This is a genomic window from Leptospira tipperaryensis (assembly GCF_001729245.1).
In the GTDB taxonomy this organism is placed as follows: Bacteria; Spirochaetota; Leptospiria; order Leptospirales; family Leptospiraceae; genus Leptospira; species Leptospira tipperaryensis.
Window position 1 is genome coordinate 115,344 of sequence record NZ_CP015218.1, and the last position, 115,343, is coordinate 230,686.

A 115,343-nucleotide genomic window follows, 5' to 3' on the forward strand; every position below is an offset into this window, starting at 1 on the left:
TCGCTTGGCGGCGGACGACACGAAGTGACTTTTACGAACGGCTTTGTAGTAACGACTGATCTGCTCGTGGGAGCGGACGGCGCTTGGTCGAAAGTTCGCCCACTTCTCTCCAAGGCAAAACCGGAGTATGTAGGTACCACTTTCATCGAGACGTTTCTTCTTGATAGCGGTGCGCGTCACAAAGCGAGCGTGGAAGCGGTCGGCGGCGGCGCGATGTATGCGTTAGCGCCTGGAAAAGGTATTGTCGCGCATCGCGAACCCAACGAGGTATTACATACTTATGTGCAATTGAACAAGCCGAAGGATTGGTTTGACAGCATAGACTTCTCGCATCCCAAAAATGCGTTAGCCGACATCGCTAAAGAATTCGATGACTGGGCTCCTGAGTTAAGGGCGCTTATCACAGACGGTGAGACGGATCCCGTACTTCGTCCTATTCATACGCTTCCGGTCGAGCACAGATGGGATCGAATCCCCGGCGTAACGTTGCTTGGCGATGCGGCACACCTAATGCCTCCTTCAGGGGAAGGCGCCAATCTCGCAATGTTCGACGGTGCGGAACTCGGGAAGGCTATCGCCACAAACCCCGGCGACATAGAAGCCGCGCTCGTCGCTTATGAAGAACAACTTTTTCCACGCAGCTCTTCCGAAGCCCGCGATTCGAAAGGAATTCTCGACTTGTGTCTTGGAGAGAATTCTCCTCAGAGTCTGGTCGATTTTTTCACCAGCGTAAACACGTAATAAACACCTTATATAAGGAAACACTCATGAATAAAAACCAACAACAGTCGATTTACGACGTCATCATTTCCGGTGCAGGTCCTGTAGGTCTATTCCTCGCCTGCGAACTGGCCTTAGCCAAATGTTCCGTCTTGATACTGGAAAAAATGGAGAATCCGCATTCGCCATTAAAACGACGTCCTTTCGGGATCAGAGGACTTTCGGCGCCGACCATAGAAGCGTTTTACCGCCGCGATTTGTTAAACGAACTCGAGATACATAAACACCTTAAAAATCCTCATTCGAATCCAGGACAAGGGGCGCGTCGTCAGGTCGGACACTTTGCGGGTATTCCATTTTATGAAGGCGATATCGATACCTCGCAGTGGAAGTATCGTCTGCCAAGTTCGACTAACACCAGTTTGATATCTGAAATGGAAGAGCTTGAAACGGTCCTCGGTCGCCGAGCAGAAATTTTAGGAGTCGAAATCAAGCGAGGATTTCCCCTGACTTCCCTTGATCAAACGGAAGAAGGAGTAATCGTTCACACAGAAGATCGATCTTTTCAAGGTCAGTGGCTCGTGGGTTGTGATGGAAGTCGTAGTGTTGTCCGAAAGGTCGGTGGTTTTGAATTTGCGGGTACGGAACCTGAATTTACCGGCTACAATGCTCAGGTTGACATTGCTGATCCGGAGAAACTCAAACCTGGTCGTAACGTGACGGCAACGGGAATGTACTTGCAGTCACAACCCGGTTACTTAGTCATACAGGACTTTGATGGCGGAGCATTTCATAATTCTGAAAAACGGATTACGCGGGAACACGTGCAGGAGGTGCTTCGTAGAATCTCGGACACCGACGTTACAATTAGCGCCTTACATATCGCAACTACGTGGACCGACCGAGCGCGACAGGCCACAACGTATCGCAACGGAAGGATTCTTTTAGCCGGCGATGCTGCTCACATTCATTCACCCTTAGGAGGGCAAGGTCTTAATCTTGGAATCGGCGATGCGATGAATCTTGGTTGGAAGCTCGCGGCAACCATTCAAAAGAAAGCGCCGGAAGATTTGTTGGACAGTTATCAAACGGAACGACATCCGATCGGCGCAGAGGTTCTGGATTGGTCACGTGCTCAGGTTGCGATCATGAAACCAGGTCCGGCTGCACACGCGTTGAATGCAATTGTCCGTGACCTTATGGATACGCGCGATGGCGCCACTTATTTTGCGGGAAGGGTTTGGGGTGTTTTCACTCAGTACGATCTCGGCGACGATCACCCTTTATTAGGTCATAGCGTTCCTAACTTTGAGTTCGAAGACGGTGTAAGAATCGGAGAGTTCATGCGCGATGGTCAAGGGATACTGCTTGATTTTACTAAGAATGTTTCACTCAAAAGTTTCGCCGATGAATATGGCGGTTCCATTCGGTATATTTCAGGGAATGTAAAAGACCGGCTTGGATTAGGCACGTTACTCCTACGCCCAGACGGAATTATCGCCTGGGCTTCTGATAACGACCCCGATTACGAAGAACTCAAAAAAGCCGTTGCTTTCTGGTTCGTTCGTAATTCGAAGGTAAAGAATTAGAACAAAAGAATATTAGAGAAATAGAAATTCTTCTTTTTCTTTCTCTTGTATATACATTGCCTCGCTCAAACGAACATTGAGTCTGGATTGTTTTTCCGGGCTTCCTTAAATTTTAAAATTGAAATCAAATGAGCCAGTACAATCAAAGGAACTCCGAAAGTGGGTATCAGCACAAGAGGAAGAGATGCAATCGCGTTCGAAGGAACCTCCTGAAAAATAAGCCTCTGTGGTCCTTCCGATGAAAGAGCTCCTAACGTCAAGGCGGCTGTAAAATCTACGATACCAACAAAATGAAAGACCTTGAATACCGTTGGGGCATAAGATTTTTTATGATCGATGGCCCAAACAACAAACGGGGCTGAGATTGCGACCAGGCAATCTCCTAGACCGGCGCTCAGAGCGAAAATTCCCGGTAGTCTATTTTCCACGTAATACCACAAAAATATCGCCCCTAAAATACGAGAGACATGAATTTGAATCAGACTTTGCTGCGAAAGGGAGAACAGCAAATTTTTAAACTTTGGTAAGCGGTATAGGGCGATCGTTCCTAGGATTACAGGAATCATAACGCCTGCCGCGAGAGGAATCGGCGAAGGTTTCGGAGGGCTAAAGGCGCTTTTCAAGGCAAGTGAAAATACGACGCTAAGCCAGGCAACGAGTAAGAGGCAAATAACGATCGCGCTTTTGGGGTTGAATCCGTAGAGCCCTCTCGTTGCGAGAACAATCACCGAGACCAAAGAAAATAGAATTAGAGTTATCTCAAAACCAAAGGACATGGCTCCCTCCCCATGGGTGCGGAATAGTGAAATTGATAGTAACTATATTTAAAATAGTTACTATCAAAACAAAAGTGACTTGACATTTCTTGTCAACCGAATATTTATTCTCTATGGAAAGATCGTATCAGTTGGACTGTCCGGTTGCGCGCACGTTGAATCTGATTGGGGAACGCTGGACATTGCTCATTCTCCGGGATTTTTTTATCAAAGGCGAGGTACAACGTTTCGGAGATTTGGAGGCATCTTTGTCCGGAATCACTCCGGCTTTACTTTCGGCTCGACTCAAGGATCTCGAAAATAATAATCTCATTGTCCGACGTTTGTATTCCGAACATCCTCCGAGAATGGAATATCGTTTGACCTCGCTTGGAAAATCATTGGGCCCGATATTAAAAACAGTACGCGAGTGGGGCTTAAAACATACGCGACGTTAGGGTTTTTATCTAAGAAGCGCTTTGTTATAGCTGATTAGTATCTTTCCGATATTTACGACCTTTAAGCGTGCCTTTTCTTTTCTTTTCTCTTCACTGACCGGTTCAAACGGAACATTCCCGCTTAAAAAATCGAAGGGTTTGGAATTGAATTTGTTATATACAATTCAAAATCAGATAGAAAATTCTAATCTATCTAAGAATCAAGAAGCCGTAGTAAAGAATCTTAAATACTCAAATTCCTATGATATCATGAACAAAGAAGTCCTCAAATACAATCATTCACAATCGGAAGAAGAAAGAATTATCTGCGAAGTTCTTTTTCAAGAGATCAATCTTAAACTTCCCAAGGCTGAAAATAAGATTTGGCATGCACACCCCGTGTGGTTTCTCGATGGAAATCCTATCGTGGGTTATAGCAAACTCAAGGGCGGAATTAGGCTTCTTTTCTGGAGCGGACAATCTTTCGAAGAAGAGGGTTTAAAACCGGAAGGTAGCTTTCAAGCCGCAGAGGTTCGTTATACAAATGCCGATCAGATTATTAAAAAAGATCTAAGGCGTTGGCTTACTAAATCTAAGAAAATCCAATGGGATTATAAGAATATTGTGAAGCGTAGGGGTTTGTTGGAAAGATTAAAATAAATCTCCGATTTCATCCGGGAAAAATAGGGCAAAGGCCAGAAGAACGATCGAAGCTTCCGCGGCAGGGATGGAGGCGGGGTCAATAAATTGAGAATTCGGTAATACTATTCGTATCGCTTTCATCTTTCAATTTATTGACCAGAGCCGAGAGCCCGGTTTCGGGGAACATTTCGATAAAAACTTTATCTTTCATTTTCAAATATGCAAAAAAAATAATACTTTCCCCGAAAGCCGCCCGGGCATACTAAATTATATTTTCATTTTATTCAAATTTTCTAAATGAGTTTCAACAGGGTTACTCGTGTTACAGTTGCGGAGGTCCAAGAAACTCTTCGATGAGGGCCGCCGTCAATTCCGGATAGTGTGTTTCTTTTTGATACATAATGGCTTCTCCTAAATAATCTCCGTGTCCGCCCGGTAGAATGAGAAGTCGAGCGTCCGGAATTTTCCGAGTCAATTCGATCGTGTGTTCTAACTTGGCAATGTCACGGTCTCCGCTGAGAATCAAAGTAGGGGCCTTCACGGTTCCGATCTCTTTGTCGCTCACGTCCTTAAAGTTTTGCATTCTCTCTAGATCTTTTTCAAACATCGTCCTTAACTTTTGAGGATCCGGGTTAACTTTTAAAAACGCATCTTTGAGAGGCTGAGGCATGTTTGAGAAAGTTGCCTTTTTCATAAAGTCCCAAAATTGAGGGTAGGCGCCCGTTCTTTTTGTCATCGAAGATGCAAAGACTAGTTTACGAACGAGATGAGGATGTCGTATGGAAACTTGTAAGGCCACGCTCGCGCCGTTACTAAATCCGAAAAAATCCGCTTTTTCAATTTTGAGATGTTTGAGAAGTGCGGCCACGTCGTCCGCGGAGGTTTCAAATCGGACCGGCCCCTTTCGATCCGTTGTTCTTCCATGACCTTGTTCGTCTAAAGCGATTACCTTTCTATGTTTTGCAAAGTAAGGGATTGCTTTACTAAAAGTTACCTCAATCGTAGAGCCGCCCCCATTCAGAAGAACGAGAGGAACTCCTTCCTTCTCACCGTGAATTTCATAATACAACTGAATGTCGCCGATGGGGGCGTGACCTTTTTCGGTAGGAATCGATTCTTCCGTCGTTGTGTTTTCTTTCAAGACGGATGCACTTCTCGAAGTACATTGCAGAATAGAAACTATGGCAATGACAAACGTTAGATATTTGAGAATTCTCATGATTCTTCTCCTATTGATGATTTCTTTAAATATTCCACAATTCGATCCAAATGTGCCATCGTACCTTCCTTTCGAGAAAGTAAGCCCTCTCTTCCGATGGTCTCATCCAGAAACGCAACCTGTTCCGTAAACGTTAGTCGCGTATCCTTTGGATTGATACTTTCGATTTCAACGGAGGCTATGGACACGGAATGAATTTTATTACTCAAATACATGTCGTATACGAAAACGATTCTTTCGTTTGGGAGAATATTATAAAATTCTGCTTTATATAAGGTTTCTTTTCCGTTAGGAAAACGTCCGTGAAGAAGTTCTTTTCCTCCTACGCGAAAATCCAATTCACGTTTGACAACACTCCAATCTCCAGGACCGATAAACCACTGAGCTTTGGATTCTAAGTTGCTCCACGCCGAATAAACCGATTCGGCAGAGGATTTATAGATTTTTTCAATGCTGAATATTTCATGTGCGACCTTCAGTTTTTGCATTTTATTTCTTCCTCTCTTTTTCCGTTTTTTCTAAAAATTCTCCCAATCGATCCAAGTTCCTTTCCCAAAATTTACGCCGTTGATTGAGCCAAGTTTCAATGAGTTCGAAAGAGCGCGGTTCGACCTGACAGGAACGCACTCGGCCGACCTTATGGGTTTTGATGAGTCCGCTTTCCTCTAAGATTTGAATATGCTGAACGACTGCCGCCATGCTCATATTTAATGGCTGCGCGAGTTCGCTTACGGAGGCGCCTTTCTTGCTCAATCTTTCAACGATTGTCAGGCGAGAAGGGTCGGACAGCGCGTAAAATACGCGGTTTAGGGATGAAGAATGGTTAAGCATCTGCTTAAGTTTAATGAAGGCCCTGAAATAGTCAAGTATTTACTTGACTATTATTTTTTAAAGTTCTTAGTCCCCGAAAGTAAATCATCTTTCAAAGCCTCATCACATCCAACAAACATTCGGCTTTTTTGTTTTTCAGAGCGCTGCTCTCGATCACAAAACTTAAAAAAGTATTTAACGAAGGATTTTTATTTTCGGGCATCCAAAACACGGATACGGGCAAGTATAATTTTTTGATTGGAACAAATTGGGTTTGGGAAGGAGCCACGTTCTGAGCGCCTAAGATCGTTAGAGATACACCTTTGCCGGTGGCAACTAAGATGGGGCAACTTTCTCTTTCGTTTTTCAAATATACTTTCGGTTTGATTCCGCTTTGTTTGAAAAGTTGAAAGATCGTGTCGTAAAAATTTCCAGTTTCTTTTTTTGGATGTAGAATGATGGTTTCGTTTTTTAATTCTTTAAGTTCGATTTCCTTTCTTTTGGCGAGAGGATGTTTTTTGGGAACCAGAACTCCGAAACCTTCGTCGTTGACGGAATGTTTTTCTATTCCTTCTTCCGAAACGGTTCCTTCCATAAAACAAACATCAAACTGACCGGATCTCAAACCTTTAAGAATTCTATTTCTTGATTCTTGATGAAGTTGAAATTTCAACTTTGGAAAACGATCTTGGAATTCTCCGATAATTTGAGGTAGGCTTGCTAAGAAGGTCGTTGTTGAAAATCCGATGCTGAGACCGCCCGCTTTGAGCTTGCCGATAGAACGAACTTCTCTTTCCAAATTTTCAACTCTATCGATAATTTCCTTTCCTTCCTTTAAAAGATAAACTCCCGCTCCCGTTAGTTTTACTTGTCTTGTAGTTCTTTCAAAAAGTTTTGTAGAGAGTTCTTCTTCGATAGAGGAAATCAAACGGGTTAAAGGCGGTTGCGAAATCCCGAGAATTTCCGCACTTTTTCTAAAGTTGAGTTCTTCCGCGACCACGATAAACGATTTTAGTTTCGATAAATCCATTCTTTATTGATACTTAATAGGTATCAATAAATCAACCAAATTAAAAAATTATAACAAAAATTGAATTCATTTTCTTATAAGTCTTTACATCCTTTGAATGAGTTTCATTTTAAATCTTGTATTGGTTTTGTTTTTATATTTCTAAAGGAGAATAGAATGAAGTTTGACTATGAAGTACTGATTATAGGCGGAGGTCCGGCGGGACTGAGCGCGGCCTTGTCTTTAGGTCGTATGAGCAGAACGGCTTTGGTCTGCGATGATAGTCGTCCTAGAAATGCTCCGTCTTCCCATCTCAATAATTTTCCCACACGAGACGGTATTCATCCGGCCGAATGGAGAAGGTTAGTAAAAAAGGATTTGGAGAAATATCAAACGATAAAGTTTTTCGAAGGAGGCGTCTTGTCCGTTGAAAAATCGACTTCCGGTTTTACCGCAAACTTGTCTTCGGGGATTTCCGCTCATTTTAAAAAGATCATTCTTGCCTACGGAGTAGAGGATAAGCCCTTGCCCGTTCCCGGTTTTAAGGAGCTCTGGGGAAAATCTATTTTTCATTGTCCTTACTGTCACGGATTTGAAATTCGAGGATCCCGTTTGGGTTTTATTTCAAACAGCGAAATGACATTTCACATGCTACCTTTGATAAACGACTTGGCGTCCGATTTAATTCTTTTTACGAATGGGAAGGCGGAGTTTAGCGATCCACAGAGAGAATTATTAAAGCGAAAGAATGTAGAATTGATAGAAGAGAAAATTACGGGTTTCATTTTTGAAGGAGAGCAATTGAAAGCTTTGTCTCTTGCAAACGGGGAACTCAGAGAAAGGCAAGCCGTCTTTTTTCATCCGACCCTGCCGTTCGCGCTCAAATCTCAAATCGGAGAAACGCTCGGTTGTGAAAAAAATCAACTCGGCTTTTACAAGATAAACGAAAGGGGCGCAACCTCTGTGGAAGGTGTTTTTGCATGCGGAGACAACGTGAGTCCGGGGCATTCTGTTTTGTTAGCCGCCGCTTCGGGCGCGATGGCCGGCGCGGGAGTGGTGTTTGCGCTATTAGGAGAAGAATTTGGAAATGCTTGAAAGAATGCAACTGAAGCCTTCTATAACGGGTTCTGAGAGTTCGAAGATTTTCTTTTAGAGCAAAGTTTATGCGTTAGGAGAGTTATTCTTTTCTATTTTGTGTAAGAAATAGGCAGGCAGAGATTCGTATAGAAAACACAAATGTACTTCTTTCGACTCGGATGGAACGTTAGGCGAAACCCATTTCGATCCCTATTTCGAGCGATAAACGCAAACTTGTCGATTCATAAGTTTTATTGATTTATAATACAACAGCAATCCGTTGTTATAATTGTATAACTAAATTCAGTCTCAATGAAGATAGTCGACAAAAGTTGGACGCGTTATATGAAACACATTATACAATTCTCTCTTCTTTCTCTTTTCTTTTTATTCGGTTTTACGAATTGTTTGAATCGGGATTGGAACCATCTTCCTCCGATTTTTTCTTACATTGATTTGAAAGGGGGATCGCCCGCGGTTCCTTTCGGGGTTTCTCAGATTACACCCGGCGTCGGCGTGAATGGAGTTTCCACGAATAGTTCGATTCAAGTCGGCTTTAATCGGGCTTTGGATTCTTCTTCGATCTCCGGGGCTTCCTTTCAATTGTCTGAAAGTTCGACCCCAATTCCGGGTAACGTGAGCGTCTCCAATTCGAACGTGGTCTTTACTCCTTCCTCTCCACTTTCTGCTTCGACCATTTACACAGTGACTCTTTCTAAGGATTTAAGATCTGCGGACGGTTCTCTTCTCAATGAAGATTTCATCTGGACTTTTACAACCGAATCCGTTTCCGATTTGATTGCTCCCATCGTTTCTCTTACGACTCCGGTTAACTCGGGCGTTTCCGTTCCTGTGAATACATCGTTAAGCGTCGCTTTTAGTGAAACGATGAATTGTACTTCTTTAACTTCGCTTTCGTTTACTTTGAGTAACGGTTCTGCAGTTTCCGGTTCCGTTTCTTGTTCCGGTTCGACCGCGACTTTTACTCCAACTTCTTCTCTTTCGTTTAATACAAATTATACGGCAAATATCAGTACGGCCGCGAAAGATCTTGCAGGGAATATGCTCGCTTCTTCTTTTAGCTGGAGTTTTACGACCGGGTCCGCTCCGGATTCTACTCCTCCGACCGTATCCTTTGTAAGTCCTGCGAACGGTTCGACGGGATTTGCAATCAACGGATCGATCGCGGTTGCATTCAGTGAAACTCTCAATTGTGCGACCTTGAATACCGCAACTTTTGTTTTGAGCGACGGATCTGCGGTTGCGGGAACGGTCTCTTGTCTTGGGACGACTGCTTCTTTTAATCCTTCGGCATCCTTATCTTATGGCACAACATATACGGCTACGATTACGACCGGAGTGCGTGATATTTCGTCTAACGCGATTTCTTCTCCTTTCTCTTGGACTTTTACTACGGGGGCCGGACCGGATCTTACGCCGCCGACGGTTTCTTTAGTGACCCCATCGAATTCTCTTTCCGGAGTAGGAGTGAATACGAGTGTGAGTGCGGTTTTTAGCGAATTCATCGATTGTACGACTCTTACGACTGCAAGTTTTACTCTCAACGGAGGATCTGCGGTAGCCGGAAGCGTGAACTGTCTCGGAACTTCCGGAACATTTACTCCGAGTGCGAATCTTTCATATAACACTAGTTATACTGCCACGATCACAACCGCGACGCGAGATCTCGCGGGTAACGCCGTTTCAGGAACTTATACCTGGAGTTTTACGACGGGATCCGCTCCGGATTCTACACCTCCCTTAATTTCCATTACGAATCCTTTGAATGTTTCCACGGGATTTAGCGTAAACGGAACGGTGAACATCGCTTTTAATGAAACTTTAAATTGTGCTTCCGTTACTACCGCCAGTTTTACCTTGGAAGGAGGTTCCACAGTTCCGGGGACGGTCGCTTGTTCCGCTACCGCGGCGACCTTTACGCCGATCGCGTCCTTGGCGTATAACACGACTTATACGGCTTCGATTACGACTGCGCTGAAAGATCTTGCCGGCAATTCTATAGCTTTGCCGTTTTCATGGTCCTTTACTACGGGCTCCGCTCCGGATGTTACAGCTCCTACGGTTTCCATCGTCAATCCGGTCCAATCTTCCCTTGGAGTTCCCACGAGCGCGAGTGTAACGGTCGCGTTTAGTGAAGGAATGGATTGTACTTCGCTCACGACCGCCACCTTCACTCTTAGTAACGGGGCTGCCGTCGCAGGAACCGTCAATTGTTCCGGAACAAGCGCGGTTTTTACTCCGACCTCAGTTCTTCTTCCCGGCATTACTTACACAGCTACGATCCAGGTTGGAGCCAAAGATCTCGCAAACAATTCGATTGTTTCGGCTTATAGCTGGAGTTTTACCACGGGTACATTGCCGGATACGACCCCGCCTGGAGTTTCTATTCAGAATCTCCGAAACAAAAGTCTTGTGGAAACAGGTTTTGTCATAGGAAACGCTACGGATGTCGGCGGAGTCGCGCTCGTAGAAGTTTCTATCGATGGAGGAGCGTATGCATCCGCATCCGGAACTTCGTCTTGGAATTTTAAACTTCCATCCGGTGGGACGACCTGGGCTACCGGATCACAACATACGATCACGGTTCGAAGCAAGGATTCTTCCGGCAATTATTCTACGGTAGCTTCGGCTCTGGTTAGAAAGGGAACAAACAAAGATATAAACGGAGACGGTTACGTCGATATGGTGACGGGTGAATACGGGCAGGGACTCGTTTACATCTTTCATTCTTCAGGAACATCGGGAATCACGGCAACGAATGCAAGTTTAGCAAATCGTTATATAGTCGGTACTACGACGGATGAATTTGGTAAGGCAGTTACCCTGGGAGATCTCAACGGAGACGGTTACTCGGACGTGATCGTAGGAGCTCCGGCCGCTACCACGAACACGGGACGCGTTTATGCGTTTTATTCTTCGGGAAGTTCCGGTGTGAATATTTCCTATGCTGCCTTTGCCTCCGCGAGAATCGACGGGGCGGTCGCAAGTGAAAGATTCGGGTTTGTTCTCGAAACGGGAGATCTCAACGGAGACGGTTACCCGGATCTCATCGTCGGCGCTCCGTATTCTTCAACTAACACAGGTAAGGTGTATACCTTTCATTCTACGGGTGCATCCGGAATCGTAGACACGAGCGGGGCTACGGCGGCGGCCGCTCTTACTGGATCCGCGACCAACGAATTCTTCGGAAGCGCCTTAGCACAAGGTAATATCAACGGAGATATCTACGCGGACCTGGTCGTCGGCGCTTACGGTTATAGCGCTCAGAAAGGAAGGGTTTCGATCTATCACGGATCTTCTACCGGACTCGGGGCCGTGTCTTCGACGATCACGAACACCGCAGGCAGCGGTCAATTTGGATTCTCAGTCGCTGTGGCGGATGTGAGTGGAGACGGTTTTGCGGACCTGGTCGCCGGAGCTCCTTTTCTCAACAGTGCAAAGGGACATGCCGTTGTCTTTGTTTCCTCCGCGACCTCTTCTGGAATTTTGACGAGCAGTGGTTTGGGTGCGGCTAACTTTATCATCTTGGGAACCGTAATCAGCGATCATCTTGGCAATAGTGTAGCCGCGCGCGATTTGGATTTGGATGGAAAGGCGGATCTAATTTTAAATTCTACTCCGACCGCACCCGCGCAAGGAATCGTCTACGTCTATATGACTCCGTTCCTTTCTTATACGGATACGACCACCGCGAGTCTTACGATGACCGGACCGATGAGCGATCTCTTTGGTTGGGGGCTCGCCACCGGAGACGTAAACGGTGACGGCTACGGAGATCTCTACGTCGGTTCACCGGGTTACAACAACGGAACTTTTATCGGAAGAACTTTTATCTTTCATTCTTCTGGAACCGGCTTGAGTACAAATCTGCCTTCTTCCGCTTCGAGAATTCTGGACGGTTCGGGATTGACGGGCGGCACCGGGAACTGGTTTGGAAGAAGTCTTTACTAAAAGTAAAGATTAGAATTCCCAACCTCGAAGTTAAGAGTAAGAGGTTGGGGGAATCGAAAAGATTTATTCTTTTGGCACTTTCTAAAAACGATCGTGAGAGGCCGCCAACGTATAGGCTCGCCCGTCCTGCCATAAAGTTTCCAAGACGGAGGCTAGAACCGGCGCGTTCCAGACGGTTTGAAAATTAATTTTGGTTTTTACTTTTGGATTGGAATCGGAAAATAAATACAAATGTCCTTCCTGAGAATACTTTCTTAGGTCCTTCCATTCCACAAAATGATCTTCGTCTTTTTTAAACCATTTTACGACCCGCATATTGACTCCGCGAGGAGTGACTTCCAAATTCTTAATCTTATATGATCTTCCGTTTTCCAGATTTTCGAGCGCTTCTTGTGCGAGCTTTTTTGTAATATTCTCCCAAAGAGAATCTATGATTAGCAGATATCGATCCTCTATTTTTTTGTTCGTCATAAAAAGACGAAGCGACTGAAATCCGATTTGGATCGTTTGATTTTTTCCGTCTCGAACTCCGATGGAATAGAGTCGATTTGCCTTGATCCCATTGATATAGAGTTGAGTGATTCCGTATCGGATCTCTTTGATATCATGGCAGCGGAGTTGTTGATCTCCGTATTGAACCGTCTTTGAATCGATCCTAAGTCTTTTTTGAAACGGATCCAAAATACTTTTTCTGAGAGAAAGATCAATGTACTGATTCATTTTGGAAGGATATGGATCGATAGAAAACGAGAGTGGTCAAGATTTACTTGGGAAGAATTTAGAAAAATGAAACGAACTCACAAGAATTCGGACGGGAAGAATTCGAACTTGAAATTTTTACGAGGTCGTAAGGATTTTTTCTATTTCTTCGTTTTGAATATACCAGCGGATCGGTTCTCCCTTTCCAAAAGCGACGGAAGGTGAGATTCCGAAGATTTCCCTAAATATGTTGGTAAAGTGAGCCTGATCGTAAAAGCCTGCGGCGAGGGACGCATCCGCCAGCGAGGCGCCTTGTTTGAGGGCGATCACGGCGGTCTTGATGCGAAACCATTTGCGAAAGGCCCGCAGAGGCAAACCTACGACGTTTTTGAATTCGTGTTGTAACCAAGACGCGGACATTCCGATTTCCTGAGCGAGTTCGTCTACGTTGATCGTTTCCTCGGGACTGTCCACGAGCTTTCGTAAAACACGGATTAGACGATCGTCGTCCTGAATATTTTTCGCCGGAGCTAAACGGTTAAACGGAAAAGATCGAGTCAGAATTTCCGGATAACGTTCCGGGTTTGTGTTGAAAATTTCTATACAAGTCGAAATCAACTCGGGAGCCCAAGAAGGATTTTCGGAAAGACCGCTCGGACCCGCTTCTTTTGCAAGGATCGCTCCGATCTCGCTCCCCGGATCCGCGAATAAGATCCCAACCGTTCCGCTCAGGATGGTTTCATGACTCAAGGTCCCGTCGAAAACGAAACAACGAGCGCTCATCCATTCTTCATTTCCCTTTACTCGCTTTTTGATATCGATGTCGAGTCCCACGACCGTTGCCGAAGTTACAGTCGAATGGAACGCGAGGTCCGGTAATTTTCCAACGAACAATACTGCGCCTCGGAGTGCGCATATTACGTTCTGCATCGGTTCATCTTAATCGGTAAGGAGCCGGATGCAATTGAAATCTTTACTTCTCTCCGTAGCGCCGTCTAAAAAAAATCAACGAGGTTCTGCGATCGCGTATTTGTATTTCGCCTGCGCGGCTCTTTTGTTTTCTTCGTTGAAAAAATCGCAGACGTATTCCAAAAGTTTGCCGTTCTTTCGAACGAGCCTCGCCTTGGCGCGAACAGTATCGGTTCTTACGGGACGAAGATATCGAATGGATGCGTCCATCGTAAAAGTTCTTTCCCTTTCGTTTTCTACGTGGAAGAACGCCATGATAGAAGTGAGAGTATCGCCGACGCTAAAGAAACAACCTCCGTGCATAAATCCGTGAAGCGCTCGGTTGCTCTGAGCGTATGGAATGTCAGCTTCCGAAATTTCCGAAGTTACGCTGAGAACCTTCATGTTTGTCGCGCCCGGGTGACATTGGTCGATCAGATTTTGTGCCTGTTCGATAAGAGTGCAATTTTCTTTTAGAGTAAAAATCTCGGTTGGTACATTATGATATAGTAATTCAGAAACGGTCATCTCATTCCTCTTTTTGTATTTCTATTCAAGAAGAATAGCACGTTCCACTCATCAGAGTCTTGGAAAAACGTGCAAATTTGGTTGAAAATTTAGAAACGTCTATCGCTCGAAAAGAAAGTAAAAATTCCTATTTCAACATTCTTTCTAAGTTGTAGACTTTTTTCGGACTCGCGGGTGCGTTTTGTTCTTTGAGATCGTCCAGTTCGTTGGAAGTTTTACGATCGTCTCGAATACTTTCAAGACTCGTCCACATCGTTTGAGGCATTTCAATCGAATAGGAAAAATCGAATTTTTCTTTTTCACCCGGTTTGACAAGAAGGGCCCAGGAAAGAGTTCCGTTGGCGTCTTTCTTATAACTTTCGTTGCTCGAACCCAGAAATTTTGTGGAGATATTCGGATCAACGGTCACTGGATATTGATCGTATATCGTGACTTGTCTCGGTCGTTTTGTATAATTGGAAACTTCAATCTGCCATTGATTTTCTATCTGTACGGTTTTACCTAAAAATCCGCCGCCCGCGACTTCTCCTTTTAAAAGAGTTCTTTTGAGTTTCATCCTTTGATCGGGTCCTAGATACATTTCAAATTCTTGGCCCGCGGCCACGGTGGTTCTGTTTCCCGGAGTGTAACTTCCGATAAAACTTCCGTCCATAAAAACTTTTACGTCGTTCCAGAGTAAGGGGGTCTTAGTCGTATTTTTAAACTTTGCTTTTAGAAAAACATAACTCGAAAGAGTGGGGATCGCAACGTGAGAAATTACACCCTTGATCAGAGCGCTCTCCATCGAAACCCTGTGTTCGGAATTATCGCTGATGATGTTTTCTTTATTAGGTAAACGGAATGTAAAATTGGCCGAGTCTTCGCCTTCGGAAACTTCCGAATCGCTCGGAGTTTGATCGTCGGAATTGGCTCCACGATTAGGTTGAGCCAGACTTCCTTGGCTGACTCTCCAAGGTTTGAGAAGAGGTAAAGAAATTGCCGAGGAAGGTTTTGCGCTTGAGATTGTGATATCCACGTTCTTCCAGTCTTCTCCCGTGTACTGACGAAGAGCGACCCGTGATTCCAAACGAAAGTCTCCACCTTCGGAAGAACCGTGAAGATCGTAGATCCCTTTCCAAGAAACGTTTGTCACCAGATATTCGATGGAGACGATTCCTTTGGAGCCGGGTTTGCCGGAGCAGACGACTTCGACTTCGGAATGCGACCAACGTTTTGCGTCAGCCATTCGTAAAAATGCGGCGTTGACTTGTCCGTATTCTTTATTCAATTGTTCTAATCTTTCTTCCGACTTTTGTATCTTTTCGAGATAGGAGTTGCGGCGATTCTCTAAAAATTCCAAACTCGTAGACCAGGTCTTGACATCGATGGAATTCGAACGCAGTTGTCGGTCCGATTCTTCCGTGGTCAATTGTCCCAAAGTGGAAAGTAGTTTGAGTTGTTCTTTATAACTCGCTTGTCGATCGTTTTCGGAACGGATCTCTTGTTGAATCGAAATCATTTTCTTTTTTAAGGGATCGTTTGTAAGTTCGGAATCTTCTCCCGCGGAAATGGTACGAATAGAAACCGAAGAAATACTCAAGGGTCCGTCCGAAGAGGCTCGGATCGAATCGAGAATCACCGTCGCGGGAAGACGCGCAAAACGAAGGGTTGTTTCTTCTCCCTGCAATTTCACATCCTGATTTCTTTTAACCAAGGCTCGATCCGAAAAGATCGTAACGGATTGAATCTTTCCTATGACTCGAGAAGAATCCTGATCTTGCGCATTCAGAAAAAAGAAAAACGGAACAAAGACCGAAGTTAAAAAAAGAATTTTCAGTGAAATCGAAGTTCGCGCGTTTTTAAGTCTTAGTTTCATTCTTATCCTCGTCTTTAAACTCTATCTTTTGAAAAGATCGATACAGACTAAAATCTTTCCAGATTCCATAGAATTTTGCAATCACAAACAAAAGGAGAATCCAAACGGTTTTGGTAAGAATCGAATTCTTCTCTTAAACTCGAAGTTTTTCACGTTCGCAAAAGTTGGTCGTTCCTTCCGATCGGAGCGATGGAAAATTTTTCTTTGAAAAATCTTGTTCGAATCAACTGACTTTGGCTTTCTATTGATATATTCAAAATATTGAATCAACGAATTCGTTTGTTTTTCTCCGAATCGCGGATGCAAACGCGAAGAACCCCGGAAATACGACATTCTTCTTTTTGGAGATTGATTTTTACTTCTCAATTTTTAGGCCGGGGTAAGTTTGAACATTATGCAGGAAACAGGTTTACGCGATACGATCGTAGGCGTCGCCGGTGAGCTTTTTATCGAGCGCGGTTACAACGCGGTTTCGATAAAACACATCGCCGAGGCCGCACATTGTACCACGGCGGCTTTGTATTATTATTTTCCGGAAGGAAAGGATACGATTCTCAAAGACGTTCTTCATTCTCATTTACCTGACCCCGAACAAATTTTACAAGTTGGAAAGAACGCACAATCCCTCCAGGAATTGTTGACGCAGATCGCTCTTGTAGTTTGCGCGCACGATTCGGTTACGGTCAAAAAAGAGCGTTGGCTTCTTGCGGAATTTCCAAACTTTACCGAAGCGGATCGAAAAGTGATTCATGAAAAAATGAAAGCGATTCATTCTTCCCTGGAAAGGGAAGTCGGTCGATTTTTGCCCGATCCTGAAATGGCGAGAGTTCTTTCCTGGATTTATATGTCCGCTAGCTTTGGTTACGGGCAGCTCTTCGGTACTTTTCAGCTCGGCAAAGTAGGAGAATTTTCCACGGCCGAATTTGCTGAAAAAATCGCCGGGATTCTTTCCAACAATTCGAAGTCGTGAAAAATGCTGACACGTTTTCCCTCTTCGAAATTCCTTGAAAAATCGGCCCGAGCAATATAAATTTTTTATTGACTTACTGATCGATCAGTAAGTATAGTTTACTCAATGAATTCTCCCGCTAAGAAATGGTCGGGAAAATCTAAGAATGGCCTTATTCTATGCTTTTGAGACGTTTCACAAGGGTTTTTTGAATCAACGTGGCTTACTGATCAATCAGTAGACTACGTTTAAGAATCGAAAGCTGATCCCATACTTTTGCAAGACGCCGAGGAGTTTTATCAAAATGGAATTACATCTTCAACAAATACGAGAACAACAAAAGGAATCTTGGAATCATTTTTCTCCCGGTTGGAAGAAGTGGGACGATCTCTTTATGGATTTTTTAAAACCGATGGGCGATGAGATCATCCAAAGGCTCGATCTTCAAGAGACGGATGACGTTTTGGATATCGCTGCGGGAACGGGAGAGCCGGGGTTGACGATCGCTTCCATTGTTCAAAGTGGAACTGTGATGATCACCGACCTCGCCGAAGATATGCTGGAAGTGGCTCGGGAGAACGCGAAGCGGAGAGGAATTTCGAATATAAAAACGCAAGCCTGTGACGTAAGCGAACTCCCTTTTTCGGACAATACTTTCGACGCGATCAGTTGTCGTTTTGGTTTTATGTTTTTCCCGGATATGAAATTGGCGGTGAGCGAAATGGTTCGCGTCTTGAAACCGGGTGGAAAGATCGCGACCACGGTTTGGAACGTTCCTGAAAAGAATTTTTGGATCACGGCCATCATGGGTGCGATTCAGAGAAATATGAACTTACCGGCTCCGATTCCGGGTGCGCCCGGAATGTTTCGTTGCGCGGAACAGAATCTGATTTCCCATCTTTTCCGGGAAGCCGGATTGAAAAGTGTCTTCTCAAAAGAAGTTTCCGGAAAACTGAAATGCCAGACCGCGGAAACTTATTGGAACGTTATGACGGAGGTCGCGGCTCCGATCGTCTCCGCGCTTTCCAAGGCTGAAGAAAGCGTGCGGGAAAAAATCAAAGAAGAAGTCTATCAAACGATTCGGCAAAAATATGAAAACGGAAACGTTCAGATCGAGTCGAGCGCTCTTCTTGTTTCCGGTGAAAAATCCTGATTTTACTACTCGATCAAGAAGTCGCAGATTTTGGATTCTTCCAATGTATTATAAATATCACTTTCGAAAGTAATCCACTTCTTGATTTAATACAAGCGCTTGTCCCGCGAGTTGCGAAGCGAGAAAGTTAATATTATCCGAATTTGCGGAAACCGATTGTGTGTTTTGAGAAAGACGCAGTACGGATTCTGCAAATTCGGTCAATGTGAGAGATTGTTCTTCCGTTGAGTTTTTGATATCGGCGGCAAGACGATTGATCAATTCGAAGTTTTGTTTCACCGCGTCGTTTGCTGTAAGTTGCCGCAAAGAGAGAGCTGAAATTTTTTCCACCATAGGAATCGATTGTTTGATACTTTCTTCGATTTTGGCGAACGAGTGTGCGGATTCGGCCATGTCTTCCGCTCCTTCCTTTACTCGTGTGATCGCGTCCTCGATAAGACTTTGAATTTTTACGGCGTTGCTGTTTGTATTCTCCCCTAACTTTGAAATTTCTTCCGCGACGACGCTAAAACCTTTTCCGGATTCTCCGGATCTTGCGGCTTCGATCGAAGCATTGATTGAAAGAAGTTTGAGTTTGTCCGCAATCGCCAAAATGATCGTAAGGGCCGATCCCATCTTATCCGTACTCGTTTCGATTTTGGTCATCGTTCGAACGGATCTTTCTATGGATTCTCGACCGCTTTCCGCTTCCGCGGCCATTCTACTCGCTTCGGCCTTTGCCAAACCGGATTCTTGATGGATGGCTCCGATCGCGTTGCTAAGTTCTTCCACTACAACTTCCGCGTTATGAACGCGTTCTTCCTGATTGTTGGCTTGATTGAGAACCGAGGTCCCGCTCGCAGATAACTCTTCGACGGCGGAAGCCAACTCTTCCAAAGAAGCGGCCTGATCTTGTGCGTGAGAAGAAAACTGCTGCGTATCGTTTGCGAGAATATCGGATCTTTCCTGCAGGGTTCTCGCTTCGGATCGAATCGCCGCGACCACCGAATTGATTTTGGAAAGGAATGCGTTGATGTTATGACTGACTTGTCCGATCTCGTCGCTCGAAATCAGAGGCATAGAATTTTGTATGTTTCCGGAAGCGATCGCGGTTACGATCTGCGAAATCGCCGCCGAATTCTTCTTTAAGGAATTTAAGAATAAGTTGGAAGTCGTATAAATCATCAGAGCAAGAAAACAGAACGCAACGCTGAGAGAATATTCGATCGGATAGGCCGGAGAATAGGACCCCTTCAAGACCAAAACAAAGTAAGAGAGAAAGATGACCGGTAAAAGAACGATGGAAGAAAGGGAACAGATAAATCTTTGAGCCAAGGATACTTTTATATATTGTTCCGGTTCGAGTTCCATAGTTTTCATATCCGTGTTTTGGAGAATCGTTGCGATTTCGATTTCGGAAACAAAGAAGTGAGAACAGGCTACGATTCCAATGATCATTACCCAGAGGATGGGATAGAGAAGAGTTTCTCCGCTTGTCAAAGGTATGAGAGCGTTGGTTGAAAAGTAGGCGACGCTGATTCCTAAATTCCATTGAATGAATGTGATGACGACTTCCCAACGAGGAAAATGAAGAAGAGAGATTTTTTTCTTTCGATTGAATTTTTCAACGAATGAAAGATCCGATTTTTTTGAAACGGGAAGACTAATGATCCTCCGGAGAATTTGCCATCGCACGAATACCACAAACAAGGTAATGATCGTTGCGGCGAGAACTCCTTCCAAAAATGCGACGAGCTTATCGCCCGTAAAACCGCCGGCCACTACGATGAAAATGATTCCTATGGGAACTCCTTGCAAATAAGTAATGGCTTCTAGTTTCAGAGAAAGTCGAAGGAGAAACCTGGATTCTTCGGACATGAACAACCTCGTGTTTGGAAACCGGACTTCTTTTTCGTCTCGGATCAGACTCTATGGAAAGGAATCGATTCGGATAAGTCAAAAAATAAATTTCCTAATTCTTTCTTAATTCGAAGTTAATACAAATTTAATGTGAGTCGTTTTTCTCGTTTTATTCCGAAATGTAAGCGGGTTATGCTGTTTGCAATTTAGGTGAGGGGAATTTTATAAAACGACCCTGAAGAACGGGAGTTTTTTAGTTTATCGGGCTTTGATTTTGAAGAAAAGAACCAGGATTCCGTATTTTAAAAACACGATTTCGATAAAATTATGAATTCATTATATTCAATAAACAAGTTATACTGAATGTCGGTCCGTTCCCGAACTTCTAATGACTAAATGCCTGACCAAAGAGAGAATTGGTAGGTCCGGATATCGCCAGGTTTGCGCTTACAGCGAGGGAAACAACGAGACCGCTCGCTCCCGGGCTGTAAAAAAGATAGGATCTTCCCGAGCTGCCCGTATTTCCGCCGGCGCCGGCAATGAAGTCCGAAAAACCGTCTCCGTTAAAATCCGCAAAGGCCCCGCCGCCGAAACCGTCTCCGGCGGCTTCTCCTTGAATCGTAGCCGAAGGTGTTCCCGAGATCGTGGTTCCCGTAGAATGAAAGAAAGATACTTTTCCCAAGGCGGCGCTGAAGTTTGTAGAACTAACGGCGAGATCTAAAAATCCGTCCCCGTTTATATCGCCTAACGCTAAACTGTTGCCAAAGGTTTCGGAGGCGCTCACACCCGTTAGAGTTTGATTTGCACCGCTCACAGATACGGCTGTAAGTCCGCTAGAACTACCGTGAAACGTATAGACCCTTCCCATCGATCCCGAATAACCTACGGAGGCGGCGATCAAGTCTTCGAATCCGTCTCCGTTCACGTCTCCCGTTTCCATAGAGAGCCCAAATGCATCGCTGGCCGAAGCTCCCGTTAGAGTGAGCGTAGGAGCTGCGGTGTTCGTCGCGGAGATTCCACTCGAACTGCTGTGAAAGATCCAGAGCCTACCGGAAGAAGAACTAAAAGTATTTCCGTTTACGATCAGATCGGAGAACCCGTCTCCGTTGAGATCTCCCAATCGAACCGCCGAACCGAAGTTAGTTCCCGGTCCGACGATGGAAGTATTGGGAGTGGGAGAAACACCGTTGCTTCCACCGTGATAAATTTGAGCGATACCGGCGCCTACATAACCGCTCGCCGCGATATCCGTAATTCCGTCTCCGTTTACGTCTCCGAGGGAAAGGGAATAACCTAGAGTTGTGGAAGCGCCCGCGTTGAGAGTCAGATTCGCGTTTGCAAAACTGGAAGCAAGAATTCCGCTAGCACCGTTGCTATAAAAGACATAGACTTTTCCGTTTGCACCGCCGTATTCGAAAGAACCTCCTGCGACGAGATCCGCAAATCCGTCCCCATTGACGTCTCCCAATTGAAGCGCATATCCGAAAGAAGCTGCTGCGTCTCCCGTGATAATCACGTTCGCCATGGTTGCGCTCGTGGGATTAAAGCCTCCCTTTCCAAGTCCGTAATAGAGATAGACGTCTCCGTTTCTGGTGGTTGAAAATAAGGAAGCGACGATCGCGATATCGGGGATGCCGTCTCCGTTGACGTCTTTGTTACTTCCTTTTCTAAATCCGAAGTTAAGAATCTCGGAAGAATTTCCCGCGAAATCTACGCTCCTCACTTGAACCGAATGGAGACTTCCACTTTTCCAAGAAGAAGGCACCGCATAACGCCAAGTGAAAGTTCCGAGCGCCGGAAGAAAGGGACCGGAATCTAAACTGACTTCCACACGAGAAAGAAATAGGTCGTCGTTCGCAACTCCTACGATAAAACCGGATTCTAAAATAGAATTATGAGAAGAGGAAAGATTTACGACGTTCAGAGTGGGAGGTGTACGATCCGCGCAGGCACCGGAAAGAATACACTTCAGAATTTCGGTTTCCCACCACGCATGAGAATAGGTTATTTCCGGATTGAATATCGGTTTCACACAACCTATCATCCAAACCGAAAAGAAAACGATTGAGAAATTGATTTTAAAAATTCTTTTCAAAATATTACTAACTAAAAACGAAAATAATTTCAAAGAAACTACATCGGCTTCCGTAATTTGGAAATCCTTTGGTTTTGATTGAAACAAGTTTCGGTTGAATCGGTAAAGATCAAAAAGCTGATTTTATAAAAATTTGAAAAGATATTTCCTAACTTTTTGAAGACCTCTATAAAAGACGCTCTTCGCTTAACATTTCAGCTATTCGTTGTTAAAAGACATCCCTCAAACGTGGGAGAAAATGAAATGGGAAACGTAGTTATACAATTCTCCGGAGGCGAGTCGAAACAATCTATGGGTTGACGACGACGGAAGAAGGGCCGTTGCCCGTTGTAAAACTCGAGTTCGCAAGAGTTCCATTCAGATAAGCTCCGGTTAACGCATTGTAGAAAGTAACCGTAGCGGATGCGGAGTTCGTTACGTAAACGAGATTGTGGATCGGATTGACCGAAACTCCGGTCGGTACGGAACCGGTAGGGAAGCTTGAGTTGGCGAGGGTTCCGTTGATATAAGCTCCGGTCGTCGCGTTGTTCAGCGTTAGGGTTTCCGAAGTCTGATTTGCAGCGTAGAGAATATTGGCCGTCGGATTGACCGCGATCGAAACCGGACCGGTTCCCACAGGCAAACTGGAATTGGTAACAGTTCCGTTGATATAGGTTGCGTTTGTAGCGTTGTAGAATGTCACCGAATTACCGGCATTGTTTCCAACATACAAAAGATTTGCGGAAGGATTGATTGCGATCGAAGTCGGACCGGACTCAGTCGGAGAACTGACAGTCACCGTCGCCGTGCTCGCGTTGTAGAAAGCCACGTCATCTAAATCAAAATTTGTAATATACATACGATCCGTCGCAGGATCGACCGCGACCGCTTGTGGTGTGTTTCCCGAGGTTGCAACTGTGGAGTTGGAAAGAGTTCCGTTGCGATATGCGCCCGTCGTTGCGTTGAAGTAGGTAACGGTTCCGTCGAGCGTATTGGAAACATAGATCAAATTCGCGTTCGGATTGACCCCGATGGAATACGGACCTAAGCCCGTCGTAAAAGTCGAACTTGCGAGAGTTCCGTTGATATACGCGCCGGTCTTCGCGTTGAAGTAAGTCACCGTGCTCGAGGCTTGCGAGGAAACGTACAGAATGTTTGCCGTCGGATTGACTGCGACAAAATCGGGGCTCGCCGGAGTCGTAAAGCTGGAATTTGCGAGAGTTCCATTGAGATAGGCCCCCGTTTTCGCATTAAAGAATGTTACCGTATTGGAATTTAAGTTCGCGACATACATAAGATTCGGAGTCTCTTTCGGAATTTGGGAAAGAAGCATAAGAGTCAATGCTCCCGATATATTAGAATTTTCTGATTTATCATCGGAAACAAGAAGGGTCAGCGCCGGCCACATCGTACACGAAACAAAAAAGATCGGAAGGATCGATAGAAAGACGGATCTAAAATTTATTTTTTCGGTTAAAATCATCTTACTTAAATTTACAGAGGCGTTCCTAACGAATCTTAATAGGAGAAACAAGGCCACAAGCCGTTCTCTGCGGTCTTTTTTTGGATCAGAATGAACGATAAATTTAAAGGAATGAACGTGCGGCCTTTTTCAACATATCGAAGAATATCGTAATGATCGTATCATTTATGAGAACGTCCGTGAATCGATTTGTATTGTCGAAACGGAGAAGGAGAATAGTATAGAGTTCCGGTTAATCGAAATGGAACGCAACTTAGTCATTCTTTTTATTCCCTTTTTGTTTTTATTCATCGGAATGGAAATTGTATTCTCTTGGTATCGAAATTTAAGATTGTATAGTTTTGGAGATTCGCTTAACAATTTAGCCACTGGAATTTCCAACCAGATTTTTATCGTTGTTTTTCATTCGATCACGATCGCCGGTTATCTCTGGATTTATTTTAATTGGAGAATCTTCGATCTTCCCACGTGGTCGGACCAACCCGTTTGGTGGATGCCATCGCAAGAATTCTTCGGAGTTCCCGCGATTCATTGGTCTTGGGGAATCGTAATTCTTACTTGGCTCGCGTGTTTGTTTTTATACGAACTTGCGTATTATTGGAATCACAGATTCAGTCACGAAGTAAATTTTCTCTGGGCGGGACATATAGTTCATCATCAGAGTGAAGAATACAATCTCGGAGTTGCGTTTCGACAGGCGAGTTTCCGAGGATTGTTTACTTGGGTTTTTTATCTTCCGCTCGCAGTGGTAGGCTTTCCACCCGTAGTGATGGCGTTAGTCGGTCAACTCAGCCTTATCTATCAATTTTTGATTCATACAAAATGGATACAAAAATTGCCGAATTGGTTCGAAGCGATTTTTAATACACCATCTCATCATCGTGTTCATCACGGAATCAATCCAAAGTATATCAATAAGAATTACGGGGGAATGTTTATCTTCTTTGACAAGTGGTTTGGCACATTCGAACTGGAAGAAGAAGAACCGAAATACGGAATTACCACACAGCTCAAGAGTTTTAATCCGCTTTGGGCGAACCTGCACTACTGGTGGGAGATGTTTGATCTTGCTAAGAATTCTACGAGTTGGAAGGATAGAGCGAAGGTCCTTTTCGCAAATCCGGGATGGACGCCGCAAACGGTTTCCCAGTCGCAAACGAATTTTGAATCGAAACCGAATACATTCAAAAAATATGATGTGATTTTGCCAAAGGGCTTGACGATCTATTCGATTTTTTGGTCCTGTCTTACTCTGAGCGGGTCGCTCTCGGCTCTTATTATGGTCTCAGAAATTCCGACCGTCCTTTTACATACGATCTTTTTTATCAGCATTCTTTCCTTTGCTTGTATCGGAGGAATTTGCGATCTTAGAAAATGGGCCCTCTACTTGGAACCGATCCGCCTTTTACATCTGAGCTACTTGGCGTTTACATTTTTTCAAGGATCATCGATCACGTTTTCAGTCTGGGGTCTAACTCTTTTGTCCTGGGTTTGGCTTTTTGTTTATCGCAGGAGTTTTACTTTCTAAACTCGGCACGAAGCAAACTCTGCGGCTCCTTTGGATCGATTCGAATGACACCTTTGTAAAGCCCATCCTTACGCATAAAGGAAATCGTATAATCCCTTTCCACGTTTTCAATTTCAATGGAATAGATTTTTAATCCTTGTCTTTGCGATTCTATCAGAGGTTCCCCGTTGATTTTTGGGAAATCTACAACGAGAGGCGCTTTTCCAAAACCCCTGTTTTCACGTCCGTTCAGAATCTCGCTGATCTCGCGATAGAACGTGAATTCCAATCTGATTTTTTCATTCGTTTTGTTTACGAGGATATCGGAAAAGAGCGAATGATTTTTTTCTGCGTCGTTCTTTTTGGGATCGATACAAAAAAGGGAGGAAAGAATCAGGAAAATACAATAAATCCATCGTAGAGTTTTCATTTTGATCGAATAGACTTCCGGAAGACAGATTGTTCCTTTCTCTAAGAAGAACAATAGAAAATCAATCCGGGAATATTTTTTTCGTTATCTTTTTCGTTTTTTCAAAAAAGAATACGATTCTAACAATAAAAGAATGAATGACGTCTTTCCGGGAAGAAATCACACAAAGGAGTTTGTTCCCTCTTTGTCGAAGTCTGTTCCGTCTTTCCGCTTCTTCATTTTTTATGATTCCATAATTCGCCTAACGTATCCATGGTTTTGAATATATGGTCTTGATTTTTGTTTTGGCGACAGAATGTCATGTTTGCCGGTCTATTTTAATCAGTAAAACAACTATTTTAGAATATTCTTAAATAATAATATTTTAAATTACTTTTAATGCTTAAATTCGAAACGACTAAAAATCAAGAATCGATCAAATATAAGGAGAGATGAGATGACAAGTGCAAATACGGGAAAATGTTTCTGCGGGTCCGTTGAAATAGAAGTGCAGGGTGCGCCGGAGGCGATGGGATACTGTCATTGCAGTTCGTGCAGATCTTGGTCTGCTTCGCCGGTAAACGCTTTTACTCTGTGGAAGCCGGAGAACGTAAAAGTATTAAAAGGGTCCGAGTATATCGGTCGATTTATGCAAACTGAAAAAAGTGATCGTCAGTTTTGTACAAAATGTGGAGGTCATCTGATGACGTTTCATCCGCCGTTTGGATTGTTTGACGTCTACGCTTCCACGATTCCTACCCTCAAATTTAATCCGGGACTTCACGTAAATTACGTTGAGACCGTTCTTCCAATGAAAGACGGATTGTTGAAGTTAAAAGATTTTCCTTCCGAGCTGGGAGGTTCGGGTCAGGCGGTTGCGGAATAACGATTTCGTTTTCTAAAGAGGAAACAGAACCTCTCCGCTTTTTGTAGAATGGAATTAGATTCTACAAACCGAATGTGGGGAGGTTTTGTATCGACTTCCCGGTTTTAAAAAATCGGATTCTATTTTAAGATTTTCTAATTTGGAACTTCTGCGATATGATTTACGTCTTCCCCGCAAACCAGAACAAATTCGCTCTGAGAACCTTTTAGACGGCTTTCTAAATAGGGTTTGTATTCTTCGGAATCGTAGAATTTTTGCGCGGCTTCTTTCGAAGGCCACTCGATGAGAAGAAAGAGCTGAGGAAGTTTTCTTTCTCCTTCCATTTTTTCTACGTTAGGCGTTCGAGCCAGATATTTTCCGCCGTTTTTTTCCACCATCTTGGTGACGTTGCGAACATAGGAAGGAATCCACCGAACGCTTGTTATATTGATTTCCGCGACTGAATAGTATTTCATTAAAAACCGATCCGTTGATGATATTGGGAAACAGTTCCGAAAATTCTTTCAAAAGTCAAGTGAGTTAAGAATGAAGATGGATCCGTTTTATTGTCTTACGCAATAGATTCCGTGTTGAGTATTGCAAGCAGTCGCGGCGTTATATCCGCGATCGATGAAGTTAGACGATATCTGAACCGGATCTCCGAGGGATCCGTACGTCGTTGCAAGCTCCGTGCTCGTCCAACTAAAACAACTTCTAAAATCTCCCGGAAGCCATACTCCGATAGAAGAAGGAGTATCGATTCGAATTCCGGTAAACGTATACGTGTTCGCAGGTCGGGTCCCGTCCACGATGATCGGATTGTTAAGAACGCCCGAATACATCGCTTGAGAATCCGTTGTGAATACGACCGCGCTATCGTTCGGATTCAAGGTGCTTTTTTTTATATTGAGATATCTTGTGTTCGGATACAAAACCCAATTGTGAGTTAGATCTCTTGCGCCCGACTCGTCCATGAGCATTGCCTTATATTCGTTTGGGCTTCCGAAAGAAGAAGGTAGACCGGCGGCCGCATTCTGACAAAGAGTATCCGCGCTTGGGACGCCGCCCATCGCACCGTCTGTGAGCATGCCTGCGATGTTATAGAGTTCAAAGATATAACAAGGTCCCTTTGTCGTGCTGCAAGTAGGGACGTTGTTTGTACTGTTGGAAGAAGAATTGAAAATGCGAGAAGGTTCAACCAAGGCGATCAAAGGATTTTTGAGCGCATCCGTTGATAATCGTTCCGCCTCGTTGCAAGAAACGGCACAAAAAAGAATGATAGAAAAAAGTCCGGGTAATCTTATAAATTCGCTCTTCATCATTTTTCCTTTCGATCAAGAAGGAATCGCCTTCATTTATCAAAACAAATTCACAAATGATAATTATACAAGAAAACGGGAAAAGAGAATTTAGGAACGCGCGAAAGGAACGAACGATACTTTTTAAGGAATGAACATTCGCCTCGCGGGGTGATCGATATATGGATCTCTATGAGCGATTATAAATAAAAATGGATCGAATTCTTATCGTTTATGCGTTGTCATTCCTTGTCGGTCAGTTCACCCGATTGTACGTCCAATTCTAAAATGATTCCGGAAAGGTTTTCGCTTTTTTCGGTTAGAGATTCCATAGAAGTCTGGAGATCGTTGATGGAATTTACGATCGCACGAAGGCCGATTCTTTGTTCATTGGAAGCGAGTTCTATTTCGGAGGAAAGCGCTTTCAAATAATCTAAATTAGAAAAGAATTGAGCGTTGATCGAAGTCTGTTCTCGAAAGAGTTGCGTAAATTCTTCAAAATGAGAAACAAATTCGTAAAATAGGGAATCTTGCTCTTTAAAACGTTCCGCCGTAATCTCCGCTGATTTTTGTCCCGAAGAAACGTGATTTGTGGAATTTTTGATAATATTAGAAATCAAATCGGCGTTCCGAGCGCTGCTTTCCGCCAGTTTGGAAACTTCTTGTGCGACGACCGCAAACCCCTTTCCGGCGCTTCCCGCTCTCGCGGCTTCAATCGATGCGTTTAAGGAAAGGAGGTTTGTTCGATCTGCGACGTCAGACATGATCTGATTTACGTCACTCACGCTTCGGAACGAATCTCCCAGAGCAAATAAAGAATGAGAAAGTTCTTTTACAAATCCGCTCACAGTGGATCCTGCGGTTCTTACTTTTTCCAAACTTAGATTGAGATGATGATTGAACGAAGTGATTCTTTCTATGATCGATTTTAGATTTTGACTATGAACGACTAAGTTTTCGATATTCTGAAATTGATTCTGAACGGTTTCGGCGGAACTTTCCGTTTGCGATTGAAATTCTTCCATCGTCGAGCTGATTTCTTCAAAAGAAGAAGCGTGATTGGAAACGACCTTTGTAAAGTCAGTCATAAAGTCTTTTAGGTTTTGTGAGGAAGTTCTCAAGTAACGCGCGGACTCTCGCATCTTTGTGGTTTTCTCGTTCATAACCTTCTGTGACTGTTCCAATTCTTTTTGTCTTCGTTCCGAATTCTGAACCAATTTTAAAAAGAGACTCACAAGAAAACGAATGATCATGGAAGCAGTAAACAAGAAGATGATCTTCATCGTCTGTTCCGATAACGAAGCGTAACCCGCGGACGCGGCGAGCAAGGGATCGTCCACCATTTTTAAACCGTATTGAGCGGCGACTACGATGACGATGGACTGAGTTAGGGAAGTAAGCAAACCCATAATCAAAACAAATCTCGGAGACAGAAGAAGTCCGGAGCAGATGATGTAGAGATAAGCGATTCCGTAAAAAATTTGTCCTTTAACGATCACACCTGAATTTTGCGGAGTGTCCGCGGCGACCACGATCATCGTAGAAAAAAGAGACAACACATCCAGAATCATAAATAGTTGGCTCTGGCTTTTCGAAATTTTGCCGTAGACCTTGATCTTATAAAAACTATAAAGTGCGTAGAGCAACATGCTCGTAACGCCTAAAAGATAAAACGTGTTTTGTGTGAGAGTACTTCGTTGCCAAGATGCTATTATGGAAACGTAAAATAGAACTATAAGAATCAATCGGATCCAATTGATATAAGCGGGACCGGAAGCGATGATGTCTCGGTCCGTCAACTGAGTTTTAGAATCTCTTGAAAGCATTGTGCTTTTTACATTGGCGTCTTTCTCGCTCAATGTAATTTTGATTCTATTTGAAATCGAAAATTTTAAGTTATAAGTAGCCGAACACGCAAAGAAACATCGGGAACCCGCTTATAACTTTTTAATAAATTATTTCCTTTGTCTTTCGTTTTTTCGGAGCGAATTCTCTTTAGAGGAGGACTTGTTCCAGAGGTCGGCGCGGAGAATTGGGCATACGTTGCGAATATCCGAAACGTGCGATGAGTTGAGGATAAGCCGTTCCTAGATTGAGGTGTTCCTTGAGTTGAGCTCGTAGTTTGGGAACTTCGGCGGGTTGATTCATAAAGGCCGATTTTATGTTTAAGGAAGTCGCGAGAAGAGTCCACTGTTCGAATGCGCGTCCGACTTCGATCCAGGCTTCTCTATCGTTTTGTTCCGAAGTAAAAATCATCATCCCGGAAGAACTTCGGATTAATTTTTCATCCGCATTTCCTTGGCTTTTTCCGCTTACGATCGCGTCCATGAGAAATTGACCGAACCATCGCGGGACCGAAGGATTTCCAGTACATCTTGTGGCGAGGCCGTCTCCCTTTGCGATCGCTTCCGATTCGCTAAATCGAATCCAATCTTTGAGTTCTTTGTAATACGCGGGATCCGAGATTTGAATCTGATCGCCTTCCTTGATGTATTCTATCAAAGGTTCGATTTGTTTTTTGTCCGTAAATACAAGATTGTGAATCGTTTTCGACTTGGGAGTTGATTCCAATTTTTTGAATTCAGAAGAGGACAGGGATTTTCCGTCGTATTCGTTTCGAGTGGACTGTCTCAAAGGAATCGCTCGAAATAGAGTTTCATTTTTGTTCGAGATTCCTTTTTTGAGAATAACTCGAATACAATCTTTTTCTTCCTTTTCAGGGAAATATTCAATTTCCGGAATGTATCCAGCTTGTTCGGAAGCGACCAGAAGATTTTCGAGCGCGCAGCCGAGACTGATGTAGAGTTCTCGATCGTCCGGATCTACGACGTGAAGCCTACGGGTAAAGTCCGGAAAAATACGAATCGTATTTCCTTTTAGTGAGAATTTCCAAGGTTGGGAATTGTGCCCGGAAGGGGCCAGTGTCGCATAACGTATTAAATTCAGCATTGTATTGTCTTCGCCCGCAAGTTTTGAAAAAGGTTTTGATCGGATCCTATCTACTTCCTCCCCATAATCCGCTCCGCTACAACCGGGAAACAACGAGGTAAGGGCAACGCCGGCGCTGAGAGCGGCAGCCTTTGTAAGAAAGTCTTTCCGGGTAAAACGATTGTTGTTCGCGGTTGTCATGTATCTTCGCATTCTTACTCGCTCCTTTTAAAATAAAGATCTTAGGTTCGCGCCGACTGAAATCGATTCCTTGTGTCGGCTTATAGAAAGTAATAAATCGAAAGACGTTTCAAGCAGAATAAAAATCTTAGAATTTGGATTCTATAATTTCCTTAATCTGATTGATCTCGATGGGCTTGATTAAATAACCCAAAGGACGAATGCTCTGGGCCTTTTCCTTGGTTTCTTTATCCGTATAACCGGTTACGAATATAATTGGAATCGTTTGAAACGAAGAAATTTGTTTTGCGGCGCTGATTCCGTCGAGTGCGCCTCCTAAATTGATATCCATAAGAATGACGTCGGGAGGATTGTTCTTAACGCTATCGATCGCATTCTCACCCGTCGAGACGTGATCCGTAATTTCGTAACCGATTCTTCTTAACTCCTTTTGCATGAGTAACGCGGTTAAAAACTCGTCTTCGACGATAAGAATTTTGATCTCAGGTTTCATTTATACGCGGGGAGAATAGAGGTCATTTTTAAACTCGAGCTGAAAAGAAAAGTTTGGCTGATTGCAGACGGAAATTTTTCCACGAAGTTGTCCTTCGCCGATCCCATAGATCAATTTCATACCGAGCTTATCGATTTTTTTCGGATCGATCGGATGTGAGATTCCTACTCCGTTATCGGAATATTGAAACAAGGTTTGGCCGGTATCTAGTTTATGAATTTTAATAGAAACAAGTCCGGCTGACGGATCCGGAAACGCGTGTTTTAAAGAATTGGAAATCAATTCCAGAAGAATCAAGCCGAACGGAATTCCGATGTCCAATAAGACCTGTTGATCTTCGATCTCGCACTGAATTTTTAAGTTCTTTGAAATTTCCTGATTTCGGATTAATATATATTGGATGAGTTTGTCGATATATTCTCTCAGTGAAATGCTCGAAAGGTCGTTCGACTCGAATAGAATTTGATGTACGATCGAGATGGTCTGGATCCGTTCCTCGGTTTTACTCACGAGCTCGTCTATGTCCTTATTCTTAACGTAGTTGCCCGCTTGAAGATTGAGCATACTCCGAATCAACTGCATCGTATTGTTCGATCTGTGATAGAGTTCGCGAATTAGAATTCCTTTTTCGTTTAGGGACTGGATGAGTTTCTTTTTGGAATTTTGATGTTCTTCGATTTCATTCTCAAGACGTTTGTTGATAAAAAGAAGAGTGTCGTAGGGTTCGTTAACGGAAGTAATAAAGATACTTTTGTAGATTAGATAGAAGGAAACGATTTTGTAAGTATGACCGAGAACGCTAAACGTATCAAAAACATTGGTATAGACCGTCATGGAAAAATCGCAAAATATAAAGAGTATAAGTCCCGCGAGCAGATATTTTAAGTTTTCATTCTTTGAATCTACATATAATTTTGTGTGGATTGCGAGTGAGATAATATTTAAGAATATAATAAAATACTCAAGGTTTATTTTTAGTTTTGTAAGTCCCTGTCCTGGGATATAAGTCTCCGGAAGGGCCGCCTGATAAAAACTCACGGTATAAAGAGCCGCAAACGTCAGGGAAAGGGAAATAAACAAAAGCCAAAAACTGTTGATACGAAGCGATTGTTTTCTTGTGTAGAAAAAAGCGCTAAAAAGAATTCCTAAAGCCGTCGTTATTCTTGCCAAGATCCAAAACTGAGTGGACTTGTTCGGAGTATTCGGAGTGATCAGGTCTGACATTCCCGAATAGGCGAGTGCGTGCATAAAATCGAACAAGCCTACGGTCAAAAAAGAAACAGCGATAAAAAGAGAGTGATAGTTTCGAGTACGTTTGTAAGTAAACCAACCCAAGCCGAAGATCGAAACGGAAACCGTAATGCTAAAAACCTCGGCGATATTATGAAAGACAAGATAGTCGGGAGCAGGGATGTCGTAGTTTAAAACGAAAGGAATGTTTTGAATCACGAGGATCGGGAGATAGGCGAGAACGATCAGTCCGAAAAATGGCAGGAATAACTTTTTGAGCTCCGTAGAATTTGCAGGATTCAGAATATTTTTAAGCATCGTTTTAAACTTGTTTGCAATTTATACGAATCATAATCGAAACTAAACCAGGATTTCAAATCGAATCTATCCTCCGACGCGCGTATTCGTTTCTTGATTTAGAAATAAATTTATCAAAGCAAAGATAAAAAAAAGAATTCTTGTGTTTGTCCAGTATTAAATTTGAATGTCCGCTTTCTTTCAATCGACGAAATAAATTTTAGAAATTATTTCTTAAAAATCGGGTTCGCTCCGGATTTCAAGTTAAGATAGAAGAAAACATTTAAACCTGTGTTTAAATAAAAGAAGGGGGATAGAAACGGGTCACTTGAGTGACAGGAAAGGGTTCTACTTTTTAGGAAGGATTAACCAATCGTAAATCGATTGTTCTATATCTTTTTTGTAATATGGTTTCGCCAAGAATCCGGACATGCCGGCCTTTTTACATTTTGTTTTATCTTCGTGTAATACATCCGCGGTTACTGGAATGATCACCGGTTTTTTTACGATCTTAGGATCGTTCAGAATCCACGCAGAGGCCGTGATTCCGTCAAGATGAGGCATGTTGATATCCATAAAAATCAAATCGAAGTTTGATTTTTTCGCTTTTTCCACGGCTTCAAGACCGTCTCTTGCGATCTCGTGGGAAATATTCAATTTATTTAAAATACCCGATAATAAAAATACGTTGGTATTGTCGTCTTCAGCGATCAGAATGTTTGTTTCCGGGGAAAGTCCGGAAAGATCGACTTGTTGTATAGGCTTCGGAGTTTCTTCGGAAATCAATTCGGATAACAAAATCGTAAATTCAAAAGTGGAACCTCCGCTTTCATTCTGAAACGCTTGGATGCTTCCTTGCATCAGTTCCACCAATTTTTTTGAGATTGCAAGTCCTAGTCCGGTACCTCCGTATCTTCTCGAAATACTCGAATCCAACTGAAAGAACTTCTGAAAGAGCAGATCAATCTTTTCTTTTGGTATTCCGATTCCGGTATCGACGATTTGAACTTGATAGCGGATAACGTGTTCCGGTTTTACGATTTTGGAATCTAAGACAACTTTGATTCCGCCGGAATCCGTAAACTTGATCGCGTTGGAAATGAGATTGGAAAGAATCTGTTTGATCCGGTGTTCGTCGCCCGTTGCACGATCGATGAAATCGGGAGAATAGACGACGTTGAATTCTAACCCTTTTCGTTTTATCTGGTATTGAAAGACTCCTTTCATTTCCTCAAGAATTGCGTTCCACGAAACTTCTCCGATTTCGAGTTCTATTTTATCGGCTTCTAATTTAGAATAATCTAAAATATCGTTGATAATTTTGAATAAAGTTTCTCCGCTGCTCTGTATGAGACTTCGAATGTGTTCCTGGTTGGCATCTAGTGGAGTGGATTTGAACTGTTCGATCAAACCTATGATTCCGTTTAGGGGAGTTCGAATTTCGTGGCTCATTGCTGCTAAAAATTGAGACTTCACCTTATTGGCGAGTTCGGCTTCGTTGCGCGCCTTTATGAGTTCCTCGGTTCTAAGAAGAACCTGAGTTTCTAAATTCGTATTTTGTAATTCTTTTAATTCCATCAACTCGCGGTGAGTCTGAATGTTTTCGTTCAGAGTGGATTCTAACTCGATAGCCATTCGTTCCGAATTGTCGATTGCTTGCGTAAGTTTTTTGGCGAGGACGCTCGCTTGTAAAAGGATAAAAAGAATCACGCCAACATTGGAAAAATATCCGGTCGCTATATAACCTAGGGTGAATAGAATGTCATTGGCAACCGTAGCCGAAAAAATGACGTAGGCGATTAAGATTACTAAGGCTCCTTCTCGATTCTTTTTCCACGCCTTTATCATATAAGGAATCAGACCGAATGGAAGAAGTGCAATCAGGGTGAATTCCAATTCCGAAAATCTTGTGAATACGTTTACGGGTAGAACAAGCACGAATACAAAGATAGAAAAAACTCCGATCGTAGGATAGATGAATTTGGACGGGACTTCCTGCGGATACAGAGATTTGATAAACATACACATCGAAATTCCGGTGGACACAACGACGAAGTAGATAAATCGAATATAGAAATCAAAACCCATCTTTGGAAAAAATAGAACGATACTGTGATTTTCAGCGCTCAATTGTCGAAGCGACATCAAAATACAAAAGAGAGCGAAGTAAAAGTATTCTTTGGAACGTGTTCGGAAGAGAAACATCAGGAGATGGTAAAGCCCGATCAAACAGATGGACGAAAAACTCGCGATCTCCGCGAGCAGATATTTTACCTGCGTGTTTCGGATCTGGTCCCATTCTCCCAGATGCAAAGGACGCCAGAATCCGTGATTCTCATGATTGAAATTAGAAATCCAGATTACGATTGTGATTTCGTCTTGAAGAAGATCCAGTTTGACTCGATCCGGTTTGATACCAGGGACCATGGTTTCGTAACTCGATCCGACTTGCCCGACCTTAACGACGGACTTTTCATTTACGAAAATTTCAAAGGCGGTAAGAATCTCCGTCCAACTGATTCCATAGGATCCTTGAAATGATTTTGGAAGTTTGATTTTGACGCGGTAGGTTGCCTTACCGAAGGGGCTGAGTTCTTTTCCGGGAATTTTATAAAATTTCCAGTAAGACGGAACGGGATGATATCCGTTGCAGTGTTCTTTCCAGAAAGTTTCGTCCGCACTCGGAGGAACCAACTGATCCCAACAAAATTCCCAATCTCCTTTTAAGTTTAGAATCCCGTCGTTCGGATTCCAATCGGAAAGATCCGCTTTTCCGTTTTGCACCGGATAAGATTTTTTTTCGAAGTCATTACAAGATGAATAGAAAAACAAAATCAGTAAAAACGTAAGGAGTAATTTTAAATTACTTAGGTGCATGTGCGTTTGGGAAAAGAATTAGAACCAGGGCTCTCCTTTCAGATGATCGGAGTCGAAAATATATAAACCGGGTCTTTCGTTCATTATGGCAAAAATTTACAAATAGGATACCGTTTTTTAAAACTCTAATATACTCAAAGTTTTAGAAACGGAAGTGATGAACCGCCAAACAATGTCTTATCGTTTAGCGGATTTTAAGACGGATCTATTGATTCAATTCTTTCATTTTCTAAGAATTAAAACGCTAGGAAGTTGCTGTTGGAATAGGCTTGTGTTTTCGATTTCTACGTAAAATCCGAGGCTGAGGATCACAAGGTCGTAGTCGCTCCAATTTTCTCCGTAGATGAGGGATCGTTCTTTTGCGAATATACGTATGTTTGGGAAGGTTTTGATTTCGTTTAATTCTTTTAGCCAGTCGGGAAGAATCCTTCCGGTCCAGAGAACTGTCACCTCGGCGTCCTCTATTTTGGAAATATTTTCTTGATAAGATTCTAAGAATTTATCTTCTATTCCTGAGACAAAAAAGAGGATTTTTTTCAACTTCGTAAATTTGCGATCGATCAAAATTCCTACCGGAATCTTAGAACTTTCTATGATCGTAAGAACTTTTCCCGCGACTTCTTTATGTGAGAATAGGGTCTGAGATCTTCCCAATAAGATGAGGGAAGGACTCAGGTCTTGGATTTGGTTAAAAATTTCTTTGGTAACGTTCGAACTGTTTTTATAAACGGTAAGAATCGAGCGCCCGAGCTCGTTTGCCTTTTCTTCGAGATTCCCAAAGACTTCCTTTTCAAGCACTTCCGCTTCCTGCGGAGAAATATCGGTGCTCGACGTGATATGAAGCGCGACAATCTTTGTTTCTTTCTTTTTGGAAGGGAAGAGTAAATTAGCTAATTCTAATAGACGAGTTCCGGTTGCGGTGGCCGCAAAGGACAAAAGAACTTTGTCTCCGTCTTCTTCCTGCGTATTTCTATGAAAGGTGAGATTCAAAAAATCTAAAATCGGCCCCGTCATAAACGTGGTAGTCAAGGCCATAAGGACCATCATAGCAAAGATAGGAGGAGAAAGAATTCCGAGGTCGTATCCTATGTTGAGGACCACCAGTTCCATAAGTCCTCTTGTGTTCATAAGGGCGCCGATCGAAAGACTGTCCTTCCAATTCTGCCCGACCAACTTGGCCGCGATCGAACTTCCGAAAAATTTTCCGATTACCGCGACTCCGATCACTCCCAGACAGACAAACCAGAGATTTCCTTCGTTTAACAATCCGATTTCAGTTCTGAGTCCCGTAAATACAAAGAACAAAGGTAGAAGAAGTAAGAGACTCAAGTCTTCGATCTTTTCGGACAACATTCTTCTAAAGTCTCCGTTAGACGGCATAATCACGCCGGCGAGAAAGGCGCCGAAGAGGGCGTGAATCCCGATCGCTTCGGCGACGTAGCAGGATAACAACCAGATGATAAATACAAAAGCGGTGACCGGACGGATCAAGGCTTCTCTGCTCGGATATCTTTGTGAAATTTTAGTCAAAAGGGGCCGGATCACGAAGATCATCAAAATAACATAAGAAATCGCTAATGCGATCGTGATCAATCCGCTCAAAAGGCTTCCGGCTTGCGCCACCGCGACTACGATCGCGAGGATACACCAGGCGGTAACGTCGTCCGCCGCGGCGCAGGTGATGACTAACGTTCCCAAGGATGTTTTTGTCAGTCCTCTTTCTTGAACGATTCTCGCCAAAACGGGAAATGCAGTGATGCTCATCGCAATTCCCATAAACAAACCGAAAACCAAAAAGGAAACGCCCTTGGGGGAAAAGTCTTGGTAGAGATAGATCGCGTAAGCGGTCCCTAAGAAGAATGGAAAAAGAATACTCGCGTGACTTACGACTACCGCGTCATGCGCCTTTTTGCCGAGAATTTTAACATCCAGTTCCATTCCCACAAGAAACAAAAAAAGAAAAAGACCGATCTGACTGAGGGCTTGTATACTTTTGAGAGATTCTTTTGGAAAGAGAAAGGAAGAATATTCGGGTAAGGCCCATCCTAAAAACGAAGGGCCTAGGATGATCCCGGCGATGATCTCGCCGATCACCATCGGTTGTCTAAAAAGACTCACGATCCAACCGAAAGTTCTCGCGACGATCAGAATCACTAAGAGCTGTAAGATGAGAAGCGCGATCGGGTGTTTTAGATTTTTCGAAAAATCGGAAGCCCAGACGACAAAGGAGAACGGATCGGAGTGAAACCCCGAGTTTTCGATTCCGACTTCCAATCCTTTTCCAAAGTTAAGAATCCTATGGATTCCAAAGCCGAATACTACGAGAAAAACGACGTAAACCAAAACGTTTCTGAAAGTACCTAATTTCATTCCTATACCACCATATTCAATTTTGATCATGAAGCCGATTCTTATAAAATGTCCCCGCTTCGTTTCTTTTTTAAAAGAAGACGAGCGTACGAATCCGAAACGACTCGGTTTGCAAACCGTTCGATCCGAATTTTAAGGACAAACTCCATTCTTCTTTCTAAACTCGTGGAGTATAAAAAGAATTAAGAATCAAGTCTCCAAAATCTATGTTGAGTCGGGAAGAGTTCGGAAATGAAATTTCCAACTGTCTTCTCTCCGTGCCTGCGAAGTTAGCTGACGGGCTAGGAATGAGAGATATCCTTTGCATCCTAGATGCAATTCGCCCCAAAATTTGGTTCCTCCGCTCCGGATGACTCCGGACTAGGCAGACTCAAGAACAAAAGAAGACCAGTCTTGATTTCAAGTCAAGAATTATCTTGGATCTTGGGCAATTCCCAGAGAAGACTTACGGAAAGACCGATCGCAACGGATGAGAATACGTCGATTGAAGAAATCTTCTCAAAGCCGAAGAGGTGAGTCAAAAGATCCACGTGAAAGATAAGAGCGAGGATGAGAATGGTCAAAGTGCAAATCCAATAGAAGATGGGATTTGATTTGGAAAGAACCTTATAAAAGGGAAGCTCTTTGGAAAGATGGATCAGGATCATTCCCAGATTGGAGGAAACCAAACACAGAAAGGACAGAGAACGGATTTTCTCAAACGTCCAGTGTTCGTGTTTTCCCCAAAAGGAAAGCGCAACTAACGCGAGAAAAATCAAGCCGCCCCGAATCAGACTGACCGACGCGTTTCGAAAACTGATCAGATTTTCTTTTCCTCTTCGCGGAGGGGAAGCATAGATATGTTTTTCCGCGTCAACCCCTTCGAACACGAGAGTACACGCGGGATCGATGATCAATTCCAACAGTAGGACGTGGGCCGGAAAGAAATAGAGCGGATCTCCGGTAAGAACCGGAAGAAGAGACATTCCTATGATCGGAATATGCACCGAGATGATATAAGAAACGCTCTTTTGGATATTCTCATAGATACGTCTTCCGAGCATGACAGCTTTTACGATGGAAGAAAAATTATCGTCTAACAAGACTAAGTCGGAGGCTTCTCTCGCGACGTCGGTTCCTCGTTTTCCCATGGAGATTCCGATATGAGCGGCGTGTAAGGCCAACGTATCGTTCACCCCGTCTCCCGTCATCGCAACGGTTTCTCCCTTACTCTGAAAACAACGAACGATTTTTAGTTTTTGATGAGGTCGGATTCTGCAAAAAATACGAACGTGATCCAGACGAGAAACGAGTTCTTCGTCGGAAAGTGTTTCCAATTCGTCCCCTCCGATCACGGATTCGGAAGGATCAAAACCGATCTGATTGGCGATGGACTTCGCGGTTCCGGCGTGATCTCCCGTGATCATGACGACCTTGATCCCGGCTCGTTTGCATTCTAAGACGGAAGCGGGAACCGACTCGCGGATCGGATCTTCTAAAAAAATCAAACCTAAAAAATCAAAACTGAGATCGTGTTGATTTTCGGGAATTCCTTGTGTCTTCGCTTTCGACTTTGCAACTCCTAGAATTCTAAAACCCTGAGAAGAATATTTTTCGACGACGTTCGCCCATTCGTTTAACAATTCTTTCGGAAAATGACAAAGATCAAAGATCGCCTCCGGAGCTCCCTTAGCTCCGATGAGAACTTCTTCGTCTTCCCGAGACAACCACGCATAACTCAAGGCCATGAGTTTGGAAGAGAGAGGATATTCTTTTTTAAGCTCCCAGTCAAAGTGGATGTGTTCAGTTCCGGAAAGAAAGGTAATCCCCAAATCACGAATTGCTTTTTCCATAGGATCGTATGGATCCTTTTTGGATGCGAGCAGAGCGAATTCCAAAAGAGAATGAAACCTTTCCGGAATTTCCAAAAGTTTAGAATCACATTCCAAGTGTTCCCCTTCGCAATAAAGACCTCGGACCTTCATATTGTTTTCGGTGAGGGTCCCGGTTTTATCTACGCAGAGAACAGTGGCAGCGCCTAACGTTTCGATGGCGCTTAAGTTTTTTGTCAAAACTCCGATTTTGGAAATTCTCCAGGCGCCTAAGGAAAAGAAAACGCTCAAAACGACGGGAATCTCCTCCGGTAAGACGGCCATTGAAAAAGTGAGTCCCGCGAGAATCGCTTCCAACCAACGTCCGTGACGTAATCCAAGACCGACGATGAGAAAGATACAAAGAACTCCGGCAAACAAGGAAAAGGTGATCGTAAAACGTTTGATCTCCGCTTGAAGGGGACTTTCCGATTGAGAGATATTCTTCAACTCTCTTCCTATCTTTCCGATTTCGGTGGAATCTCCCGTTGCGATAACTTGAAATACTCCTTCCCCCGCGACTACCGTACATCCCGCAAAAACGAGGCCTTGTCTACTTGCAGAATTTTGAATATTCTTCTCTAAATCTGCAATCGATTCTTTTTGGATGCTCGCCGATTCTCCGGTCAAAAGAGATTCGTCCACGTTGAGGTTTAAGGAGAATGTCAAAAATCCGTCCGCTGAAATCCGATCTCCTTCCTGAAGAATCACCACGTCACCCGGAACCACTTCTCTGGAAGGAAGGATCGTGACCTTTCCGTCTCGGATGACTCTGGCTTTGAGCGGGGCGAGTTCTTTTAAGGAAGCGAGTGCGTTTTTGGATTTGTTATTCTGATAAATCGTGATGGAAATAACAGCGATCACCGCGAGCGACAACATGCCGGCTTCTTCCAGATTTCCTAAAACTCCATACAAGATCCCGCAGAGGATGAGAAGGGACAACATAGGTTCGGAAATGACCGAAAGAATCATTTTCCAAAAAGATTCTTTCTGACTACTCAGTTCGTTCGGACCAAAACGTTTGAGCTTTTCGAAAGCTTCTTTCGAACTTTGACCTTTCGGTAAATTTTTTTCATAGGAAGGATTCGGCATAAATGAGGTCTCGGTAATTAAGAATTTGATAAATTATAAAAAACTAAAATGAAATAACGCGATCAGGATGGAATCGAATCCTTGGATTGGAACAAAAAAGAAGCCCCCGTCCCGGCGTGTTTGAGGGCGTTGTGATAAACGAAACGAATTATTGAACTCCGATTTTAACCGGATTTGTTTTTGTTACTCCTTCTTTTTTGGGAAGATTTAATTTGAGGACACCGCTTTCGTATTTTGCGGAGATTTTGGATCGATCGACAGTATCCGGTAACGTAAAAGAACGACTAAAGGAAGAATAGTTGTATTCTCTTTTGCTGAACTGTTTGTCTTCTTCTTTGTTTTCGGATTCTTTTTCGGCGCTGATCGTAAGCATTTCTCCGTCGATGTCTATGTTAAAATCTTTTTTATCCAATCCAGGGGCGGCAAAATCCAATTCGTAACCGGTCGAATTTCTTTTGACGTTTACCGCAGGGACATGCGAGACCCAGTCGTTGTGGAAGAGATCATTCCAATCCGGCCAATTACGAAAAAAATGATCGAACCCGGTAAGGCTCTGAGAGCGATGCGGGTGTTTTGTAACGCTATTCATATCGATTCTCCTGAGATAAGTTGATCTTTTCAATCTAAACTTTTTTTCAAAGAAGTCAAGGATGACAGGGGACAACGCCAAATATCAAAGCCAAACGGCAAATTTACAGGGAGTTTTTCGAAGAATATTGAAAACGGGAAATCGCTGGAGTAAAAAGGAACTAATAAAAAATTGGAATTCAGTTTACAGAAAATCACCTCTGTGATAATTCTTATCCCTTAAGTCATGAATCGAAAAGAAAGTAAACATGGGATCGATCGTCGATAATTCGGATCGCAATTATGAATTTATAAAAAACGAGGCGAAAGAAGTCCAAATCGTATTACAGATTTTGGATCTTTTCTCAAAAGTGATCTCCGGTGAAATCCGCGCAGATAAGGCTCTTGCAAACGTTTTAGATACGATTTCCTCTTTTTCCGATTGGAACAGAGCCGAAATTTGGATGATCGACGACACTTCGAAGACCTTTCATCTCAAAGCGATTCATAGAACCGATAAAAAAATCGAGGAATCGTTCGCTAAAGAATCCAAAAAAGTTTCAGTTCCCGCATCGGAAGGTTTTCTTCTGCGTCTGCTCGGCGAACAAAAAAGTATCTGGAGCTACGATCCGAACGACGAAATTCGATATGAACACGTTAGCCGCTCCTTAGATCCTATCAGTAAAACCATTTTAGGAATTCCGATTCCTTCTCAAAAGAAAATCGCGGGCGCTATCGTTCTTTATTCCGATCAGATCAAAACTCTCGAACACGAAAAATTCATTTCTTTGATCGAGAACGTCGCTTATCAATTGGGTGTTTTGATTCCGGAAAAAGCCGAAGTTTCGTTTCCTCACAGAGACGAGGAAAGAATCGGACGGGTTCTTGAGAATATGCCGGTGATGTTTTTTTCCGTAGACGAACAGTTCCGAATTCTTTCTTGGAACCACGAGTGTGAGAACGTTACGGGATATACAAAAGAAGAAGTTCTCGGCAAAGATCGTTTTTTTAAGGATCAGCTTTTAGGAATTCAAGAAGGCGACAATCCATCCGAATTCTATCATCAGAGCGTGGATTCCGATTTTAAAAATTGGGAACTGGACCTCAAATCGAAAGCGGGAAAAACAAAAACGATCGCGATGTCCAATATTTCCACGGAGTTTCCGATCGCAGGATGGAGACATTGGTTTGTTGGAGTCGACGTCACTCTCACCAAGGAAGTGGAACGAAATTTAAAAAGTTCCCTCAAAGAATTATCCGATTTTCATACCGCCTTGAACGCGGTTTCCATCGTGGCGATCACGGATAAACTTGGAAACATCATCTATGTAAATCAGAACTTTTGCAATATCAGCGGCTATTCTAAGAATGAGCTCTTGGGAAGAAATCATCGGATTATCAATTCGAGTTATCATCCGAAAGAATTTTTTACCGCGCTTTGGAAGACGATTTCCAAGGGAAAAATTTGGAAAGGAGAGATCAAAAATAAATCCAAGGACGGGAAGTTCTATTGGGTGGATACTACGATTTCTCCTATTTTGGACGAAAACGGCAAACCGTATCAATATCTTGCGATTCGAAACGATATCACGGAACGAAAAGAGACCGAAGAGAAGGCGAGATTGGCCGAAAACAATCTCAAAACGCTTCAGGATCGAATGAGTCCGCACTTTTTGTTCAACACGTTGAGTATCATTCATTCTTATTTGCAGACGAATTCGGAACTCGCGGATTCCGCGATTTTGATGCTCGCGGATAATTACAGATTTCTAATAGACAATGCGCAGAGGGCGCTCATTCCTTTCGACGTAGAATGGGAGTTTATGGAGAATTATATGAAACTTCTCAAACTCAGATTCTCCGATTTTCTGGATATCGAAGTCGTAAAAAAAGGCGACTTTAGCAAGTGTCAACTTCCGCCTCTCACCTTACAGCCGATCGTCGAAAATTCTTACATACATGGAATTCGAAATCAAAAGGGCGGAGGAAAAATTTCAGTCGAGGCCACGATAGAAGGAAATCGTACTCGAATACAAATTCGCGACAACGGAAAGGGAATCGAGAAGACTGAAAATTTTTATTCGAGAACCATAAATAATATCTCGGAACGTCTTAAATTTTATCTTTACGAATCGGAAGTAAAAATTGAAAATCACGTCGACGGAGGAACGGTTGTGACCGTCGATTTTGATACCCCGAAGAACGAACAATTGGGAAAGTTAAACTGAAATGGCAAGTCCGAATAAAGAATGGAAAGCGATCATTGTCGAAGACGAAGCGCCGACTCGAGATCTACTCATCAACTTTTGCCTCTCTCGACCCGAATTAAAACTTTGTAAAGTAGCAAAGGACGGAGAAGAGGCCTTTCAATTTCTCCAAGAAGAATCCTTTGATCTTGCGTTTCTTGATATCAATCTTCCCGTGATGTCCGGATTGGAAGTTCTCGAAAAATTGGAGAACCCGCCGTACGTAATTTTTGTAACCGCGTTTCGCGATAAGGCGATCGACGCTTTCGAGTTAGGCGCTCTTGATTATCTTTTAAAACCGTTCTCAAAAGATCGTTTTTTCAAAGCGGTGGACCGCGCGATCGAGTTTCTTCAGAACAAAAGAAATCAAAGTTCAGGAAACGTATTTAATGAACACGGATTGTTCATTCTTGAAAAAGAAAATTATTTCCTCGTCCCTTACACGGATATAATCTATATCGCGTCCCGCGATAATTTCAGCGTGATTCATACCGAAGAAAGGGAATACATCACATACAAATCTTTGAAGAGCTTAGAAGCAAAACTGCCTTCCAATCAGTTCATACGAATTTATAAACAATACATCATCAATCTTCAGAAACTTTCTCACCTCCAGAGTGATACGATGGGAAACTACGTTGTCTACCTTAAGGACGACGACGAAACTCAACTTCCGGTCGGTCGAAAGTATATCGCTAAGATCAAAGAACTGCTCTGACTTTTCGGGAAATGCCGTAAAATTCCTCCGATTGGCGGTTTCAGGTCGTTTTTCCGGTTTCCGATTTCGAAACGATTTTAGAATTTAACCCTCCAAATCCGCAGAATACCTCCGCAATCCGTCGCATATCCCCTCGGTCATTGACGGGGCTTCCAAAATCCGGTATAAACATTCTCAACAAAGAATGGAAAGGATTAGGAAGAATATGAGCGCACTAACAGCCAAACGTGTTTCCGAAGAGAACGAAGTTTCCGGTAAGAAAAAACGTCTCGAGTTGGTTCCAAAATACGAATTAACCGATTCCCAAAATATGAAACATTTTGAGAAGAACGCCCTTCTTTTTTCGGAAGGAGATACCTCGAACGGATTTTACATCGTGCGCAAAGGTTACGTTCGTTCTTTCCGACATTCCAAAGCAAACGATAAACAACAAACGTTTAAGATTCATTATCCAGGAAGCTGGGTCGGCTTTAGAGACGCTGTGACAGGTGGAACCTATTTGCACGACGCAGTCGCTTTGGAAGATACTGAAGTTCAATTTGTATCTCAATTTGAAATTCAAGAATTATTACATACAAACCGAGAGTTCAGCGATATGGCTTTCGACAAGATGACTCAAGAATGTGTCGAAGCCGAAAACAAAATCTATTCGATGGGAATCCGTCACACACACGCGAAATTATCCGAATTCCTTTTAGAAAGAATGAAAGAAGTGGGAGTTGAAATCGAACTTCCTTTTACAAGAGACGTGCTCGCTTCTATCATCGGCGCTACCACGGAGACATTGGTAAGAGCTCTTTCCGATTTTAAATGCAGAGGATGGGTCGAAATCGAAAAGAGAAAGATTCTGATCAAAAACGAAACGGCTTTGATCAGTCTCTTAGATTAAAGTCTAAAGAGTTGATTCAAGAAAATAAAAGTAAATGGGCAAAAGGCATTTTAGCAAAACTGTAAGTTTTCCCGTAAATCAAGTGGAACTCAAAGGAGACATCGTAGTCCCCGAAGGCGCAGATTTGCTCGTGATCAACGTATTGGAAGAAGAACACTCTCGGTTTGCCGATCGATTGAAAAAACTTTCCAACGCGTTAAATGGAAAAAAAATCGCGACGTTCTTTCTTCACGGGCTCTTGACTGAAAAGGAAAGACAAATTTCCATAAACAGATTGGACGAAGAACTCTTATCCGACCGTCTGATTTCAGTAACTCATTGGCTAAAGAATCACGATTTAACAAAAGATATGCGATTCGGTTACGTAGGTTTATCCATCTACGCGGAAAGATTTTTTAAGGCGAGTTTTAAGTTAAAGAGTCAGATCGAAAGTTTTGTGTTTATCGGAGAAATTCCGCCTCTCAATATCGCCTTTTGTGAAGTCCCGATTTTGAATATTATCGGAGCCTTGAACTCAAAAGGAGTAGAGTCCAACAAAACCGCGTTTATGAGAATCGATTCTCCTCAAAAAAAAATCAGTTTGATTGCAGGGTCCCCGAGTCATTTTGAAGATCCTCGGAAATGGAACCTGGTGACTAAAGCAACGATCGACTGGTTTGCCAATCCGGAATCCAGAATTACGATGTGAATTGATATATAGGTATAGTTGAATATACTAAAAATCTATTTTAAAAATTTCTACTTTGTATATCGCCATTCCCTTTCAAATTTTCGACAAGTCCCCAGGTTATTAAAAATAGCTTGAAGTCCATAGCAAGTTAGAATATAGAGAGAATACGTTTTCTCGAAAAAACCGCATTCTCCCAAAATGAAAAAAACGAAAAAGGACCTTCCATCCTACGATCTTATCTGCTTTGGCGATTTGGCTTATGAGTTTGATTCTTCGGAAAAGAAAAAGATCGAAAAGAAAATTCGCAGACGATTAAAATACTATGCATTGGGAGAGTTTGATCCCGATCGAGTGGAATACATCCGCAAACTCAAAGATGAACTGAGAGAAGAGTTTCGGAACTATCAAAGTTCTAAATACTACAAGGGTGCGACTGGCATGTATTCGGATACGAAGGATTTCGACTTTGAAAGTTTTCTCCACGAGTATCAAGCAATGTTTCCGAAAATTCTTCCCGATGAAATGGCGAGAATTCTGCATTTTTCCATCTACTTATACTATTTGAGATAGGCTTTGTTTTACTTTTGATAGCCCGTGCTTTGATAGTTTTTAACGGACATTCAAGAATTGGAAAGAACTTCGGATTAGAAAATGACTTTATTTAATTTGACATAAAACTAAAAAGATCTAAGATTGAATCCTCGTTTATAAAAAATAAGATCTCGATGCCGGTTTTTCAAAAACAAATTGTACGATAAAGACCTACGATCGTCTAACAAGAATCAGGAACTCTTTTATAAAAATACATTGATGTTAGAATCAAGAGGAAACACTCTATGCCGACCTCGGAAACCTTAGAACGTTTTATCGCCCTCGTGGAAGAAAATAAACACGATGTCGCGATTGAAGAATTTTATACTGAGAATTCTTCAATGCAGGAGAATCAAGCTGCCCCTCGAGTTGGCCGAAGGCTTCACGTCGCGAACGAAAAGAAAGTTCTTTCACGAGTGAAAACGTTAACCTCACAGTGTGTTCGTCCGGTGTTTGTTAACGGAGATAAGGTGGTGATTCGATGGATCTTTCACTTTGAATGGAAGGACGGAACTTCTATGCACATGGAAGAGTTGGCCTATCAGCGCTGGGAAGGGGAACTGATCGCGGAAGAAACTTTTTTCTATGATCCGGCTCAACGTCTTCCGATTCCTGCAAAGGGTTCCGAATAAAAAAGAATCGGGTAAGATCGGAAATTATCGTTTGCCTTTCCGAAATCGATCATCAATGTGTGAGTTCGATTCCGATTTGAGATCGGGAATAGTGGAGAACTTATGAAGAAAATATGGATACTGGCGGCTTTCGTTTGTGTAAGCCTCTTATTCTCTCAGTGTAAGAACAAATCTTCGGACCCGATGAAGGGTGCGATCACTTTTGTAAAAGGAACCGTGTCGATTCAGCGCGGAGATCAAAAGATAGCGGCTGCAGTTGCCCAGGAAATTCAGAACGGCGACGTTTTGATTACGGGGCCTAAATCAGTCGTAACGATCGTTTTTGGAGAAAATTCTTCAGTGATTGAAATTCAATCGGATTCTCAGTTTCGTTTGAAACAAGAGTCGAACGAAACTGTCTTTTTTCAAGATCGAGGAAGTTCTTGGCTGCTCTCCAATAAATTATTGAAAGGGGATAAACTCAGCGTTCATACTCCTACCACGACGGCGGGAGTTCGAGGAACTAAGTTTTTTACGGCGATTCACGAAGACATGACTTTTACCTGTCATTGCGAGGGCCAGATTGAATTGGAGAATATCGTCAACCATTCCAAAAAAGTAAACGAATCCGATTATCTCGCGGTCACTCGTGGATCCAAAACGATCTATCTCACACCGGAAGATCTTCAAGGCGCAAATATCGCTTATTCTCACAATCATAGCGAGATCGAAAAATCTCCGGTGGGAGCTCAAAGTCAAATGACTCCTACTCAAGTGCAAACGTTGTTAGGCCTTATTAAAAAGAAGTTAGACGCTCCTTGATTTCTCTTTCGCCGGCGAACGTTTGATTTGCCGGCGTTTCTTCTTCGTTTAACAATTCGCTTTTAGTTTAAAAATTAAAATCGATTCTTAGATAGATCCTTGCTCAAGAATCACTTTGTACATCTCTTTCAGTCGAAGATTGCTTTGTTTCAGAATTTCGTCTAAAAAGTCGTTAGGTTCCGAGTGTAGGAGCTCGTACAAAACTTCGTAGACCTGTTCTCCATCGTAAGAAATCAGAAGTAGATCGACGCCCGCTTCCAAACTGTCTTTACTTGCTTTTGCGATTCCGCCGGGACGATAATAGACCGGAAACATGTTGAGGTCGTCCGTAATCAAGATCGCAGATTCTGAAATTTCTTTTCTCAGATATTCGGTGACCACGAACTTGGATAAGGAAACCGGGTTTACCGCGTCCAATTCTTTCCAGAAAGAATGTGATAACATAACGGCGATGGGTTTTAATTCTTTCAAAGTATCGATGAACGGCACAAGATCCTTGTTTTCCATTTCCGCTTTGGTTCGTTTTACATAGCCGCTAAAAAAATGAGTGTCTTCGGGTACGGAACCGATTCCCGGAAAATGTTTTAACGTCGGGAGAATCCGATTCTCGATCATAACTTCCGAATAAATTCTTACGAGTTCCGAGACGACTTGCGGGTCTTTCGAAATCGCTCGACTATGAATTCTGCTATAAAAATCAAGAAGATTCGAATTCTCTTCTTTTAAATCCGCGACGGGACTAAAGTTAAAATTTACTCCCGTTTCCCTGAGGTCTTTTGCTTTTTCTAAGAGATTTCCCCGAATCTTATTTTTAAGATCGGGATCGTTCTTAAAGGTTTCATACAATTCTAATAAAGAAGCGGGATGCTTGAGAGGAGGGGAAAGTCTGGACACAACTCCTCCTTCCTGATCGGAAGAGATCAGTGCGATCGAATAGCCGAGTTCACTTCTGTTTTTTTGAATATTCTCAATTCGTTTTTTAAATTCTTCGAGGTTGATTCCAAGAAGATTATGCGAAGTGAGAAAAAAACCTGCGAAGGGGATCTTTAAAAAATTCTCCAGATCCGTTTCGTTTGTATATCCGACGACGATATGTTCCGCGTATTTCCGTAAGAGTTTAGGATCCGTCGTAAGCACGGCTTTTTTTCTTTGTTGAAAGGAAAATTCTCTACAAGTCGAGTTGAGAGCCCCCATCCAGATGATCGAGAAAGAAAGAATGGAAACGATCCGAACGAAACGGTCGTTATGTTTTCTGAAGTAAATCCAATAGAGGAATGTGGAAAGAATCGCGGTGATAATGACCGCGTATTGACTTATGGATCGGACTTTGAGCAAAAGAGGGTCGCGGATCAAAAAGGTGATCGCGAAGAATCCGACAGAAAACAAAAAGTAGATCGTACTTGATAGGCGTATAAAGAACAAATTTTAACCTGAATTTATTTGTGGAATGTCTTCTCGCAATCAAACATTTTCTATAAACCCATCTTTTCAACTCTCAATTTTCAGCTTTTCCCCCGCATTTTTTGAAAAAACTAGGAGCCAGCGATTCCAAATATAAGTAAGGATTAAGTCCGTTATGTTATCGTTCCGCCTAAATAAAAAGACCTCCTAAAAATTCGAAGAGGGAAAAAATGAAGAGAACAATTGTTAGGCGCTTTATCGCGTCTGTATGGATCGGGATTCTCATAATTGCGTTTAACGCGTGTAATGAGAAAAATTCAAATGGAAATGCGGAATTACTTTCGGCTTTGTCGAGCGGTTCTTCCTTTGCAAACGGAGTGAACGATGGTCAGGGGAGACTGCTCAGTTCCAATACCTATTTTCACAATGAGATCTTTCCTCCGCACTGGCTCCAGTGGACGACGGACGGTTCGGCTTCGATTCAGAGCGGTAATACGTTTTTGACTCACGGTATTCGTTGTGACGGAAGATACTGCGATAACGTAAATCTTCTGAGTACGGAATCCGGTTATACGCAGACCAATAGCTGGTGGACGGATTCTTTTTCGGAAGAAGGTTCAAACGAACGGATCTGTGCAAACAACGGTTTTGTCACAGGTCTTCAGTGTTCCGGAAGTTACTGCGATAGTATCGCGCTTCGATGTTCTCAACTAAACAACAACGGGGTTCGTTCCTCCTGTTATTGGACCGCGCCCGTCTCGGAAGAAAGCGGTGGAAAATTTGTCGCTCCCGAGTCCATGTATCTCGCCGGAGTAAGATGTTCCGGTCGTTATTGCGATAACAAACAACTCTATCTCTGTCAGGCGGATAACGGCGGACCTTCTTTTGATCTGGATGCTTTGGCTCATCAGTATGCGCCTCGTCTTCGTTTCGATCAAGAGACAACGACCGGATCGGGAGACTCGAGTAAATGTTTTCCAAGCGACGCACAAACCTATTACGAACAAAGAGCGTTAGGCGTTGCTCCGAACACTCTCTGTAATAAAAATTATTCTACGATTCAAAACAATCAGGTTCCGATTCATTATATGGCTACCAAGGTCGGAACGAATTCGGTTCTCATACGTTATTGGTTCTTTTATGCATGGCAGAGTACTTGTTTTGCAAGCTTAGGAGATCACGCGGCCGATTGGGAATCGATGGCGGTGTTAGTAGTAAACGGACAGATGAATCGGGTCGCATTCTATCAACACGGCGGATGGTATACAAAAGAACCCGGAACCTTTGAAACCGTAGGAGGTACACATCCCGTCGGTTACGTCGGAAAGAACGCACACGGAACGTTTCATGATTCGGGAGGATCCGGTGGTTGCCTCTACTTTGAAGACTTTCGAAATCCGGGCGGGAACGACTATCACATGGATACTTGGAATAACCTAACATTACTTAGACGATCTGGAGACGCCCCGCCCTGGATGAATTGTACCGGTTCCGGATGTTTTGACGGTATCGGACATCCGATTGAACAAACCGGAGAATTAGCATCGATGGGGGGTTGTGGTAAAGACGGATGTGGTAAGTCTTCGCTCGGAGATAATATGCCGTTTATCAACGATCCAACGGGCTCTGATTATTCGACGATCTTTGTAAAACACAGTGGAAAAGTTTTGGACGTTCCCGGAGCGAACACTGGCGATAGCGTCAACATCGATCAATACACAAATTACGGGGTAGACAATGAAAGGTGGATGTTAGAATCGACTGGAGATAATTATTTCAAAATCAGCGCGCGTCACAGCGGTAAGTGTATGGATGTAAAGGGCGCTTCGAGCGCGAACGGAACCAATGTGGTTCAGTATTCCTGCGGAAGCGGATCCAATCAAAGATTTCAGTTGCTCCCTTACAACGACGGAACCTTTTCCTTACAAGTAAAACACAGCGGCCAGTGTTTAGACATTGCCGGTGCGGCATTAGAAGACGGTGCAAACCTTATCCAATGGCCTTGCGCTTGGACCGATAACGAAAAGTTTCAGTTCAAACGTTAGAATCTTTTTTCGCCGCGTTGTTTGTCCAGCGCGGCGGTTGCAACCCGGTTCTGAATTCTTATACGTTCTTCCGTTAAAAGAGGATCCGGAGAAAAACAAAAATTCAATTTCTCTTCTTCAAGTTTGATTCTTTGATTGAAAACAATCGATTCTTACTTTAAAAAGTGGATTTAGAATGAATCCGAAAATTCTACTCTCAGTCGTATTCATCGTCTGCTTATTGTTTGGCGGATACAAAGCTCTGGACTCGGGAAGAATCTGGTTTGTATATCCTTCGGAACAAAAGTATCCGTTACGCGGAATCGACGTGTCACACCATCAGGGAAAGATCGATTGGAGTCGAGTTCCAAAATCGGAAATTTCTTTTGTATATATCAAGTCCACCGAGGGAGCGGAATTTCAGGATCCTTCCTTCCAAACAAATTGGAAGGAAGCAAGAAGGGCGGGCTTCCCCGTGGGCGCGTATCATTTTTTCACGCTCTGCAGAACCGGAATCGAACAAGCCGAGAATTTTATAAGACGAGTTCCGAAAGAATCGGATTCTCTTCCGCCGGTTCTGGATCTGGAATTTATGGGAAATTGTAAGGAAAGACCCAAGCAGCAAAACGTACAAAAGGAAATCCAAGACTATCTTACGAGAGTGGATTCCTATTACGGTAAAAAGACGATTTTATATTTAACTTTCGAATTTATAGATCAGTATATTGGAGAAGAATTCTTCCAACACAGGATTTGGATCCGAGATATTTACAAACATCCGAATACATTCTCCGATATTCCTTGGGTTTTATGGCAATATAAGAATCGAGGAAGAATCCCCGGGATCGAAGAATACGTAGATCTGAACGCGGTGAACGGAAGTTTAGAATCCTTATTTTCCAAAAACTGAATGTTCGATACATATTTCAGAACATTCTACAGGTCCTAAAAGTTTGGATCGCAAATAAGCACATCTTATAAGTTGAAAAATTTTCAAATAGGAGATTCTTTAAAAAAATAAATAAAAACAAAGATACGCTTTGTTATGTTAAGTAATGAAATTTAGAATTCTTTTGGTCTTATTTTTTGCTTTTTCTCTCTTGGCTTCTTCTTCCATTTATAGCGGGATTCAAAAAAACTCAAAAGCGGATTGTTCCCATGACTACGCAAATAAACTTTCCGTAGAAACAAAGTCGATGATCAATCTACTTTGTAATTCTCTTTATATGGAAACAAAATTCAGATTGGAAGTTGTCATCGTAGCCTTACTGGATAATCTCACCGAAGAAGAATACGCAGTAAAGTATTTTCAAAAATACGCGCAAAGTGATATCTCATTTTCTGAATATGGAATCGTAGTCTTGATTTCTTTTAGTGATCGTAAAATCCGAATCGAATTGGGGAAAATCGCCGCTGAAAAAATGTCCAACTCGGAAGCGAAGGAAATCATCGAAAAAGATTTTATTCCTTACTTCCGTCAAGGACAATTGAACCCGGGAGTTTCCAACGGGGTCAAGGCCATCGTAGATTGGTTTTCCATACACTGAATCGAATCATAAATCCTTTAAAAAAAGTCTTTTGATCACAAAGGAATCAAATTTTTATTTCCAATCGAATCTCACTTTGTTTATCTTGTGAACTCAAGGAGCGGACCGCAAAAAAAAATGTCCGTATTCTTTCACGCTTAGATAGAATTTGGAGAACCTTATGGATAGAAAGAATTTAGAAAATATCTCTACGAGTATCGGGGTTATCAGTCTTTTTGTGATGACGATTGCGGGGATTCTTATGTTTGCGGATGTCCTATTCAAATTGGATCTTTTGCCGGAGCGCTGGGAAAAAGTGGGATTTTTACTGATAGGAATCTTTTTTGTTCTTTCCGTCGCTTCCGTACTTGTAAGCATCATGTTGAACATAAGCATCATCGCGTTGAGTATTAACGATTTTTTAAGTTTAAAGAAAAAAGATGAACACAAAGATTCCGATTAAACCGATTTTACTTTTGTCTCTGTTTATCTTTGTATGTGTCGGTTTTGCGATCGGACTTTCCGAACACAGATACGGTAACAGGGAGAGGATTCTCAAGTCGGAGATTCGAGAAAGTATTTCGAAAAACGAAGATAAAATTTTGAAAGATTCGCTCGTTCTCAAAGAGAAGCTCGAAACTAAAAAATCATTTTCACTCGATCAATTACCGGGAATTCGTTCCCTGGCTACCGATCTCAAGAATTCAAATCGTCTGAGAGTTTCCGAAATCTCGGGGGAAGGGGAGTATTCGATTGTGATTCATTTTCAAGAGAAATATTATCTTTTGGTTATCAATTATGGATTGAATTCCTTTTTTTACGACAATAAGAACAAAGTAGAATCGTTTAAGATTGATGTCTACAATCCGGATTTGGACGAACTCTTGATATTTCAAAAGACGATGAAGGACGAAGAGATCGGTTTTTTTGAGAGAGGAGCGAAAGTTCTTTTCGGTTTTACACAGACTTCCGTCGACAATCGTCTTGCAACTTTCGTAAAGTTGTATCAAGACGATACGATCGAAATTCTTTTCTATTATCAAACTTTAAAGTTGAATTGAGTTTTTTTGATAGAATAGAAGAGAAGCTGCTTCGATATATTCTCGATCGGACTTAGAGTCTGAAAGCCCGATTTCAATGACGGATCCGAGTTATTTTTGATCAAAGGCTTCCGTGAGCTTTTTGATATCGAGTTTGTTCATCTGAAGCATCGCTTGCATCACTCGGTTTGCCTTTTCTCGGTCCTCGTTTTGTAAGAATTTACCAAGGACCGAAGGGATAATCTGCCAAGAAAGACCGAACTTGTCCTTGAGCCAGCCGCATCTCTGTGCTTCTCCGTTTTTGGAAAGTTTCTCCCAAAATTCATCGATCTCTTCCTGTGTTTCACAATTCACGAAAAAAGAAATCGCAGGAGAGAATGTAAAGTGCGGACCTCCGTCCAAGGCCAAGAAGTCTTGCCCTTCGAGATGAAAGGTTGCGCTCATGACCTTGTCTCCGTTTTTTGAAACGTGCTCGACCTTCGAATTCTGAAAGATGGAAGTATAAAAGTCGATCGCTTCTCCCAGATTGCCGTTGAACCAAAGAAAAGGTGTTATCTTTTTCATTGAGCTTCTACCTGCATTTGTCTGAGCTTACCGCCTAACCAGGCCGATGGGGGGCCGGTCACGATGAGAGAGATCGGATACCAAATCGGACCGAGATTGTAGTTCATGGCAGCGATCGCTCCGATGGTGCTGAGGATCAATCCGATTCCGCCTAAGATGAGCGCGTGACGCATCGGATGTTTAGGAGCGAAGAACGCCGTGATATAGCAGCCTAAAACTCCGTAGACTAATCGATAAGACAAAGCAAGCGCGTTTAAGCCGTTGTCAAACATGGGTTCTCCCCAGGGAGGATAAATATTCAGAACGTGTAATATTTGATCGGTTCCCAAGGAAGTGATAAAGATCGTCAAAAGACCGATAAAGACTGCGCCTATGCTCTTTAGAATATGAATAAAGAATATATTTTTATTTTCTAATGTACTTGTCATTTGGGTTTTCCTTAAATTTGTGTGGACGAAAGAACTTCGTCGAGTCTCGCGTAACTCATCGCAACTCCACCTTCCATAGGAGAGTGTACGACGGAATCCCTTGCTTCCACAGATTCGTATTTCATCGTCGCCGTCATAAATGTCTTTCCGTCCTTTTCGATCAGGACGGTAGTGATCAGAGATTCTCCGGAATACCAAGTCTCGTCAAAAACTTCGGTGTGAACGATCCTTTCCGGTTTTTGAATTTCTTGATAGACTCCGCCCATTCCCATAATTCTTCCGTCTTCGTGTCTCCAAACATAACGATACTTACCGCCGACCCTAAGATCGATTTCGCAAACATCCATAGACCAACCAGGCGGACCCAAAAGCCAACGTCTGACGAAATCCGGTTTTGTGAAGGTTTCAAAAACCGTCTTGCGAGGCGCGTCGAATTCGCGGGTCATGACGATTTCCAGATCTCCTTTCGGAATCAGTTTTAGATTTCCGGTAATATTCATTGGGTTCTCCTGAATGTATTTGTTTTCTTCTTCTTTGTCTTGAGTTCTTCTAAAAGAACGTCGAGTTGTTCAAAACTTCCTTCCCAGAACTTGCGATATTTTTCCAGCCAATCAAACGCTTCTGCAAGAGGTTTGGCGTGAATTCTTCTCGGTCGTTTCTGTGCCTCTCGTCCTCTTGAAATCAAACCCGCTTGTTCCAACACCTTGAGATGTTTTGAGATCGCGGGTTGACTCATCGCAAACGGCTTGGCTAACTCCATTACGGAAGTTTCTCCCGCAGCCAAACGGGCAAGGATCGCGCGTCGAGTAGGGTCGGAAAGCGCCGCAAACGTAACGTCCAGACGATTAGAAGTTTCAAGTGTAGAATTCATTCTTTATATAACTATTAGGTTATATAAAGAATGAATAGCAAGCCTTTTTTGATTCGGAGGGCATTTTTTAAAAGAATTTGAATTCTTCTTTGATTTGTCTGTCACAGACGGACTTCGTCCAACGTCTTCTCTTTCAAGAAGCGGGACGAATCCAATAAAACGTTCCGAATATTAATAGGACTTGGTTATGACGATCAAAAAAATTCACTATATTTCGGGGCTTACGCTCGCCGTCTTTATCGGACTTCATCTTTTCAATCACTTTATGAGCTTTTGGGGACCGGCGGCTCATATCTCTACGATGGAGAATCTACGTCTTTTGTATCGAAACCCAATTGTGGAAACCTTGCTTCTTTTGGCTGCGTTGACTCAGATCGTTTCGGGAATCCGATTGTTTCTTGAAAAGCGAAAGGACGTTTCCAGCTTTTTTGATCGCTTGCAGATCGCAACGGGTTTGTATCTCGCGTTATTTTTGATCATCCATTTGAGTGCGGTGTTGACCGGCAGATTTGTTTTGCATCTGGATACGAACTTCTATTTCGGGGCGGCGGGATTGAATACGTTTCCGTATAACATCTTTTTTATTCCTTACTATTCTTCGGCTGTGATTTCAATTTTTGGTCACGTTTCGGCGGTTCACAGAAATAAAATGAAACGTTCGGTTTTGGGAGCTTCTCCAGGGCAACAAGCCGTCTGGATTTTGATTTCCGGAATTATTCTTGCGGGAATTCTGAACTACGGTCTTACAAATCGTTACAAAGGTTTTGAGATACCGAAAGAATACAAGGTATTGACCGGAAATTAGGATCGATTGTTAAACGAAGAGAAAGGCTCAAAGTTTTCTCTCTACACGGACTCCTTGTTATTCAGTCTCATGCTAATTTTTTGTAGCATGAGACTTTTTTTATTTGAGTTCCTACTTCTTATGAGGATTCGATTCTAAGATCATTCTTTTGTCAATGCGACGGTCGTTTCTTTGTTCCACTGGGTCGGTTCGTGACCGTAGATGACTTTTACGTTTGGATACGCCAGGGAAAAGGAACGCATTCTCCGGATCGAATCCAAACTTTTCTTTTTGTCCACAACCGCACCCGAGTGATTTCATTTTCAAATCCCGCTCTGAGATGAGAAGAATCAAACGTAAACAAAAAAGCACCCGAGGTCGTATTGAGTAAAACGGCGATTTCACCTTCCGTATGTCTGTGAGCCGATAGAATCCATACGGACCCGTCTCCAAAAAGATCATAAGACTTTCCTAATATCGGCATTTCTTGAAATTTGTCTTTGGAAAGAATGGAAAGATCAAAGTCTACTTCGAGGATCTGCGATACTTCGGAAAAAGGACTCCTGAGTTAGCTTGGCTCTTTGCGGAAGAATGTTCGAGGAGGGAGTACGCGCGCTACGGGATTGCATTTACCAGCGTAAGACAAAGGCTCGTACGTCATCTGCTCTTGAATGCGATAAGTCAAGAATCTCCTCCCTTTCGTTCGGTAAAAATGTTTCAGCAGGATCTGGCGGACTCAATAGGCACTGTAAGAGAAGTTGTAGTTCGAGAATTAAGAAGTCTCAAAAAGGAAGGATTGATCGCAAGCTCCAAAGGAAGAATCGAAATCGTTCGACCGGGAGATTTGCTCGTTCTTTCGGAAGAATCAAGCTGACTCGAAGAATTCAAATTCTTCCGTAGAATGAATGTATTTTTAGTAAGAGGAAATACATTCATTTTTTCTAAATCTATTTTTTAGAAATCAAACTCCGAGTATCGAAATATACTTCGTTTCTCGTGATCTTATCGTCCTTGACTTCGACGATGTCCATTCCGTATTCTATAATTTCGGTTTCTTTCGTGGGAATGACCGCTTTCCATTTGAGTAAAAATCCTCTTTCATTCGGAAAGATTTCTTCGTGAGTCCATTTCCAATTCGGGTTGTTTCGGAGTAAAATTTTAAAGTAGGGAAGAATTTTTCCATGTCCTTTGAATCCTTTCTTCGCGGTCGGATCAAGATAGAATGCGTCTTCCGCGTAAAATAAAATCAGACGTTCCGGTTGATTGCCTGTCCAAGCGGATAACCAACGAATACAAAAGTCTTCTGCTTCCTTAAAATTCATGCCCCATTCTTCCTCGTTAAAAATAAATTAGATTCTTATATCCTCTTGGTGATTCAATCCGTTTTTCGAGTCTTTTGAAGACCGATTTTCGTTTTGATTTTACCGAGACGGCGCAGATGGAGTCCGACCGCTAAGCGAACGATCGCCGAAGCTTTGATCTCATACTCATTAGCCAGATGATCGATTTCTTTCCACCAAAACTCGGGAAGACCGACGGATCTTCGTTCCAGAGGAGCATCGGGATCGATTCTTGGTTGTCCCGCGCGACGAACTTCGTTTCGTTTAATTTTCTTCTTAATCACTTCAAAGAATATAATAACCGGTTATTGTATTGTCAATCGATTTCAAATTAAGATTGACCGAACCATCGAAGAAGGCGGAGGTTTGGAAAAAGAATTGGGAGTAGGTAAGTATGATCGGAAAAATTCTCTTATGGATCGTTTTCTTTGCGTTCGGTATTCTCGCTTTTGTAACGGAACAAAACCACGGAACATTTGTAGTAAACGGTTTCTTAGAAGAGGGGAAATACGTAGTATGGTTCGTTTTTATTTGCTTTCTTCTGTATACAATCTATTGCAGTTGGCGTGAGAATATAATTCATAGTATTAGAAAAATGTTAAAGTTACACTGGGCGAGACAGATCGGGATCGATCTCTATCTAGGACTTGCCGTTTCTTTGTTTTTTATCTATTTAAACGAGGGTTCGATTTGGATGGTCCTTTTTTGGCTGGTTCCTACGATCTTATACGCAAACTTAGCGATCTTATTCTATTTGGCGATTCATTACGAAATGATTGTAAATCGATTTCTATCCTCTATTCTGAATTGACTTAAAAGAGAAACAAAAAGTTTTCCTTAGAATTTGAAAGCGGGGACGACTCTGAGAATGGCTCTTTGATTGAAGTGGAGATACGTAGAATTTTACTCGTGATTTTCATTTTCGTTCGGCAATAAAGACGTGCTAAAATAAGCGATAAAATCAAATTTTATTTTGATATGAATTTATAAAAAAACAGAATCGGTTTCAAGATGTTCATTCTTTTGTCAAGTCGGCATCAATTTCACTTTGTAAGAGTGCCCGCGACTTCAAAATTGTGCTTCCTGTAAAGTCAGGACGCCGAATCGACATCGGATGTGATAAAAATATTCTTAAAAAGAATTCTTTTCAAAACCGCTTTTGATCTGCGTATCCTAAGACAAATCTTTCATTTTCGAATTCGATACTTTTTCGGAGAGAATTAATATTTCTTTTTTATCGAGCAAAAATGCAATTCTACCTAAGAGATCCTTAGTCTCGATCAGATCGAGGGAGTTAAAGTTGCTACGAAAGTATCGAATCCACAAAGATAAAGAAAAGATAAAAATCAAAAAGAGAATTCTATTTTTGATTTTTGCGGTCATACCACTTCTCATGTTTATGATTCTCATCTACGAGACTCAAAGGTTAGAGAGTGATCTTTATCGAATCGTTGGAATGAGGGCGCGCGCGATGCAGGACTACCTTCACCGCGTGAGTAATCAGAGTCGGGCCCTAGGGTTGTCGGTCACGGATTACATGGTTTATCACGAAGATTCCGCTCCCAATTCTCATATTCTTAAAAAGATGAAAGACTTTCCAACTCTCAATCGTTTTGGAATTTCAATAAATAAAGATTCCGAAAATGACGCGGCGTATGCGGGAACTCTCACGGCGGTAGGATCGATTCATAAAGTAAATTCTTCACTGATAAGGGAAATCGAAGCGGTTCTGAGTTTAGGCGGGCAGTTTGAAACTCTCGCCGAAAAACAGACCGAAGTCGTGTGGGTCTATTATCTTTCCGCTCAACAATTTCTTTACTTTACTCCGAAGGTCGGAAAAGCGGAGCATTTTCATTTTACGGACGAACTCTATGTGCGTCCGTTTTGGGTTCAAGCCGAACCGAAAGCCAATCCGGAAAAACGTCAGATCATAACCGAACTCTACGACGATATCAATGGAAAGGGATTGATGATTACGATCGCAGAGCCTGTGTATTATCATGATAAATTTATAGGTGTAGCATCGATCGATATCAGTTTGGATACGATGAAACAAATTCTCGAAACCGGGGACGTTATCGGAGAAAGTATGCTCATCGACGAACATAGGCACGTGATCGCGAAAACCGGAAAAGACGATCTTCAGGATTTACAAAAGATTCAAATTCCTGAGATTCCTTCGGAAATACTATCTAGAAAAGATCATACGTATTGGGCATCCTTTGAAGTTAAGGTCGGCGACGTCTATCTCGTCCACAGAATCGAAGTAATCGATTTCATTCTTTACATCTTAAAAAGTTTACTTCCGATTTGGGGACTTGTCTGCGCTTTGGCGGTCGTTTTGGTTTTGTATCTTCAGCTTCGGTCTTCCATCGAACAAATTTCAACTTTGATTCATACGGATCCTTTGACTGGCATTTCCAATCGAAGAGGATTTCTTAAATTAGCGCAGAAGTCTCTCGCAATCAGCAGCCGTCACGGACAAACCTGGACGATTTTGATGGTCGACATAGACCATTTCAAATCCGTGAACGATCAATACGGCCACGATGAAGGAGATAAGATTCTCGTAAGAGTCGCACAGATCTTGAGTTCTTGCGTTCGACAAACGGATGCTGTCTGTCGTTGGGGCGGGGAAGAATTTGCAGTTTTTCTTTTTGGAGCGAATCCTGAAGATTCGATCAACATTGCGGAGCACTTACGAAAAGAAGTTGAGAATAAGGTAGTTCTTCAAAATGGAAATTCGGTGACCTTAAGCATTGGGATCTCGGAAGGAAGGGGAGGAAAACACGGTTTGGAAGAATCTTTTTCTCACGCAGACCAAGCCCTCTATCGAGCCAAGAGCACCGGACGCAATCGGGTCTGTGTTTTTGATCCCATACATTCTTTTTGATTCAGATTATATCCTGGAGTGATAAGAACTCTAAGATGAGTTATGCTTTCTATCGTAGAAGGGAACTCACTCTATTGTACTGGTCTATCTGGTTGACAGTAAGACGTTAGCCAGATAGACAATTTTCAAACTCATTGATCTTTTTCAAAAAATCCATTCTTCCTAAAATCATCGTTTTCACTTCGTGATCCGAAGAACAGATGCAGAGTTGAAAAGAATAAATCCTTCCAACTCGCATATTCTTTGTTAATTGAATTCATCTTATAACGAGAAGGGATCTTCATCCAATTCTAGTTTAGAATCATCTTTGTTGATAGTTTACTAACTTGAACTGTCAATCAATCAGCTCCTATATCTCCATAGATAACCCTGTATCTATTTGGCCAATTTGCATTCATTGGCCAGGTAGATATTTTTTTAGGCTCGATTCTTTTTACAATTCAGATCGTTTCTAAAATTCTGTTGAGATTTTCTTTGCAGTCTTTCTAAAAGAGATCTCCGTTCTGAATCGGTTTCGGTTTCGAATTCTAATCTTGATTCCCATTCAAAACGTTTGAGTTATCGTCCTATAAAGCCGATTTGTTCGTTTTAAAATTTTTGTAGGAACTGCAACGAGGTTTTTTCTAAAGATAAACATGGTTTATCCATTTGAAAAATAGAAATCGGATATAAAAACCTAAGAATCTAGCTTTTATATCCGAAAGAAGTTAAAATTATTTTGTTCGACTTCAATTTTGTGAGTTGATCAATTTCCGAAATTCGCGAGGAGACTTCCCGGTAAATTTGACGCAGGCACGATGAAAAGAAGACGCCGAGTTGAACCCGCATTCCAAGGCGATCTGTAAAAGATTCATGTGAGATTTGTTTCTCAGATTTCTTTTTACGTCCTCGATTCGATTCATGTTTAAAAAATCGGCAAACTTCATAGACATGTGTTTGTTGATATAATACGAAGCCTGATGTGTAGAAAGACCAAGATAGGAAGCAAAGTCCGGTAGTCTCAATTCTTCATCCGCATAACCCCGGATTTCTAAGAATGTATGAACTCTTTCTTCGATCTTACTCAGCTCCACACCTTCTAAAATATTTCGGCTCGTTTCGGAAAGCGATTCTTCCTCGATGAGAAAGGGTGCGGGTTCATCCGAGAAATCCTGCAAAAGAAGAATTTCGTCTTCTTCCCATTCTCCATTGACTTTGCTGAAAAGAACAGGGTAGATTCTTTCGATCAAGGTCACGTAAGCCAACATGATTCCTGGAATGAGTTCCGAAAACAGAAGCATTTTTGTGGATTGCAAAATCGTTCCCGTAAAATCCAGAAACAAAGAAATCGAGATCATAAAACTGACAAAGGGGAAATGGAAGAATACTGGCTCTTTTCCTGTTTTTTTAATCGTATAACACGACCAGACGAAAGTATAGAACATGATACAAATTCCAATACCGTCACATAGACAGATGTAGACAACACTCGGCAGCGCAAAGGAAAGCGCGATGACAATGGGAAGAATTCCAAGCAATCGTTTACAATAGAACCACGGGTTTTCTAATTCTCCCAGTATGAATTTCATACAAATGAGAACCGCGGAACTTGCGTAGAGAACGAGTCCGAAATAAAACCCTAAAAAGATAGGATCTTTCAGAAGCCTTGGATCCGTTTCCTGCGGAAAGAGGATCTTGTTGTTCGCCATCAAAAAAATGCTGACGCTTAGTAAAATGGTCCCGTACGCTTTGTTGAATTCGTTTTCTTTCCCTCCGTAAAATCTGGAAATGGCCATGATCATTCCCGTCCCAACCCCTGCCGCGTGCGTGTAAAACAAATTTACTTCCGAAAAGACGGCAAAGGACATGATATCCGATAGGGTATTCAAGTTAAACATTCGATGCACCTCCTCTTTTATTTTTAAACATTAGCTTCCCAAAGTTTAACGCCCTTTGCGCTAAGATGCATCGGCAAATATAATTGAAAATTGTTGAAATTATAAAAATCAGAATATTCTATTTTAGAATTTAATTTAATCGGAAGTGAATTCCATAAATTATAGACTCGGAAGGTTTTTTTACCGTTTCCGGGAAAGGAAAGATTCGACCGGAAAGAAAATGTCCTGAAGAATTCTCAACTTTTCAGCTGAATGTCCCGAGCGGATTGATAGTGAATGATTCTCGGGCGCGATTCTCTAAATTGTTTCGGTGACATTCCTGTTTCTTTGAAAAAAGCCTTATAAAACGAAGAATTGGAATTGAATCCTACCGCGATTCCGACGGAAACCACCGAACGACTCGGGTCGTTGATCAGCATAGTCTTAGCTTCTTCTACCCGAAACCGATTGATGTAGTTGTTGAAATTAATTCCTAAATGGTTGTTGAGAAAAAAGGAAAGCTGGTGCACCGAAACTCCGAGTTCTTCCGAGAGATCCGGAAGTCGAATGTCTTCGTCTAAATAGATCCTTTCCTCTTTTACAATATGGGCGAGTCTTTCTTCGAGCGCATGAATATCGATATCGTGAAGAAGAGAACGTTTTACAAAATTCTTATTCGATTCTAAGTCCGAAAAGTCCATCATTTTTGGAAAACGAAGGGTCATAAAATAATAGAAAATCAGGACAAAGGTCGTATGAACACTGGAAAGGAGAATCAGGGATTTGTTTTCCAGGAGAATGCCTGCGATTTCCAAGGGAATACAGAGCGAAATGATCATCACTAAGAGTAAGATGATTCTAAAATTCGCTTTGGAGAGGAGGTAATCCTTATCTTTCCAGACGTTTACGATCGCAATTGCAAAGTAGGCTAGCACATAGAGATCCGTCATAAAGAGAAAAAACTCTAGTTCTTTGCTCTCCGGCTGTTCGTAGAAAGTGGCGATCGGAATCGCAAGAAGAAAGGGCCCCAAAAAATTCCAATAATAGAAAAGTGGAAGCTCGGCATATTTGCGAAAAATCATCGAAGAAATCAGAAAAACGAAGGTTCCGCTTGCGGCTAGCGCAAGAATGTCGATTAAAAACAAAAGCTTGGAGAGCCAAAGATGGCTTACCAAAAGCAAGCTGTCCTCATCGATCGCTTGAAAGATCGCCGTCAAAATCAAAACATACGATATCAGATAATCGATTTGTTTTTTCGCTCGAATCCAATTCCCAACTCCGAGAATCAGGGCAAAGCCCGCGCCGAATCGAATGAGACTGATTAGAAAAGTCTCATTTAAAATAAAATCTAAACTAATATTCACCATAACTCTTCATGTTTTCTTTTAATATTTTTTGATTTCTTTGTATGAAAAACTAAAACGTATCTTTTATAAAATCAAAATCGATCGAATTCTAATTTTTGAAAAGAATAAATTAAATTTTAAAACGAATTCTATTTTCTTCCTATTAAAAATAGTTCATTCTATTATGAAAATAAAATATCTGCGTTTCCGTTATAAATTACAATATAAAAAAATAATATTACAGTTTCATTGTTCCATGATTTGTTTCTATATAGAATTTATCAATTTGTCGTAACAATGAACATCGATTCTTAATAAATATTTCATTTCAAAACATAGAAATTACTTTTATTGATTCTGATTATAATGTGGAAGCTAGCGTTTTTAAAAGATGACGATTTAAGTTTTAATCCGAATTGAATTCTCTTTATCAAATCGATCAAATGGGAAGAGAAAGGAACGTTATTTCATCATTCAACGGTGGAAGTTGAAAATGAGTCGTTTTAAAATTTTCGTTTCTCCGTCTATCTGGATTCTGAAGAAGTAAAATGGGAGTAGGAAAGAATCTACGCGGTAGGCTCTTGTTTGGCCCTGAGATTCCTTTTTTCAGTCAGAACCAAGAAGAATTCTCGCTTCAGTTTATCTTTTGGAGAGTAAATTTAGGTTCGGGTGCCATAAGTTTCTTTTTAAGAATTTGATTTCACAGATATCACATTCCAAGATTTCTCATCGGAGAATGGATTTTAATTTTCTAAGGAATCGAAATGGATTTCTGATAGAAAATTCTAATTCCTGTTTTTACAACGGGGTCCATCCGATTCTGATTTGCTTATTCCTTAGGTTATAAATTGAAAGGAAAGAAGCTGATCTTACTGTAAAATCTCAGTATGCTTTCTCGATTTCATGATATTCCGGTGGATCGCGATCTCGACTCTCGGACCTACAGCTACGCGTTGTACAACTTCGGAGGAGATCTTCTTTATTCGGATTCGGATTACGATTCCCTTCGGAAATTGGATCCGAAATTGAACCGAGCGATTGAGAGATTTTTGGAATACGGAAATATCTACGCGCACGGATTGGGGATTCGAAAATTGAGGAAGGAGCGTCGGATTCAATTGATCGTTCGCTCGGCTTTGGATCGGGTTTACAAAATTGATTTTGAAATCAATTCTAAGAGCAAGGTTGTCTTCGTTCACATCGAATCCACGACACAAGCTTCTATCAATTCCGAGAAAAGCCGTATGCAGAGGTTTCGTTCTTTGCGAAACAGTTTGCTTCGTTCTCTCAAGCTGCAAAGCACCTATTTTTATCTCGTAAATATTGAAATTTACAATCATCCCTTTTTGCATCAATTTGAGAATCAGATCTACGAGGCTGTCTTTCTGGATTTGCACGCGGAATTTCTGACGATCACGAATTCTCAAAATCTCGGCTTTCGAGTTTCCCAAAATCAGATTTTCTTTTCTTATCAGATCAATAAGCCGGACGTGGATATCAATTGGATTCCTTCTAGTCTGATATCGTATATGAAAAACACGATTCAAGTGGAAGGTTACGAATTTCATCTCAAACTTTCGATCGGAGGATATCATACGGTAGAACCGGATACCACTCCGCTCGAGATTCTTAGAGGGCTCCGGAGCAATCTAAATCAAGTGATCGAATATCCCTTCAGCCGGTATGCAACCGAAAGTCAGAATGATTCCTCTCAGATGATCGCGACGTATCTGTCTTTGAGAAATTCGGTTCACAAAAAAGAACTCTTTCTTCAGTATCAACCGATTCTTTCCGCGGAAACAAAAACTCTGCATTCTTTAGAAGCGCTTTCTCGTTGGAATCAAACCGAAAAAGGAATGATTAGTCCGGATATTTTTATTCCTCTCGCGGAAGAATCCGGTTTGATCAGTTCCATAGGGTCTTGGGTGATACACAATGCGTTTCGTGATTTTACCGAGTTCAAAGGAAAAAATCCTTCTTCGAACTTTATCGGGTCGATCAACGTTTCTCCATTTCAACTTAAGAATCCGGAATTTGCAGATAATCTTATATTCTATTTTTCGAAACTAAATTTATCTCCGACCTCGATTATTTTAGAGATTACGGAAAGTCGATACGAAGAGACTCCTCTGATTATCGAGCAGATGTCGATCCTTAGAAAATTCGGTTTCCAGATTGCGATCGATGATTTTGGAGTTGGAAATTCTAATTTTTCAAGAATTGAAAAAATCGAAAGCGATTACGTAAAATTAGATAAAAGTTTGATCTTGGGTACCGACTCGAACCCGAGTAAAAGAAGTGTTCTCAGGGCAATCTCACAGGTTTTACTTTCTCTCGGTAAAAAAACCGTCTTTGAAGGAATCGAAAATTCGACCTTGGAAAAAATCGCAATCGATTGCGGCGCCAATTACCTGCAAGGATTTCTTTACGGAAAGCCTTCGAATCTTTACGATCTTCCTTTTTTAACTCTTTCCAATTCAAAGTAGAAATCTTCTCGGACCGAACCGAAAAGGCTTTGACAAAATCGTCTAACGTATCGATCTAGATTTTAAGAATCTCGTCTACTCATTGTTAAACGAAATCTGAAATAGCGCATTCTTCTTGTTCATTTTGTAAATGTATGGGAGCCAATAATAAAAAAGTGTTCCTTTTATAGAATGCGGGGAATGGTTTTTGGAAACTAGATATACTCAAAAATCAATGAGCTTTGAATTGAAAATTCCATAGAATCTAATTTGCCGCTCATTTTCGTAATCAGAATACATAACGCTTTTTAGGGAACGTAAGTTTTAAGATTCGGATTTCAAAATTCTCCCTTTGGAAGCGTGTGTAAGAGATTCAAAAATTAAAGGTTGTGTGAGGGAGCAAATGCAGGTTAGCAACGAGTTTGTTACATTGGATGTGCAGGGAACGTCGACAAAAATAATGTGGATCAAACTCTCCGGCGTCGTTGACAATCGTTCCATCATGAATGTTCGAGACGTGATCCTATCGATTTTAGATGATTTTTCCGGAATTTACATTTTAGATTTGAATCGGATTGAAAACGAAGAATTTCCTAATCTCACAAACTTTCGAAAGATGATTGCCGATTCCATTCGGATCAATCAAAACTGTATTCTTCTTTCCGAGAGCAAAAGGTTGGAATTGTGGATCGAAAACTACGCGATTTTTAACGGGACCTATCTTGCAAAAAATTCGGAAGAATTGAATCATCTCCTCAACCACAAGATAGAAGAAGATCGTTTTCTTGTAAATGCGTCTTCAGAGGAACCGGACATTCGATTGCATTTAGACTATCTGATTCAAGACGGCACTTGATAGATGGATGCGAGTTTGTATTCTTATTTTTTGTTTTGATAAAATTAGAAATTTTGAATGCAGTTGAAGAGTTTTGAGACTGGAATAAAGTCCGGCCTACTGCTCGGTTCTGAGAGTAGGCGATTTCTGTTTTTTTATTTTGTATTTTAGTAAGTCAGCCCCTTGTCTACGGCTGCGTCTAAGTCGATTGTCATCGCAATCAGCTTGTCCAGACGTGTAAGCTCGAAAATTTTCATGATAGAGTTCGGAATCGAATAGAGAACCAACCCTCCCTTTGCCTGTTTCATCAATCGGGCCTGTGTGCTGATCAAAACCGCCAAACCGGAAGAATCGATATGTGTCGTTTCGGAAAGATCCAGAAGTAGGACGGTACTTCCGTCGTCGATTTTTTCGGAAAAAAGGTCCTTCAATTTCTTGGATGAGAAAATGTTAATTTCTCCCTTGGCTTTGATGACGCTGATATTTGGTTTGAGTATGTGAGTTACGTGAGAGTTTGTTACGACCTCTACGGAAAGTTCATCTTTTGAATTGTTAGTTGTTTCCATTGTATGTTCCTAAAAGTTGATATTGATTTTCATTTCGATTTTTTGATCTTTCCCAAGCGCCGGTTCTAATGGACGCTCCGTTTCTTGAAATAACAACTCGTAAGTGATCGGGAAAGTTAACAGTGTCGTATTAAAAATATAGCTGAATGCCAACGAAAGTATAAAGATTTGGTTGAGTCGTTTGTGTTTTTGAAACTCTTCGTTTCCGGATTCGAGCCAAAAAATAGATCCGTTTCCCTCCGGGATGAGAGTCGGCGGCTCGGAGTTTGCCTTTCTGGCGGCTAAGAATTCGTAAAAGGCTCCCATGGCGAAGAGGGCGGTCAAGCCCATCAGAGTGTATCCGGATTTACGATGTCCTTGATTCTTGAGATAATACCCTGGAATTAGGTAATCGAGGAGAGTCAAGGATTGGTTGTTCGAACTTTTCTCAGGTTCTTTTTTAGATTCTTCTTCAAGAACGTATGTCAGAGCTAAAATTTCTTTTTTTAGAATTTCAACGGGCGCACCGGAAGATTCTTCTTGGACGAGGATGGATTCTCCGTTTATCTTTTTGATTTTGGATAAGATGTTTCCGTTTTGTTCGGAAGAGATTAGAATCCTAAATCCGGTTTGGGAAAGTTGTTCTAATATTTTAGTGGAAGGTTCTTCGATTGTTAGATCCATTAAGTCTTGTAAAGAAATTCTCAGATATCGATTGTTTTCGTCCATGTAGTAGACGGTTTGAAAATTTAGTTTGAGTAGTTTTAAGCCGCATTTTTTTTTGAGTTCGATTTTGGGAGTGAAACAAAGGCGGTTTCCCGTTTCTTCAAAGAAAAGTTCTAAGATATCTTTTTTTTCGATCCTTCTTTCTATTCCGTCCGTGATAATCACGATATGATCGTTGTGACCTTCGGTCTCTTTCCATTCTCCCGTTACAACTTCTCCGGATTTTAAGATGACTCGATGTGCATTCAGTTGTGCAGTTATAAAAGAACAAAAAAGGAGGAGCACGAGAAGGCGTTTCATTTTGATAACTCTATTGTAATCGGAGAAGTCAGATCGATTTTCTTTTGTGATTTGTTTTCGATGAGAGTGATGGATTGATCGTCTTCAAAGATAGCCTTGAGAAAGGGGGTGATCTTAGAATCCTTTACAAATTTAAGTTTAGAATTTCGAACCGGCTTTTTATCCAGTGTGATGGATTGAATCGTGTAGGTCGGCAACGTGATCGGAAAATGTGTGGAAAAAAGTTTTGTTCTGTCTCCGTCGATGAGAATCCGTTCTCCATAAACGGGTGCGGCGTCGGTAAAGTGAACCGCGATGTAGTTTCGGACCTCAGCGGCCTTGGCTTCCTCTTCCGCTTTTTTTAAGAACGCCTCCGAATTTGCGATCACTTCCTGGATTGGAGTTTTTAAAACTTCTCTGGAAGAATCGGATTCTTTTGTATTTTTCGGTTCTTCTTCTACGTGTTTCAGTTTTTCTGCGGAGGTTCGGATCGCGCTGGCTTCGGAAATATCTCCGAGTCGTTCCGCATTCTTATCCGATATTTTTGCGATTTCACTTCCGGCGTTGTAGTAGTGACCCAACATCAAAAGCCGACGGTTGGCCTTGATCGCAATTTCCTTGTCTTTGTCTGAAAAAGCAAGCCTCGCGTATTCGGTGATCGCGTCGTTTTGATTTCCGGTCTTTTCGAGAGAATACCCCCGGAGGTATCTCATCTCAGCCGAATTCAGATCGGTCTTTGCGATTTCTTCTAAAACCTTTGCGTAATTTCCCTTTGCAAAGAAGGCGCGGATTTTCGCTTCCGGACTTTCAAAATTGGCTTCGATTTCTTTTGTGTTCTCTTTGGATTTGAAGATCACGCCCATCAAGATTTCCGCGTCGTTTGCAAAGCTGCTTCCTGAATTGTCTTCCAGAACTTTCTTGAGATCGTTTAAGGCCGCGTCCAATTCTCCTTGAGCCGCCAGACAAAATCCCTGGTGCAAAAGGATGAAGCCGCTTTCTTCGCTTCCTTTCGGAAACAAAGGAAGCGCCGTCGAGTAAGCGTTGTATGCGTCCTTGTAGGCTTGATTTCTTTCGAGACGAAAGGCCAGTTCTAACGCGCGGATATTGGAAGAATTGAGTTCAAAGTGAATCGGAGGTTTTCCGGTTATAAAACGAACCGAGTTGATCAAACCCGAACCCAGATTCTGCCAGAAGTTTGTCTGAAACGAATGGATTTGATCGCTTTCGATGAGGGAACTCTGGAGATTGTTGAGATTCATCTCCGCGCGCAGATTTTCTTTATTGGAAAGAATACTTTCGAACTTGGATCTCAAAATGTCGCTGGAGAAAGAAAAATTCAGAACCTTTCTTTTTTCAAGAATCACCTTGAGCTCGAAAAGTTTCGTATCGAGAACGATCAATCCGAAACATAAAATCACCAGAAAACCGATGATCGCGATAAAGGCGCTCTTTTTCATATTAAGAAATCTCTAATATTCCAAAAGTAACGTCGTCCGGAAAACGATCCGCGAAGGAGTGAAGGTCCGCGTTTAATCGAGACATCAATTCTTCCGAAGGAAGTTCTGCGTATTTCTGAAAGGTTTCTAAAAGACGATCGTCTCCGAACTGTTCTTTGGCGGGGCTCTCGGCGTCCAAAATGCCGTCGGTGTAAATGAGAATCTTATCTCCGGGCTCCGTTTTGATTTTCAAAACCTGATAAGGATCGGGAATTCCGATTCCTAAAACGAATCCGGTCGAGTTTAAGGAAAGAATTGTTTTTTTTGATTTTCGGAAGTAATAGATCGGGTTGTGGCCGGCGCTACAGAAGTAGGCGAATCCTTCTTTTTCAAAAAGAAAAAAGATCCCCGTCGCAAAAAAAGTTCCCTGTAAGGTTTCAAAAAGATTCTCACTGAGTCGATTGAGAATTTCTGCGGGATTGATCGTTTCTTTTAGGATGTCCAACATATTGTAGTGAATGATGGACGTGATCAAGGCGGCCGAAACTCCGTGTCCGGTCGCGTCTGCTAAGAAGAACGCAGTGCGGTTTTCGTTGATTTCGATGATGTCATAGATATCACCGCTCACTTCCCGCATCGGTTTGTAGTGAATTTCCGCGCGGATCAGATGAAACTGTTTTCGTTTTCCGGGAAGAAAACATTCCTGAACGTTTTTTCCGATTTCCAGCTCGGTCTGAATCTGAGTATTTTTCAGATGAAGCGCGTCAAACTGAGATGCGATTTGTTCCGCCATTCCGTTAAACGTATTTCCTAAAACGTCCAACTCGTCCTGTGCGTTTTGTTTCCAAGAAACTCTCGCTCTTAAATCTCCCGTCGCCATCGTTTCACTCACTTCTTTCAAAAGAAAAAGGCGGATAAAAATTTTACGGTAGAGAAAGATTCCGAAAAAAATTTGAAACGCAAAACCCCAGATGAGTAGAAGTCCGAGTTGGATATAAAGAGAACGCAGTCGATCGATCATCTCCCGCATTTTGATTTCGGTAATCAAAAATGTCTTTGGATTGAGAAAAAAAATCAGATGTACGATAAACTGATCCGTGTCCAGTTCGATATCGTAAGAAGTATTGAGCGCGGCCTTGGCGCTGGAAATTTTACTCAGCTTGGATTTGAGATCGGAGAAGGGGGAAACCGCTCCGTTGGAAAGAAGGGTCCGCGTCTTTCCTAAGGAACTGTCTTCGATTTCAAGGACTGAAAAATTGCTGAGACCGATGCTAAAAAGTTTACTCTGAAACTCGTCGATCTGAGAAGAATTTTGATAATCGACATTGCCGAACGATTCTATCTTTTTGAGAATTTCTCTCGCGACTCGATCCGATTCCAGAGTAAAATTCGAAATCAAAAGATCCGTTTGATTTTCGAAAATCATAACCGCGACAAACGTGAGGTTTACCACGGTTAAGATCGTATAGATGACGATAATCTGTAATCGAAGAGATTTCTTCATGATCAAGATAGATTATCGTTTCTCTACATTCAAAAATCATTGCATGCTATAAATTGGCCTCTTTTGTTTTCGTTGGATCCGATGCAAAGTTTACTCCGTTTCTGCGGTCAGTTCTTGCACTCGATTCTTACCTAAGAACCAATAGTAGAGAGTAGGAACCGCAAATCGACTGAGAATCGTCGCAGCAATTTCTCCGAAGATCAAGGAGACCGCGAGTCCTTGAAAGATCGGATCCAAGAGCATGATCGCACTTCCTACGACGACCGCGGACGCAGTCAGAAGCATCGGACGAAATCGAACGACACCCGCGTCGATCACGGCTTGTTTGAGAGGTTTTCCAAAACGAATTTCAGATTCGATAAAGTCCACGAGAATGATCGAGTTTCGAACGATGATTCCCGCGCCGGCGATAAAACCGATCATCGAAGTCGCGGTAAAATACGCTCCCGTAAACCAATGTCCCGGCAAAATTCCGATCAAAGAGATCGGGATCGGAGCCATGATGATCAACGGTAGGAAATAATTTTTAAACCAACCGAGCACAAGAACATAGATAAGAATCATCACAAGTGCAAAGGCTCCTCCCAAATCTCGGAAGACTTCGTATGTGATAAACCATTCTCCATCCCATTTTACAAAAATCTGATCGGTGTTCCGCGGAGTTTCCGCGGTCCCGGTCGGATAAAGAATTTTCGGAGCCAATTTAAGAATCCCGTAAACGGGAGCTTCCTCTTCTCCGTAAAATTCGCTCGTCACGTATTCGACCGATCTCAGGTTCTTTCTGTTTAACGTAAGATTCTCGCGAACATAAGGATTCTTTAATACACTTTCTGACGGGATGGATCCGCTTTCCATCGAAGATACCGTTATCGAATGAAATGGATTTTGAGAAGAACGAATTTTATCCGATACGGAAAGATCCACCGTGATCTCCTCGGGATGAATCGCCTCGGATAAGGAAAGAATCGGAGTTTCCGAAAAAAGAAACTGTCCGTTTCTTGCGATCGTTTCCGAACGTACTCCCAAAACTCCTCCGAGGTTGGAATCGAAAGGATAAACGATCTTCGGTCTTCCCGGTCGCAGACTCGAATCCAAATCGATAACCCCTTTTTGTTCGGAAAGAATTTTATGAATTTCGAATGCTGTTTTCTTGCGTTCCGTTTCGGTGGGTCCGTAAATTTCTGCGACAAAGGTTGCAAGCACGGGAGGGCCCGGTGGAATTTCCAAAACCTTTGTGACCGCGTTTTCCATTCTTCCGAAGTTTGCGATCTCTTCCCGCAAAGATTCTATGATCTCGTGACTTTTGACAGAGCGGTGTTCTTTGGATTTGAGAACGACGTGAAGATCGATCTGCCAATCCGATTTTCTAAGAAAGCTGTGTTTTACCATTCCCGAAAAGGAAAAGGGCGCAGCTTCTCCGCCGAAGATCTGCACTTTTTCTACATTCTCATTCTTTAATATTCCTTCCGCGAGAATTTTGGATCGATCGACGCTTTTTGTAAGAGGAGTTCTCGGATCAAAGTCGATCAGAACTTGAAACTCGTCCTTATCGTCGAAAGGAAGCATCTTTACTTTTACGGCTTTGAACGCGACCAAAGACGAGGCGAGTAAAAGAAGTCCTACGATCCCGGCTCCGAATTGAATAGAATGAAGTTTTGACGCCAGTAACCAGTTTACGACTCGAATGTAGATCCGATCCAATTTGGAAATTTTTTCTTTCTCGGAATGTGAGTGGGTCGTTTTTAAAAGACGAACGCTGATCCAAGGAGTGACGATAAAGGCGACCAATAAGGAAAGAATCATCGCAAGACTCGCGCCGACCGGAATCGGTTTCATATACGGACCCATCAATCCTCTCACGAACGCCATCGGAAGAATCGCCGCGATCACCGTAAAGGTCGCGAGAATGGTCGGGTTTCCCACTTCGGAAACGGCGGCGATCGTAGATTCTAAGATACTACGTTTTGGATTTTCTTTTAGATGTCGTTCTATGTTTTCGACCACCACGATTGCGTCGTCGACCAAGATCCCGATCGAGAAGATAAGAGCGAATAACGTGACACGGTTGAGTGTGTAACCCAAAAAATAGTAGAGTGCGAGAGTCAGAGCCAAGGTCACCGGAATCGCGACGGATACGACGATGGAAGCGCGGAAGCCCATCCAGAGCGCGATGAGAATACTCACCGAAACCGTGGCGATCATAAGGTGTTCGATCAATTCTTTGGACTTCGCGTCCGCTGTGGATCCGTAGTCTCGGATCACGGACATACGGACGTCTTTGGGGAGATTCTTACCAAAACTTTCAGCTCTATCTAAGAGTTCTTTGGAAAGAGGAACTACGTTAGTTCCCTTTCTTTTGGAGAAGCTGATCGTGACCGAGTCTCGGGCTTTTCCGTCGATCGTCTTGTCGTAGAGAACGGATTCTTTGTTTCTTTCCTGTGGGCCTTCTAAAATTTCAGCGACGTCGGAAACTCGGATCACACGACCTCCGCGTTGTGCTACCGGTAGAGAACGTACGTCCTCTAATTTGGAAATTGTGGTTCCGACTTCGACGTCGTATTTTTTTTCCTTCCCCCAGTTCTGACCTACGGGAAGAAACGTATCGTTGAGTTTTAAAGAATTAGCGATTTCATAGACGCTGATTCCGGAACGATTCATTCGAAGCGGATCGGCGATGACACGAATCGATTTTTTTCTTCCGCCTAACAGTTCTACTTTGGAAAGGTCGGGAGTTCCGGAGAGTTCTCTCGCCAAAGGAGCGACTAACGTTCGCAAGGAATAGTCGTCTCTTTGATCGGAACTAAACGTAAGGGCCAAGAATGGAACGTCGTCGATCGTCAAGGATCGAACCGTCGCCGGCGTTACGTTAGGCGGTAATTCTTTCTGAACTTCCATGAGCTTGTGATGAATTTTAACCAGAGAAGGTTCCAACGGTTGACCGACTTCGAAACGAACCGTGACGATTGCGTTGTGATCCCCGCTCGCAGAGTAGACGTATTCCACTCCTTCCAATCCCCAAACCGCTCTTTCGACGGGCTCCGTAACCTTGCGTTCCACTTCGTAACGACTAAAACCCGGAGCCGCAAGTTGGATGTCGATCATCGGAACGGAGATCTGCGGTTCTTCTTCCTTTGGAGTAAGAAAGACCGCAATGATTCCTAAAAAAAGACTCGAGAAGATGAGAATCGGTGTGAGCTTGGAATGAACAAACGCGAGCGCGATTTTTCCCGCAAAACCTGTCTTATGAATTTGATTATCTTTCATCGGAATTTCCTTTTTTTGAATAGACGGAGAGTTCGCCTCGAATTCGTAGATATTCCGATTCGGAGGCGGTTTTCATTCTGAGAAGATTGACCATCGCAGAAAAAGATTCAGCGAGTTGAGGAGCTTGGATGGTTCCGTTGCTGAAAAGTTTTTGAGAAACCTGCAGTTGTTCTTCTTGGAGTCGAACGGATTCGTAGATGGAATTCAAATTTTCGGAAAGGGTTTTTTCTTGTTGAATGAGAATTCTAAAATTACTTTCTTCTCTGAGTCTGATTTCTTCCGATTTCTTTTTGGCTCCTTCCGCTTTCACTTTCGCTTCGTCTAACGCGCCTAAGTCGCTAGGGCTGAGAAGATTCATCTGCAAATAGATTCCCGCGTTGTACGAATTCGCGAAGTTGCGATTTCCGTCGTAAGCGTATGTCTCCGCGTAAGCCGCAACTTTGGGTAAGAATTTTGATTTTTCGGAATTCACGGATTCCTTTGCGCCGTTTGCGTATGCGGAATAAGCGTCCGCGAGCGGAGTGTGTCCCGACTCTTGTTCGGAAGGAAGAGGGAGATATTCTCCCACAAATTTTAGAAGCGTGTTTTTCTTCGGTTTAAAATCGGACGGAAGATCGACCGCTAGAAAGTGAAGCGTTTCTTCGGCGCTTTGTCGGAGAGTTTCCTGTTCTTTTTTAGAAATATCTAATATGAGTTGTAAAGACTTGAGAGCCAACGATCCGGAAAAACCCACGAGATTGGAACGGTTGCCGATTTGATAACGGTTGAGAAAGTCCGTAATCTTACGATGCAGATTTTCCGCGATCTTGTGGTTTTCTTCAGCTAAGAGAATGGATTGATAAGCGACGGCCGCATTGGAATATTCACGAAAACGAATATATTTTTCTTCCGATTGAACCGCGCTGAGTTTTTGTTCCTGAATTAAAGAAGCTGAAGATTTGGCGCCTCCTTCGTAGAGAGGAAGTTCGATTCCCAAGGTTCCTCTTGCGTAAGTCTGAGAGCCTGGGTTGTTGAGAGTGTCTTTTGCAAAAACGTTAGCCGTATTCGAATTGAAATTCGTGTAGGGTTGGTTGTTTGCGTCTAAAAAGTTCGAGGGTTGAGAACGGACGCTTGAGGTGGAAAAGTCGGACTGAGTAGCGGATCTTTGTCCAAGTTTCCCCATAAAATTCAGAGCCGGGTCGTTTGTTTGATAAGAACGGACGTCGGCGTAAACTTTTGGGAGCCAGTGTTTTTTGGCTCGATCCTTGGAGATTTCCGCCGCCTGAACTTCCAGGGCCTTCGATTTTAAGTTGGGAGCTTGTGTTTGAATTCTCGACCAGACTTCCGAAAATTCAAGAATACTTTCCGCTCTGACATCACCCAAAAAGGGTGAGGCCAGAAATGAAATGAGAATCGGAAGAACTCTCAAAAAGGATTTCATATATTTCCTTCTAAGGTTTCTCTTAGAGAGGGAATTCGGAATCCTTTCAGAATCCAAGACATCGGACAAAATCCTGAAGTAGCAAAAAGGACCATGTTGAACCCGACGAGAAAATTCAAAACAAATCCCCAAGGACTTACAAAGAACCCTAAAGTAACTCCTATCAAAGATACGGTTCCACCGATTAAAAAAAGTAACCTTTCTCTGTACCAGCCGTTCATTCTGCTCTCCTTTATATACCCACCGGGGTATATGTTATATAGATATACCCATAGGGGTATATGTTTTTTAAAAGAAGAATTTTATTTTCTGAAAGTAAAAAGCCGAATATTGTGAATTAGGTAATAGAGAATTCCGATCAAATCGCAAAACTGAAACGTGGTTGTGAAGAAAAACTGAAATATTTCCCTGATTGTTACATCGCCGAATTTGAAGTCCCCCGATTCCAAACGGATTGTCACGGTGAACGTTTGCGAAAAAGAATTTATCCTCGATCGGAAAGAAATCTTTTACGGTTTCTCAAATGAGGAGAGTTGAACAAAAGCGAGGAGTAAAAAATGACAGGGAATGGCCGTTTTGAGACCAACTAGAGGCTTTTGTTTAGAGAAAAAAGGCGGCCTTGATGGCAGTCCGAATGTTTTCCATATTCGGTTTTTTCTTATTTTCCACGAGGCAACGATCCATATATTCTTGAACGTAGGCTTCTCCGAATTTTTTGATCGCTTGGCTCGCGGCTTTTAACAAAAGAAGCGTTTTCTCGCAATCCATCGAGTCGTTTAAAATACCTTTTTCGACCGCGTCGAGCTGGCCTTTGATTCTATGGATCCGATTGATGAGCAGTTTAGAAGTTTCTTCCGTCGCCATAACCATATACCATACGGGGTATATCTGCTGTCAATCCGAAATTGAGCATTCATTTTATGCTTCGAAGGATTGAAATCTTCGAAAAACGGTCAAACCTTGTTTGAAGAGACACTCTGAAAGACCGCGTCCACGATGATCGGAAGGTCGTCTAACGCCGAAATTTTTCCCGTAAGTTTCCAAGTATGCAGAACTCCTTCGTAACAGGCAAAAACGCGTCTCGCAAGAAGTTTTGGATCCGCGTTTTTAGAAACCAGACCTTCCTTCTGCCAATCCGCAAGATAAGAAGCTAGGATTTCGATTGTTTTCAGAGAAACCCTTTTGGCTTCTTCCGAAATGGCGTGAGAAGTGGAGGCGATCTGAGCAACCGTATTTGCCATCGGACAACCGGCAAACGCGCTGTTTCGAGTTTGTCTTCTTAAAATTTGGGTCCAAGCTCGAATGAACTCTTGAGGATTTGTAGATCTGGATTTTAATTTTTCCAAAAGGACGAGTTGTTCTTCGCCATAGAATTCGATATAGGCGCGGCCTAAATCGTCCTTGGATGGGAAATGATCGTAGAAACTGGCCTTTGCGGTTTTGGATTCTTGGATGATTTGATTGATTCCCGTATTTCCATAACCTTGGGATTGAAAAAGTCGAACGGCGGTTTCTAAAATTCTCGTTTTTGGTCCAAATTCTCTACTTGACATTTTTGATTCTCTTTGATTCAATAACAGACAGACTTGTCTGTTCGATCTCTTTCTTCTTTCATCAAATCAGAAGAAGGAAGAAAACGCAAGTCCAATTTGGAGTTTTTATGTCATCTACAGAAATCACTGAAACCGAATTTTTAAACATCTCCGGAGTTGCGACGAGCGTAGAAGAAGCCGTTCAGACACGTCACAGCGTCCGGGACTACGAATCAAGAGCGATCGAAGAAAGCGTTCTACAGGATCTCTTTCAAAAATCACTTCGAGCGCCGAGTTGGAAAAACAGCCAGCCTTGGAAGGTGCACGTAGTAAGCGGGGCGAGAAGGGATAAAATGGCAAATCTTCTCGTGGAAAGAGCGAAGAAGGGCGAGCCGGTTCCGGATACGATCTGGCCTTCCGCATTTCCAGCCGATGCAAAGAGAAGAATGTTCGATCTTGGGATGAAAATCTATGGTGTCGCCGGAATCGAACGTAAGGACAAAGAAGCAAGAGACAACTTTATGCTTCGTAACTTTGAATTCTTCGGAGCTCCTACGGCTGTCTTTATCACGACCGAGTTCGATCTGAACTTTTACATCGCACTCGATATAGGTTGTTATTTGAATACTCTTATGCTGCTTGCTCGAAGTTATGGTTTGGGATCGGTGCCTCAGGCCGCGTTATCCGCCTTTCCCGAGGTGGTAAGATCGGAGTTGGGTCTTTCCGAATCGGAAAAAGTTGTTTGCGGATTGAGTCTCGGATATCCAAAAGCCGATTCGAATCTCAATCGGTTTCACACACCGAGAGAATCTTCCGGAGACATCGTTAAGTTTTACTAAAGAAAAGATTCTCCCGTTAAAAATTTAAAACGGGAGAATCCGGTTTGTTCCGAAGAGCCGGGCTTCTCTTCTCCTCCCTTGTTTGGATTCTAAGATTCTATCTTTGAAACAATTTTTTTACCAATGTGTTTGGTGAGCGCGGATGTAGGGAAGGAAATGAGTTTTCTTTTTATTTCAAAACTCCGATTCTGGATTCAAGGAGAATCCTATGTCCGAAATTTTAGTGATCTTCACACTTCTGATTCTTTCTCCCTTGGAACTCAAGTTGATTAGCGAAAAGATCAATGCGCGAACCGGTGTTTCCGAAGGGAAATCCGAATTTCTTTTTGAGAATACCAAAGGTGGTTTTTCTTTTGTTGGAAATAAAATGAAAGAATTGAAAGGAGATGAACCTTCCAGGGACTGCGTCATCAATCTTTCCGAACAAGAAGGAGGTTTTTTGGGAAAACCGGTGAACAATTCTCCCAAAAATTTGGGTATAACCAAGGGACTCGATCACTTCACGTTAGCCGATCTTTGTAGAAAGGCATTTGTCAAAAAATAATTCTCAAACTTAAAAAACGAACTCAAAAAGAAAGACCGTCTTCGGTTGGAAAGAATAAGATGGTTTTACTCAAATCGATTTTTATCTTTACAATCCTCATTCTTTCCGAGACGGAGCTCAAACTGATCGGCGAGCAGATTGAAACAAACTCAACGATCTCAAAATCCGAAGGAAAGTTCGAATACACTTTTGAAAATTCGAAGGAGGGGGCACAAGCCCTTTCTCAAAAAATGAAGGAGCTCAGGGGAACATTTCCTTCGGACGAATGTATCATCAATTTTTCCCGGAGCGACGAAGGTTACTACGATAAGTGGGTTCGCGATACTCCGAAAAATTTCGGAGACACGGGGAATCTAAATCATCTTCAACTCGCCGATCTTTGTAAAAAGGCCCACGGAAAGGAATGATTCTGAGAACTTAAAATGCTCCCGGTTTTTTTAAAATGAAATTTACGCTGGTTTTGAATTGATTTTCCGGAGGAAAAAAAAAGAAAGATAGATCAAAGGTAAATCATTGCTCGGCATTTCCGTAATTCTATATTTATTGACTACGATTCTGATCGGCGCGATCGCTTCTCGTTTTGTAAGCGATTCGAAGGACTACGTTCTCGCAGGTAGGAGGCTTCCACTTTTTTTAGCGTCTTCCGCATTGTTTGCGACCTGGTTCGGTTCGGAGACGTTGCTCGGCGCTTCTTCCCGATTTGTGGACGAAGGAATTCTTGGGGTCATCGAAGATCCGTTTGGAGCCGCGCTCTGTTTGTTTCTTGTTGGTCTTTTTTTTGCGCGTCCCCTCTATCGAATGAACATTCTCACCTTCGGAGATTTTTATAAGAATCGTTTTGGAAGAAGGGCGGAAGTCGTTTCGAGTATTTTTATGATTCCTTCCTACTTTGGCTGGGTCGCGGCTCAGTTCGTCGCTTTGGGAATCATTCTTCATTCATTGACCGGTCTTCCTACTTCGACCGGAATTTTTCTCGGAGCCGGAGTCGTTTTGGTTTATACGGCGATCGGAGGAATGTGGGCGATCTCACTTACTGATTTTTTACAGACGATTCTAATCGTATTAGGACTTTCTTATTTAGTATGGGATCTAAGCGAGACGGCCGGCGGGATCGGAGTCGTTTTAGAATCCACAAAACCTGGATTTTTTAGGTTTGTTCCGGAGGCGGATCCGAAAAGCATTTTGACCTATATCGCGGCTTGGATGACGATCGGCTTGGGCTCGATCCCACAACAGGATATCTTTCAGAGGGTGATGGCTTCCAAATCGGAAAAGGTCGCGGTGTATTCTTCTCTCTTGGCTTCTTTCTTTTATCTGAGCATCGCCTTACTACCGTTACTCGCGGTTCTTTGTGCGAGGAAAGTTTATCCTGAAATCGCGGCCGGGGACGCTCAGATGATTCTTCCCAAAACCGTCTTGGCTCATACCGGATTGTTTACGCAGATTCTTTTTTTCGGGGCGCTTTTGTCCGCAGTGATGAGCACCGCGAGTGGTGCGATCTTGGCGCCGGCTTCCGTATTGGGCGAGAACGTTATACGCCCGTTCTTAAAAAATCCGTCCGAAAAATATCTTTTGAGAATATTAAGAATTTCTGTTGTAGTAATCACTTTGATTTCCTTAACGATGGCGATCGCAAAAAATAATATCTACGAACTCGTTTCTCAAGCTTCCGCCCTGAGTTTGGTTTCTCTTTTTGTTCCTTTGTTAGCTGGTCTTTTTTGGAAACGTTCCACGTCCACGGGAGCCGTCGCATCCATGATCTGCGGATTTCTTGTTTGGCTTTTCTGGAACCTCGGTTCTTTTGAAATTCCCGCTTCGATTCCCGGACTCTTCGCGAGTTGGCTCGCGCTTCTGGTCGGAGATTTTTTGGAAAGAAGAGGGTATGGATTTTCAAAGCAGGGGAACGAGAGAGAAGAATCGATTCCGGAGATGTAGGAGTTCCTACGAAATGCAGGGGAACTTTTTTCTTGCAAAAAGTATGATTTTGTGATATAGGAAAGTCTCCGGATTCTTCCCGCCACCCACCCCTCCACCCAAGATCAGGGCGGGGCCCGCGGCTTTCACAGAAAAATTGTCGGAACAAAGGGGTGATTCCCGATTACGAATTGGCCCGGCAAATGTATTCAAAATCTTTTTTCCTGAACGTTAAGAAAACTCAAAGGCGCTTTTAAAAAACTCTGTTCGTTTTCGAAGGAAGAAAAAATTTCCAGAATATTTTCTTTTCGTGCGAGGGTTCCCCGTCAAACTATGGTCAAATGCACTTTCGGAGAATTCCATGCCGCCCGTTTTAGACGATTCCATTGCCTTTGAGAGAAGACAGGAATCACAGACGAGATTTGGAGAAGCCTTTCAAGGACTCTGGATGGAGAACGAAATCAGTTTCGCCATCGCCGGGGGCGGATGTAAGGCCTTCTACGGATTGGGTTTTGGACACGAGATGAAATCCTGGGGATTAAAATTCCGGGAAGTTTCAGGAGTTTCCGCCGGAGCCGCGATGGTTCTCTGTTTGATTTGCGACGGAGAAGAAGAATGTGTGTCCTTCTTTGAAGCCATCGTAAGAAAAAATCCTCAGAACTTTTATCTAAGCCGTCTTTTCAAAGGGGAACGCGCTTTCCCTCACGAAGAAATGTATCGAAAGACGATTCGTTTTGGAATGGATTTTGAGAAGATTATGAAATCGGGAACAAAAGTTTTCATTCATACGTTAAGAGCCATTCCGAAGAGCGATTCTCTGAAGAATAAGTTTCGTCTTGCGAGATTGATCGCCGAAACCGCAAAGGCTTTTTTGGAAGACGAGAGAGATCGAGGAAGAGGGCTCAATACCGAAAGAATGCAAAGAGTTCTTAGGAATTGGAATATGAAAGAAATCTTATTTACTGAAAAAGATTTCGAGAATCCCGAGACCGTGGAGCAGATCATCCTAAATTCTTCTTCGGTACCTCCCGTTGTTTCCGTTCAGAGTCACGGAAAGGAATACTACTTCGACGGAGGACTTACAAACAACCTCCTCTTAGAAGCCTTTCCTCCCGACAGTAAGACGATAGGAATTTACTACGAGCCCACGACGATCGTAGGAAAGGATCCAAAACTTTTGGAAAGATGTTTTTTACAAACCCCTTCCGAACCTCTACCGATCACCTCCTTCGATTATACGGATCCGATCGGGGTCCGAGGCGCTTACGAACTCGGAAAACAAGACGCTCGTCTTCAAAAAGAAAAAATTTTCGAATATCTCAAGAGAGACTGGGCCAAAGCCGTATCTTCTCTCAAATCCAGATAGAATTCCTTCTTAAATAAAGTAGAATATTCTAAAATTCAAAAGTATTTTTTTAGAACCTCGCCTTCAGACGTCTCTTATCCGAATCTCCAATCCATTCCTCTCTCTGAGAAAATCAAACCTCCCTTTCTCGACGCTTTTCCCCTGGAGTTTGAAAAAACCCTTTTGAGGCGAATTCAAAAACGGGCTTCGCGTTCTATCTTTTGGGATTCAAAAATTGGGAAGAGGTTTTTTACGCGGACAAGAGAAACGAAGAGAAATTCGAGGGAAAGAAACATTCTTTTGAATTCAAATTGTAAGGAAAGTAAAAGTAAAAGTGTAAAACTTCAGGAATATGAAAAAATGAATTCAAAGAACATAAATGTGTCAGATTCTCCTTGACCGTATACTACATCGTTCTATTTTTTTCAAACCTTGGGACTGATGGGGCGAAGCTGTACAACGTGCCGGTCCAAATTTAACTATACAAATATTTAGTATTTTTTCATTCTTCCCTCATGCGTTTCTTGTTAGAAAAGAAGGGAAGATTCCTTTTAGTTCGGCATCCCTATGATCCGGAAGCCTTTGAGTTCGTAAGAAAGCTCCCGAAGGTCCAATGGGACCCGATAAGGAAACATTGGGTGCTTCCGTTTTCAGAGTCGACCTTAGAAGTTTTCCAAAAGTTAGATTCTTCGAAGGTAGAACTCAAGGGAGAATTGGAACTCCGGAGTTGGATCAAAGCTCTGCGGTTGAAGAATGCTTCCAGGAGAACGATTCAATCCTATTATTCAAACGTAATCTCACTTTTGAGATGGTCTGGGAAGAATCCGAAGGAGATCGAAAAGAAAGACGTCTTAAAGTTTCTCGAAGTTTCCTTTCTGGAAAAGCACTTGAGTGCTACCACCATTTCCTTAAGAATTCAAGCTTTGAATTCTTATTTTGGCATTCATCTCGGAAAACCTTGGTTTAAGAATCTTTCAAGACCCAAGAGAGAACAAAAACTTCCGGACATTCTTTCTACTTTAGAAGTTTATAATATTCTTACCGCACTTCCAAATCCCAAACATAGGCTTTTACTTTCTTTTTGTTACGCGAGCGGTTTAAGGGTGAGTGAACTCGTAAAACTGAGGCCCGAAGACATTGATGAAACGAGGATGAGCTTAAAAGTAAGGGAAGGAAAAGGGAAGAAGGATCGTTTTACGATGCTCTCTCAGGCTTGCGCCTCTCTCTGGAAAGAATTTCGTTTGGTCCATCCTTACGAAGAATGGGTTTTTCCCGGACAGGATCCGTCCAAACATATTCACATTCGAACTGCGGAGAAAATCTTCGAGATGGCAAGTAAGAAAGCCGGAATCAAAAAAAACGTGAGCATCCATGGCCTTCGTCACGCTTTTGCAACGCACCTTCTCGAAGCCGGCACCAACATTAAACACATTCAGTTTTTGTTGGGCCACAAAAGCGTTAGGACCACGGAACTCTACACTCGAGTCAGCCAAGTTCGCCTCACCCAAGTTGCAAGCCCTCTCGACCTTCTAAATCTCAAAAAGAATTAGGCGTTTATACGCCCTTCGGCTATTATAGCGTCTTTGGGGTTTTATACGAAGTTCGCCAGTGCTGATTTTATTTTACACTCAGATAGTTTGAGTTATCTGCCATGCCGCGCCCCTTCCATTATAGCGCCTGCCGTCCGTGGCAGGCGATTATCGATCTATTTGATTAAAAAGCTTTAGCATTTTTAATTATCATTCGAAATTACTAAGAGAGGTTCTATACGTATTCATGAAATTTGTAGATTTATTTGCGGGAATTGGTGGCTTCCATATTGCCCTTACAAAATTAGGGCATCAATGTGTTTATGCATGTGAGATAGACAATGAACTTCAGGAAATATATTTTAATAATTTTGGAATCTGGCCAGAAGGAGACATCCGAAAGATAAATTTAAAATCAATTCCAAAGCACGAAATTCTATGTGCAGGTTTTCCGTGCCAACCATTTTCCAAAGCTGGCTTTCAAAAGGGGTTTGATTGTCCAGAATATGGCGATTTATTTGAATACGTTTATAAAATCATCAAAATACATAGTCCCAAGTTTGTCTTTCTCGAAAATGTTCCAAATTTAGTGAAGCATGACGGAGGAAATACTTGGAATTCTATAGTAAAGAAACTAGAAGTTGCAGGGTATAACGTTAATCACAATGTCCTCTCACCTCATTTATACGGTATTCCGCAAATTAGAGAGAGAGTATATATTGTATGCACGAAGAAATTGATCAGCGATTTTACTTGGCCCAAACAAAAACAAAAGAATGGGCTCTCAATACGTTCTATTTTAGATCCAATTCCAAAAGAAGCAAAGCAATTATCGCAGAATAAAATCGATTGCATCAGCACTTGGCAACTACTTTTAGATAAGTTACCAAAGAAGACAGAGATTATAAGTCCAATCTGGGCTATGGAGTTTGGGGCAGACTATCCTTTCGAAGATGAAGTCCCTTTGAAAAGAGGACTTAGTAAATTGAGAAAGTATAAAGGCGTATTTGGTGATAGTCTGAAAAATATTAATGAAGATAACTATATTTCACTACTCCCTTCCTATGCTATTACAGATAAACAAAAGTTTCCAAAATGGAAAATTAACTTTATAAAAAGAAATAGGGAATTTTATAAGCAAAACAGATCTATAATAGAGCCTTGGCTTAACTCTATTAGAAAATTTCCAAGTAGCTTTCAAAAATTTGAATGGAACTGCAAAGGTGAAAATAGAGTTATTTGGGACAATCTTATACAATTTAGAGCCTCTGGGGTAAGAGTAAAAAGGCCTGTAACGTCTCCTGCTCTAATTTCCATGACTACACAACAATTACCTATTATAGGCTGGGAAAAAAGGCACATTACGTTTGAAGAGTGCTTAAAATTACAAAGTCTTGATAAGTTGAAATACCTTCCTGAATCTAATACTGGAAAATTTAGAGCATTAGGCAATGCCGTTAATGCAAACATCGTAGAGATAATAGCAAAGAGTACTTTATCTCAAGCCGGATACTAAGATGAGCGTTAATGAAACAACTAAAGTTAATATACGACCAGGAGTCGGAATACTTTCAGTCCTTAGTCATCTCAATTATAAACCGTGGTATGCTATTGCTGAATTTGTAGATAATTCTATACAAAGCTATATAAATTATAAGGAGAAATTAACTAGTAAAAATAAAAATTACAAACTGATTATCGATATTGAGATTAATGGTTCCAATGAAGAACAGAGAATTGTGATTCGGGACAACGCTGCGGGTATACATGAAAAGGACTATGAAAGGGCGTTCAAGCCTGCGGCATTACCACCGAACAAGGATGGATTATCTGAATTTGGGATGGGTATGAAGAGTGCTGCTTGCTGGTTTGCTTCTGAATGGACGGTAAGAAGTATTGCCTTGGACGAAGGAAAAGAAATGTTTGCACATTTCAATCTCAAGAAGATCGTTGATGAGAACATTGAAGATCTTGAACTTCATACTAAAAGCACTAGTAGTATTGCGCATTTTACAACTATTGAATTAATCAATTTAAATAACCCGATTCAATCTCGCTCAAAGGGGAAGATAAAAGAACATATAGAAAGCATATATCGAGTCTATCTTCGTAATGATGAAATAATAATAAAATTTTGCGGCGAAAAATTACAATATTCGGAGCCGGAGATTTTAGTCGCACCAAGCTACAAAGATTTGAAAGGACCAAGTTTAAAGTGGCGAAAGGAAATAACTTTCGATTTAGGTAATGGACTTAAAGTAAGCGGATTTGCGGCAATTCGCGAAAGGGCGAATGCTTCGAAGTCAGGGTTTTCATTATTTAGGCGAAATCGCCTAATCATGGGTAGTTTAGACGATACATATCGTCCTGTAGAAATTTTTGGCCAACCCAATAGCTTTACTTACCAGAGACTTTATGGCGAATTACATTTAGATGGCTTTGAAGTAAGTCATACAAAAGATGGATTTATTTGGGACGAAAATGAAGGCCCATTTATTGGACTTCTTAGAGAAGAAATAAATAAACCACCATTAGAGTTAATCAAACAGACAAGAGAACATCGTGTATTCAAAAAGGATCTTGAAAAGGGAGCAAAGAATGCCTCTCAAAACACGGCAAGTTCCATAGAAAGTAATTTTCCTCCAGTATATGCTAAGTTAATTGAAAGTGATTATACTGCTGATGGAGTAAATTTAGAAACGACTGATTTGATTGTTTCTGATAAACAATTTGAATTAGATTTCAAAGGCCTAAAATGGTTTATTAAAATTTTAAATACAAACGATCCATCGATTAATGATTGGCTATCACTGAAAGTGGATCGTAAAACTTCTGGAAAATATCAACGGGAGATAACGCTTAGTATTTCTCATGCTCATCCATTTATGGAGAATTATTCTGGATTTACTGCAAAAGAGATTGAGCCCTTATTAAGAATTGCAGCAGCAATAAGCCTTGCGGAGATAGTCTCCAAAGATAGCAGTTCAAGAGATATTTCAAGTGTACGTCGAAATATAAATGAAATTTTGAGGCAAGTTTTATCCAAGCCCATCGAGGAAGTTGAAAGTGACTAATCAGCAAATTGTCAAAGTATTAAATAACAATTCTCCAAACTGGCGACCTATTATTGGTGAAGAAACAACCAAGCTTATTGCGCACTTAAATCTTCCTGCAAGTAAGGAAAAGATTGAAAAAGAAGCTTTTTCGATCTTAAGCAAATGTGTTCCTCCTTTAGCTGGAAATACTGGGAATAGTACGGGATTGGTTATTGGGTATGTTCAGAGTGGAAAGACAATGTCATTTACAACGCTGTCTGCCCTTGCAAGAGACAATAATTACCAGGTTATCATCTTAATAACAGGCATCTCAGTGCCACTTTTTAATCAATCAAAGAATAGAATTCAGAATGATTTAAGACTTGTCTCTCGATCCGATCGAAAATGGCGATATTTCGAAAATCCAACTGATAATGATCGGAATAGCTTGCGTGACACACTTGATGATTGGAAAGATTCGTCGGTTCCAGAAGGCAATAAGCAAACAATATTGATTGTTGTTATGAAAAACCATCGTCATCTCGAAAAACTAAACCGCCTGTTTTCTCATATCGATTTTAGCGGAAGTTCAGCAATAATTATTGATGATGAGGCAGATCAGGCAAGTTTAAATACAAAGGTCAAAAACAATGGGCAATCGACTACTTATAAAAGAATGTTAAGTCTTCGAAGCCACTTTAAAAATCACTCATTTCTTCAATATACAGCAACTCCGCAAGCACCTTTACTCATAAATATTATAGATACTCTTTCTCCTAACTTTGTAGAAGTCCTGACTCCTGGTTCAGAATATACCGGTGGAAAAGAATTTTTCATTGAGAATCCTCACTTAATCGAAGATATCCCTGAACAAGATATTCCAAATGCAGAAAGCGAGTTTGAAAGTGCTCCAGAAAGTCTATTAAAAGCAATGAGATATTTTTTTATTGGCGTGGCTATTGGGGAGATAAATAAAAATGCTCGTAATAGATCAATGATGGTTCATCCCTCCCAAAAGACTATTAAGCATAGCGATTATACAACTTGGATTAATATTATAAAAAATGAATGGAAAAGTATACTAGAGCTGACGAGCGAATCTGATGAACGGACTCAGTTGATAAAAGATTTTAAAGCTGTCTATAACGATATCAAAATAAACAACGAGGATATCCCCTCGTTTGGGGAAATTGAGAATATTTTAGTATATTCGATCAGAAAAACTAATGTTCAGCCACTGAATGCCTCAAAAGGAAAGACTCCAAGTGTTGACTGGAGTTCCGTTTATTCTCACATCTTAGTTGGCGGTCAGGCAATGGATAGAGGATTTACTGTGGAAGGTCTTACAGTAACTTATATGCCTAGAATGTTAGGAGTTGGAAATGCAGATACCTTTCAACAAAGAGCTCGCTTTTTTGGATACAAGAGATCATATATAGGTTTATGTAAGGTTTTTCTTGGAGAGGCAGTGCGACAAGCCTATGAAGGTTATGTTAAGCATGAAGAAGATATCCGAAGGCAAATGATTGAATTGAATGAAAATAAAAAGTCATTAAACGAATGGAAGCGTTTATTTTTTCTTAATAACGCCTTGCGTCCTACGAGATCCAATGTTTTGCATTTAGATTATGTTCGATTATCATTTAATGACGTGTGGCATCAAATAGATGTGCCTCATGATTCAACAGATTCTTATAAAGCAAATTATGACATTGTTAAAAAATTTATAGAGAAGAATAATTTTACTGAGGATGGATCTTCTCCTTTAGTATCTGAAAAGAACTTAATTTTAGATAATTTTAGCTTAAGTCAACTTATGGAAGAGTTGCTCGCCCGATTTAATGTTGCTCACATTGAAGATTCACAACGGGTTACTGCTTTTTTAATTGTATTAAGAAACATTCTTGATGAAAATCCAGATGAACTTTGCCGAGTTTATTTAATGTCAGCGGGAAAGCCCAGAGAAAGAAGCGTCGATAATGACGATTCAATTAAACAATTATATATGGGTGCGAATCCTGTTTCTCCAAGAGAGGAAAGGGGACGAATTTATCCAGGAGATCGAGAAGTATTCGATCCAGAGAAAACTAATATTCAAATTCATATTTTAAATATCAAAAAAAATGACAAGATAATTGCTTATAATGTTCCAACGCTGGCTTTTAGAATTCCGAAGAAGTATTCGACTGAACTGATATATCAAGAGCAGGTAAAATGAACCAACTTCTCAAATTATTTGAATCAATTAATGTTGAGAATGAAAGCGAATGTATTTTTACTAAAAAATTATCTCAAAGTTCAATCTATCGTGTCGGAAAAGACAAGGAAGGTCTCCCTTACTTTTTAATATCTATCGATATTAAAAAATCGTCAAGGTCACTTCTACCTATTTCGCTTCAGAATTTATCTGTTGTACATGATGTGTATTGTAAAATCTTTGAGAAGAACGAATTTGAAGATTATTTTACTATAATCAAGTGCACTTCGTTAGATCAATTACTTCATCAGTATTTTTTTGAAATTATTCTGTCGTTACTTAGGGTTATTAAGGAACAACCGTCAGAAGAAGAGATTAACTTATTTATCAGAAAGATTGTAGATCTTTTTATCTGTATTGACGAAGAACCAAAAAAATCTGTTCAAGGTCTTTGGGCAGAACTTTTTTTAATAAATGAATCTTTGGACAAAAGATTATTAATTTCTTCTTGGCACGAAATTCCATCTAATATTTTCGATTTTCAGAATAGTTCTACAAATCTTGAAGTTAAAAGTACTCTTAGTAACTTTCGTCGACATTCTTTTAACTACGAGCAGCTTAAACCCGATCCATTTCGCCAATCATTTGTTATTTCTATTCTTATGAAGGAAAATTCACGAGGAACAAATATTCGTGAATTGATTGAGGCGATTAGAAAATCTTTAAAAGGAGATTCGAATTCAATTATAAAAGTTGATCAAATAATCTATTCGTCAGTCGGGAAAAACTGGCAACATATAGATAGCTTTAAATTTGATATTGAGTTTTCAAAGAAATCTACTAAAATATATAGCATAGTAGATATTCCCTGCATTCAGCATAATATACCGAATGAACTATCTAAGATTCGTTTCGATTGTGATTTATCGAATATTAAGCCTATTTCACCCTCTTTAAAAAACAAAGATGAATTGTTGAAAGTGATCTCAGTTCTTTAAAGAGTCTTGCATGGTTCTTACGAACTTGTCTACCCGAACGCTTCGCGATCGGAACACCGAATCTTCATTAACATCGCTTCGAATTGCCCTCGTTAAAACTGCTTCGCAGATCTTACTCGGGCCCTCTTCTGTGATTTAATGACCTCATTTGTCGTAAATACAGAATAGAAGAAGAATGGGGATTTTTTATAAATCTTCATAAACTTTAAGAATTCATCCATATATAACCTGCATTTACCGGATTCTATCTTTGAAACTTGACTTCTGCTCTTTTTGATCATTTTGCCAACCTGTGCTTGGGTAAGATTTGCTTCTATTCTAGCTACTTTTAACTGATGATAGAAAGCTTTCTTCTCTTCCTCGGAAATTCTCTCCATGATTTTCGACTTGGTTTGTCTATAGGTAGCACTTTGAGACTTGATTTTGGATTTTCTCGTCATAAGTGGGCCTTTTGGGAGCACGAATCTCGAAAGAATATATGACCCACGGTATGCCGCGTTTACATTTTGTCAACCATGACGCAATATACCGTGTGTGGATTTTGAAGAATTTTTATTAAAAGTCGGAAAGAATATTCAGAGCATTCGTAAGGAAAAAGGGCTTACTCAGGAAAATATGGATGAAGGCGATTACGCTGTTCCTGTAAGAACTTTGCAAGATATTGAAGCGGGCAGGGCTAATTTTACAGCTAACTCAATTTTCAAGCTTTCTAAGCGATTAAAGGTTAAACCAAAAGATTTTCTGGATATTTGAAAATTGTATAAACGAGTAAATCTTAAATAGCAATTTTATTGGCTTTTCCTAACCGGCTTCGCCTTCCTTGGCTATGCCGGTTAGACATTATTTGAAATCTATTAGATCTTTCTCCACAAGAGAGAAACAATTTTAAGGATTTGATCATTCAGTATTCAAATCGAAGAAAGAGCTTGAATAAAGATCAATCATTAGCGTTTCTATCCAGGTTTTTAAGTTCCTAATTTCATTGGTAAGATTTATGTACGAAAAACAGACAGACCCTTACTTATTTCCATATATACTGCCTATATGTTCCCCTAAGATGGATGAAAAACACCCTACATTATTTGGTACGGGTGTATTGATTGAATGGGAAGAAAGAATGTTCTTGGTGACTGCAAATCATGTTCGTGAATCTATTGAGCATGAAGGACGGACTGATATATATGTGCCACTTTCTCATCAAGGTAAGAAAGATTTCTATAGTATTCCTATAAGTATGCTTGCGTATACGCCAAGCGATGCATCCCCAGGGGATATTTGTGTTTATCATCTTGAGAGATCATTGTTAGAGGACTCATTACGAAATAGTCTTTACACAAGTTTGAAAGTTACTGTAGGAGAAAAATTATCAGAAACTACAGAAGAGAAGGTGCAATATTTTATATCTGGTTTTCCTGAGGATAGATTTATAGTTTCCGAATTTGACAAAGATGTTAGCTATGGACCTCGCTTTATCGAAGCAGATTATGTAAATACGAAAGGTAAAGTTCTAAATTTCCGAATTTCGAGAATCGATAAGGACGGAAATGGAGTAAGTTTACATTGCATGAGTGGGAGTCCTCTTAGTAAAGTGACACGTCATCTAGATCGCTTTGAGTTTTCTCTCAATGGTATAGCGATTGATTTTACAATTAACAATGATAAGACTGAAGCCGATATTTCAATTATTAAAACTGATGTCGTCATTAAACATTTGATAGAGATTACAGGCCTTCAGCTTCAAAATATAAATAATGTTTTGATAAAATATGTATCCCCCATATAACATTGATATTTAAGATTTTTGAATTTATTATCATTCCCTAACCGGCTTCGCCATCCTTGGCGCCGCCGGTTAGAATTCGGGGCGCGGCACAGCAGATAACTAAAAATTGTCGCTGCGCTGCGGGATTGCTTCGCAACCCTTGCTTGGGCTTCGCCAAATTCCGCTTTGTCACTCGTCTTGCAAAGCAAGTCTCGCGCCAAGTCCTTCGGACACGCGGAACTTCGACAATTATATTTCGTTAGGCGTAATTGCCAAAGAAAATCGCTCTAAAAAGGTTAATAATGAATAAGCATAGAATTATAACTTCGCTTCTATTGTTCTTCTTTTTATCGCCTGCTTTATTGGCAAACGATGAATTATCTCAAAGGCTAATGGAAGGCGATATTATATTTCATGAATCGAACTCTGAACAAGCTAGAGCGATTAAGTTAGCAACAAAATCTCGATACACGCATGCTGGTATAATCTTTAAATATAAGAATGAATTTAAAGTCTTAGAGGCAGTAGAGCCAGTAAAAATTACCCCGCTGTCATCTTTTATTAAACGTAGTCAGAAAGGACATTTTGTTATAAAAAGGTTGAAAGATCGGGAGAATATCCTTACTGATGAGAAGATCGCTCAGATGAAAAAATATGGGAATTCTCTATTAGGTAAACACTATGATATCTATTTTGGTTGGGATGATAATTTAATTTATTGTACTGAGCTTATCTGGAAGTTGTATGATAAATACACAGGTAAAAAGTTGGGAGAATTAAAGACATTAAAAGATTTCGACCTTTCTTCTCCTATAGCGCAGCATCTGATGAAAAAGAGATATGGGAATAGTATTCCATATTCGGAACCAGTTATTTCACCTGTTGATATGTTTGACTCTTCGGAATTAGTAACGGTAATTAATCACAAGTAGGTTTGGCAACTACGCCTAACTAAAAATTGTCGCTGCGCTGCGGGATCGCTTCGCGACCCTTGCTTGGGCTACGCCAAATTCCGCTTTGTCACTCGTCTTGCAAAGCAAGACTCGCGCCAAGTCCTTCGGACGCGCGGAACTTCGACAATTATATTTCGTTAGGCGACAATCAAGAAAATTTCAAGTGGATAACTAAATGCAAGAAGAATTATTAAACAAATCGATTGATGAAATTGATAAAACCGACAATATCGAGATCGGTCCCTTTGAATTAAGCAATGTTTATGCAGGAAATAAAAAACTGTATAAATTGTTAGATCCCGAGAATCAAGATTTCGAATTTAAAGTAAGTGAAAACCGATATGTAATTGAATTTAAAGAAATAATATTTATTAACGCGATAAAAGTGGCTTCGAAAACGGGAGATAGTCATAAAATTGAATTTTTAATCAACTCCATATCCGACGGAAAGGAATACGGAATAAGACCTAAAGAACGGATTAATGAAGCAGAAACACTTTATGAGATTAATCAGGTTGTTAATAAAATTCAATTCACTGGTAATAAACCGTTATGGGATATAACCTCAATTAAAATAACTAAGGTTGAAATTCAGGGGATTTTAATTCGAGAAATCGAAAACACATTTAAAGCATTTAAACGCATTACTGAGTTAAGGAAAGAATCCTTATCTGAAATTAGAGGCAGCCTTGATGAACTTAAAAAGTCTGAAATAAAAATTACGACTGAAGTAAACAAATTAGCAGTTTCAAGAGGGGAATTGATAAACGAAATTGATGGTAGAAAAGCGGAAAATAATATAATTATCACTGAAACGAAAAAATTAGTAGAGGATAAGAAAATTGCACAAGACGCTCTTGCAGAAACCGAAGCAACTCTTTCTAAGAAAGAAGAACGACTTACACAATTGAATGATTCCGAAAGCAAGCTGATTTCAGCTATATCGACTAAGAAATCGGAATCAGAATCTCTCCAAGCATCAGTAAATAAACTTAACATTGAACTAAAGAGTCTTAAACGTAGTATATCTATGTTTTCAAATGAGTTTTCTTCATTCTTTAAACAAAGTAATCTTTACATATTCATTTACGCGGCATTAAGCGCGCTTCCAGTGTATATAATATATCAAATTCTTTCGGGGTTATATGATGGCACGATCGAATTGGCAGTGGTTTACAAAACGATTCCTAATTTAAATGTGGCGAATATATTTATAACTAGATTACCTTTTGTTCTAATAGCTGGTGCTATAATTCAATCGTGTTATTATATTGCAAAAATATTAATTTTAAAAATATTCGATATTCAAAATGAAAAATTGGCTGTATCTAAATTATCTATTGTTGCTCAAAATATTGCTGAAAATAGCTCTGTTGGCACGGAAGTGAGTGAAGATAAAGTTCTTGAGGCGAACATATATTTAAGAATGGAACTCTTGAAGAAATATCTTGAAAAAGAAATTGGAAAAGATTATGTATATAATGCGAGAGATAAGAGCATATTAGATCAGATCGGTAGCTCGCTACCCAAACCCTCATTGCCAAAATCTGCTCCTCCAACATCTTGATCGTCGCCTAACTGCGGCTTCTCGCGGCGCTTCGAGATTGCTATCGCAACTCTCGCTTGGCCTTCGGCACATTTGCTTTTTAATTCGGTTTGCAAGACGTTCGCTAAGGCTCACTCAAACCGAATTAAAATCCCTTCGCGCGCAGGCGCTCCGGGAACGCAAACGTCGAGAAGCCTCTTTCGTTAGGCGGTATTCGCCCGGGTCGGATGACGCAATTGGCGGCGCCTTCAGCGGATGCGATTGCAAGTTTGGGAGATGATATCTTTACCGAAGTCTGTACTCAGTCGAAGACGCTTTAATTAAACCGTTCTTGACGGATTGGCTCAATATGGTTCTTCTGCATTAGAAAGTTTGATTTGTTTTCCTGATAAGGCCAACGTAACAGATGCTCTGGGTTCCGCCTCGTCGCCCCTTACGGAGAAGGTGCAGTTTGCTTTTGTTCGGGCAAACACCGCCTAACTCTCGCTTTCCGCTGCGTTCGCCACTCGCAGTTTAAGCTGCTCGGTCTCACTTCGGCTTCGCACATTCGCTTTGTCACTCGGCTTGCAATTGACGTTCGCTTATGCTCACTCAAGCCTCGTGCCAATCCCTTGCTGGAACGCGAACGTCGGAAAGCTTCATTCGTTAGCCGAAAGTTTACAAATAAATTTTATGAGAATAATATTCATTCCACTATTAATTGTTATCCTAATAGGTTGCGATAAATCTGAATATCGCTACGTTGCCAGTCGAAACGGATTATTTTTGCGTGATTTACCGCAGCAAAATTCTACTAAAATTATTTTAATACCTTTTAATTCAAAGATAAAAATCCAAGGCAAACTAACTAATTCGACAGTCATCGACGACGTAGAAGGACAATGGGTAAAAGCTGAATTCGAAGATTATTCAGGTTTTGTTTTTTCGCCTTATCTCTCTGAGAATCGAATTCCGGAGAACTTGAATATAAAAGGAGATTATATTGGTATTTATGGAGCGGATAACAGCATCTATGGAAAGATAGAACTCAGAGAAGAAAATGTTGGCATTTTGACATTAAATTTTTGTCATGAACTAGTTTCCCCACGAATTAAATGGGAAAAAGATGCGGGGCTTCTATTTATTAAATTAAATAAAGAGGATGAGCATTGCTGCCCAGAAATCAAAAATAAAACTTTACCATTTCGAATTAATAAAGTAAATCAATTGGAGTATATAGGCGAAATGATATATGCTTGTGGTTTAGGCGGTTCTGGTCGGTTATTAACAAAGATGCAAAATTAAATTGCTAACTGTCATACAATACAATAATGTAAACCTTCGGCTAACTTCGACTTCTCGCTCCGTTCGCGACTCACGGTTCCCGCTCGCGCTCACTCCGGCCTTCGGCACATTGCTTTGTCACTTCGGTTCGCAAGACGTTCGCTAAGGCTCACTCGAACCTCGTGCCAACCGCGTCGCGCACAAGCGCTTGCGGACGCAACGTCGAGAAGTCTCTTTCGTTAGGCGAAAGAGCATGGAAAATTTTCTTTTTTAGGGATATTAATGGATACAATATTAAGAGAAATATTTGGAAATCTGTCTTCAATGATTAGGTTTTCTTTACCTGGATTCGTAGCAATCGGTCTTGGATATGGAGCGATTCCAGGCTTCATGGAAAATCACTTAAAGAATTTTCAAACTATTATATTATTCGGACTGATTCTCGGAGCTACCGCACACACTGTTCACAGAAATGCATGGTTTGTATTCTTTGAATCCTTGCTATTTTTACTGCCTTGTACTGCAGTTTCTAATTATAAGCCAAGATTCTATGCAATTGCTAAAGGCTGGAGTGATTTTGCTTTACTTCGATATTCAGATCGTTTTGCTAAAAGTAATTTAGCAGGTTATCTAGGACATCGTTGGTCGTTAGCGCACTCCGGAGCAGTGATAGGGGAGTTTACAATATTAAGTATTTTTATTGCTGATTGCGATTCATTCATTTACTTTCATTCAAGTATTTTTCTTTATATCGGGTTGGGAATCTTTATAGTCTCATTTATAAACATGTTAGTACTTTATAGAGTAGAAAAACATATTATTAATCCGAATTTTGTTTATGAAAAGCTAAATTGAGACTTCCTCTTGAAGGTTTATTCGATTTTTTTCATCCAAATTAAAAATGAGTTTAATTTAATAAAACTGTAGGACCTCTCTTTAGCTATTGAGACATGCTCCTTCGCCTAACTGCGGCTTCTCGCGGCGCTCCGAGATTGCTTCGCAACTCTCGCTTGGCCTTCGGCACATTTGCTTTGTCACTCGGTTTGCAAGACGTTCGCTAAGGCTCACTCAAACCGAATTAAAATCCCTTCGCGCGCAGGCGCTCCGGGAACGCAAACGTCGAGAAGCCTCTTTCGTTAGGCGGTATTCGCCCGGGTCGGATGACGCAATTGGCGGCGCCTTCAGCGGATGCGATTGCAAGTTTGGGAGATGATATCTTTACCGAAGTCTGTACTCAGTCGAAGACGCTTTAATTAAACCGTTCTTGACGGATTGGCTCAATATGGTTCTTCTGCATTAGAAAGTTTGATTTGTTTTCCTGATAAGGCCAACGTAACAGATGCTCTGGGTTCCGCCTCGTCGCCCCTTACGGAGAAGGTGCAGTTTGCTTTTGTTCGGGCAAACACCGCCTAACTCTCGCTTTCCGCTGCGTTCGCCACTCGCAGTTTAAGCTGCTCGGTCTCACTTCGGCTTCGCACATTCGCTTTGTCACTCGGCTTGCAATTGACGTTCGCTTATACTCACTCAAGCCTCGTGCCAATCCCTTCGGGAACGCGAACGTCGGAAAGCTTCATTCGTTAGACGCAAAAGCCCCAAAATATTCTTGAGCACAAAATTAAAATGCGAGGGGAGAACTTTAAATTAGTAGCCCAAATATGGTTTGACTTCGGTAACACTGTTGTGTATACTATGTTGCAACGAGCAAAAGTATGGTTAAAAAACTAATTCAACACGGAAACAGTTCTGCATTAATTATAGAAAAACCAATTCTTGAACTTTTACATATTACTTCAGATACTTCTTTGGATATTAGCACTGATGGTAAAAGTTTAATTATCACCCCTATCGATAGAAAATTAGAAACAAGTCTTGGGAAAATAAATAGGAAACATGGCAAGACACTAAAACGACTTGCTGAATGAGTTTAACTTCTATTAGATATTTATCTTACGAAGAGATTCTTTATATTCATAAGAACCAAATAGAAGAATACGGTGGCTCTTTCGGAATTAGAGATAAGAGTCTTCTTGAATCGGCCATAGCTCAACCGTTTTCTGGATTTGATAATCAAGAATTCCATATTGGTTTGATACAAAAGGCAGCAGCATATTTATTTTACCTTTGCAAAAATCACGCTTTTATAGATGGGAATAAGCGAGTTGCACTTGCCTCAGCTCTGATTTTTCTAGATTTAAACGGAGTCGAAATGGAAAATCAAGAAGATTCATTGTATGAAGTCACGATCGGAGTTGCTGACGGAAGTGTTTCATTAGAAAGCATTATAAAGACTTTCGAAAAGCTAAAACTTTAATTCTGTTTTAATAGAGGAGGGGCTTCAGCGTCTAACTACGGCTTCTCACTTCGTTCGCGACTCACGGTTCCCGCTCGCGCTCACTCCGGGCTAAAGCCACATTGCTTTGTCACTTCGGTTCGCGAGCCGCGACTAAGGTCGCTCGAACCTCGTGCCAACCGCGTCGCGCACAAGCGCTTGCGGACGCAACGTCGAGAAGCCTCTTTCGTTAGGCGACATTCCGCTTCGCTTTTTCTTTGGGTTAGCTTTGTGATTTACAGTGCGGTCTGCAACTGTTCCATTAAGGTGCAATGGTTTAACGATATCGGTTCTTGGACGCTCGCGGAACGATCGCCTAACTAAAGCTTGCCGCTGCGTTCGCCACTCACGGTCCCCGTTCGGTCTCACTCCGGTCTTCGACACATCGCTTCGGGAACTTGGCTAAATAGTAAAAGAAGAGTTTTTTAGTAAGAGAAGTTCACGACCCTGTCGCGCACAAGCGCTCCAGGACGCGACGTCGGCAAGCTTCTTTCGTTATGCGCAATGCGAATCTCAATAAGGAAATACAATGGAAAATAGAGAATATTTAGAAGCTCTTACAATAGAATCTCTAAGTAGAAAAGCAGATTTAGGAAATAAAAGTTTTGAAGAAGTCGCTCCGCTTTTGCTCGAAATCCGTGATTTGCTCATTGAGGGAATAAAATTTCTTACCTTTGAATCCGTAAAGGAAGGATTTAAAATTTCTTTAAAGGCTAAGATAGATGAATTCAAAGCCTTCTCCGATGGAATATATTCATATGACTTGGATGTCGATGCGGCAAGATCCTTCCAAGATAGAACTGCAAAAATAACTAATATTAAAAATTATCATACAAATATATTCAATTTTAAGAACAATTTAATTTCGATCTTAGTGTCAATAAAATCATTTGCTGTCAAATCCGTTGATCTTGACGCGATAGAAGCTTCTAAAATCTTTCAAGAAAAGAAGAAAGAATTTGATCGTTTGATTATTGATTTAAGAAAAAAATCTGGTGAAGAAACGGCAGCAGACTTTGCTTCAATCTTTGAGGAACAATCAATAAAGCATTCTTGTTTTGAATTAAAAGTTCCTAACTTATCAAAAGGAGAATATAGTCCTATTAGAATTGGAGCCTCTCAATTATGGTTAATAATTGGACTTGGACTAATCGGGACACTTATCTGGTATATAGGCTATCACATAGAAGATACGAAGGACCTTGGTTACGATATATATGAAATGATTAAATATATCAGTAAGAAAGCGATAACATATAGTCTTTTATTTTTTGGGATACGTTTTTCTTTCCGGCAATTTTCAATCAATAAGCACTTATATTCATTGAATAAACATCGAAGTAATTCTTTAAATTCTTTTACTTTATTTTCGAATTCCATTGATAAAAATGATTCTCAATATAGGAATGCGTTAATTTTAGAAATAGCGAAATCTATTTTCGATTCAGGTCAAACGGGGTATTTACCGGATAAAAACATTGAGGTCTCATCGCCATCTATTGTAGAACTGACTAGAATGGTAGCTCAAAAAAATGAAGGGAAATAATAGCTTCGCACTGCGCATAACTGCGCTTTCTCGCTTCGTTCGCCATTCACGGTTCCCGCTCAGGCTCACTGCGGGCTTCGCCACATTGCTCGATTTCGGTTCGCTTTGATGCTTAAAGACGAGCGAACCTTATCGTCCCTTCGCGCACAAGCGCTCGGGCACGCAACGTCGAGAAACCTACGTCGTTAGCCGCCATTAATTTATGAAAAATCATTTACTTTCACAATTAGAATTAGCATATCCACCTATTAGCAATTATTCATTTACTTTCATTAAAACAGAGAAAGTAGTACAGAAATACATAAAGGATAGTAAATTATACATAATAATTCAACGTCCGGAGTATTCTTTCAAAGTATTATCAATTACTTTAGGACAGTTTGTTTCTTTGCAGATTATTCAATCAGGCGAAATTATTGCTGAATTTGAATTGGACATCTTTCAACCAGCAATAAATACCGACAATGTTTCGACTTTGGATATTGAAATTGGCACTTATTCAAGAGATAAAATTTTCAATGGCGGAGAATATCCAGTTGAGAATGTTCATGGGATTAAAATATGGGAGGGAGATGATAAATTCAAAGCATGGTTTACGCCAGAAAAAATACTTTTCGAATATTCAAGAAATATAATCAGATTAGAAAAAGTTAAATTACATAAATACCCACTTACTAGTAAGGTTTTGTACGTAGGGCAATCCGTTAAGCAAGACATTTGGGATCGATTAACGGGTCATGAAACTCTGCAGGACATATTATCGAAAGAGTTTGCTTTAGAGGCTTCGACGATACCCACGCATGAAATAGCAATTGTCCTGCTTCGCATATTTGATTCTCAGCATTTAAAGGAGATCGATTCGATCAAAGATTTTCAGAATGATTCCAAAATTTCTCCAGAGACAATTTATTTGGATTTTGAAAAATTACTAATCAAACATTATGATCCCGAATACAATGGAATAAAATATAAGCGTTATCCAGAGAGCGTTGATGGATTGTATAGGTTTGGTTTAAAAACAATTGGCTATGCAATCAGGGATGACCTGGTACTGTATTCAAAAAAAAGTAGAGATGCCTTTTCAAGATCCGGTAAGACTACGGAATTTATTATTCAAAATAATCAATTTCGTGTAATCGAAATTAACGGCGGCTAACTTCGACTTCTCGCTTCGTTCGTCACTCACGGTTCCCGCTCGGACTCACTTCGGGCTTCGCCACATTCGCTTTGCCGTTCGGCTTGTGACCGCTCACTAAGGTTCGCTCAAGCCTCCGTCAATCCCTTCGCGCACAAGCGCTTCGGGAACGCGAACGTCGAGAAGTCTCTTTCGTTAGGCGTCATTAGATAAAAATTATGAAGAAAATAGAATTTAACAATAAAATTAAGCAGATATCAAATTTTCTAAAATCTAAAGAACTTTCTGAGCTAGTAGATGTGATTCTGAGTGAAAGATCACCTGACCGATCTTTTTCTCAGGATGTGATCTCGTTACTAATAGAATCAAAAAGTGGGTTTGATAAATTGATCATGACTCCAGGTTTTGAAGAAATGCTAATTATACTGGATGGAAATGAGATATACGATACACCTTCGGTGACGAGTTGTATTAGAAGAATTAGTGGTTTATCAACAAAACATGAAATATTTAAAGATCTGAAGTTAATAAAACTTTTAAATATGAATCGCGCGATATATACAATTGCACACAAATTTGATAGCGTTCTCTTCTCAGAAAATCCATATATAGAAAACAATGTAAAAAACGACATCGGTTTAATTGTTTTCGAGAGTGCAGATTACGGTAATTCATTAAGTAAGTACGCGAACGCGTTAATGAAAATAGAAAAAATATTAGATTTGCTTAAATCAATATTTGAAGAAGAAAATGAAGGAACATACACAGTCCTTTATTTTGAATCTGGAAGTGCGGCGGATGTTGTTGTTAAAACATCAAAAAAAATAGCCGGAGCATTTTCCCAGACCATTTTTGAGATATGGAGATTCGTTGCCGATCACGGGAATTATAAAGAAGCAAGAAAAGATGAAGCGCTTGAAAAGAAATTGGAATTAATAAATAAAATAGGAACATTGGAAGCTGAAGGGAAAATTTCAAAAGAAGACGCAAGAAACTTCAAGGTAAGAATTAAGAAACAGATTATAGATTTAATGGAATTTGGTGTAGTGACCCGTGAAGTTGCTGAATCTATTAAAACAGTGAATGGTAGAGCGATTATTGCTCAGCAAATTCAAAAGCTGCCCCCTCCAAAAGAATGAAAATATATCTAACGACGCCTAACTGCGGCTTCTCGCTCCGTTCGTCACTCGCGGTACCGCTCGGACTCACTACGGCCTCCGGCACATTGCTTTGTCACTTCGGTTCGCGAGCCGCGACTAAGGTCGCTCGAACCTCGTGCCAACCGCGTCGCGCACAAGCGCTTGCGGACGCAACGTCGAGAAGCCTCTTTCGTTAGACGTCATTTTGGAAAAGCATTCTTAAATCTATGACTCAAGTTGAATATATCCTTATATTTTCTAAGACAGACTCTTATATAAAGTCTATTAAATCTTTAAAAAATTTGCTTAGCACGAACGAAGAAATTTCGATTTCCGACAAAAAACTAACGTATAAGAAAGAATTATACGATTTAAATGTGAAGATAGGGGAAGTTAAAGGAAAAGAGCAAATTTACTTTGATCTTTTGCTATCAACGACGAAGCAGAAATCGCCCAAATCTTTAAATGGTCTATTAAAAGATATAAGGAAGCTTATCATTACGGCAGGTGGGAATCTTTCTTCAGTGCATGATGATCTTTCCCTCGAATATAATCAAAAATTATATCCTGAATTATACAAGATTGAAAATAAACTTCGAAAGCTGATAACTAAGTTTATGCTATTACATGTCGGCATAGAGTGGACTGCAGAAACTCTACCTAAAGAACTACAAGGTATTAATAGCGATAAGAAAAAAGAAAAACATTCTAATTTTCTCCATTCAACTGATTTTATTCATCTTGGAGATTACTTGTTTAAACCATATTCGAAAGTTGATATTCTGAAATACCTATTAGATTCTTCAAAACATGGTAATAAAAAGAAGCTTACTTCAAAGGCAATATTGGAAATTTTACCGAAGTCTAATTGGGAGCGATATTTCAAAAAAATAATTAAAATTGAAGACGCCCAATTAGAAAAAAAATGGAAAAGATTGTATGACCTCAGATGTCTTATTGCCCATAATAATTTTATTTCAGAAGGGGAATTTAACGAAGCTTTAAGCCTAATAAAGGAATTAGATAAGGTTTTCGAAGATGCCATAAGAAAAATTGACAATATTACAATTCCCGACGATGAAAGAGGGCAAGTATACGAAAGTGTTGTGAGCACAATAAACGAAAATACGGGTTCATTTATTTTTGAATGGCAAAAATTTGAACTGAGTATCTTTGAATTGGCTCACCTATTAAAAATTGATATTAGAAAAAGATATTCTATTGGCGAAACTTTGCAGGTACTTTTAGAAAAAAAATATGTTTCGGAAGAGTTCTATCGTGAGACTATTAGATTAAATAGGTTTCGAAATCATTTGGTCCATACAGGCTTAAATATTGCGGGAGAGCAAGAATTATTGGATATGATAAGTAAAATTAAGGAAATTAACTATTCGATTGAGTTAGTCAGACAAAAGATCCAAAACGACGTCTAACTACGGCTTCTCGCTTCGTTCGCGACTCACGGTTCCCGCTCGCGCTCACTTCGGGCTAAAGCCACATTGCTTTGTCACTTCGGTTCGCAAGACGCGTCTAAGGACGCTCGAACCTCGTGTCAACTCCATCGCGCGAAAGCGCTCGGAGACGCAACGTCGAGAAGCCTCTTTCGTTAGGCGAAAGCCGGTAATAATTTATTCTAAAAGGAATTAAGAATCTATGAAATGTCCGCATTGCTTACATCAGGTGACTCCAAGTATTGACAAGCATTCTATTGCTAAAGATATCAAAGGTGATTGGTTTATAAGAAATTATATTTGTCTAAATGAGCAATGTCAAAGAATAGTCATGTATTTACTATGCGGAGAAATATATGGATATTCTGGTGGATGGGGTATTGATAAAATTAAATCTGAAACATTAATATATCCTCGCAGTTCTTCTCGAACATCAATCTCGGCAGAGTTAATTCCTGAACAGATTTTTAAAGACTATACAGAATCAGCTAATGTTCTCTCGATCAGCCCGAAAGCGAGCGCAGCACTTAGTAGACGTTGTTTGCAAAATTTAATACAAAATTACGCAGGCATAAAAGGAAAATCACTTGATGATGAAATTACGCAACTTATTTCTACTGGAAAACTTCCAACATATATAACAGCAAGTATAGATGCTATAAGGAATATTGGAAACTTCGCAGCGCATCCAAAAAAAAGTCAGCAAAGTGGTGAAATTGTCGAAGTAGAAACTGGAGAGGCGGAATGGACCTTAGATGTTCTCGAATCATTATTTGATTTTTATTTTATTCAGCCATCGATAATTAATGAAAAGAAAGATGCTTTAAATAAAAAACTCAATGACCTAGGCAAACCGAAAATGAAATAAAGTATTGTTAATACCGGCCATCGCCTAACTTCGGCTTCTCGCGGCGCTTCGAGATTGCTATCGCAACTCTCGCTTGGCCTTCGGCACATTTGCTTTGTCGCTCGGCTTGTGACCGTTCGCTAAGGCTCACTCAAGCCTCGCGCCAATTCTTCCGCGCGTTTAGCGCGCTCCAGAAACGCAAACGTCGAGAAGCCTCTTTCGTTAGACGCCATAAACGCAAAGCAATATTAACAGGAAATTCGTTTTATGGAATATTTAATTCCTATAGTAATTAATGTCGCAATCTCTATTCCAATTTCTTCATTTTTGCTTTACTATTTTAGATTATGGGTTAGTACAAATTTTTCAAAAAGTATTGAGGCATATAAAAAGGAATTAGAAGAAATTTCCGATAAAAAATCTTTAGAATTAAAGAAAATTTTCCAGGATTATATACATTATTCTGAGAAAAAGCAGGAAGTCTATTTCCAATTATATTATTTGTTTTCACAAGTTATTGGTAATTTCTATTCGCTAACTGGAATTTATTTTCATCCAGATTATGATTCTTTAAGTAAAGAAGAATTAATTGATTTTTTGAAAGATATAAATTTATCAAATCTCGATAGGTCGAGAATCAATGCTAAAATTGTTAATGAAGCAATTGGAAAAGAAGAAATATTAAAATTGATAAAGGATTCCGAATATAGAGAGCAATTTCAGGATTCATACCGATTGTTTATTGAGTTTAAAAATTATGCGATTCTCAATGAGCTTTATTTTACTGATGAAATTAACGGGTTAATTGATAAAATATTACCCGAACTTAGTAAGCTTGTAACTTTCTCTCAAAATATAGCTTATAAAATATATAAAACTTTTCCCGGTGGCGAGTTACAGGAAGAAGATGCGAAAAAAGCATTGTCAATACTTAGAGGGGAATTGAAGAAACATATAAGAATAGAAATCATTGGGAAGAGTGCCTAAATGCGTTTACAGCGTCTAACTTCGGCTTCTCACTGCGCTTCGAGATTGCTTCGCAACTCTCGCTTGGCCTTCGGCACATTTGCTTTTTAATTCGGTTTGCAAGACGTTCGCTAAGGCTCACTCAAACCGAATTAAAATCGCTTCGCGCACAGGCGCTCGGAGACGCAACGTCGAGAAGCCTCTTTCGTTAGACGCCATTATTTTTGATTTAGCTTTAAGATTGAGGCCCTTTATGCCAGATGCAGAATTTGAAGAAAAAGAATATGAAGGACCATTATATAACCAAATAGAAAAAAATAGTAACTTACTTTGGTCCCCAGGACAGGTTTTGGAAACTCACCTCGGAATTGATAGGGGAATATTTTTAGAGGAAGCTTTGATTTGGCCATTTTTTAGCTTCCAAGCACCTTTAAAAGGACTACAGCTTTCAAGATATAAATCTAATCCATTCTTCAGATCGATTAGAAAAGATTCTCAAAGAGAGCTACCTAACTTTAAGCTAAATCTCTTCATTCAAGCAAAAAGACCCAGTTATTCAACTAAGCCAAACAAGAAATTAAAAAGTCTTGGGTTAACAAGCAAATACTGGAGTATTGAAATTAAAGATGACCAGAAAAAAGTCTTATCTGAATTAAGTGCAATGATCGGTTCAAAAGGATACGTTTGCTATGCTTCCCCGGTTTTTGACAAAAAAAAGAGCTTTATAATCACACTAAGAAAAACTCAATCATAGCGAATTCTAATTTTCCTGCTGCTGGAAGTCTAACAAATCATTCCCGTTGGCATTATAATTCGCCAGGCTCAAGTGGAGTTGCAAATGAGGATTATATATCATATCAGTTTGATGATTTAAATTCGATATTATCAAAAGTTTCTAACGAATTCGTAAGTTACTCTAGTACTCTAGAAGAGTTAGTTCAATTGAATGAAATTATTGTCAATCTAATCAAGAATCCAGATTTGCCAGCATCCGAAGCAAATTTTAATACTATTAATTCATTCGATGAAATAGAGAGATTTGGCAAGAATCTTAGATTGAATGAAAAGTATATTAAATATCTTCAAATTGTAAGCTTTGTCACTGAATACAATTTGCAATGGTATATCATCGGATCAGAAAAAAATAACGGCGTCTAACTGCGGTTTCTCGCGGCGCTTCGGGATTGCTATCGCAACCCTCGCTTGGCCTCCGGCACATTTGCTTTTTAACTCAACTTGCAAGCCGTTCGCTAAGGCTCACTCAAGTTGAGTTAAAATCCCTTCGCGCACAGGCGCTCCGGGAGCGCAAACGTCGAGAAACCTACGTCGTTAGACGAAATCATGCAAAGGTATTTTAATGAGAACAGGATATTATTTTGGTGCTGGCATTAGCGTGGAGAGCGTTCCTAGTGCATTCAAATTATCGCAAAGAATTGATCATTTGGCCTCCGTTATGCCCGTTAAGTATAACTTGATAGAAGATGCTGATAAACTTAGTAAAATTATTAAAGATAAGACGGGTTTAGAACTTTATAAGGAAATGATAGCAGATTGGAAAGAAATAAGTAGGGAATGTCGTGGAACTCCGGTCGATACTTTTGCGATCGAAAAAAAGAAAAATCCGGAGATATTGACTAAGATTAAAGCAGTCCTTTCTTCTTATTTCATAATTGAACAATCGATCGATAATAATATTGGATTGAAGGAGTATACGTATAAAATCAGTCCTCGAATTCGGAACTTTATAGCGCAATTAACAAAGTCTATTGGTAATTCTTTACAGTTATTTAATAATCCTATTATCATTACTTGGAACTATGATCATCAGATTGAACTTTCCGTTGCAAGACATATCGCGGATGATTATGGTGAACATTCTTTCAGACGTGCGACAACATTACTTAATACTATTCCTAATCACAATTTTGACCAACAAAAAGAAATTCTTTTTGAAAAAACACATGTGTTTATTAAATTAAATGGAACTGCAGGATATGCATTGCCGAAGCATACTTTGGTCGGTGACCCTATTGATTCGGCTAAAGTATTAATTAGTAATGATCCTCATCCATTTCTCTACGAAGCAGTTAAGCATTTTTCTCTAATAAAATATGATGCCAAAAATTATATACCTTCTATAAAATTTTCATTTGAGAATGAAGGAATTATAAACGATCAAAAAGACTTAATTAAGGAAGCGTGTGAGAAAATTGAAAGGCTTGTGATAATGGGTTACTCTTTTCCGAATGATAATAGTCAGGTAGATAGTGAAATGATAGGGATGATGACTTCATTGGCTGAAGTTCATATTTTTGATTTAGATGAGAGGAAAGACCAAATACTTTCTAGATTTATGAGTCGATTAGATGGAAGAGGAAATATAGGTCCAAAATTTCATTCGAACGTAGATGAAATTCCAATTTTCTAAGTCGCATGACTTCGTCTAACTTCGACTTCTCGCTTCGTTCGCGACTCACGGTTCCCGCTCGCGCTCACTCCGGGCTTCGCCACATTCGCTTTGACGTTCGGCTTGTGATCGCTCACTAAGGTTCGCTCAAGCCTCCGTCAATCCCTTCGCACACAGGCGCTTCGGGGCGCGGCACAGCAGATAACTAAAAATTGTCGCGGCGCTTCGGGATCGCTCCGCGACCCTTGCTTGGGCTTCGCCAAATTCCGCTTTGTCACTTCGCTTGCAAAGGCAAGCTCGTGCCAAGTCCTTCGGACTCGCGGAACTTCGACAATTATATTTCGTTAGACGAAATGTGGGAAAACTTTCCGTTTTCTTATGGTTTTCAAAATACACTTTTTGGATCTCATATAGAAGCATTTTAAGGATTCTTCTATATAAATCTTGCTAAAATAATTGTATTGACATAAGGCACACGTCTACTAGTTAAAACGTATGGTTTTTGATTGGGATAATATTAAAAATGAAACCTTAAAGGCGGAGCGAAATATTAGTTTCGAGAGGATAGTTATTGAAATTGAGTCAGGATCTGTCTTAGAAATTCTAAAACATCCGAATAAAGAAAAGTATCAAAATCAAATTTTGATTATCATCGAAATAGATAATTACGCGTGGGTAATACCTGCAATTGAAAGCAAAAATACATATTTCTTAAAAACTGCATATCCCTCAAGAAAATATACTAATACCTATTTACCGGAGACAAATCTATGAAATATAAACTTAGTCAAGAAGAGAAGAGTTTAGAATCTTCTATTGAGAAAAATGAATGGAAACCGGTTGATAACAAAGCGCAGTATTTAAAAAAATTTAGATCTGCAGCAAAAAATACATTATTAAAAGACAAAAGAATGAATATTCGAATTGCTGGAAAGGATATTCAATTATTAAAAACTAAAGCCTTGGAAATTGGTATTCCTTATCAAACTTTAGTTTCAAGTATATTACATCAGTATGTAACTGGAAAATTGAAAGAACGGTGAGAAAGTTCTAACTTCGGCTTCTCGCTTCGTTCGTCACTCACGGTTCCCGTTCGGACTCACTCCGGGCTCCGCCACATTGCTTTGTCACTTCGGTTCGCGAGACGTTCGCTAAGGCTCACTCGAACCTTGTGCCAACCGCGTCGCGCACAAGCGCTTGCGGACGCAACGTCGAGAAGTCTCTTTCGTTATGCGAAATCTCAATAACCTTTTCGGAATCAATAAAAATGATAAAAAATACAATAATAACACTAATTTTCATCTCTTCTTCTATTTATTCCGAAGAAATGATCGTTACTGCAAGGTCAGGATTAATTTTACGAAGCCAACCTTCAAGAAAATCTACAAAATTGGCAACTATACCCTTCGGCAAAATTGTGAATCGGATAGACAATTTCAAAAAAGAAGATCCTGAAACCTATAATAACATCGATTCCGAAAGTAATCTAGTCTACAAATATCACCACGAATATGCTTGGTATAAAATTCGCTACAATGAAACTACCGGATATGCATATTCATATTACTTAATTGAAAATTCTGTGGAAAACAATAAATACTTCCTTTATGATGAAACTCAAAATAATTTGAGATTAAAAAGAGACTTTCATAAGTATAACAACTCGGATGGATCGATTAGTTATTCTTTTGTGAGTAATTTTTTTACTGATGATTCTCTTTTATTTTTCTTAGAAACTCCATTATATTTCAATGAAAATGTATATATAGATCAATCAGTCGCCTATTTAAATCGACCTATCGAACCAAGTGAAAGACAATCTTATGAGGGAGGATTTTTGCCATATTTTTATTCCCGAATAGTCAAAGCAGATTTAACAAAAAAGGATAATTTAACAGATTTATTGATAATTTCAGCCAATTCTTATGAATCTAGCATTGAAAATAGCATAAAACACGTCATTTCAATTTACTATAATAATACTTTAACAAGAAAATACGAAATTGAAGTTAAAGATGATCAAATGCCAGTTTTTCGTTTTAACAACCAAAATATGAAAATAAAAAAAAGTATTTCGAATGCCTTTAGGTGCTTAAATAAGTATAGAAATGTTCCTCCAAATAAAATTCCCAAAGGTTTCCAATATCATCAATTATTCAAATTCTCATTCGCAGAATATTTTAAGGTTATAAACGACCACAAAGTTAATATTAAAATTTGCAATTTAGACATTGAAATAAATTTTGAGGAAAATTCAATAAATTGAGACTTCGCATAACTTCGACTTCTCGCTTCGTTCGTCACTCACGGTTCCCGCTCGGACTCACTACGGCCTCCGGCACATTGCTTTGTCACTTCGGTTCGCGGGACGCGACTAAGGTCGCTCGAACCGAAGTGACAACCGCATCGCGCGCAAGCGCTTGCGGACGCAACGTCGAGAAGTCTCTTTCGTTAGACGCAAAAGCCCCAAAATATTCTTGAGCACAAAATTAAAATGCGAGGGGAGAACTTTAAATTAGTAGCCCAAATATGGTTTGACTTCGGTAACACTGTTGTGTATACTATGTTGCAACGAGCAAAAGTATGGTTAAAAAACTAATTCAACACGGAAACAGTTCTGCATTAATTATAGAAAAACCAATTCTTGAACTTTTACATATTACTTCAGATACTTCTTTGGATATTAGCACTGATGGTAAAAGTTTAATTATCACCCCTATCGATAGAAAATTAGAAACAAGTCTTGGGAAAATAAATAGGAAACATGGCAAGACACTAAAACGACTTGCTGAATGAGTTTAACTCCTATTAGATATTTATCTTACGAAGAGATTCTTTATATTCATAAGAACCAAATAGAAGAATACGGTGGCTCTTTCGGAATTAGAGATAAGAGTCTTCTTGAATCGGCCATAGCTCAACCGTTTTCTGGATTTGATAATCAAGAATTCCATATTGGTTTGATACAAAAGGCAGCAGCATATTTATTTTATCTTTGCAAAAATCACGCTTTTATAGATGGGAATAAGCGAGTTGCACTTGCCTCAGCTTTGATTTTTCTAGATTTAAACGGAGTCGAAATGGAAAATCAAGAAGATTCATTGTATGAAGTCACGATCGGAGTTGCTGACGGAAGTGTTTCATTAGAAAGCATTATAAAGACTTTCGAAAAGCTAAAACTTTAATTCTGTTTTAATAGAGGAGGGGCTTCAGCGTCTAACTACGGCTTCTCGCTCCGTTCGCGACTCGCGGTTCCCGCTCGGACTCACTGCGGCTTCGCACATTCGCTTTGACGTTCGGCTTGCGAGCCGCGACTAAGGTCGCTCGAACCTCGTGCCAACTCCATCGCGCACAAGCGCTCGGAGACGCAACGTTGAGAAGCCTCTTTCGTTAGTCGCCATGTTTCGGGATTTAAGTTTATGAAAAGAATGTTATCATTTTTAGGGATAATCGTCTTCACAATAGGAGTAGATTCTCTCATTATCGAAAGATACTTTGTTAGCTTTCCTGAATATGAATTCGAATCAGAGAAAGTTACCAAAGATTTAGATGGATACCGAATCATAGTTATTTCAGATCTTCACTACGGCTTTTTGAATCCAGAATTCTGGATTCAATGGATTGTCGATAGGGCTAATGCCAAAGAGGCTGATTTAATAGTAGGGCTTGGAGATTATGTAAAGAAAAGAAATACAAATGAAGAATTATTTAAGGTTTGGCCTATTCTAAAAGAGCTTAAAGCAAAGGACGGGGTTTACTTAGTAAATGGTAATCATGACCATTGGGCTAATAATGATTTATCACTTGAACTTTTAGAAAAAAGTGAACGATCACTTAGAAACAAGAATATAACAATAAATCGGAATGCTTCACGATTCATCGTTGCAGGAATTGGAGATTTTTGGGAGGACGTTACTGAGTTTGATGCAGCTTTGTCTGAAACATCTTCAGATGATTTAAGAATTGTATTAGCTCATAACCCAGATTCATCAAATATTAAACATAAAGAGAAAGTGGATTTATTTTTAACAGGGCATACTCATGGCGGACAAGTAAGGGTTCCAATTTTCAATTCTTCACCTATTCTACCTGTAAAGGATAAAAACTTTGATAAAGGTTTCAAAAAAAATAAGTTTGGGGAGAATGTCTTCATTTCATCTAGTATTGGGTGGTCAATTCTTCCAATTAGGCTTTTTTGTCCTTCAGAAGTGCCAATCATTATATTACGCTCTTTGAAGTCGCAACACAGCGACTAACTTCGACTTCTCGCTTCGTTCGTCACTCGCGGTTCCCGCTCGGACTCACTGCGGCTTCGCACATTCGCTTTGACGTTCGGCTTGCGAGACGGCGCTAAGGCGCCTCAAGCCTCCGTCAATCCCTTCGCGCACAGGCGCTCCGGGAACGCGAACGTCGAGAAGTCTCTTTCGTTAGACGCCATTGACAATGTTTACTGAACCTGAAGAAAATACAATACTCTGGCGATATTTGGACTTGCCGAAATTTTGCTCAATGTTGCAGCGAAAGGAGGTATATTTTTCGAATCCAAGTGAATTTTCGGATAAACAAGAAGGTAAACTAATCAAGTCGCATGAGATATCCATGGCACGGCTGATGGGTGCCATCTCATCTATTTTTGAAGAGTCATATCAAGCCCTTGATAAAATTGTCTTTCCCGATGACTCTTCAAGATATCGTTATATCGCACATTTAGCTGCAATATATGCATCAAAAGTTGGCTATAAAAATCGTGAATATTTTGAAAAATATATCTATAGTCTGGAGAGATTGTTAATTCATTCTGATCAAAAAGCAATATCTGAATTAGGAAATCTTGAATTCAAGATGACTCATAATATGCTGACCGAAAATCTCCCTAACCTTCTCGTAAAACCCATTTCAATATATTGTTGGCATGAAAATGCCGGTGAATCTGAGAGCATGTGGAGAATATATGCCAATAAAGGGTTAGCCTTGAAAAGCACTCCCGCGAAGCTGAAGTCCAGTCTTACTCTACCTAAAAGCGGCGAAACGTATAACTGCATTTCGGCTCTTAATCATGTTAAATATATTGATGATCCAGTTAGTATTATAGAGAATTTAATGGTAACTAACAACAAAGATTCCGAACCTTCACCGGATAATGGGTTTTTTAAGCATGTTCTTAGAGCAGAATTGTACAAATCATATCTTTTAAAACACAGTGCTTATCGCTACGAAAATGAAGTCCGCTTCATACTTCAAGAGAAAGAGAATAGCTCGTTGAATGTGATGGATATGAAAAATACATTTAATGGCAAGTATATTAAAGCAGATATTGAACAAATGATTACAGAAATTGTGATTTCGCCTTATGCTGAAGACTGGTTTATTGATGTAGTAGCAGGCGTAATTGAAAAGGAAGGGGTTAATTTGAAACTTGAAAAATCATCCCTGAATGTTTAAGTTGTCAACGTCGTCTAACTAAAGCTTGCCGCTGCGTTCGCCACTCACGGTTCCCGTTCGGTCTCACTCCGGTCTTCGACACATCGCTTCGGGAACTTGGCTAAATAGTAAAAGAAGAGTTTTTTAGTAAGAGAAGTTCTCGACCCTGTCGCGCACAAGCGCTCCGGGACGCGACGTCGGCAAGCTTCTGTCGTTAGACGAAATGCGGCTTGTAAATTGATGTGAAAAGAAAATATTTACAATTAAAAGATTTATGATATACAATTATATTTTGCTTAGTTTTATCTTCGTTTATTTATTCTCGCTAAAACAAATATCGAGTGAGGAAGGAAAACAAGGGTATAAAGCAGTTTCAGACTATCCTTTTTACATAAATTTTAATGTTACTGATAATTTACGTATTACGACTCGTTTGGAAACAAAAGACACGGGAGATTATCAGATCGTTATTGGTTCAAATGACTATCTTTCATCTACATTTGCATCGCTGATTTCCATTAAGTTAAATGGTGAATATCATAAAGAGATTGAATATAAAAGTATTGTTAAAGACGGAAGAATATTTTTAGAAATTAATTTTTCCATTAAAAATGGAGCGGCTTATCGAAATCAATACATTGATTGTTTTATTTCGATATTAAGTGAAAAGCGTCGCAAACTAAATACGAAGGACAATGCTCTATTTAATTCGGCAATATTAGAATTTGGGTCTAGAAAATTATAGTTTTGTTTAACTATAGATTGTTCGGAAACATTCTAAATGGAATATTGCGGAAATTAGTAGCCGCACTTCGTCTAACTTCGGCTTCTCGCTCCGTTCGTCACTCACGGTTCCCGCTCGGACTCACTACGGCCTTCGGCACATTGCTTTGTCACTTCGGTTCGCGAGCCGGCGCTTAAGGCGCCTCGAACCTCGTGCCAACCGCGGCGCGCACAAGCGCTTGCGGCCGCAACGTCGAGAAGCCTCTTTCGTTAGCCGAAAGTTTACAAATAAATTTTATGAGAATAATATTCATTCCACTATTAATTGTTATCCTAATAGGTTGCGATAAATCTGGATATCGCTATGTTGCCGGTCGAAACGGATTATTTTTGCGTGATTTACCGCAGCAAAATTCTACTAAAATTATTTTAATACCTTTTAATTCAAAGATCAAAATCCAAGGCAAACTAACTAATTCGACAGTCATAGACGACGTAGAAGGACAATGGGTAAAAGCTGAATTCGAAGATTATTCAGGTTTTGTTTTTTCGCCTTATCTCTCTGAGAACCGAATTCCGGAGAACTTGAATATAAAAGGAGATTATATTGGTATTTATGGAGCGGATAACAGCATCTATGGAAAGATAGAACTCAGAGAAGAAAATGTTGGCATTTTGACATTAAATTTTTGTCATGAACTAGTTTCCCCACGAATTAAATGGGAAAAAGATGCGGGGCTTCTATTTATTAAATTAAATAAAGAGGATGAGCATTGCTGCCCAGAAATCAAAAATAAAACTTTACCATTTCGAATTAATAAAGTAAATCAATTGGAGTATATAGGCGAAATGATATATGCTTGTGGTTTAGGCGGTTCTGGTCGGTTATTAACAAAGATGCAAAATTAAATTGCTAACTGTCATACAATACAATAATGTAAACCTTCGGCTAGCTTCGACTTCTCGCTCCGTTCGCGACTCACGGTTCCCGCTCGCGCTCACTCCGGCCTTCGGCACATTGCTTTGTCACTTCGGTTCGCGAGCCGGCGCTTAAGGCGCCTCGAACCTCGTGCCAACCGCGGCGCG

At 40.9% G+C, this 115,343-nt stretch carries 105 protein-coding genes and 1 riboswitch (1 of these 106 only partly in view); of the genes, 62 read left to right on the forward strand and 43 right to left on the reverse strand.

Features of this window, described 5'->3' with window-relative positions; translation table 11 throughout:
- Positions 1 to 741, forward strand: partial view of an FAD-dependent oxidoreductase gene (locus A0128_RS19875; protein ID WP_069609510.1) — the 3' portion only. 399 nt of this gene lie to the left of the window's left edge; 741 of the gene's 1,140 nt are visible here — the last part of the coding sequence; its start codon lies off the left edge, out of view; it ends in the stop codon at positions 739 to 741.
- Between the two features lie 26 nt (positions 742 to 767).
- Positions 768 to 2,309, forward strand: coding sequence for an FAD-dependent monooxygenase (locus tag A0128_RS19880; protein ID WP_069609511.1), 1,542 nt, complete (start codon positions 768 to 770; stop codon positions 2,307 to 2,309).
- A gap of 65 nt (positions 2,310 to 2,374) precedes the next feature.
- Here the strand turns inward: A0128_RS19880 and A0128_RS19885 are convergent, their stop codons facing one another.
- Entirely contained in the window at positions 2,375 to 3,085 is a 711-nt protein-coding gene (locus A0128_RS19885; protein WP_069609512.1) for a hypothetical protein, read from the reverse strand.
- A gap of 113 nt (positions 3,086 to 3,198) precedes the next feature.
- On the opposite strand from A0128_RS19885, the gene A0128_RS19890 reads away from it, so the two are divergent.
- Both A0128_RS19890 and A0128_RS19895 read left to right on the forward strand, forming a co-directional pair.
- The gene (locus A0128_RS19890; RefSeq protein WP_069609513.1) at positions 3,199 to 3,522 is read left to right on the forward strand and encodes a winged helix-turn-helix transcriptional regulator; all 324 of its coding nucleotides are present in this window, start codon (positions 3,199 to 3,201) and stop codon (positions 3,520 to 3,522) included.
- Between the two features lie 150 nt (positions 3,523 to 3,672).
- Positions 3,673 to 4,161, forward strand: a complete 489-nt coding sequence (locus A0128_RS19895) for a DUF1801 domain-containing protein (RefSeq protein ID WP_245667272.1) — start codon at positions 3,673 to 3,675, stop codon at positions 4,159 to 4,161.
- A gap of 304 nt (positions 4,162 to 4,465) precedes the next feature.
- On the opposite strand, the gene A0128_RS19900 is transcribed toward A0128_RS19895, so the two are convergent.
- From A0128_RS19900 to A0128_RS19915, 4 genes are all read right to left on the reverse strand, one after another.
- Positions 4,466 to 5,362, reverse strand: a complete 897-nt coding sequence (locus A0128_RS19900) for an alpha/beta fold hydrolase (RefSeq protein ID WP_069609514.1) — start codon at positions 5,360 to 5,362, stop codon at positions 4,466 to 4,468.
- Positions 5,359 to 5,850: an SRPBCC domain-containing protein gene (locus tag A0128_RS19905; RefSeq protein ID WP_069609515.1), complete on the reverse strand. Its 492-nt coding sequence runs from the start codon at positions 5,848 to 5,850 to the stop codon at positions 5,359 to 5,361. Before A0128_RS19905 ends, A0128_RS19900 begins: the two co-directional genes overlap by 4 nt.
- 1 nt (position 5,851) lies before the next feature.
- Positions 5,852 to 6,193: an ArsR/SmtB family transcription factor gene (locus tag A0128_RS19910; RefSeq protein WP_069609516.1), complete on the reverse strand. Its 342-nt coding sequence runs from the start codon at positions 6,191 to 6,193 to the stop codon at positions 5,852 to 5,854.
- A 91-nt stretch (positions 6,194 to 6,284) separates the two neighbouring features.
- Complete coding sequence (locus tag A0128_RS19915) at positions 6,285 to 7,202, reverse strand: LysR family transcriptional regulator (protein WP_069609517.1); 918 nt, start codon at positions 7,200 to 7,202, stop codon at positions 6,285 to 6,287.
- A 156-nt stretch (positions 7,203 to 7,358) separates the two neighbouring features.
- Here A0128_RS19915 and A0128_RS19920 point away from each other — a divergent pair, with 156 nt between their 5' ends.
- Together A0128_RS19920 and A0128_RS19925 are read left to right on the forward strand one after the other, a co-directional pair.
- The gene (locus A0128_RS19920; RefSeq protein WP_069609518.1) at positions 7,359 to 8,276 is read left to right on the forward strand and encodes an NAD(P)/FAD-dependent oxidoreductase; all 918 of its coding nucleotides are present in this window, start codon (positions 7,359 to 7,361) and stop codon (positions 8,274 to 8,276) included.
- A gap of 327 nt (positions 8,277 to 8,603) precedes the next feature.
- Positions 8,604 to 12,230 (forward strand): Ig-like domain-containing protein, encoded by a 3,627-nt coding sequence (locus tag A0128_RS19925; RefSeq protein ID WP_083244238.1) that lies wholly within the window; start codon positions 8,604 to 8,606, stop codon positions 12,228 to 12,230.
- Between the two features lie 81 nt (positions 12,231 to 12,311).
- Here the strand turns inward: A0128_RS19925 and A0128_RS19930 are convergent, their stop codons facing one another.
- The 4 genes from A0128_RS19930 to A0128_RS19945 all read right to left on the reverse strand — a co-directional run bounded on the left by A0128_RS19930 (position 12,312) and on the right by A0128_RS19945 (position 16,260).
- Positions 12,312 to 12,950: a hypothetical protein gene (locus A0128_RS19930; RefSeq protein ID WP_156781945.1), complete on the reverse strand. Its 639-nt coding sequence runs from the start codon at positions 12,948 to 12,950 to the stop codon at positions 12,312 to 12,314.
- Positions 12,951 to 13,067: 117 nt separating this feature from the next.
- Positions 13,068 to 13,859, reverse strand: coding sequence for a helix-turn-helix domain-containing protein (locus A0128_RS19935; protein WP_245667274.1), 792 nt, complete (start codon positions 13,857 to 13,859; stop codon positions 13,068 to 13,070).
- A 75-nt stretch (positions 13,860 to 13,934) separates the two neighbouring features.
- Positions 13,935 to 14,405 (reverse strand): PaaI family thioesterase, encoded by a 471-nt coding sequence (locus tag A0128_RS19940; protein ID WP_069609522.1) that lies wholly within the window; start codon positions 14,403 to 14,405, stop codon positions 13,935 to 13,937.
- A gap of 127 nt (positions 14,406 to 14,532) precedes the next feature.
- A complete protein-coding gene (locus A0128_RS19945) occupies positions 14,533 to 16,260 on the reverse strand; it encodes a mucoidy inhibitor MuiA family protein (RefSeq protein ID WP_069609523.1) in 1,728 nt (575 codons plus the stop codon).
- Positions 16,261 to 16,654: 394 nt separating this feature from the next.
- On the opposite strand from A0128_RS19945, the gene A0128_RS19955 reads away from it, so the two are divergent.
- On the forward strand, positions 16,655 to 17,230 hold the full coding sequence (locus A0128_RS19955) for a TetR/AcrR family transcriptional regulator (RefSeq protein WP_069609525.1): 576 nt from the start codon (positions 16,655 to 16,657) through the stop codon (positions 17,228 to 17,230).
- Positions 17,231 to 17,513: 283 nt separating this feature from the next.
- Complete coding sequence (locus A0128_RS19960) at positions 17,514 to 18,362, forward strand: class I SAM-dependent methyltransferase (RefSeq protein WP_069609526.1); 849 nt, start codon at positions 17,514 to 17,516, stop codon at positions 18,360 to 18,362.
- Between the two features lie 57 nt (positions 18,363 to 18,419).
- Here A0128_RS19960 and A0128_RS19965 read toward each other — a convergent pair whose 3' ends face one another.
- The 3 genes from A0128_RS19965 to A0128_RS19975 all read right to left on the reverse strand — a co-directional run bounded on the left by A0128_RS19965 (position 18,420) and on the right by A0128_RS19975 (position 23,608).
- On the reverse strand, positions 18,420 to 20,219 hold the full coding sequence (locus tag A0128_RS19965; RefSeq protein WP_069609527.1) for a methyl-accepting chemotaxis protein: 1,800 nt from the start codon (positions 20,217 to 20,219) through the stop codon (positions 18,420 to 18,422).
- A gap of 367 nt (positions 20,220 to 20,586) precedes the next feature.
- A complete protein-coding gene (locus A0128_RS19970; protein WP_162274122.1) occupies positions 20,587 to 22,233 on the reverse strand; it encodes an FG-GAP-like repeat-containing protein in 1,647 nt (548 codons plus the stop codon).
- 352 nt (positions 22,234 to 22,585) lie between these two features.
- On the reverse strand, positions 22,586 to 23,608 hold the full coding sequence (locus A0128_RS19975) for a beta-propeller fold lactonase family protein (protein WP_427854361.1): 1,023 nt from the start codon (positions 23,606 to 23,608) through the stop codon (positions 22,586 to 22,588).
- Between the two features lie 391 nt (positions 23,609 to 23,999).
- Between A0128_RS19975 and A0128_RS19980 the strand changes: the two genes are divergently transcribed.
- Positions 24,000 to 25,286: a sterol desaturase family protein gene (locus A0128_RS19980; RefSeq protein ID WP_069609530.1), complete on the forward strand. Its 1,287-nt coding sequence runs from the start codon at positions 24,000 to 24,002 to the stop codon at positions 25,284 to 25,286.
- Here the strand turns inward: A0128_RS19980 and A0128_RS19985 are convergent.
- Positions 25,276 to 25,695, reverse strand: a complete 420-nt coding sequence (locus A0128_RS19985) for a hypothetical protein (RefSeq protein WP_156781947.1) — start codon at positions 25,693 to 25,695, stop codon at positions 25,276 to 25,278. The two genes, A0128_RS19980 and A0128_RS19985, sit on opposite strands and share 11 nt — an antisense overlap.
- Positions 25,696 to 26,131: 436 nt before the next feature.
- On the opposite strand from A0128_RS19985, the gene A0128_RS19990 reads away from it, so the two are divergent.
- Positions 26,132 to 26,560: a GFA family protein gene (locus tag A0128_RS19990; protein ID WP_069609532.1), complete on the forward strand. Its 429-nt coding sequence runs from the start codon at positions 26,132 to 26,134 to the stop codon at positions 26,558 to 26,560.
- 134 nt (positions 26,561 to 26,694) lie between these two features.
- Here the strand turns inward: A0128_RS19990 and A0128_RS19995 are convergent, their stop codons facing one another.
- The 10 genes from A0128_RS19995 to A0128_RS20045 form a co-directional block, all read right to left on the reverse strand.
- Positions 26,695 to 27,015, reverse strand: a complete 321-nt coding sequence (locus tag A0128_RS19995) for a DUF1330 domain-containing protein (RefSeq protein ID WP_069609533.1) — start codon at positions 27,013 to 27,015, stop codon at positions 26,695 to 26,697.
- Between the two features lie 87 nt (positions 27,016 to 27,102).
- On the reverse strand, positions 27,103 to 27,861 hold the full coding sequence (locus tag A0128_RS20000) for a DUF1554 domain-containing protein (protein WP_083244239.1): 759 nt from the start codon (positions 27,859 to 27,861) through the stop codon (positions 27,103 to 27,105).
- Between the two features lie 218 nt (positions 27,862 to 28,079).
- On the reverse strand, positions 28,080 to 29,663 hold the full coding sequence (locus A0128_RS20010; protein ID WP_069609536.1) for a methyl-accepting chemotaxis protein: 1,584 nt from the start codon (positions 29,661 to 29,663) through the stop codon (positions 28,080 to 28,082).
- 169 nt (positions 29,664 to 29,832) lie between these two features.
- A complete protein-coding gene (locus A0128_RS20015; protein WP_156781948.1) occupies positions 29,833 to 30,978 on the reverse strand; it encodes an Acg family FMN-binding oxidoreductase in 1,146 nt (381 codons plus the stop codon).
- A gap of 115 nt (positions 30,979 to 31,093) precedes the next feature.
- Complete coding sequence (locus A0128_RS20020; RefSeq protein ID WP_069609537.1) at positions 31,094 to 31,459, reverse strand: response regulator; 366 nt, start codon at positions 31,457 to 31,459, stop codon at positions 31,094 to 31,096.
- Positions 31,460 to 33,007 (reverse strand): MASE3 domain-containing protein, encoded by a 1,548-nt coding sequence (locus A0128_RS20025; RefSeq protein ID WP_083244241.1) that lies wholly within the window; start codon positions 33,005 to 33,007, stop codon positions 31,460 to 31,462.
- 327 nt (positions 33,008 to 33,334) lie between these two features.
- A complete protein-coding gene (locus tag A0128_RS20030; RefSeq protein WP_069609538.1) occupies positions 33,335 to 35,863 on the reverse strand; it encodes an ATP-binding protein in 2,529 nt (842 codons plus the stop codon).
- Between the two features lie 222 nt (positions 35,864 to 36,085).
- Positions 36,086 to 38,263 (reverse strand): cation:proton antiporter domain-containing protein, encoded by a 2,178-nt coding sequence (locus tag A0128_RS20035; protein ID WP_245667275.1) that lies wholly within the window; start codon positions 38,261 to 38,263, stop codon positions 36,086 to 36,088.
- Positions 38,264 to 38,477: 214 nt separating this feature from the next.
- Positions 38,478 to 38,610, reverse strand: a riboswitch (cyclic di-AMP (ydaO/yuaA leader).
- A gap of 27 nt (positions 38,611 to 38,637) precedes the next feature.
- A complete protein-coding gene (locus A0128_RS20040; RefSeq protein ID WP_069609539.1) occupies positions 38,638 to 41,175 on the reverse strand; it encodes a cation-translocating P-type ATPase in 2,538 nt (845 codons plus the stop codon).
- Between the two features lie 148 nt (positions 41,176 to 41,323).
- Positions 41,324 to 41,764 carry an Hsp20/alpha crystallin family protein gene (locus A0128_RS20045; RefSeq protein WP_069609540.1) on the reverse strand — a complete coding sequence of 147 codons (441 nt, stop codon included), beginning with the start codon at positions 41,762 to 41,764 and terminating at the stop codon, positions 41,324 to 41,326.
- A 247-nt stretch (positions 41,765 to 42,011) separates the two neighbouring features.
- Between A0128_RS20045 and A0128_RS20050 the strand changes: the two genes are divergently transcribed.
- From A0128_RS20050 to A0128_RS20080, 7 genes are all read left to right on the forward strand, one after another.
- Positions 42,012 to 43,970 (forward strand): PAS domain S-box protein, encoded by a 1,959-nt coding sequence (locus A0128_RS20050; protein WP_083244242.1) that lies wholly within the window; start codon positions 42,012 to 42,014, stop codon positions 43,968 to 43,970.
- A 1-nt stretch (position 43,971) separates the two neighbouring features.
- A complete protein-coding gene (locus A0128_RS20055; RefSeq protein WP_069609541.1) occupies positions 43,972 to 44,706 on the forward strand; it encodes a LytR/AlgR family response regulator transcription factor in 735 nt (244 codons plus the stop codon).
- Between the two features lie 205 nt (positions 44,707 to 44,911).
- Entirely contained in the window at positions 44,912 to 45,595 is a 684-nt protein-coding gene (locus A0128_RS20060) for a Crp/Fnr family transcriptional regulator (RefSeq protein ID WP_069609542.1), read from the forward strand.
- A gap of 34 nt (positions 45,596 to 45,629) precedes the next feature.
- Positions 45,630 to 46,283: a hypothetical protein gene (locus A0128_RS20065; protein WP_069609543.1), complete on the forward strand. Its 654-nt coding sequence runs from the start codon at positions 45,630 to 45,632 to the stop codon at positions 46,281 to 46,283.
- Between the two features lie 180 nt (positions 46,284 to 46,463).
- Entirely contained in the window at positions 46,464 to 46,835 is a 372-nt protein-coding gene (locus tag A0128_RS20070; protein WP_069609544.1) for a hypothetical protein, read from the forward strand.
- A 266-nt stretch (positions 46,836 to 47,101) separates the two neighbouring features.
- Positions 47,102 to 47,488 (forward strand): nuclear transport factor 2-like protein, encoded by a 387-nt coding sequence (locus A0128_RS20075; RefSeq protein WP_069609545.1) that lies wholly within the window; start codon positions 47,102 to 47,104, stop codon positions 47,486 to 47,488.
- Between the two features lie 102 nt (positions 47,489 to 47,590).
- A complete protein-coding gene (locus A0128_RS20080) occupies positions 47,591 to 48,289 on the forward strand; it encodes a FecR family protein (RefSeq protein ID WP_069609546.1) in 699 nt (232 codons plus the stop codon).
- Positions 48,290 to 48,376: 87 nt separating this feature from the next.
- Here A0128_RS20080 and A0128_RS20085 read toward each other — a convergent pair whose 3' ends face one another.
- Positions 48,377 to 49,675 carry a glycoside hydrolase family 3 N-terminal domain-containing protein gene (locus A0128_RS20085; RefSeq protein ID WP_069609547.1) on the reverse strand — a complete coding sequence of 433 codons (1,299 nt, stop codon included), beginning with the start codon at positions 49,673 to 49,675 and terminating at the stop codon, positions 48,377 to 48,379.
- 245 nt (positions 49,676 to 49,920) lie between these two features.
- On the opposite strand from A0128_RS20085, the gene A0128_RS20090 reads away from it, so the two are divergent.
- From A0128_RS20090 to A0128_RS20110, 5 genes are all read left to right on the forward strand, one after another.
- Positions 49,921 to 51,735, forward strand: a complete 1,815-nt coding sequence (locus A0128_RS20090; protein ID WP_083244243.1) for an RICIN domain-containing protein — start codon at positions 49,921 to 49,923, stop codon at positions 51,733 to 51,735.
- 175 nt (positions 51,736 to 51,910) lie between these two features.
- On the forward strand, positions 51,911 to 52,624 hold the full coding sequence (locus tag A0128_RS20095) for a glycoside hydrolase family 25 protein (protein WP_069609548.1): 714 nt from the start codon (positions 51,911 to 51,913) through the stop codon (positions 52,622 to 52,624).
- A gap of 145 nt (positions 52,625 to 52,769) precedes the next feature.
- Positions 52,770 to 53,261, forward strand: coding sequence for a TPM domain-containing protein (locus A0128_RS20100; protein ID WP_069609549.1), 492 nt, complete (start codon positions 52,770 to 52,772; stop codon positions 53,259 to 53,261).
- A 160-nt stretch (positions 53,262 to 53,421) separates the two neighbouring features.
- Positions 53,422 to 53,703: a hypothetical protein gene (locus A0128_RS20105; RefSeq protein WP_069609550.1), complete on the forward strand. Its 282-nt coding sequence runs from the start codon at positions 53,422 to 53,424 to the stop codon at positions 53,701 to 53,703.
- The gene (locus tag A0128_RS20110; protein WP_069609551.1) at positions 53,681 to 54,301 is read left to right on the forward strand and encodes a hypothetical protein; all 621 of its coding nucleotides are present in this window, start codon (positions 53,681 to 53,683) and stop codon (positions 54,299 to 54,301) included. The genes A0128_RS20105 and A0128_RS20110 overlap by 23 nt, the downstream gene beginning before the upstream one ends.
- 90 nt (positions 54,302 to 54,391) lie before the next feature.
- Here the strand turns inward: A0128_RS20110 and A0128_RS20115 are convergent, their stop codons facing one another.
- Genes A0128_RS20115 through A0128_RS20130 form a run of 4 tightly spaced genes read right to left on the reverse strand, consistent with a single transcriptional unit; the run spans position 54,392 to position 56,143 of the window.
- Positions 54,392 to 54,844 carry a VOC family protein gene (locus A0128_RS20115; RefSeq protein ID WP_069609552.1) on the reverse strand — a complete coding sequence of 151 codons (453 nt, stop codon included), beginning with the start codon at positions 54,842 to 54,844 and terminating at the stop codon, positions 54,392 to 54,394.
- On the reverse strand, positions 54,841 to 55,272 hold the full coding sequence (locus tag A0128_RS20120) for a hypothetical protein (protein ID WP_069609553.1): 432 nt from the start codon (positions 55,270 to 55,272) through the stop codon (positions 54,841 to 54,843). Before A0128_RS20120 ends, A0128_RS20115 begins: the two co-directional genes overlap by 4 nt.
- Positions 55,273 to 55,283: 11 nt before the next feature.
- Complete coding sequence (locus tag A0128_RS20125; RefSeq protein WP_069609554.1) at positions 55,284 to 55,772, reverse strand: SRPBCC family protein; 489 nt, start codon at positions 55,770 to 55,772, stop codon at positions 55,284 to 55,286.
- Positions 55,769 to 56,143, reverse strand: a complete 375-nt coding sequence (locus tag A0128_RS20130) for an ArsR/SmtB family transcription factor (protein ID WP_069609555.1) — start codon at positions 56,141 to 56,143, stop codon at positions 55,769 to 55,771. Before A0128_RS20130 ends, A0128_RS20125 begins: the two co-directional genes overlap by 4 nt.
- Positions 56,144 to 56,330: 187 nt before the next feature.
- Between A0128_RS20130 and A0128_RS20135 the strand changes: the two genes are divergently transcribed.
- Entirely contained in the window at positions 56,331 to 56,948 is a 618-nt protein-coding gene (locus A0128_RS20135; RefSeq protein WP_069609556.1) for a succinate dehydrogenase/fumarate reductase transmembrane subunit, read from the forward strand.
- A 208-nt stretch (positions 56,949 to 57,156) separates the two neighbouring features.
- Here A0128_RS20135 and A0128_RS20140 read toward each other — a convergent pair whose 3' ends face one another.
- Positions 57,157 to 57,411 (reverse strand): MBL fold metallo-hydrolase, encoded by a 255-nt coding sequence (locus A0128_RS20140; RefSeq protein ID WP_069609557.1) that lies wholly within the window; start codon positions 57,409 to 57,411, stop codon positions 57,157 to 57,159.
- Positions 57,412 to 57,414: 3 nt separating this feature from the next.
- On the opposite strand from A0128_RS20140, the gene A0128_RS20145 reads away from it, so the two are divergent.
- Positions 57,415 to 57,801: a Crp/Fnr family transcriptional regulator gene (locus tag A0128_RS20145; RefSeq protein WP_069609558.1), complete on the forward strand. Its 387-nt coding sequence runs from the start codon at positions 57,415 to 57,417 to the stop codon at positions 57,799 to 57,801.
- Between the two features lie 73 nt (positions 57,802 to 57,874).
- On the opposite strand, the gene A0128_RS20150 is transcribed toward A0128_RS20145, so the two are convergent.
- On the reverse strand, positions 57,875 to 58,249 hold the full coding sequence (locus A0128_RS20150) for a nuclear transport factor 2 family protein (RefSeq protein WP_069609559.1): 375 nt from the start codon (positions 58,247 to 58,249) through the stop codon (positions 57,875 to 57,877).
- 53 nt (positions 58,250 to 58,302) lie between these two features.
- Positions 58,303 to 58,551 (reverse strand): hypothetical protein, encoded by a 249-nt coding sequence (locus A0128_RS20155; protein ID WP_069609560.1) that lies wholly within the window; start codon positions 58,549 to 58,551, stop codon positions 58,303 to 58,305.
- A 110-nt stretch (positions 58,552 to 58,661) separates the two neighbouring features.
- Here A0128_RS20155 and A0128_RS20160 point away from each other — a divergent pair, with 110 nt between their 5' ends.
- Both A0128_RS20160 and A0128_RS20165 read left to right on the forward strand, forming a co-directional pair.
- On the forward strand, positions 58,662 to 59,078 hold the full coding sequence (locus A0128_RS20160; RefSeq protein ID WP_069609561.1) for a hypothetical protein: 417 nt from the start codon (positions 58,662 to 58,664) through the stop codon (positions 59,076 to 59,078).
- 489 nt (positions 59,079 to 59,567) lie between these two features.
- On the forward strand, positions 59,568 to 61,160 hold the full coding sequence (locus tag A0128_RS20165) for a sensor domain-containing diguanylate cyclase (protein ID WP_069609562.1): 1,593 nt from the start codon (positions 59,568 to 59,570) through the stop codon (positions 61,158 to 61,160).
- Positions 61,161 to 61,888: 728 nt separating this feature from the next.
- Here the strand turns inward: A0128_RS20165 and A0128_RS20170 are convergent.
- Together A0128_RS20170 and A0128_RS20175 are read right to left on the reverse strand one after the other, a co-directional pair.
- Complete coding sequence (locus tag A0128_RS20170) at positions 61,889 to 63,037, reverse strand: helix-turn-helix domain-containing protein (RefSeq protein ID WP_069609563.1); 1,149 nt, start codon at positions 63,035 to 63,037, stop codon at positions 61,889 to 61,891.
- Positions 63,038 to 63,273: 236 nt separating this feature from the next.
- Positions 63,274 to 64,383, reverse strand: coding sequence for an AraC family transcriptional regulator (locus A0128_RS20175; protein ID WP_069609564.1), 1,110 nt, complete (start codon positions 64,381 to 64,383; stop codon positions 63,274 to 63,276).
- An 866-nt stretch (positions 64,384 to 65,249) separates the two neighbouring features.
- Here A0128_RS20175 and A0128_RS20180 point away from each other — a divergent pair.
- Complete coding sequence (locus A0128_RS20180) at positions 65,250 to 66,848, forward strand: EAL domain-containing protein (protein ID WP_069609565.1); 1,599 nt, start codon at positions 65,250 to 65,252, stop codon at positions 66,846 to 66,848.
- Positions 66,849 to 67,287: 439 nt separating this feature from the next.
- The gene (locus A0128_RS20185; RefSeq protein WP_069609566.1) at positions 67,288 to 67,683 is read left to right on the forward strand and encodes a hypothetical protein; all 396 of its coding nucleotides are present in this window, start codon (positions 67,288 to 67,290) and stop codon (positions 67,681 to 67,683) included.
- A gap of 146 nt (positions 67,684 to 67,829) precedes the next feature.
- Here the strand turns inward: A0128_RS20185 and A0128_RS20190 are convergent, their stop codons facing one another.
- The 9 genes from A0128_RS20190 to A0128_RS20230 form a co-directional block, all read right to left on the reverse strand.
- Positions 67,830 to 68,228: an STAS domain-containing protein gene (locus A0128_RS20190; RefSeq protein WP_069609567.1), complete on the reverse strand. Its 399-nt coding sequence runs from the start codon at positions 68,226 to 68,228 to the stop codon at positions 67,830 to 67,832.
- A gap of 9 nt (positions 68,229 to 68,237) precedes the next feature.
- Positions 68,238 to 69,233: an LB_137 family protein gene (locus A0128_RS20195; protein ID WP_069609568.1), complete on the reverse strand. Its 996-nt coding sequence runs from the start codon at positions 69,231 to 69,233 to the stop codon at positions 68,238 to 68,240.
- Positions 69,230 to 70,669 (reverse strand): tetratricopeptide repeat protein, encoded by a 1,440-nt coding sequence (locus tag A0128_RS20200; RefSeq protein WP_069609569.1) that lies wholly within the window; start codon positions 70,667 to 70,669, stop codon positions 69,230 to 69,232. Before A0128_RS20200 ends, A0128_RS20195 begins: the two co-directional genes overlap by 4 nt.
- Before the next feature lies 1 nt (position 70,670).
- Entirely contained in the window at positions 70,671 to 72,152 is a 1,482-nt protein-coding gene (locus tag A0128_RS20205) for a SpoIIE family protein phosphatase (protein ID WP_069609570.1), read from the reverse strand.
- A 90-nt stretch (positions 72,153 to 72,242) separates the two neighbouring features.
- Positions 72,243 to 75,416, reverse strand: coding sequence for an efflux RND transporter permease subunit (locus A0128_RS20210; RefSeq protein WP_069609571.1), 3,174 nt, complete (start codon positions 75,414 to 75,416; stop codon positions 72,243 to 72,245).
- Positions 75,406 to 76,836, reverse strand: coding sequence for a TolC family protein (locus A0128_RS20215; RefSeq protein WP_069609572.1), 1,431 nt, complete (start codon positions 76,834 to 76,836; stop codon positions 75,406 to 75,408). Before A0128_RS20215 ends, A0128_RS20210 begins: the two co-directional genes overlap by 11 nt.
- Positions 76,833 to 77,057 carry a DUF2892 domain-containing protein gene (locus A0128_RS20220; RefSeq protein WP_069609573.1) on the reverse strand — a complete coding sequence of 75 codons (225 nt, stop codon included), beginning with the start codon at positions 77,055 to 77,057 and terminating at the stop codon, positions 76,833 to 76,835. The genes A0128_RS20215 and A0128_RS20220 overlap by 4 nt, the downstream gene beginning before the upstream one ends.
- Before the next feature lie 379 nt (positions 77,058 to 77,436).
- The gene (locus A0128_RS20225) at positions 77,437 to 77,700 is read right to left on the reverse strand and encodes a metal-sensitive transcriptional regulator (protein WP_069609574.1); all 264 of its coding nucleotides are present in this window, start codon (positions 77,698 to 77,700) and stop codon (positions 77,437 to 77,439) included.
- A gap of 89 nt (positions 77,701 to 77,789) precedes the next feature.
- Entirely contained in the window at positions 77,790 to 78,389 is a 600-nt protein-coding gene (locus A0128_RS20230) for a TetR/AcrR family transcriptional regulator (protein ID WP_069609575.1), read from the reverse strand.
- A gap of 107 nt (positions 78,390 to 78,496) precedes the next feature.
- Between A0128_RS20230 and A0128_RS20235 the strand changes: the two genes are divergently transcribed.
- The 10 genes from A0128_RS20235 (at position 78,497) to A0128_RS20285 (ending at position 90,769) form a co-directional block, all read left to right on the forward strand.
- Positions 78,497 to 79,207, forward strand: coding sequence for a nitroreductase (locus A0128_RS20235; RefSeq protein WP_069609855.1), 711 nt, complete (start codon positions 78,497 to 78,499; stop codon positions 79,205 to 79,207).
- Positions 79,208 to 79,415: 208 nt separating this feature from the next.
- Positions 79,416 to 79,751 carry a hypothetical protein gene (locus A0128_RS20240; RefSeq protein ID WP_069609576.1) on the forward strand — a complete coding sequence of 112 codons (336 nt, stop codon included), beginning with the start codon at positions 79,416 to 79,418 and terminating at the stop codon, positions 79,749 to 79,751.
- Between the two features lie 59 nt (positions 79,752 to 79,810).
- A complete protein-coding gene (locus A0128_RS20245) occupies positions 79,811 to 80,158 on the forward strand; it encodes a hypothetical protein (protein WP_069609577.1) in 348 nt (115 codons plus the stop codon).
- A 106-nt stretch (positions 80,159 to 80,264) separates the two neighbouring features.
- A complete protein-coding gene (locus A0128_RS20250) occupies positions 80,265 to 81,686 on the forward strand; it encodes a high affinity choline transporter 1 (RefSeq protein WP_069609578.1) in 1,422 nt (473 codons plus the stop codon).
- A 340-nt stretch (positions 81,687 to 82,026) separates the two neighbouring features.
- The gene (locus A0128_RS20260) at positions 82,027 to 83,031 is read left to right on the forward strand and encodes a patatin-like phospholipase family protein (RefSeq protein WP_069609580.1); all 1,005 of its coding nucleotides are present in this window, start codon (positions 82,027 to 82,029) and stop codon (positions 83,029 to 83,031) included.
- Between the two features lie 617 nt (positions 83,032 to 83,648).
- Positions 83,649 to 84,560, forward strand: a complete 912-nt coding sequence (locus tag A0128_RS20265) for a tyrosine-type recombinase/integrase (protein WP_245667276.1) — start codon at positions 83,649 to 83,651, stop codon at positions 84,558 to 84,560.
- Between the two features lie 226 nt (positions 84,561 to 84,786).
- On the forward strand, positions 84,787 to 86,055 hold the full coding sequence (locus A0128_RS20270) for a DNA cytosine methyltransferase (protein WP_069609582.1): 1,269 nt from the start codon (positions 84,787 to 84,789) through the stop codon (positions 86,053 to 86,055).
- 1 nt (position 86,056) lies between these two features.
- On the forward strand, positions 86,057 to 87,613 hold the full coding sequence (locus tag A0128_RS20275) for an ATP-binding protein (RefSeq protein ID WP_069609583.1): 1,557 nt from the start codon (positions 86,057 to 86,059) through the stop codon (positions 87,611 to 87,613).
- The gene (locus A0128_RS20280) at positions 87,606 to 89,792 is read left to right on the forward strand and encodes a Z1 domain-containing protein (protein WP_069609856.1); all 2,187 of its coding nucleotides are present in this window, start codon (positions 87,606 to 87,608) and stop codon (positions 89,790 to 89,792) included. Before A0128_RS20275 ends, A0128_RS20280 begins: the two co-directional genes overlap by 8 nt.
- Entirely contained in the window at positions 89,789 to 90,769 is a 981-nt protein-coding gene (locus A0128_RS20285) for a PD-(D/E)XK motif protein (protein ID WP_069609584.1), read from the forward strand. The genes A0128_RS20280 and A0128_RS20285 overlap by 4 nt, the downstream gene beginning before the upstream one ends.
- 92 nt (positions 90,770 to 90,861) lie before the next feature.
- Here A0128_RS20285 and A0128_RS22460 read toward each other — a convergent pair whose 3' ends face one another.
- A complete protein-coding gene (locus A0128_RS22460; RefSeq protein WP_069609585.1) occupies positions 90,862 to 91,209 on the reverse strand; it encodes a helix-turn-helix transcriptional regulator in 348 nt (115 codons plus the stop codon).
- Positions 91,210 to 91,303: 94 nt separating this feature from the next.
- On the opposite strand from A0128_RS22460, the gene A0128_RS20295 reads away from it, so the two are divergent.
- The 24 genes from A0128_RS20295 (at position 91,304) to A0128_RS22410 (ending at position 115,166) form a co-directional block, all read left to right on the forward strand.
- Positions 91,304 to 91,522 (forward strand): helix-turn-helix domain-containing protein, encoded by a 219-nt coding sequence (locus A0128_RS20295; RefSeq protein ID WP_069609586.1) that lies wholly within the window; start codon positions 91,304 to 91,306, stop codon positions 91,520 to 91,522.
- 241 nt (positions 91,523 to 91,763) lie between these two features.
- Positions 91,764 to 92,552, forward strand: coding sequence for a hypothetical protein (locus A0128_RS20300; RefSeq protein ID WP_069609587.1), 789 nt, complete (start codon positions 91,764 to 91,766; stop codon positions 92,550 to 92,552).
- 281 nt (positions 92,553 to 92,833) lie between these two features.
- On the forward strand, positions 92,834 to 93,463 hold the full coding sequence (locus A0128_RS20305; RefSeq protein ID WP_069609588.1) for a YiiX family permuted papain-like enzyme: 630 nt from the start codon (positions 92,834 to 92,836) through the stop codon (positions 93,461 to 93,463).
- Positions 93,464 to 93,659: 196 nt separating this feature from the next.
- Positions 93,660 to 95,051: a hypothetical protein gene (locus A0128_RS20310; RefSeq protein ID WP_069609589.1), complete on the forward strand. Its 1,392-nt coding sequence runs from the start codon at positions 93,660 to 93,662 to the stop codon at positions 95,049 to 95,051.
- Between the two features lie 651 nt (positions 95,052 to 95,702).
- Entirely contained in the window at positions 95,703 to 96,314 is a 612-nt protein-coding gene (locus A0128_RS22405; RefSeq protein ID WP_245667277.1) for an SH3 domain-containing protein, read from the forward strand.
- Positions 96,315 to 96,575: 261 nt separating this feature from the next.
- Positions 96,576 to 97,148 (forward strand): hypothetical protein, encoded by a 573-nt coding sequence (locus A0128_RS20320; protein ID WP_069609590.1) that lies wholly within the window; start codon positions 96,576 to 96,578, stop codon positions 97,146 to 97,148.
- A gap of 854 nt (positions 97,149 to 98,002) precedes the next feature.
- Positions 98,003 to 98,215 (forward strand): AbrB/MazE/SpoVT family DNA-binding domain-containing protein, encoded by a 213-nt coding sequence (locus tag A0128_RS20325; RefSeq protein WP_036097069.1) that lies wholly within the window; start codon positions 98,003 to 98,005, stop codon positions 98,213 to 98,215.
- Positions 98,212 to 98,604: a type II toxin-antitoxin system death-on-curing family toxin gene (locus A0128_RS20330; protein WP_069609591.1), complete on the forward strand. Its 393-nt coding sequence runs from the start codon at positions 98,212 to 98,214 to the stop codon at positions 98,602 to 98,604. Before A0128_RS20325 ends, A0128_RS20330 begins: the two co-directional genes overlap by 4 nt.
- 547 nt (positions 98,605 to 99,151) lie before the next feature.
- Positions 99,152 to 100,168: a hypothetical protein gene (locus A0128_RS20335; RefSeq protein WP_069609592.1), complete on the forward strand. Its 1,017-nt coding sequence runs from the start codon at positions 99,152 to 99,154 to the stop codon at positions 100,166 to 100,168.
- A 202-nt stretch (positions 100,169 to 100,370) separates the two neighbouring features.
- Positions 100,371 to 101,324, forward strand: coding sequence for a hypothetical protein (locus A0128_RS20340; protein ID WP_069609593.1), 954 nt, complete (start codon positions 100,371 to 100,373; stop codon positions 101,322 to 101,324).
- A gap of 197 nt (positions 101,325 to 101,521) precedes the next feature.
- The gene (locus A0128_RS20345; protein WP_069609594.1) at positions 101,522 to 102,442 is read left to right on the forward strand and encodes a hypothetical protein; all 921 of its coding nucleotides are present in this window, start codon (positions 101,522 to 101,524) and stop codon (positions 102,440 to 102,442) included.
- A gap of 227 nt (positions 102,443 to 102,669) precedes the next feature.
- Positions 102,670 to 103,875 carry a HEPN domain-containing protein gene (locus A0128_RS20350; RefSeq protein WP_069609595.1) on the forward strand — a complete coding sequence of 402 codons (1,206 nt, stop codon included), beginning with the start codon at positions 102,670 to 102,672 and terminating at the stop codon, positions 103,873 to 103,875.
- A 220-nt stretch (positions 103,876 to 104,095) separates the two neighbouring features.
- Entirely contained in the window at positions 104,096 to 104,761 is a 666-nt protein-coding gene (locus tag A0128_RS20355) for a DUF4145 domain-containing protein (RefSeq protein ID WP_218918959.1), read from the forward strand.
- 246 nt (positions 104,762 to 105,007) lie between these two features.
- The gene (locus A0128_RS20360; protein WP_069609596.1) at positions 105,008 to 105,727 is read left to right on the forward strand and encodes a hypothetical protein; all 720 of its coding nucleotides are present in this window, start codon (positions 105,008 to 105,010) and stop codon (positions 105,725 to 105,727) included.
- Between the two features lie 232 nt (positions 105,728 to 105,959).
- Complete coding sequence (locus A0128_RS20365; RefSeq protein ID WP_156781950.1) at positions 105,960 to 106,460, forward strand: hypothetical protein; 501 nt, start codon at positions 105,960 to 105,962, stop codon at positions 106,458 to 106,460.
- A 603-nt stretch (positions 106,461 to 107,063) separates the two neighbouring features.
- Complete coding sequence (locus A0128_RS20375; RefSeq protein ID WP_069609599.1) at positions 107,064 to 108,134, forward strand: hypothetical protein; 1,071 nt, start codon at positions 107,064 to 107,066, stop codon at positions 108,132 to 108,134.
- 749 nt (positions 108,135 to 108,883) lie between these two features.
- Complete coding sequence (locus A0128_RS20390) at positions 108,884 to 109,156, forward strand: antitoxin (protein ID WP_069606758.1); 273 nt, start codon at positions 108,884 to 108,886, stop codon at positions 109,154 to 109,156.
- A gap of 224 nt (positions 109,157 to 109,380) precedes the next feature.
- Positions 109,381 to 110,379, forward strand: coding sequence for an SH3 domain-containing protein (locus A0128_RS20395; RefSeq protein WP_069609602.1), 999 nt, complete (start codon positions 109,381 to 109,383; stop codon positions 110,377 to 110,379).
- A 317-nt stretch (positions 110,380 to 110,696) separates the two neighbouring features.
- Positions 110,697 to 110,909, forward strand: coding sequence for an AbrB/MazE/SpoVT family DNA-binding domain-containing protein (locus tag A0128_RS20400; RefSeq protein ID WP_036097069.1), 213 nt, complete (start codon positions 110,697 to 110,699; stop codon positions 110,907 to 110,909).
- The gene (locus A0128_RS20405; RefSeq protein WP_069609603.1) at positions 110,906 to 111,298 is read left to right on the forward strand and encodes a type II toxin-antitoxin system death-on-curing family toxin; all 393 of its coding nucleotides are present in this window, start codon (positions 110,906 to 110,908) and stop codon (positions 111,296 to 111,298) included. The genes A0128_RS20400 and A0128_RS20405 overlap by 4 nt, the downstream gene beginning before the upstream one ends.
- A 234-nt stretch (positions 111,299 to 111,532) precedes the next feature.
- Positions 111,533 to 112,369 carry a metallophosphoesterase gene (locus A0128_RS20410; RefSeq protein WP_069609604.1) on the forward strand — a complete coding sequence of 279 codons (837 nt, stop codon included), beginning with the start codon at positions 111,533 to 111,535 and terminating at the stop codon, positions 112,367 to 112,369.
- A 343-nt stretch (positions 112,370 to 112,712) separates the two neighbouring features.
- Entirely contained in the window at positions 112,713 to 113,555 is an 843-nt protein-coding gene (locus A0128_RS20415; RefSeq protein ID WP_245667278.1) for a DUF2971 domain-containing protein, read from the forward strand.
- 253 nt (positions 113,556 to 113,808) lie between these two features.
- Entirely contained in the window at positions 113,809 to 114,279 is a 471-nt protein-coding gene (locus tag A0128_RS20420) for a hypothetical protein (RefSeq protein WP_069609606.1), read from the forward strand.
- Between the two features lie 275 nt (positions 114,280 to 114,554).
- A complete protein-coding gene (locus A0128_RS22410) occupies positions 114,555 to 115,166 on the forward strand; it encodes an SH3 domain-containing protein (RefSeq protein WP_245667279.1) in 612 nt (203 codons plus the stop codon).
- The last annotated feature ends 177 nt before the right edge of the window (positions 115,167 to 115,343 follow it).

Excerpts from the sequence above, each read along its gene's own strand:
- A0128_RS19940 (WP_069609522.1), bottom strand. The coding sequence starts at position 14,405 with ATGACCGTTTCTGAATTACTATATCATAATGTACCAACCGAGATTTTT.
- A0128_RS19925 (WP_083244238.1), top strand. The coding sequence starts at position 8,604 with ATGAAACACATTATACAATTCTCTCTTCTTTCTCTTTTCTTTTTATTC.
- A0128_RS20225 (WP_069609574.1), bottom strand. The coding sequence starts at position 77,700 with ATGGCGACGGAAGAAACTTCTAAACTGCTCATCAATCGGATCCATAGA.
- A0128_RS20235 (WP_069609855.1), top strand. The coding sequence starts at position 78,497 with ATGTCATCTACAGAAATCACTGAAACCGAATTTTTAAACATCTCCGGA.
- A0128_RS20035 (WP_245667275.1), bottom strand. The coding sequence starts at position 38,263 with ATGATCAAAATTGAATATGGTGGTATAGGAATGAAATTAGGTACTTTC.
- A0128_RS20215 (WP_069609572.1), bottom strand. The coding sequence starts at position 76,836 with ATGAAATCCTTTTTGAGAGTTCTTCCGATTCTCATTTCATTTCTGGCC.
- A0128_RS20195 (WP_069609568.1), bottom strand. The coding sequence starts at position 69,233 with ATGAAACGCCTTCTCGTGCTCCTCCTTTTTTGTTCTTTTATAACTGCA.
- A0128_RS22405 (WP_245667277.1), top strand. The coding sequence starts at position 95,703 with ATGAGAATAATATTCATTCCACTATTAATTGTTATCCTAATAGGTTGC.
- A0128_RS19890 (WP_069609513.1), top strand. The coding sequence starts at position 3,199 with ATGGAAAGATCGTATCAGTTGGACTGTCCGGTTGCGCGCACGTTGAAT.
- A0128_RS20015 (WP_156781948.1), bottom strand. The coding sequence starts at position 30,978 with ATGCGAAGATACATGACAACCGCGAACAACAATCGTTTTACCCGGAAA.
- A0128_RS20045 (WP_069609540.1), bottom strand. The coding sequence starts at position 41,764 with ATGAATAGCGTTACAAAACACCCGCATCGCTCTCAGAGCCTTACCGGG.
- A0128_RS20050 (WP_083244242.1), top strand. The coding sequence starts at position 42,012 with ATGGGATCGATCGTCGATAATTCGGATCGCAATTATGAATTTATAAAA.
- A0128_RS19930 (WP_156781945.1), bottom strand. The coding sequence starts at position 12,950 with ATGAATCAGTACATTGATCTTTCTCTCAGAAAAAGTATTTTGGATCCG.
- A0128_RS20075 (WP_069609545.1), top strand. The coding sequence starts at position 47,102 with ATGCCGACCTCGGAAACCTTAGAACGTTTTATCGCCCTCGTGGAAGAA.
- A0128_RS20405 (WP_069609603.1), top strand. The coding sequence starts at position 110,906 with ATGAGTTTAACTCCTATTAGATATTTATCTTACGAAGAGATTCTTTAT.
- A0128_RS20030 (WP_069609538.1), bottom strand. The coding sequence starts at position 35,863 with ATGCACCTAAGTAATTTAAAATTACTCCTTACGTTTTTACTGATTTTG.
- A0128_RS20115 (WP_069609552.1), bottom strand. The coding sequence starts at position 54,844 with ATGAAAAAGATAACACCTTTTCTTTGGTTCAACGGCAATCTGGGAGAA.
- A0128_RS20070 (WP_069609544.1), top strand. The coding sequence starts at position 46,464 with ATGAAAAAAACGAAAAAGGACCTTCCATCCTACGATCTTATCTGCTTT.
- A0128_RS19985 (WP_156781947.1), bottom strand. The coding sequence starts at position 25,695 with ATGAAAACTCTACGATGGATTTATTGTATTTTCCTGATTCTTTCCTCC.
- A0128_RS20120 (WP_069609553.1), bottom strand. The coding sequence starts at position 55,272 with ATGACAAGTACATTAGAAAATAAAAATATATTCTTTATTCATATTCTA.
- A0128_RS20275 (WP_069609583.1), top strand. The coding sequence starts at position 86,057 with ATGAGCGTTAATGAAACAACTAAAGTTAATATACGACCAGGAGTCGGA.
- A0128_RS20420 (WP_069609606.1), top strand. The coding sequence starts at position 113,809 with ATGATATACAATTATATTTTGCTTAGTTTTATCTTCGTTTATTTATTC.
- A0128_RS20300 (WP_069609587.1), top strand. The coding sequence starts at position 91,764 with ATGTACGAAAAACAGACAGACCCTTACTTATTTCCATATATACTGCCT.
- A0128_RS19935 (WP_245667274.1), bottom strand. The coding sequence starts at position 13,859 with ATGCAGAACGTAATATGCGCACTCCGAGGCGCAGTATTGTTCGTTGGA.
- A0128_RS20020 (WP_069609537.1), bottom strand. The coding sequence starts at position 31,459 with ATGAAACCTGAGATCAAAATTCTTATCGTCGAAGACGAGTTTTTAACC.
- A0128_RS20285 (WP_069609584.1), top strand. The coding sequence starts at position 89,789 with ATGAACCAACTTCTCAAATTATTTGAATCAATTAATGTTGAGAATGAA.
- A0128_RS20240 (WP_069609576.1), top strand. The coding sequence starts at position 79,416 with ATGTCCGAAATTTTAGTGATCTTCACACTTCTGATTCTTTCTCCCTTG.
- A0128_RS20000 (WP_083244239.1), bottom strand. The coding sequence starts at position 27,861 with ATGATGAAGAGCGAATTTATAAGATTACCCGGACTTTTTTCTATCATT.
- A0128_RS20305 (WP_069609588.1), top strand. The coding sequence starts at position 92,834 with ATGAATAAGCATAGAATTATAACTTCGCTTCTATTGTTCTTCTTTTTA.
- A0128_RS19980 (WP_069609530.1), top strand. The coding sequence starts at position 24,000 with ATGGAACGCAACTTAGTCATTCTTTTTATTCCCTTTTTGTTTTTATTC.
- A0128_RS20360 (WP_069609596.1), top strand. The coding sequence starts at position 105,008 with ATGGAATATTTAATTCCTATAGTAATTAATGTCGCAATCTCTATTCCA.
- A0128_RS20270 (WP_069609582.1), top strand. The coding sequence starts at position 84,787 with ATGAAATTTGTAGATTTATTTGCGGGAATTGGTGGCTTCCATATTGCC.
- A0128_RS20040 (WP_069609539.1), bottom strand. The coding sequence starts at position 41,175 with ATGCCGAATCCTTCCTATGAAAAAAATTTACCGAAAGGTCAAAGTTCG.
- A0128_RS20185 (WP_069609566.1), top strand. The coding sequence starts at position 67,288 with ATGTGGATCAAACTCTCCGGCGTCGTTGACAATCGTTCCATCATGAAT.
- A0128_RS20310 (WP_069609589.1), top strand. The coding sequence starts at position 93,660 with ATGCAAGAAGAATTATTAAACAAATCGATTGATGAAATTGATAAAACC.
- A0128_RS20140 (WP_069609557.1), bottom strand. The coding sequence starts at position 57,411 with ATGCCGATATTAGGAAAGTCTTATGATCTTTTTGGAGACGGGTCCGTA.
- A0128_RS20350 (WP_069609595.1), top strand. The coding sequence starts at position 102,670 with ATGACTCAAGTTGAATATATCCTTATATTTTCTAAGACAGACTCTTAT.
- A0128_RS20025 (WP_083244241.1), bottom strand. The coding sequence starts at position 33,007 with ATGCTTAAAAATATTCTGAATCCTGCAAATTCTACGGAGCTCAAAAAG.
- A0128_RS19910 (WP_069609516.1), bottom strand. The coding sequence starts at position 6,193 with ATGCTTAACCATTCTTCATCCCTAAACCGCGTATTTTACGCGCTGTCC.
- A0128_RS20060 (WP_069609542.1), top strand. The coding sequence starts at position 44,912 with ATGAGCGCACTAACAGCCAAACGTGTTTCCGAAGAGAACGAAGTTTCC.
- A0128_RS20175 (WP_069609564.1), bottom strand. The coding sequence starts at position 64,383 with ATGGTGAATATTAGTTTAGATTTTATTTTAAATGAGACTTTTCTAATC.
- A0128_RS20400 (WP_036097069.1), top strand. The coding sequence starts at position 110,697 with ATGGTTAAAAAACTAATTCAACACGGAAACAGTTCTGCATTAATTATA.
- A0128_RS20325 (WP_036097069.1), top strand. The coding sequence starts at position 98,003 with ATGGTTAAAAAACTAATTCAACACGGAAACAGTTCTGCATTAATTATA.
- A0128_RS20190 (WP_069609567.1), bottom strand. The coding sequence starts at position 68,228 with ATGGAAACAACTAACAATTCAAAAGATGAACTTTCCGTAGAGGTCGTA.
- A0128_RS20210 (WP_069609571.1), bottom strand. The coding sequence starts at position 75,416 with ATGAAAGATAATCAAATTCATAAGACAGGTTTTGCGGGAAAAATCGCG.
- A0128_RS20390 (WP_069606758.1), top strand. The coding sequence starts at position 108,884 with ATGAAATATAAACTTAGTCAAGAAGAGAAGAGTTTAGAATCTTCTATT.
- A0128_RS20395 (WP_069609602.1), top strand. The coding sequence starts at position 109,381 with ATGATAAAAAATACAATAATAACACTAATTTTCATCTCTTCTTCTATT.
- A0128_RS20180 (WP_069609565.1), top strand. The coding sequence starts at position 65,250 with ATGCTTTCTCGATTTCATGATATTCCGGTGGATCGCGATCTCGACTCT.
- A0128_RS20205 (WP_069609570.1), bottom strand. The coding sequence starts at position 72,152 with ATGAAGAAATCTCTTCGATTACAGATTATCGTCATCTATACGATCTTA.
- A0128_RS20355 (WP_218918959.1), top strand. The coding sequence starts at position 104,096 with ATGAAATGTCCGCATTGCTTACATCAGGTGACTCCAAGTATTGACAAG.
- A0128_RS19900 (WP_069609514.1), bottom strand. The coding sequence starts at position 5,362 with ATGAGAATTCTCAAATATCTAACGTTTGTCATTGCCATAGTTTCTATT.
- A0128_RS19905 (WP_069609515.1), bottom strand. The coding sequence starts at position 5,850 with ATGCAAAAACTGAAGGTCGCACATGAAATATTCAGCATTGAAAAAATC.
- A0128_RS19990 (WP_069609532.1), top strand. The coding sequence starts at position 26,132 with ATGACAAGTGCAAATACGGGAAAATGTTTCTGCGGGTCCGTTGAAATA.
- A0128_RS20135 (WP_069609556.1), top strand. The coding sequence starts at position 56,331 with ATGACGATCAAAAAAATTCACTATATTTCGGGGCTTACGCTCGCCGTC.
- A0128_RS19920 (WP_069609518.1), top strand. The coding sequence starts at position 7,359 with ATGAAGTTTGACTATGAAGTACTGATTATAGGCGGAGGTCCGGCGGGA.
- A0128_RS19915 (WP_069609517.1), bottom strand. The coding sequence starts at position 7,202 with ATGGATTTATCGAAACTAAAATCGTTTATCGTGGTCGCGGAAGAACTC.
- A0128_RS20260 (WP_069609580.1), top strand. The coding sequence starts at position 82,027 with ATGCCGCCCGTTTTAGACGATTCCATTGCCTTTGAGAGAAGACAGGAA.
- A0128_RS20345 (WP_069609594.1), top strand. The coding sequence starts at position 101,522 with ATGAAGAAAATAGAATTTAACAATAAAATTAAGCAGATATCAAATTTT.
- A0128_RS20100 (WP_069609549.1), top strand. The coding sequence starts at position 52,770 with ATGAAATTTAGAATTCTTTTGGTCTTATTTTTTGCTTTTTCTCTCTTG.
- A0128_RS20150 (WP_069609559.1), bottom strand. The coding sequence starts at position 58,249 with ATGAATTTTAAGGAAGCAGAAGACTTTTGTATTCGTTGGTTATCCGCT.
- A0128_RS20415 (WP_245667278.1), top strand. The coding sequence starts at position 112,713 with ATGGCACGGCTGATGGGTGCCATCTCATCTATTTTTGAAGAGTCATAT.
- A0128_RS19945 (WP_069609523.1), bottom strand. The coding sequence starts at position 16,260 with ATGAAACTAAGACTTAAAAACGCGCGAACTTCGATTTCACTGAAAATT.
- A0128_RS20330 (WP_069609591.1), top strand. The coding sequence starts at position 98,212 with ATGAGTTTAACTTCTATTAGATATTTATCTTACGAAGAGATTCTTTAT.
- A0128_RS20090 (WP_083244243.1), top strand. The coding sequence starts at position 49,921 with ATGAAGAGAACAATTGTTAGGCGCTTTATCGCGTCTGTATGGATCGGG.
- A0128_RS20065 (WP_069609543.1), top strand. The coding sequence starts at position 45,630 with ATGGGCAAAAGGCATTTTAGCAAAACTGTAAGTTTTCCCGTAAATCAA.
- A0128_RS19995 (WP_069609533.1), bottom strand. The coding sequence starts at position 27,015 with ATGAAATACTATTCAGTCGCGGAAATCAATATAACAAGCGTTCGGTGG.
- A0128_RS19975 (WP_427854361.1), bottom strand. The coding sequence starts at position 23,608 with ATGCTTCTTTCCCAAATTCCGAAAGAGACTCCGAATCTTATGTATGTC.
- A0128_RS20200 (WP_069609569.1), bottom strand. The coding sequence starts at position 70,669 with ATGAAAAAGAGCGCCTTTATCGCGATCATCGGTTTTCTGGTGATTTTA.
- A0128_RS19955 (WP_069609525.1), top strand. The coding sequence starts at position 16,655 with ATGCAGGAAACAGGTTTACGCGATACGATCGTAGGCGTCGCCGGTGAG.
- A0128_RS20055 (WP_069609541.1), top strand. The coding sequence starts at position 43,972 with ATGGCAAGTCCGAATAAAGAATGGAAAGCGATCATTGTCGAAGACGAA.
- A0128_RS20095 (WP_069609548.1), top strand. The coding sequence starts at position 51,911 with ATGAATCCGAAAATTCTACTCTCAGTCGTATTCATCGTCTGCTTATTG.
- A0128_RS19960 (WP_069609526.1), top strand. The coding sequence starts at position 17,514 with ATGGAATTACATCTTCAACAAATACGAGAACAACAAAAGGAATCTTGG.
- A0128_RS20340 (WP_069609593.1), top strand. The coding sequence starts at position 100,371 with ATGAAAAATCATTTACTTTCACAATTAGAATTAGCATATCCACCTATT.
- A0128_RS20010 (WP_069609536.1), bottom strand. The coding sequence starts at position 29,663 with ATGCTTTCAAGAGATTCTAAAACTCAGTTGACGGACCGAGACATCATC.
- A0128_RS20410 (WP_069609604.1), top strand. The coding sequence starts at position 111,533 with ATGAAAAGAATGTTATCATTTTTAGGGATAATCGTCTTCACAATAGGA.
- A0128_RS20220 (WP_069609573.1), bottom strand. The coding sequence starts at position 77,057 with ATGAACGGCTGGTACAGAGAAAGGTTACTTTTTTTAATCGGTGGAACC.
- A0128_RS20160 (WP_069609561.1), top strand. The coding sequence starts at position 58,662 with ATGATCGGAAAAATTCTCTTATGGATCGTTTTCTTTGCGTTCGGTATT.
- A0128_RS20335 (WP_069609592.1), top strand. The coding sequence starts at position 99,152 with ATGGAAAATAGAGAATATTTAGAAGCTCTTACAATAGAATCTCTAAGT.
- A0128_RS20170 (WP_069609563.1), bottom strand. The coding sequence starts at position 63,037 with ATGTTTAACTTGAATACCCTATCGGATATCATGTCCTTTGCCGTCTTT.
- A0128_RS20130 (WP_069609555.1), bottom strand. The coding sequence starts at position 56,143 with ATGAATTCTACACTTGAAACTTCTAATCGTCTGGACGTTACGTTTGCG.
- A0128_RS20245 (WP_069609577.1), top strand. The coding sequence starts at position 79,811 with ATGGTTTTACTCAAATCGATTTTTATCTTTACAATCCTCATTCTTTCC.
- A0128_RS20125 (WP_069609554.1), bottom strand. The coding sequence starts at position 55,772 with ATGAATATTACCGGAAATCTAAAACTGATTCCGAAAGGAGATCTGGAA.
- A0128_RS19885 (WP_069609512.1), bottom strand. The coding sequence starts at position 3,085 with ATGTCCTTTGGTTTTGAGATAACTCTAATTCTATTTTCTTTGGTCTCG.
- A0128_RS20320 (WP_069609590.1), top strand. The coding sequence starts at position 96,576 with ATGGATACAATATTAAGAGAAATATTTGGAAATCTGTCTTCAATGATT.
- A0128_RS19880 (WP_069609511.1), top strand. The coding sequence starts at position 768 with ATGAATAAAAACCAACAACAGTCGATTTACGACGTCATCATTTCCGGT.
- A0128_RS20080 (WP_069609546.1), top strand. The coding sequence starts at position 47,591 with ATGAAGAAAATATGGATACTGGCGGCTTTCGTTTGTGTAAGCCTCTTA.
- A0128_RS20375 (WP_069609599.1), top strand. The coding sequence starts at position 107,064 with ATGAGAACAGGATATTATTTTGGTGCTGGCATTAGCGTGGAGAGCGTT.
- A0128_RS20110 (WP_069609551.1), top strand. The coding sequence starts at position 53,681 with ATGAACACAAAGATTCCGATTAAACCGATTTTACTTTTGTCTCTGTTT.
- A0128_RS19965 (WP_069609527.1), bottom strand. The coding sequence starts at position 20,219 with ATGTCCGAAGAATCCAGGTTTCTCCTTCGACTTTCTCTGAAACTAGAA.
- A0128_RS22410 (WP_245667279.1), top strand. The coding sequence starts at position 114,555 with ATGAGAATAATATTCATTCCACTATTAATTGTTATCCTAATAGGTTGC.
- A0128_RS22460 (WP_069609585.1), bottom strand. The coding sequence starts at position 91,209 with ATGACGAGAAAATCCAAAATCAAGTCTCAAAGTGCTACCTATAGACAA.
- A0128_RS20230 (WP_069609575.1), bottom strand. The coding sequence starts at position 78,389 with ATGTCAAGTAGAGAATTTGGACCAAAAACGAGAATTTTAGAAACCGCC.
- A0128_RS20365 (WP_156781950.1), top strand. The coding sequence starts at position 105,960 with ATGCCAGATGCAGAATTTGAAGAAAAAGAATATGAAGGACCATTATAT.
- A0128_RS20105 (WP_069609550.1), top strand. The coding sequence starts at position 53,422 with ATGGATAGAAAGAATTTAGAAAATATCTCTACGAGTATCGGGGTTATC.